The 115,343-nt window shown below is 63.2% G+C and carries 99 protein-coding genes, 1 tRNA gene and 1 rRNA gene (1 of these 101 running past the window's edge); 72 read left to right on the forward strand and 29 right to left on the reverse strand.

Features of this window, described 5'->3' with window-relative positions; genetic code table 11:
• The 12 genes from rrf to ASH00_RS07660 form a co-directional block, all read left to right on the forward strand.
• Positions 1 to 90 (forward strand): 5S ribosomal RNA (rrf, locus tag ASH00_RS07600); the annotation flags it as partial.
• A 188-nt stretch (positions 91 to 278) separates the two neighbouring features.
• On the forward strand, positions 279 to 1,934 hold the full coding sequence (locus ASH00_RS16985) for a hypothetical protein (RefSeq protein ID WP_235563224.1): 1,656 nt from the start codon (positions 279 to 281) through the stop codon (positions 1,932 to 1,934).
• Positions 1,891 to 2,934 (forward strand): HAD-IIA family hydrolase, encoded by a 1,044-nt coding sequence (locus ASH00_RS07615; RefSeq protein WP_082565981.1) that lies wholly within the window; start codon positions 1,891 to 1,893, stop codon positions 2,932 to 2,934. The genes ASH00_RS16985 and ASH00_RS07615 overlap by 44 nt, the downstream gene beginning before the upstream one ends.
• A gap of 9 nt (positions 2,935 to 2,943) precedes the next feature.
• Positions 2,944 to 3,159, forward strand: coding sequence for a hypothetical protein (locus ASH00_RS07620; protein WP_056546992.1), 216 nt, complete (start codon positions 2,944 to 2,946; stop codon positions 3,157 to 3,159).
• 2 nt (positions 3,160 to 3,161) lie between these two features.
• Positions 3,162 to 3,992 carry a TlyA family RNA methyltransferase gene (locus tag ASH00_RS07625; RefSeq protein ID WP_082565982.1) on the forward strand — a complete coding sequence of 277 codons (831 nt, stop codon included), beginning with the start codon at positions 3,162 to 3,164 and terminating at the stop codon, positions 3,990 to 3,992.
• A gap of 30 nt (positions 3,993 to 4,022) precedes the next feature.
• A complete protein-coding gene (locus ASH00_RS07630) occupies positions 4,023 to 4,949 on the forward strand; it encodes an NAD kinase (protein WP_056546994.1) in 927 nt (308 codons plus the stop codon).
• Positions 4,946 to 6,667, forward strand: coding sequence for a DNA repair protein RecN (gene recN / locus ASH00_RS07635; protein ID WP_056546997.1), 1,722 nt, complete (start codon positions 4,946 to 4,948; stop codon positions 6,665 to 6,667). The genes ASH00_RS07630 and recN overlap by 4 nt, the downstream gene beginning before the upstream one ends.
• A complete protein-coding gene (locus tag ASH00_RS07640; RefSeq protein ID WP_056547000.1) occupies positions 6,664 to 8,367 on the forward strand; it encodes a CTP synthase in 1,704 nt (567 codons plus the stop codon). Before recN ends, ASH00_RS07640 begins: the two co-directional genes overlap by 4 nt.
• Positions 8,368 to 8,369: 2 nt before the next feature.
• Positions 8,370 to 9,053: an NUDIX domain-containing protein gene (locus ASH00_RS07645; RefSeq protein WP_056547003.1), complete on the forward strand. Its 684-nt coding sequence runs from the start codon at positions 8,370 to 8,372 to the stop codon at positions 9,051 to 9,053.
• Positions 9,054 to 9,057: 4 nt separating this feature from the next.
• On the forward strand, positions 9,058 to 10,041 hold the full coding sequence (xerD, locus tag ASH00_RS07650; RefSeq protein ID WP_056547006.1) for a site-specific tyrosine recombinase XerD: 984 nt from the start codon (positions 9,058 to 9,060) through the stop codon (positions 10,039 to 10,041).
• 69 nt (positions 10,042 to 10,110) lie between these two features.
• Positions 10,111 to 10,647 carry an RNA polymerase sigma factor gene (locus ASH00_RS07655; RefSeq protein ID WP_056547009.1) on the forward strand — a complete coding sequence of 179 codons (537 nt, stop codon included), beginning with the start codon at positions 10,111 to 10,113 and terminating at the stop codon, positions 10,645 to 10,647.
• 1 nt (position 10,648) lies between these two features.
• The gene (locus tag ASH00_RS07660; protein ID WP_056547011.1) at positions 10,649 to 12,028 is read left to right on the forward strand and encodes a hypothetical protein; all 1,380 of its coding nucleotides are present in this window, start codon (positions 10,649 to 10,651) and stop codon (positions 12,026 to 12,028) included.
• 68 nt (positions 12,029 to 12,096) lie between these two features.
• Here the strand turns inward: ASH00_RS07660 and ASH00_RS07665 are convergent, their stop codons facing one another.
• Positions 12,097 to 12,582 (reverse strand): ion channel, encoded by a 486-nt coding sequence (locus ASH00_RS07665; RefSeq protein ID WP_056547015.1) that lies wholly within the window; start codon positions 12,580 to 12,582, stop codon positions 12,097 to 12,099.
• A gap of 79 nt (positions 12,583 to 12,661) precedes the next feature.
• On the opposite strand from ASH00_RS07665, the gene ASH00_RS07670 reads away from it, so the two are divergent.
• Together ASH00_RS07670 and ASH00_RS07675 are read left to right on the forward strand one after the other, a co-directional pair.
• Positions 12,662 to 13,393: an ion transporter gene (locus tag ASH00_RS07670; protein ID WP_235563227.1), complete on the forward strand. Its 732-nt coding sequence runs from the start codon at positions 12,662 to 12,664 to the stop codon at positions 13,391 to 13,393.
• Between the two features lie 11 nt (positions 13,394 to 13,404).
• The gene (locus ASH00_RS07675; protein ID WP_056547017.1) at positions 13,405 to 13,881 is read left to right on the forward strand and encodes an 8-oxo-dGTP diphosphatase; all 477 of its coding nucleotides are present in this window, start codon (positions 13,405 to 13,407) and stop codon (positions 13,879 to 13,881) included.
• A gap of 27 nt (positions 13,882 to 13,908) precedes the next feature.
• Here the strand turns inward: ASH00_RS07675 and ASH00_RS07680 are convergent, their stop codons facing one another.
• The 6 genes from ASH00_RS07680 to ASH00_RS07705 all read right to left on the reverse strand — a co-directional run bounded on the left by ASH00_RS07680 (position 13,909) and on the right by ASH00_RS07705 (position 20,656).
• Positions 13,909 to 15,048: a bifunctional 2-methylcitrate synthase/citrate synthase gene (locus ASH00_RS07680; RefSeq protein ID WP_056547019.1), complete on the reverse strand. Its 1,140-nt coding sequence runs from the start codon at positions 15,046 to 15,048 to the stop codon at positions 13,909 to 13,911.
• 45 nt (positions 15,049 to 15,093) lie between these two features.
• A complete protein-coding gene (gene prpB, locus ASH00_RS07685) occupies positions 15,094 to 15,999 on the reverse strand; it encodes a methylisocitrate lyase (RefSeq protein WP_056547022.1) in 906 nt (301 codons plus the stop codon).
• Entirely contained in the window at positions 16,000 to 17,517 is a 1,518-nt protein-coding gene (locus ASH00_RS07690; RefSeq protein WP_056547025.1) for an MmgE/PrpD family protein, read from the reverse strand.
• The gene (locus tag ASH00_RS07695) at positions 17,510 to 18,187 is read right to left on the reverse strand and encodes a GntR family transcriptional regulator (RefSeq protein WP_056547028.1); all 678 of its coding nucleotides are present in this window, start codon (positions 18,185 to 18,187) and stop codon (positions 17,510 to 17,512) included. Before ASH00_RS07695 ends, ASH00_RS07690 begins: the two co-directional genes overlap by 8 nt.
• Before the next feature lie 116 nt (positions 18,188 to 18,303).
• On the reverse strand, positions 18,304 to 19,020 hold the full coding sequence (locus ASH00_RS07700) for a response regulator (protein WP_200954776.1): 717 nt from the start codon (positions 19,018 to 19,020) through the stop codon (positions 18,304 to 18,306).
• Positions 19,013 to 20,656, reverse strand: coding sequence for a sensor histidine kinase (locus ASH00_RS07705; RefSeq protein ID WP_082565984.1), 1,644 nt, complete (start codon positions 20,654 to 20,656; stop codon positions 19,013 to 19,015). Before ASH00_RS07705 ends, ASH00_RS07700 begins: the two co-directional genes overlap by 8 nt.
• A 170-nt stretch (positions 20,657 to 20,826) precedes the next feature.
• Between ASH00_RS07705 and ASH00_RS07710 the strand changes: the two genes are divergently transcribed.
• The 9 genes from ASH00_RS07710 to ASH00_RS07750 all read left to right on the forward strand — a co-directional run bounded on the left by ASH00_RS07710 (position 20,827) and on the right by ASH00_RS07750 (position 29,639).
• Entirely contained in the window at positions 20,827 to 22,254 is a 1,428-nt protein-coding gene (locus ASH00_RS07710; RefSeq protein WP_056547034.1) for a cation:dicarboxylate symporter family transporter, read from the forward strand.
• Between the two features lie 243 nt (positions 22,255 to 22,497).
• Positions 22,498 to 23,385 carry a ParA family protein gene (locus ASH00_RS07715; RefSeq protein WP_056547036.1) on the forward strand — a complete coding sequence of 296 codons (888 nt, stop codon included), beginning with the start codon at positions 22,498 to 22,500 and terminating at the stop codon, positions 23,383 to 23,385.
• A 15-nt stretch (positions 23,386 to 23,400) separates the two neighbouring features.
• A complete protein-coding gene (locus tag ASH00_RS07720) occupies positions 23,401 to 24,312 on the forward strand; it encodes a segregation and condensation protein A (protein ID WP_056547038.1) in 912 nt (303 codons plus the stop codon).
• Positions 24,296 to 24,955: an SMC-Scp complex subunit ScpB gene (gene scpB / locus ASH00_RS07725; RefSeq protein ID WP_442854346.1), complete on the forward strand. Its 660-nt coding sequence runs from the start codon at positions 24,296 to 24,298 to the stop codon at positions 24,953 to 24,955. The genes ASH00_RS07720 and scpB overlap by 17 nt, the downstream gene beginning before the upstream one ends.
• Positions 24,956 to 24,978: 23 nt before the next feature.
• A complete protein-coding gene (locus tag ASH00_RS07730) occupies positions 24,979 to 26,115 on the forward strand; it encodes a pseudouridine synthase (RefSeq protein ID WP_056547041.1) in 1,137 nt (378 codons plus the stop codon).
• A 3-nt stretch (positions 26,116 to 26,118) separates the two neighbouring features.
• The gene (locus ASH00_RS07735; protein WP_056547044.1) at positions 26,119 to 27,231 is read left to right on the forward strand and encodes a prephenate dehydrogenase; all 1,113 of its coding nucleotides are present in this window, start codon (positions 26,119 to 26,121) and stop codon (positions 27,229 to 27,231) included.
• Positions 27,228 to 27,926 (forward strand): (d)CMP kinase, encoded by a 699-nt coding sequence (gene cmk / locus ASH00_RS07740; protein ID WP_056547047.1) that lies wholly within the window; start codon positions 27,228 to 27,230, stop codon positions 27,924 to 27,926. Before ASH00_RS07735 ends, cmk begins: the two co-directional genes overlap by 4 nt.
• Positions 27,927 to 27,944: 18 nt before the next feature.
• Positions 27,945 to 29,477 (forward strand): ribosome biogenesis GTPase Der, encoded by a 1,533-nt coding sequence (gene der, locus ASH00_RS07745; protein WP_056547053.1) that lies wholly within the window; start codon positions 27,945 to 27,947, stop codon positions 29,475 to 29,477.
• Between the two features lie 88 nt (positions 29,478 to 29,565).
• Positions 29,566 to 29,639, forward strand: a tRNA-Pro gene (locus ASH00_RS07750).
• A gap of 81 nt (positions 29,640 to 29,720) precedes the next feature.
• Here ASH00_RS07750 and ASH00_RS07755 read toward each other — a convergent pair.
• Positions 29,721 to 30,749 carry an ion channel gene (locus ASH00_RS07755; RefSeq protein WP_056547056.1) on the reverse strand — a complete coding sequence of 343 codons (1,029 nt, stop codon included), beginning with the start codon at positions 30,747 to 30,749 and terminating at the stop codon, positions 29,721 to 29,723.
• A gap of 174 nt (positions 30,750 to 30,923) precedes the next feature.
• On the opposite strand from ASH00_RS07755, the gene ASH00_RS07760 reads away from it, so the two are divergent.
• Positions 30,924 to 31,706 carry a siderophore-interacting protein gene (locus tag ASH00_RS07760; protein ID WP_235563228.1) on the forward strand — a complete coding sequence of 261 codons (783 nt, stop codon included), beginning with the start codon at positions 30,924 to 30,926 and terminating at the stop codon, positions 31,704 to 31,706.
• A 72-nt stretch (positions 31,707 to 31,778) separates the two neighbouring features.
• A complete protein-coding gene (gene ligD, locus ASH00_RS07765; RefSeq protein ID WP_056547061.1) occupies positions 31,779 to 32,801 on the forward strand; it encodes a non-homologous end-joining DNA ligase in 1,023 nt (340 codons plus the stop codon).
• A gap of 6 nt (positions 32,802 to 32,807) precedes the next feature.
• Here ligD and ASH00_RS07770 read toward each other — a convergent pair whose 3' ends face one another.
• The 3 genes from ASH00_RS07770 to ASH00_RS07780 all read right to left on the reverse strand — a co-directional run bounded on the left by ASH00_RS07770 (position 32,808) and on the right by ASH00_RS07780 (position 35,569).
• Entirely contained in the window at positions 32,808 to 33,482 is a 675-nt protein-coding gene (locus tag ASH00_RS07770; RefSeq protein ID WP_157359051.1) for a hypothetical protein, read from the reverse strand.
• 292 nt (positions 33,483 to 33,774) lie between these two features.
• The gene (locus ASH00_RS07775; protein WP_235563247.1) at positions 33,775 to 34,218 is read right to left on the reverse strand and encodes a DUF6318 family protein; all 444 of its coding nucleotides are present in this window, start codon (positions 34,216 to 34,218) and stop codon (positions 33,775 to 33,777) included.
• A 301-nt stretch (positions 34,219 to 34,519) separates the two neighbouring features.
• Positions 34,520 to 35,569 carry an ATP-dependent DNA ligase gene (locus ASH00_RS07780; RefSeq protein WP_056547070.1) on the reverse strand — a complete coding sequence of 350 codons (1,050 nt, stop codon included), beginning with the start codon at positions 35,567 to 35,569 and terminating at the stop codon, positions 34,520 to 34,522.
• A 213-nt stretch (positions 35,570 to 35,782) separates the two neighbouring features.
• Between ASH00_RS07780 and gcvH the strand changes: the two genes are divergently transcribed.
• From gcvH to ASH00_RS07805, 5 genes are all read left to right on the forward strand, one after another.
• Positions 35,783 to 36,169: a glycine cleavage system protein GcvH gene (gcvH, locus tag ASH00_RS07785; protein WP_056547073.1), complete on the forward strand. Its 387-nt coding sequence runs from the start codon at positions 35,783 to 35,785 to the stop codon at positions 36,167 to 36,169.
• Between the two features lie 77 nt (positions 36,170 to 36,246).
• Positions 36,247 to 36,723: an FHA domain-containing protein gene (locus ASH00_RS07790; protein WP_056547075.1), complete on the forward strand. Its 477-nt coding sequence runs from the start codon at positions 36,247 to 36,249 to the stop codon at positions 36,721 to 36,723.
• A gap of 8 nt (positions 36,724 to 36,731) precedes the next feature.
• Complete coding sequence (ftsR, locus tag ASH00_RS07795; RefSeq protein ID WP_056547078.1) at positions 36,732 to 37,481, forward strand: transcriptional regulator FtsR; 750 nt, start codon at positions 36,732 to 36,734, stop codon at positions 37,479 to 37,481.
• A gap of 9 nt (positions 37,482 to 37,490) precedes the next feature.
• Positions 37,491 to 38,000: a bifunctional nuclease family protein gene (locus ASH00_RS07800; protein ID WP_056547081.1), complete on the forward strand. Its 510-nt coding sequence runs from the start codon at positions 37,491 to 37,493 to the stop codon at positions 37,998 to 38,000.
• Between the two features lie 181 nt (positions 38,001 to 38,181).
• Positions 38,182 to 38,775: a MerR family transcriptional regulator gene (locus ASH00_RS07805; RefSeq protein ID WP_056547084.1), complete on the forward strand. Its 594-nt coding sequence runs from the start codon at positions 38,182 to 38,184 to the stop codon at positions 38,773 to 38,775.
• 81 nt (positions 38,776 to 38,856) lie between these two features.
• Here the strand turns inward: ASH00_RS07805 and ASH00_RS07810 are convergent, their stop codons facing one another.
• Entirely contained in the window at positions 38,857 to 39,684 is an 828-nt protein-coding gene (locus ASH00_RS07810; protein WP_056547087.1) for a ParA family protein, read from the reverse strand.
• A 228-nt stretch (positions 39,685 to 39,912) separates the two neighbouring features.
• Here ASH00_RS07810 and ASH00_RS07815 point away from each other — a divergent pair, with 228 nt between their 5' ends.
• From ASH00_RS07815 to ASH00_RS16655, 3 genes are all read left to right on the forward strand, one after another.
• Positions 39,913 to 43,326: a pyruvate carboxylase gene (locus ASH00_RS07815; protein WP_056547091.1), complete on the forward strand. Its 3,414-nt coding sequence runs from the start codon at positions 39,913 to 39,915 to the stop codon at positions 43,324 to 43,326.
• A gap of 75 nt (positions 43,327 to 43,401) precedes the next feature.
• A complete protein-coding gene (locus tag ASH00_RS16650) occupies positions 43,402 to 44,832 on the forward strand; it encodes a MinD/ParA family ATP-binding protein (protein ID WP_235563229.1) in 1,431 nt (476 codons plus the stop codon).
• Between the two features lie 3 nt (positions 44,833 to 44,835).
• On the forward strand, positions 44,836 to 46,248 hold the full coding sequence (locus ASH00_RS16655) for a mycothione reductase (protein WP_056547094.1): 1,413 nt from the start codon (positions 44,836 to 44,838) through the stop codon (positions 46,246 to 46,248).
• 4 nt (positions 46,249 to 46,252) lie between these two features.
• On the opposite strand, the gene ASH00_RS07830 is transcribed toward ASH00_RS16655, so the two are convergent.
• Positions 46,253 to 48,070 (reverse strand): AMP-dependent synthetase/ligase, encoded by a 1,818-nt coding sequence (locus ASH00_RS07830; RefSeq protein ID WP_056547096.1) that lies wholly within the window; start codon positions 48,068 to 48,070, stop codon positions 46,253 to 46,255.
• A gap of 156 nt (positions 48,071 to 48,226) precedes the next feature.
• Between ASH00_RS07830 and ASH00_RS07835 the strand changes: the two genes are divergently transcribed.
• Positions 48,227 to 49,357 carry an ROK family glucokinase gene (locus tag ASH00_RS07835; RefSeq protein ID WP_082565986.1) on the forward strand — a complete coding sequence of 377 codons (1,131 nt, stop codon included), beginning with the start codon at positions 48,227 to 48,229 and terminating at the stop codon, positions 49,355 to 49,357.
• Positions 49,358 to 49,372: 15 nt separating this feature from the next.
• Here ASH00_RS07835 and ASH00_RS07840 read toward each other — a convergent pair whose 3' ends face one another.
• Both ASH00_RS07840 and ASH00_RS07845 read right to left on the reverse strand, forming a co-directional pair.
• Positions 49,373 to 49,831: a hypothetical protein gene (locus ASH00_RS07840; protein WP_056547099.1), complete on the reverse strand. Its 459-nt coding sequence runs from the start codon at positions 49,829 to 49,831 to the stop codon at positions 49,373 to 49,375.
• Positions 49,828 to 50,589: an alpha/beta hydrolase gene (locus ASH00_RS07845; protein ID WP_235563230.1), complete on the reverse strand. Its 762-nt coding sequence runs from the start codon at positions 50,587 to 50,589 to the stop codon at positions 49,828 to 49,830. Before ASH00_RS07845 ends, ASH00_RS07840 begins: the two co-directional genes overlap by 4 nt.
• A 154-nt stretch (positions 50,590 to 50,743) precedes the next feature.
• Between ASH00_RS07845 and ASH00_RS07850 the strand changes: the two genes are divergently transcribed.
• Together ASH00_RS07850 and ASH00_RS07855 are read left to right on the forward strand one after the other, a co-directional pair.
• Positions 50,744 to 51,700, forward strand: a complete 957-nt coding sequence (locus ASH00_RS07850; RefSeq protein WP_082565987.1) for a lysophospholipid acyltransferase family protein — start codon at positions 50,744 to 50,746, stop codon at positions 51,698 to 51,700.
• 66 nt (positions 51,701 to 51,766) lie between these two features.
• Positions 51,767 to 53,137: a class II 3-deoxy-7-phosphoheptulonate synthase gene (locus ASH00_RS07855; RefSeq protein WP_056547105.1), complete on the forward strand. Its 1,371-nt coding sequence runs from the start codon at positions 51,767 to 51,769 to the stop codon at positions 53,135 to 53,137.
• A 32-nt stretch (positions 53,138 to 53,169) separates the two neighbouring features.
• Here ASH00_RS07855 and pknB read toward each other — a convergent pair whose 3' ends face one another.
• Positions 53,170 to 55,275, reverse strand: coding sequence for a Stk1 family PASTA domain-containing Ser/Thr kinase (gene pknB, locus ASH00_RS07860; protein ID WP_056547108.1), 2,106 nt, complete (start codon positions 55,273 to 55,275; stop codon positions 53,170 to 53,172).
• 91 nt (positions 55,276 to 55,366) lie between these two features.
• A complete protein-coding gene (locus ASH00_RS07865) occupies positions 55,367 to 56,953 on the reverse strand; it encodes a lytic transglycosylase domain-containing protein (protein WP_082565988.1) in 1,587 nt (528 codons plus the stop codon).
• Between the two features lie 270 nt (positions 56,954 to 57,223).
• On the opposite strand from ASH00_RS07865, the gene ASH00_RS07870 reads away from it, so the two are divergent.
• Positions 57,224 to 57,577, forward strand: coding sequence for an Rv2175c family DNA-binding protein (locus ASH00_RS07870; RefSeq protein ID WP_056547110.1), 354 nt, complete (start codon positions 57,224 to 57,226; stop codon positions 57,575 to 57,577).
• Between the two features lie 9 nt (positions 57,578 to 57,586).
• Here the strand turns inward: ASH00_RS07870 and ASH00_RS07875 are convergent, their stop codons facing one another.
• The gene (locus ASH00_RS07875; protein ID WP_056547113.1) at positions 57,587 to 58,696 is read right to left on the reverse strand and encodes a polyprenyl synthetase family protein; all 1,110 of its coding nucleotides are present in this window, start codon (positions 58,694 to 58,696) and stop codon (positions 57,587 to 57,589) included.
• Between the two features lie 93 nt (positions 58,697 to 58,789).
• Here ASH00_RS07875 and dinB point away from each other — a divergent pair, with 93 nt between their 5' ends.
• The 26 genes from dinB to nrdR all read left to right on the forward strand — a co-directional run bounded on the left by dinB (position 58,790) and on the right by nrdR (position 88,210).
• Entirely contained in the window at positions 58,790 to 60,067 is a 1,278-nt protein-coding gene (gene dinB / locus ASH00_RS07880) for a DNA polymerase IV (protein WP_200954777.1), read from the forward strand.
• Positions 60,068 to 60,244: 177 nt separating this feature from the next.
• Positions 60,245 to 60,622 carry a DUF3040 domain-containing protein gene (locus ASH00_RS07885; RefSeq protein ID WP_056547765.1) on the forward strand — a complete coding sequence of 126 codons (378 nt, stop codon included), beginning with the start codon at positions 60,245 to 60,247 and terminating at the stop codon, positions 60,620 to 60,622.
• Between the two features lie 283 nt (positions 60,623 to 60,905).
• Positions 60,906 to 61,337 (forward strand): division/cell wall cluster transcriptional repressor MraZ, encoded by a 432-nt coding sequence (mraZ, locus tag ASH00_RS07890; RefSeq protein WP_056547768.1) that lies wholly within the window; start codon positions 60,906 to 60,908, stop codon positions 61,335 to 61,337.
• Between the two features lie 217 nt (positions 61,338 to 61,554).
• Positions 61,555 to 62,547 (forward strand): 16S rRNA (cytosine(1402)-N(4))-methyltransferase RsmH, encoded by a 993-nt coding sequence (gene rsmH / locus ASH00_RS07895; RefSeq protein WP_056547115.1) that lies wholly within the window; start codon positions 61,555 to 61,557, stop codon positions 62,545 to 62,547.
• Positions 62,544 to 63,215, forward strand: coding sequence for a hypothetical protein (locus tag ASH00_RS07900; protein WP_056547117.1), 672 nt, complete (start codon positions 62,544 to 62,546; stop codon positions 63,213 to 63,215). The genes rsmH and ASH00_RS07900 overlap by 4 nt, the downstream gene beginning before the upstream one ends.
• A 35-nt stretch (positions 63,216 to 63,250) precedes the next feature.
• Complete coding sequence (locus ASH00_RS07905; protein WP_056547120.1) at positions 63,251 to 65,041, forward strand: peptidoglycan D,D-transpeptidase FtsI family protein; 1,791 nt, start codon at positions 63,251 to 63,253, stop codon at positions 65,039 to 65,041.
• A 51-nt stretch (positions 65,042 to 65,092) separates the two neighbouring features.
• Positions 65,093 to 66,694 (forward strand): UDP-N-acetylmuramoyl-L-alanyl-D-glutamate--2,6-diaminopimelate ligase, encoded by a 1,602-nt coding sequence (locus ASH00_RS07910; RefSeq protein WP_056547124.1) that lies wholly within the window; start codon positions 65,093 to 65,095, stop codon positions 66,692 to 66,694.
• Positions 66,695 to 66,700: 6 nt separating this feature from the next.
• Positions 66,701 to 68,224, forward strand: coding sequence for a UDP-N-acetylmuramoyl-tripeptide--D-alanyl-D-alanine ligase (locus ASH00_RS07915; RefSeq protein WP_056547127.1), 1,524 nt, complete (start codon positions 66,701 to 66,703; stop codon positions 68,222 to 68,224).
• Positions 68,221 to 69,324 (forward strand): phospho-N-acetylmuramoyl-pentapeptide-transferase, encoded by a 1,104-nt coding sequence (gene mraY, locus ASH00_RS07920; RefSeq protein ID WP_056547130.1) that lies wholly within the window; start codon positions 68,221 to 68,223, stop codon positions 69,322 to 69,324. The genes ASH00_RS07915 and mraY overlap by 4 nt, the downstream gene beginning before the upstream one ends.
• On the forward strand, positions 69,306 to 70,886 hold the full coding sequence (murD, locus tag ASH00_RS07925) for a UDP-N-acetylmuramoyl-L-alanine--D-glutamate ligase (protein WP_056547132.1): 1,581 nt from the start codon (positions 69,306 to 69,308) through the stop codon (positions 70,884 to 70,886). The genes mraY and murD overlap by 19 nt, the downstream gene beginning before the upstream one ends.
• Positions 70,886 to 72,256, forward strand: a complete 1,371-nt coding sequence (gene ftsW, locus ASH00_RS07930; protein WP_056547135.1) for a putative lipid II flippase FtsW — start codon at positions 70,886 to 70,888, stop codon at positions 72,254 to 72,256. Before murD ends, ftsW begins: the two co-directional genes overlap by 1 nt.
• 17 nt (positions 72,257 to 72,273) lie before the next feature.
• Positions 72,274 to 73,389, forward strand: coding sequence for an undecaprenyldiphospho-muramoylpentapeptide beta-N-acetylglucosaminyltransferase (gene murG, locus ASH00_RS07935; RefSeq protein WP_056547138.1), 1,116 nt, complete (start codon positions 72,274 to 72,276; stop codon positions 73,387 to 73,389).
• Positions 73,386 to 74,789, forward strand: coding sequence for a UDP-N-acetylmuramate--L-alanine ligase (murC, locus tag ASH00_RS07940; RefSeq protein ID WP_056547141.1), 1,404 nt, complete (start codon positions 73,386 to 73,388; stop codon positions 74,787 to 74,789). Before murG ends, murC begins: the two co-directional genes overlap by 4 nt.
• Positions 74,786 to 75,688, forward strand: a complete 903-nt coding sequence (locus tag ASH00_RS07945) for a cell division protein FtsQ/DivIB (protein ID WP_056547144.1) — start codon at positions 74,786 to 74,788, stop codon at positions 75,686 to 75,688. Before murC ends, ASH00_RS07945 begins: the two co-directional genes overlap by 4 nt.
• A gap of 178 nt (positions 75,689 to 75,866) precedes the next feature.
• Positions 75,867 to 77,066 (forward strand): cell division protein FtsZ, encoded by a 1,200-nt coding sequence (ftsZ, locus tag ASH00_RS07950; protein WP_056547145.1) that lies wholly within the window; start codon positions 75,867 to 75,869, stop codon positions 77,064 to 77,066.
• A 3-nt stretch (positions 77,067 to 77,069) separates the two neighbouring features.
• A complete protein-coding gene (locus ASH00_RS07955; RefSeq protein WP_056547148.1) occupies positions 77,070 to 77,786 on the forward strand; it encodes a polyphenol oxidase family protein in 717 nt (238 codons plus the stop codon).
• The gene (locus ASH00_RS07960; protein ID WP_056547152.1) at positions 77,779 to 78,528 is read left to right on the forward strand and encodes a YggS family pyridoxal phosphate-dependent enzyme; all 750 of its coding nucleotides are present in this window, start codon (positions 77,779 to 77,781) and stop codon (positions 78,526 to 78,528) included. The genes ASH00_RS07955 and ASH00_RS07960 overlap by 8 nt, the downstream gene beginning before the upstream one ends.
• 112 nt (positions 78,529 to 78,640) lie before the next feature.
• A complete protein-coding gene (locus ASH00_RS07965) occupies positions 78,641 to 79,156 on the forward strand; it encodes a cell division protein SepF (protein ID WP_056547770.1) in 516 nt (171 codons plus the stop codon).
• A gap of 57 nt (positions 79,157 to 79,213) precedes the next feature.
• A complete protein-coding gene (locus ASH00_RS07970; protein WP_056547155.1) occupies positions 79,214 to 79,507 on the forward strand; it encodes a YggT family protein in 294 nt (97 codons plus the stop codon).
• 152 nt (positions 79,508 to 79,659) lie between these two features.
• Positions 79,660 to 80,316 carry a DivIVA domain-containing protein gene (locus tag ASH00_RS07975; protein ID WP_056547157.1) on the forward strand — a complete coding sequence of 219 codons (657 nt, stop codon included), beginning with the start codon at positions 79,660 to 79,662 and terminating at the stop codon, positions 80,314 to 80,316.
• 120 nt (positions 80,317 to 80,436) lie between these two features.
• Positions 80,437 to 81,039, forward strand: a complete 603-nt coding sequence (lspA, locus tag ASH00_RS07980; RefSeq protein WP_082565990.1) for a signal peptidase II — start codon at positions 80,437 to 80,439, stop codon at positions 81,037 to 81,039.
• Entirely contained in the window at positions 81,026 to 81,961 is a 936-nt protein-coding gene (locus ASH00_RS07985; protein ID WP_056547776.1) for an RluA family pseudouridine synthase, read from the forward strand. Before lspA ends, ASH00_RS07985 begins: the two co-directional genes overlap by 14 nt.
• 56 nt (positions 81,962 to 82,017) lie before the next feature.
• Positions 82,018 to 85,587, forward strand: coding sequence for a DNA polymerase III subunit alpha (dnaE, locus tag ASH00_RS07990; RefSeq protein ID WP_082565991.1), 3,570 nt, complete (start codon positions 82,018 to 82,020; stop codon positions 85,585 to 85,587).
• Positions 85,588 to 85,612: 25 nt separating this feature from the next.
• On the forward strand, positions 85,613 to 86,134 hold the full coding sequence (locus ASH00_RS07995; RefSeq protein WP_157359052.1) for a hypothetical protein: 522 nt from the start codon (positions 85,613 to 85,615) through the stop codon (positions 86,132 to 86,134).
• Between the two features lie 55 nt (positions 86,135 to 86,189).
• Complete coding sequence (gene hisD / locus ASH00_RS08000) at positions 86,190 to 87,557, forward strand: histidinol dehydrogenase (RefSeq protein ID WP_056547164.1); 1,368 nt, start codon at positions 86,190 to 86,192, stop codon at positions 87,555 to 87,557.
• A 152-nt stretch (positions 87,558 to 87,709) separates the two neighbouring features.
• Positions 87,710 to 88,210 (forward strand): transcriptional regulator NrdR, encoded by a 501-nt coding sequence (gene nrdR, locus ASH00_RS08005; RefSeq protein ID WP_056547167.1) that lies wholly within the window; start codon positions 87,710 to 87,712, stop codon positions 88,208 to 88,210.
• Between the two features lie 52 nt (positions 88,211 to 88,262).
• Here the strand turns inward: nrdR and ppgK are convergent, their stop codons facing one another.
• Positions 88,263 to 89,090, reverse strand: coding sequence for a polyphosphate--glucose phosphotransferase (gene ppgK / locus ASH00_RS08010; protein ID WP_056547170.1), 828 nt, complete (start codon positions 89,088 to 89,090; stop codon positions 88,263 to 88,265).
• Between the two features lie 76 nt (positions 89,091 to 89,166).
• Positions 89,167 to 90,045, reverse strand: coding sequence for a type I methionyl aminopeptidase (map, locus tag ASH00_RS08015; RefSeq protein ID WP_056547173.1), 879 nt, complete (start codon positions 90,043 to 90,045; stop codon positions 89,167 to 89,169).
• Positions 90,046 to 90,110: 65 nt separating this feature from the next.
• Between map and ASH00_RS16660 the strand changes: the two genes are divergently transcribed.
• A complete protein-coding gene (locus ASH00_RS16660) occupies positions 90,111 to 90,275 on the forward strand; it encodes an SPOR domain-containing protein (protein WP_157359053.1) in 165 nt (54 codons plus the stop codon).
• 15 nt (positions 90,276 to 90,290) lie between these two features.
• Here the strand turns inward: ASH00_RS16660 and panB are convergent, their stop codons facing one another.
• Positions 90,291 to 91,154, reverse strand: coding sequence for a 3-methyl-2-oxobutanoate hydroxymethyltransferase (gene panB / locus ASH00_RS08020; protein WP_056547781.1), 864 nt, complete (start codon positions 91,152 to 91,154; stop codon positions 90,291 to 90,293).
• A gap of 190 nt (positions 91,155 to 91,344) precedes the next feature.
• Here panB and glnA (ASH00_RS08025) point away from each other — a divergent pair, with 190 nt between their 5' ends.
• Both glnA (ASH00_RS08025) and ASH00_RS08030 read left to right on the forward strand, forming a co-directional pair.
• On the forward strand, positions 91,345 to 92,685 hold the full coding sequence (gene glnA, locus ASH00_RS08025) for a type I glutamate--ammonia ligase (protein WP_056547176.1): 1,341 nt from the start codon (positions 91,345 to 91,347) through the stop codon (positions 92,683 to 92,685).
• 18 nt (positions 92,686 to 92,703) lie between these two features.
• A complete protein-coding gene (locus ASH00_RS08030) occupies positions 92,704 to 95,721 on the forward strand; it encodes a bifunctional [glutamine synthetase] adenylyltransferase/[glutamine synthetase]-adenylyl-L-tyrosine phosphorylase (protein ID WP_056547179.1) in 3,018 nt (1,005 codons plus the stop codon).
• Positions 95,722 to 95,808: 87 nt separating this feature from the next.
• Here the strand turns inward: ASH00_RS08030 and glnA (ASH00_RS08035) are convergent, their stop codons facing one another.
• Positions 95,809 to 97,233 (reverse strand): type I glutamate--ammonia ligase, encoded by a 1,425-nt coding sequence (gene glnA, locus ASH00_RS08035; protein WP_056547182.1) that lies wholly within the window; start codon positions 97,231 to 97,233, stop codon positions 95,809 to 95,811.
• A 306-nt stretch (positions 97,234 to 97,539) separates the two neighbouring features.
• Here glnA (ASH00_RS08035) and ASH00_RS08040 point away from each other — a divergent pair, with 306 nt between their 5' ends.
• Positions 97,540 to 97,977, forward strand: coding sequence for an RDD family protein (locus ASH00_RS08040; RefSeq protein ID WP_056547185.1), 438 nt, complete (start codon positions 97,540 to 97,542; stop codon positions 97,975 to 97,977).
• Here ASH00_RS08040 and ASH00_RS08045 read toward each other — a convergent pair.
• The 3 genes from ASH00_RS08045 to lipB form a co-directional block, all read right to left on the reverse strand.
• Positions 97,974 to 98,747, reverse strand: a complete 774-nt coding sequence (locus ASH00_RS08045) for a DUF4191 domain-containing protein (protein ID WP_056547187.1) — start codon at positions 98,745 to 98,747, stop codon at positions 97,974 to 97,976. The two genes, ASH00_RS08040 and ASH00_RS08045, sit on opposite strands and share 4 nt — an antisense overlap.
• Positions 98,748 to 98,837: 90 nt before the next feature.
• Positions 98,838 to 99,839 carry a lipoyl synthase gene (lipA, locus tag ASH00_RS08050; RefSeq protein ID WP_056547190.1) on the reverse strand — a complete coding sequence of 334 codons (1,002 nt, stop codon included), beginning with the start codon at positions 99,837 to 99,839 and terminating at the stop codon, positions 98,838 to 98,840.
• Positions 99,836 to 100,558, reverse strand: a complete 723-nt coding sequence (gene lipB / locus ASH00_RS08055; protein ID WP_056547193.1) for a lipoyl(octanoyl) transferase LipB — start codon at positions 100,556 to 100,558, stop codon at positions 99,836 to 99,838. Before lipB ends, lipA begins: the two co-directional genes overlap by 4 nt.
• Positions 100,559 to 100,662: 104 nt before the next feature.
• Between lipB and ASH00_RS08060 the strand changes: the two genes are divergently transcribed.
• Complete coding sequence (locus ASH00_RS08060; protein WP_082565992.1) at positions 100,663 to 102,453, forward strand: serine/threonine protein kinase; 1,791 nt, start codon at positions 100,663 to 100,665, stop codon at positions 102,451 to 102,453.
• A gap of 32 nt (positions 102,454 to 102,485) precedes the next feature.
• Positions 102,486 to 105,896: a S41 family peptidase gene (locus tag ASH00_RS08065; RefSeq protein WP_056547785.1), complete on the forward strand. Its 3,411-nt coding sequence runs from the start codon at positions 102,486 to 102,488 to the stop codon at positions 105,894 to 105,896.
• A 76-nt stretch (positions 105,897 to 105,972) separates the two neighbouring features.
• Here the strand turns inward: ASH00_RS08065 and ASH00_RS08070 are convergent, their stop codons facing one another.
• The 4 genes from ASH00_RS08070 to ASH00_RS08085 form a co-directional block, all read right to left on the reverse strand.
• Positions 105,973 to 106,404: an OsmC family protein gene (locus ASH00_RS08070; RefSeq protein ID WP_056547199.1), complete on the reverse strand. Its 432-nt coding sequence runs from the start codon at positions 106,402 to 106,404 to the stop codon at positions 105,973 to 105,975.
• Positions 106,405 to 106,558: 154 nt separating this feature from the next.
• Positions 106,559 to 108,352 carry a 2-oxoglutarate dehydrogenase, E2 component, dihydrolipoamide succinyltransferase gene (gene sucB, locus ASH00_RS08075; protein WP_056547202.1) on the reverse strand — a complete coding sequence of 598 codons (1,794 nt, stop codon included), beginning with the start codon at positions 108,350 to 108,352 and terminating at the stop codon, positions 106,559 to 106,561.
• 128 nt (positions 108,353 to 108,480) lie between these two features.
• A complete protein-coding gene (gene lpdA / locus ASH00_RS08080; protein ID WP_056547205.1) occupies positions 108,481 to 109,863 on the reverse strand; it encodes a dihydrolipoyl dehydrogenase in 1,383 nt (460 codons plus the stop codon).
• Between the two features lie 172 nt (positions 109,864 to 110,035).
• The gene (locus ASH00_RS08085) at positions 110,036 to 111,586 is read right to left on the reverse strand and encodes a leucyl aminopeptidase (RefSeq protein WP_056547209.1); all 1,551 of its coding nucleotides are present in this window, start codon (positions 111,584 to 111,586) and stop codon (positions 110,036 to 110,038) included.
• Between the two features lie 289 nt (positions 111,587 to 111,875).
• Between ASH00_RS08085 and ASH00_RS08090 the strand changes: the two genes are divergently transcribed.
• The 3 genes from ASH00_RS08090 to ASH00_RS08100 all read left to right on the forward strand — a co-directional run.
• A complete protein-coding gene (locus tag ASH00_RS08090) occupies positions 111,876 to 112,934 on the forward strand; it encodes a proteasome assembly chaperone family protein (RefSeq protein ID WP_082565993.1) in 1,059 nt (352 codons plus the stop codon).
• On the forward strand, positions 112,825 to 114,267 hold the full coding sequence (locus tag ASH00_RS08095) for an MFS transporter (RefSeq protein WP_235563231.1): 1,443 nt from the start codon (positions 112,825 to 112,827) through the stop codon (positions 114,265 to 114,267). The genes ASH00_RS08090 and ASH00_RS08095 overlap by 110 nt, the downstream gene beginning before the upstream one ends.
• Positions 114,268 to 114,375: 108 nt before the next feature.
• A protein-coding gene (locus ASH00_RS08100; RefSeq protein ID WP_056547212.1) for a DUF4192 domain-containing protein crosses the window boundary here: on the forward strand, positions 114,376 to 115,343 show its 5' portion. It continues 286 nt past the right edge of the window; only the first 968 of its 1,254 coding nucleotides appear in the window; its start codon is at positions 114,376 to 114,378; the stop codon falls past the right edge of the window.

The following is a 115,343-nucleotide window of genomic DNA, read 5'->3' on the forward strand; positions in this document are numbered from 1 at the left end:
CCCGGTCCCATTCCGAACCCGGAAGCTAAGACCCACAGCGCCGATGGTACTGCACCCGAGAGAGTGTGGGAGAGTAGGACACCGCCGGACAACACTTAGCACTGAGGCTCCGACATACTGTCGGAGCCTCAGTCATTTAACGACCCGGACACGCCTGCCGGCTCTTGCCTACAATGGGAAGATCGCAGGCTCAGAATCCTCCGACACTTCACACATAGATCAACAGCGAGAGCGTCCGACACAGGGTCAGGTCAGCTCATGACGAGAGGAATTGTGCCATGGCTGATCGGGAACCCTTCCGTGACCGCGGAGCGAATCACCGCGAGGATGATAAGCGCGGCGAAGAGCGCCGCGGTGCGGAACGTCGCGGGAGTGACCCGAGTGAACGGCCTCGGCGGGGCTTTTCCGCGCCGCGGGGGGCCGGTAGCGGCGCAGACCGCCGCAAGCCTGAATCCGGTGACCGGCCGCGTTATCAGGATCGCTCCGAAAGCGGCTCCGGCCGGCCGACCCGTGAGGGTGGTGGCCAGCGTCGCGAGGGTGGCTCCGGCCGGCCGACCCGTGAAGGTGGCGGCCAGCGTCGTGAGGGTGGCTCTCGTGAGAGTGGCAACGACCGCGGTCCCCGCAGGGATTTCGGCGGTCGGGGCAGACCAGCCGAGTCCGGCAACCGTCCGAACTGGCAGGACCGGGATGGGCAGCGCGGCGAGCGCCGCCCCAAGCGTGATCAGGACTCCCGGAATGCCGGTGACCCTGCACGGCGCTGGGACCGGCCAACCGGCGGGGACAATAGGTCACGTGAAGCCGGCGCCGAAGGCCGTTCGTACCGAGAGCGCGGAAGCGGCGGAGCCTCGGATGGAACCAGGTCGCGCCCCGGGGGCTCTTCCGGACGCGACGGATTCTCCCGTGGCGGCGATCGTGGACAAAGCCGCAACTTCGGCGAGGACCGTCGTCCGGTGCGCTCTTACGGTGATGCACCTCGGGGAGGCGACCGCAGGGAAGCAGAGTACGGGCGGCGTCCTGAGCGTTCGCCCAGAGAAACAGGACCGAACGACGCTCCATTCGAGCGCCCGCATAACGCGCGTGATCTTCGCAGTGCCAACCGACCGGATCGGGAACGTTCGCCCGAGATCGATGAAGATGTCACGGGAAGCGAACTGGACAAGGTCACGCGCGCGGAAATCCGGAACCTCGAGGAGCGAAGCGCCCTGTGGGTGGCGAAGCATCTCGTCATGGCCGGACGCCTGATCGACGACGAGCCGGAGCTTGCGTTCCAGCATGCTCTCGCGGCGAGCCGTCGCGGGGGCCGTCTCGCTGTTGTCCGCGAAGCGGTCGGTCTCACCGCATACGCGGCGGGACACTATGGCGAGGCCCTGCGAGAGTTCCGGACCTACCGGCGAATCAACGGATCGAACGTCCACCTTCCGGTAATGGCAGATTGCGAGCGCGGACTTGGCCGCCCTGACCGCGCCCTGGACCTCGCCCGGTCTGAGGACGCGTCCTCCCTCGACGCAGCGGGGAAAGTCGAGTTGGCCATCGTGGTATCCGGGGCGCGAACCGACCTCGACCAACTCGACGCCGCGGTCGCCGCGCTCGAGATCCCGCAGCTGACAAAGAACCGCGCCTTCAGCTACAGCCCCCGGCTGTTCCGTGCCTACGCAGACGCTCTTGCTGCAGTGGGCCGCGGGGAGGAAGCGGCGTCCTGGCAGCGCCAGGCTGAACGTGCGGAGAATGCTCTCGGTGTCGGTGCCTTTGCGGATCCCGATATCATCGACCTCGTTGGCGAGGACGAAGACTTGGAGCTGGACCGCACCGCTGCAAGGGGCGCTGTCCAGAGTGTCAGTTCAACTCCGGACCAGGATGTCGAATCCACGGCTGATGAGGCTCCCGCTAACGATGAGGAGCAGGGTGACGGTGAGGAGCAGCGTGACAGTGAGTGAGACCGGTACGCCGCTGGCATGCCGTTACGGTGCTGTACTCGCTGATCTTGACGGCGTCGTCTATGCAGGCCCGTCAGCGATTCCCGGTGCCACTGAGGCACTGGAGAAGCTCCGGGACCTTGGCGTCGCCCTCGCTTACATCACCAATAACGCATCCCGATCCTCAGCGGAGGTGGCAGCACATCTTCGCGAGCTGGGCGCTCCAGCCACAGCTGAGCAGGTCTTCGGGTCGGCGTTGGCGGGCGCCGAACTCCTGGCTACGCAGGTGGCGCAGGGGGCAACAGTTCTCGTCACCGGCAGCGCGGTCCTTGCACAGCATGTAGCTGATCAGGGCCTCGTTCCGGTGACCACGGCGGATCCGGTTCCCGACGCCGTCATTCAGGGCTTCGAGCCATCGCTTGGATGGAAGGATCTCGCCGAGGCTGCGTTTGCGGTTGCCGGCGGCGCGGTGTGGGTCGCCACGAACACAGACATGTCCATCCCGCAGGCACGTGGAATCGCTCCAGGCAATGGCACGCTCGTCGCGGCGGTGAGCGCAGCCACCGGTAGAAGCCCGATCGTCGCCGGCAAGCCTGAAGCCCAATTGTTCACAACGGCGGCGGCTCACCTCGGCGTCGAGGAAGCGCTGGTGGTCGGCGACCGCCTCGACACGGATATTCTCGGCGGAAACCGTGCCGGAATGGCCACGGCGCTGGTGCTCACCGGAGTGGACACGGCAGCGAACGCGCTGGCAGCCGTCACCGAGCAGCGCCCAACGTACCTTTTCGCGGACCTTGACCAGCTGCACCGTCCTTATCCGGAGGTCACCGAGCAGGACGGCGTCTTCTCCTGCGGTGAGTCGTCAGCCAGCGTTGAGAACGGCGTCGTTCTTATGACCGGTGGCCGCGATGATCTCGACGCCTGGCGTGCAGCGTGCGCTGCCTGGTGGGCAGCGTGCCCGCTGCAGGACACCGCCGATCTTCCCGGACTGAAATTCCTTGACGAGGATGCGGAACGATGAGGAGCCATCGTGGGAGCCACTGAACCGCCTCCTGTTGAGCAAGGATCGCTGCCGGACGGCGGGCTAGCGGATTATCCAACAGTGTCGTCCACCGGTGACGCGGCCGTGGACGACGTTCTGCACACGCTCACCGCGATGCCTGAGCTGGCCGAGGCGGACCAGCACACGGCCTACGAACAGCTTCACGACGAGCTGCTCGCTGAGCTCAACACGGAGCACAGCTGAGCGTGGCCCGACTGGACCAGGAGCTGGTGGCCCGTGGGCTGGCCCGCTCACGATCCCATGCGGCGCAACTCATCGCAGAAGGCAAGGTTCGCCGCTCCGGCTCTGTCCTGACCAAGGCGTCGTCGTCGGTCTCGGAGGGTGACGAGATACTCGTGGCCGGCAGCGGCGCCCCCGACTACCCCAGCCGCGCCGCATACAAGCTCGAAGGTGCGCTGGAAGTCTTCACCGGCGTCGGGGTTCAGGGCAAGCGGTGCCTCGACGCGGGCGCGTCCACCGGCGGCTTCACCGACGTCCTGCTTCGCCGTGGCGCGGCCGAAGTGGTGGCGGTGGATGTTGGGCACGGGCAGCTGGTCGATCAGTTGCGTAACGATCCGCGCGTTTTCGTGCACGAAGGGCTCAATGTCCGGTTCCTCGACTCGGGGCAGATCGGCGGGCAGGTGGACCTGACGGTTGCGGACCTTTCCTTCATCTCGCTGACCCTCGTGATGGCACCGCTTGCGAATGCGACGCGGAAAGGCGGGGATCTGGTGCTCATGGTCAAGCCGCAGTTTGAGGTCGGCAGGAGCGCACTCAGCCGCACCGGAGTGGTGACGGATGAGGAGCAGCGGCGCGGCGCCGTCGTCGGCGTGGTGCATTCCGCACTGGAAGCAGGTCTCGACGTCGAGGGGGTCGCGCGTAGCCCACTGGCGGGTCAGAACGGAAATGTGGAGTTCTTTCTGTGGATGAAGGTGCCCTCGGGCTCGATGGTGCCTAGGATCGGTAGGGACGCAGGTCAACTTGCGCACCGAATCGTGGACGGCAGCTCCGCGTTCGGCACCAGCGGCGATGCGTGAAGCCGTCCCCACCTGATACAACGGAGCGTGATGACTAGACGCATACTGGTACTCGCCCACACCGGCCGGCATGACGCAATGGCCGCTGCCCAGGAGGCCTGCACACGGCTGCACGCTTCCGGGCTGACTCCGGTCATGCGCGCCGAGGAGCTGCGCGACATCCAGGCGGAGTACGGCACGCTGGCAGCGCCTACCGAGACGCTCGGGGCGGACGCGGGACTTGAGGACATCGAGCTTGGCATGGTGCTCGGCGGAGATGGAACCATCCTCCGTGCAGCTGAACTGGTCCGCGGGACAGACGTTCCGCTACTGGGCGTCAACCTCGGCCATGTCGGTTTCCTCGCCGAGAGTGAGCGGGCGGATCTCGCCGAGGCGGTCCGCTGGGTCGTGGACAAGGATTACACCGTCGAGGAACGCATGGCCATCGACGTGCAGGTCTGGCGTGGCGACCAGCTGACCGCACAGACCTGGGCGCTCAACGAGGCCGCGATCGAGAAGGCCAACCGTGAGCGCATGATCGAGGTGGTCCTGGAAGTTGATGGCCGCCCGGTCAGCTCCTTCGGCTGCGACGGCGTCGTCCTGGCTACCCCCACCGGTTCCACCGCGTACGCTTTCTCTTCCGGCGGTCCGGTTGTCTGGCCGGAGGTGGAGGCCCTCCTGGTGGCTCCGATCAGTGCGCACGCGCTCTTCGCGAAGCCGCTCGTGGTCGCCCCGACGTCGCTGCTCGCCGTGGAACTCCTCACCCGCACCGACGCATCCGGCGTGCTCTGGTGTGATGGGCGGCGCACCGTCGATCTGCGGCCCGGCGCCCGGGTTGAGGCCACGCGGTCAGATATCCCGGTCCGGCTGGCGCGCACGCATCAGACACCCTTCTCGGAGCGGCTCGTCCGCAAGTTCGAGCTGCCCACTCAGGGCTGGCGTGGCCCGGCCACTCATGACGGCGAGCCCGCCCGATGATCGAGGAGATCCGGATCCGCGACCTCGGAGTGATCGCAGACGCGACGCTCTCCCTGGGGGCCGGCTTCAGCGTTGTCACCGGTGAAACCGGCGCGGGCAAGACGATGGTCCTCTCTGCGCTGAACCTGCTGATGGGCGCGCGTTCCGACGCCGGCGCTGTGCGCCTTGGCGCGAAGAACGCGTCCGCTGAGGCAGTGCTTCGCGTGGACCTTCAGGGCGCTGCAGCGCAGCGAGCCCTGGAAGCGGGCGGCGAGCTGGAAACAGACGACGACGGCGGTGCCGGCCTGATTCTCGCCCGCACAGTCAATAGCGACGGCCGTAGCCGCGCCTACGTCGGTGGAAGATCAGCTCCCGCCGGCGTCCTTGCCGAGGTGGGGGAGAAGCTGGTGGTGGTCCATGGCCAGTCGGACCAGCTCCGGCTTCGCAGTGCTGCGGCACAACGCGAGGCGCTGGACAAGTTCGGGGGCCCAGAGCTCGCCGCCGCCCTTGCCGCCTACCAGGGCACGTACCGGCGCTGGCGGGAGGTGAGCGCGAGCCTCGAGGCGCTGCGGAGCGCGGAGCGGGACAGGCTGCGGGAGGCCGAGTCGCTTCAGTCGGCACTCGGGGAGATCGATGCCGTTGACCCACAGCCGAATGAGGACGAGGCGTTGAAAGCGGAAGCGATGAAGCTCGGCAACGTCGAGGAGCTTCGCACTGCGGCCGCGGCCGCGCATCAGGCGCTGGTGTCGGGTGAGTTCCCCGAATCGGGCGATGCCACAACTCTGGTAGATGCGGCGAAGCGCCAGTTGGAAGCGGTCGGAGCGCATGACGCTGAGCTGGGATCACTGGCCGAGCGGCTCGCTGAAGTCGGTTACATCCTGGCTGACATCTCCACCGAGCTGGCCGGCTACGCGGCATCTCTTGACTCGGAGGGGCCCGAGCGGCTGGCCGAGGTCGAGGCGCGGCGGGCAGAGCTCAACATTCTGATCCGCAAGTACGCTCCGTCCATCAGCGAGGTGCTCGACTGGGCAGCCACCAGCCGGGACCGGCTCGACGAGATCAGCGGTGACTCCGACAGAATCGAGGGCCTGCAGCAGGAAGCTTCTGCTTTGGAAAGCAAACTGGTCGCTGACGCGGAGGTCCTTGGCCGGCTGCGACGGGCTGCCGCAGAAGACCTGTCCGCACGGGTCAGCAGCGAACTTTCCGCCTTGGCCATGCCTGATGCGCTGCTCATCATCGACGTCACTTCGGGCGGCACCCCTGGACCGCTGGGCGCCGACGAGGTTTCCTTCTCCCTGCAGCCGCATGCCGGGGCGGCCCCGCGTCCACTGGGCAAGGGTGCCTCGGGCGGTGAGCTCTCACGGGTCATGCTGGCGATCGAGGTGGTGCTCGCCGCCGTGGATCCCGTACCGACTTTCGTTTTCGACGAGGTTGACGCGGGAGTCGGCGGCAAGGCCGCCGTCGAAATCGGGCGTCGTCTTGCCATGTTGGCCCAGCATGTACAGGTTGTCGTCGTCACCCACCTGCCGCAGGTGGCGGCATTCGCCTCGCACCATATCCGCGTGACGAAGAGCAGGGCGGCAGACGGCGGTTTCACCGCCAGCGACGTCGAGGTCCTCCCGGAGTCGGAGCGGGTGCGGGAACTCGCGCGTATGCTCGCGGGTCAGGAGGAGTCTGCCAGCGCCCAGGCACACGCGGAGGAGCTTCTGCTTGATGCAGCGCGGACAGCCGTCAGGTGATAGGGTCGAACTCCGTGGTGCAGCAAACAATCTCCCGGTTCCAGAAGTCCGCAAAGACTACCAAGCACATCTTCGTCACCGGTGGTGTGGCGTCTTCTCTCGGTAAGGGACTGACGGCTTCCAGCCTCGGGCACCTGTTGAGGGCGCGCGGTCTGTCCGTCACCATGCAGAAGCTGGATCCGTATCTGAACGTTGATCCCGGCACCATGAATCCGTTCCAGCACGGCGAGGTCTTTGTGACCGACGACGGCGCGGAGACGGACCTCGACATCGGTCATTATGAGCGCTTCCTCGATGAGAGCCTTGACGGCTCAGCCAACGTCACCACCGGCCAGGTGTACTCCGAGGTCATCGCCAAGGAACGGCGCGGCGAGTACCTGGGTGACACTGTGCAGGTCATTCCGCACATCACCGATGAAATAAAGCGCCGCATGCGCCTGCCCGCGGAGCCCACAGGGTCCCGCAAGGCACCGGATGTCATCATCACCGAGATCGGCGGCACGGTCGGTGACATCGAGTCCCAGCCGTTCCTTGAGTCGGCGCGTCAGGTGCGCCAGGATATCGGCCGAAACAACGTGTTCTTCGTCCATGTGTCGCTCGTGCCCTACATCGGACCCTCACAGGAGCTGAAGACCAAGCCCACGCAGCATTCGGTGGCCATGCTGCGATCAATCGGTATCCAGCCGGACGCCATCGTCATCAGGTCAGACCGCGAGGTGCCGGATGCCATGCGCGAGAAGATCGGCCGCATGTGTGATGTGGATGTCGATGCAGTGATCAACGCCGCTGACGCCCCCAGCATCTATGACATCCCCAAGACCCTCCACGCGCAGGGACTCGACGCCTACATCGTCCAGGCACTCGACTTGAAGTTCAAGGACGTCAACTGGACCAAGTGGAACAAGCTCCTCGAAGCCGTTCACCACCCGAAGCACCATGTCGAGATTGCGCTGGTCGGCAAGTACATTGACCTCCCGGACGCCTATCTCTCCGTGACCGAGGCGCTGCGTGCCGGCGGCTTCGCGAACAAGGCCAAGGTCCAGATCCGCTGGGTGCCCTCGGACGATTGCGCAACCCCGGACGGTGCGGCACAGGCGCTCGATGGCGCTGACGCCATCTGCGTCCCAGGTGGCTTCGGCATCCGCGGGCTTGAGGGCAAGCTCGGTGCCCTGCGCTACGCCCGTGAGAACAAGGTGCCCACGCTGGGTCTCTGCCTCGGTCTGCAGTGCATGGTGATCGAGTACGCCCGCAACGTTGTGGGCCTGAAGGGCGCTTCATCCACCGAGTTTGAGCCTGACACTGATTTCCCGGTCATCGCCACCATGGCTGAGCAGCTCGAGATCGTTGCCGGCGAGGGTGACATGGGCGGCACTATGCGGCTCGGCCTGTGGGACGCATCGCTCAAGGAGGGGTCCGTGATCGCAAAGACGTACGGCCGCACCGAGGTGAGCGAGCGCCACCGCCACCGCTACGAAGTGAACAACGAGTACCGCGAGAAGCTCGAGGCCGCCGGTTTGGTTGTCTCCGGTACCACCACGGACGGCAAGCTGGTCGAGTTCGTGGAACTGCCCGCGTCGGCACACCCGTACTATGTTTCCACCCAGGCCCACCCCGAGCTGAGCTCGCGTCCCACCCGCCCGCATCCGCTGTTTGCCGGGCTGGTCAAGGCGGCCCTCTCTCGCCGGGGCGTCAAGGCTTAGCCATGGGAGTCGAGCCGCAGGCCGCCGCAGTAGCTGACCGGCAGAGTCCACGCCGGTTGCTCAACTCCACCACGGCTTTCTCCGGCAAGATTTGGGATGTGGTCAGCGAGACCTTCCGGCTGGATGAGGACGGCGAGCCGATCACCCGCGAGTACATCCAGCACCCGGGCGCGGTCGCGATTCTCGCCATGGATGATTCCGAGCGCGTCCTGCTGCTTCGCCAGTACCGCCACCCGGTACGGATGGATTTGTGGGAGATTCCTGCCGGGCTCCTCGACGTTGACGGGGAGGACTTCGCCGTCGCCGCAGCTCGGGAACTGGCTGAGGAAGCGGACGTCACGGCGAGCACCTGGCACGTCCTGTCGGACCTGTTCCTGTCGCCTGGCTCCTCGAGTGAAGCCCTGCGTATCTACCTCGCACAGGGCATTGAGGAAGTTCCTCAGGACAAGCGGCACACCCGCACCCATGAGGAAGCCGAAATCGAGCTCGCCTGGGTACCTTTGCCGGATGCAGTCCAGGCAGTGCTCGAGGGGCGGATCCACAGCCCCTCCGCCGCGGCAGCCGTGCTGGCAGCGGCGGCGGCCAAGACGTCGGGTTACCGGTCCCTCCGCCCCGCAGATGCTCCCTGGCCCGAGCACCATAGCCAGCACGGAACGTGGCCCCAGGGCCCTGTCCTGCAGGACTGACCCAATGGCCGAGGGTAGGCAAGCGACCGCACCGGACGAGCTCCAGACCACTGGACCCGGCCGGCTCATCAGCGAGTACCTCCAGCACATGCTGGTGGAGCGCGGCCTCTCCGTGAACACCCTTGCGGCCTATCGCCGCGACCTGCTGAGATACCACCGCTTCCTCACAGCAGCGGGCATCGAGTCGATGGACACCGTTACGCGCCAGCAGGTGTCCGCGTTCGCGCAGGGACTGGCCGCCGGCGAGGACGGGCAGGCGCCGCTGAGCCCCCGCTCCGCCGCCCGTACCGTTGTCGCTGTACGCGGCCTGCACCGCTTCCTCGCACTTGAAGGAACGACGACGGCGGATCCCGCCGAGGATGTGCACCCGCCCACCGCCGGGCAGCGGCTTCCGAAGGCGATCTCCGTGGACGACGTCACCCGGATCCTCGAAGCCGTCGACACTTCCACTCCCGGCGGTCTGCGTGACCGGGCACTGCTGGAGTTTCTGTACTCGACCGGGGCACGCATCAGCGAGGCCGTAGGACTGGACGTGGATGATGTGTCGGTCGATGCAGCCCTGGATGGTCCCGCCGTCGTCCGTCTGTTCGGCAAGGGGTCCAAAGAGCGGCTGGTGCCGCTCGGCTCCTACGCGGCGCGGGCCATAGAGTCCTACCTGGTGCGGGCTCGCCCGGCGCTGGCCGCCAACGCATCCGAGAGGAACAGTGCTCCTGCACTGTTCCTCAATCTCCGCGGCGGCCGGCTGAGCAGGCAAAGTGCATGGACCATCCTAAAAGCCGCTGCGGAGCGCGCCAAAGTAGCCGGGGAAGTGTCACCCCATACCCTTCGCCACTCCTTCGCCACCCACCTGCTGCAGGGAGGCGCCGACGTCCGGGTTGTCCAGGAGCTCCTGGGACATGCGTCCGTCACGACAACCCAGGTGTACACGCTGGTCACCGCGGACACGCTGCGCGAAATTTATGCGGCAGCCCACCCGCGCGCGCTTTAATTGGTATCTGCCTGACAGATAATTGACAGTGCCTGTAACCCCGGAAGGCGTGTCGGAAACTATAGGTGTATGGACAGGACACATACACCAGGGGGGACAGTGTTGCAGCGATACGATGACGTTTTCGCGGCGTTACACAGAGAACACCGCGACCGCGTGTTTTCCTTCATACACCGGCGGGTGAGCAGCAGGGAAGCAGCCGAGGAACTCACCAACGACGTGTTCCGTATCGCCTGGCAGCGGAACCCGCAAGCCTCAGACGTCACGCCGGCGTGGCTTCTCACCGTCGCCCGCAACGTCATCGGCAATGAATACCGCCGCCGTGAGCGGGCCGAGCATCTCATGCAACGGGTACGGGACTCGGTTGTTCTTGCCGCCCGGGCCGGAAACGGAGCGGGGCAGCAGGCGGTAGCCGATTCACTGCTGCGGCTCCGGGAGAAGGAACGGGAAGTTCTACTCCTCGCCTATTGGGATGACCTGTCCACCACAGAGATCAGTGAGGTGCTGGGGTGTAGTCCCTCCGCAGCCAAGGTGCGCCTGCACCGTGCCCGCGCCGCATTCGCACAGATGATGCCTGCCGCTCTCATGGCAGAAGAAGGAGCCTGAAATGGACCGCATAGAGAACCTGATCCGGGGCCTCGACCCCGTGCGCGCCGAACGGGAATCCTCCGATTCACCCACCGAGATTATCGCTCTTCCGGCCGGGAACGGCCAGCAGGAACCTGGAGTTGCCATGAACACCGAACCTATCGACAGCTTGCATATCGTCGGCCGCGAAACCGGTAATGACGGGAACGACGCCTTCAGCGATGACCGTCCCGTCGTCGTCCCCCTGCGGCGCCGCCGCAGGACAGCAATGATTCTCGCCGGTGCTGCCGCGGCAGCAGTGGTGGCAGGCGCCGTCGTCGTCGGCGGTTCCCTGGGTGCTGAGTCGCCCCTGCCTGCGGGAACAACGGACCCCGCGCCATCGGTTGAACCGACCCAGCAAGGAACGGCCGATCCGTCGCCGTCAGCTGAACCGACCGCGGAACCGACTCCGGAACCAAGTGTCGAGCCGAGCGGGGTGCCGACAGGTCCTCCGGCGGACGAGGGTTGCCGCGTGCAGGACGTCGACCGCGTCATGGAACAGGGGAGTGACTTCATGAGCCTGACCCCCTTCGCGGCTGATCCCAGCCATTATGCGGTAGTTGGTTGCACCGATGAGTGGATGGCGATGGAACTGACGGACGCGGGCTTTGAGGCCAACCCGCAGGACGGCGGCAACGCCTGGTACTACGTCGCTCGACGGGTGGATGGCCAATGGCTGGTTGAAACTGCCGGCTACAGCGCGCTCACGAAGTGGGAGTTCCTCCCCGTCGTGGACGGCCGTACGCCGCAGGAAATGATGGACCAGCAGTTCATCGACGTCGGCATTCCCGTGGAACTGCGCCCGGAGCTCGTGGGGGACGCGCCGGGTGCACCAGAAACGCGTGAGACCCACGAATTGACGGAACTTGGGGTCGTGTTCGACACCCGGAGTGACTGGGATGTCGTACCCGCCTCACAGGGAGTGGACCTGGTGAATGCCGAAGTCACAAAGGTTGCCAATCTGCAGCACTCGAACGCGAGCGGCCTCGGCGGCGTGTGTTCCCAGGCCCCGGTGCCGTGGCAGGAACTTGGAGCGGTCCCCGTTTCCGTCACTGTTCCCGGGGGTTCAGAGGTGCCGGCCCGCTTCACGCTTCGGATTTTCGAGGGAAATCCGCTGATAGCGGCCCCGTCGCTGATCGGCGCAGACCAGCCTGCATCCGGAGAATCCTGCATGCTCTACAACGTGATCAGTGGACCGGGAACCGGTCTGCTGGCGCTGACAACCACCTTCGCGATGTCACCGTACGAACAGGGAGGTGCGCTTGAGTTCAGCTCGATGGCTGAAGCGGAAGCCTACGCCCAGTCGGAAGAGTTCGCCCAGCTCGCCGAAATCGCTGACTCAATCACCGTCACCGACTAAGTCGCATTCCAGACCGCTGACGCCCTGCTTCCTCGTCCGTCCGGACCCGGAAGCAGGGCGTTTGTTCGTCACGTTCCTTCGCGGTAGGGATACCGGTGGTCACTGGCGTAGGACCGGAAGATTTCCTGTGTTGATTCGCCGTCCTGCGTAAACTCTTCCTTGAGGAACGCCGCAAGGGGGTCGGTAGCAATGACGTCTCCGTATCCCAGGGTCGTCAGGGTCACCATGGAAATGTAGAAGGCCTCAGCGGCGTCACCGTAACGGGAAGGATCGAGGCCAGGAGAGTAGGTGAAGCCCTGGGGTACGTGAGGATAGAGCATCAGCGCCCAGCCGAGCGCCTGCAGGGCAGCCCAGAAAACGATCACGCAGACGAGCGCGAGCGGCCCGGCAATTCCGGCGCCCTTGTCTCCCAGGCGCCGCATGATCCTCCAGACGGCCGCCACGCACAATCTGCTGAGGCGCCCGCGGCCGCTGGGGTGAAGAAGCGTGTGAAACACCTCGATCAGCCCCAGCAGGATCACCAAAGCACCGAGGACGGACAGCAGCAACGGCACAACGCTCTCCTGACTGGTCGGGGGTCGTCGGTCGGAGCAGTCTAACCGGTTCAGCATCCCGTCGTGGAAAGATGGGCGAGTGAACGACTCGCACCAATTCTCTTCCGAACCGCCCACTCCGGGAGACAGCCTGACCGCCGCCGAAATGCTCGCCCGCCGCCTGGATCGGCCGATGGGTGTGCTCGGGTTGGTCTTCCTCTTCGTGGTCTTGGGCCAGCTCCTCGCTACCAACCCGACCCTGGTGTTGGCACTGAGCATCGCGGGCTGGGTCTTCTGGGCAGTGTTTGTCGCCGAATTCTTTCTGCGTGCCTACATCGCAGGGTTCAGCAAGGCGTTCTGGAAGAAGAACTGGTGGCAGGTGATCTTCCTGCTGGTGCCGTTCCTCCGGTTCTTCCGTGCGCTGCAGGCGGTGCGCCTGTTGCGGCTGACACGAGTGGCACGGGTGGGAGGAATTCTCTCCGCAGGGATCCGGGGTTCGCGCTCGGCTGGAAGGCTGCTCTCCAGCCGGATTGGCTGGATGGTCGCCGTGACCGCCGTCGTCATCCTGGCGACGAGCCAGCTTTTCTATGCGACCGGAACCCACTCGAATTACGGCGAGGCGCTGTTCGAAAGCGCGATGGCCACGATCACCGGCAGTGGAATCACACCGGAGACGGGCTTCGCCCGCGTGATGCAGGTTGTGCTCGCCGTTTATTCGATTGGTGTCTTCGCTACGCTGGCGGGTTCGCTGGGCGCATTCTTTCTTCGCGAGGATGACCGGCGGCGGACCACACCGGACGGCGGTATCAACCCTGGAATCGGCCGCGACTAAACTTGGCTCGCATGACCCCCCGACGCGTTGCGCTCTGTTTTCTGTTCCGGCACACGAAGGCCGGCCGCGAAGTGCTGCTCGGAATGAAGCGCTCCGGATTCGGAACGGGCCGGATCGTTGCGCTTGGCGGCGGGATCGAACCCGGTGAAACTGCGGGAGAAGCAGCGGCCCGGGAGGTTCAGGAGGAATCCGGGATAGTCGTTGACGTGGCGGATCTCCTGGAGCTCGGTCCGGTGCGGTGGCGCTTTCCGGTCAAGCCCGTACTGGACATGGACGCAGTGGTCTTTTCGGCCGACCGCTTCAGCGGTGAGCCGGCCCTCACAGATGAGATCGATCCCTGCTGGTACCCCGTTGGGCAGGTGCCCTGGGACGGCATGTGGGAGGACGCCAGGCACTGGCTCGGTCACGTATTGCGCAGCCAGCGCCTGGACGTCACCGTCACCCTCAATAGCGACAATGAGACGGTGCGGACAGCGGACTTCGCCTAGTCCCCGGCGGACAGGTCCGGTCCGCGGTCAGGAAAGGTGACGTTCCTCCGGACCGTTGTACGCAGCCAGCGGCCGGATCAGTGAGTTCGCTGCGCGCTGCTCCATCACGTGGGCAGTCCACCCGGTGATCCGGGCGGCAATGAAGAGCGGGGTGAACATCTCGGTATCGAAACCCATGAGGTGGTAGACGGGACCGCCGGGGTAGTCGAGGTTCGGCTTGATTCCCTTGGCCTCCTGCATGGCTGTTTCCAGGCCCTCATACAGACCGAGGATTTCCGGCCGCCCGTAGTGCTTGATCATGCCGTCGAGGGCCGCTTTCATGGTGGGTACCCGGGAATCACCGTTCTTGTAGACGCGGTGGCCGAAGCCCATGATCTTCTTCTTCTGGGCCAGGGCCTCGTCCATCCATGCCTTGGCCCGGGCGGTCGCTTCCTCTACGGACTCCTCTTCGCGGATGCCGATTTCCTCGAAGGTATGCATGACGGCCTCGTTGGCACCGCCGTGCAGCGGACCCTTGAGCGCTCCGATAGCCCCGGTCACCGCGGAGTGAAGATCGGCCAACGTGGAGGTGATGACGCGGGCGGTGAACGTTGAGGCGTTGAAGGAGTGCTCTGCATACAGGATCATCGAGATATTGAAGGCCTCGACCACCTCCGGTGCCGCCTCCTCGCCGAAGGTCATCCACAGGAAGTTCGCGGAGTAATCCAGATCGTCACGGGGTTCCACCGGCTCCAGCCCGCGGCGGCGCCGCTGGTCGTAGGCAACGACTGCGGGGAAGGCAGCAAACAGCTCCACCGCTTTCTCCAGTTCGGCCTCCGGAGATGAATCCTCTGCCTTCGGGTGGTTCGCTCCGATCACCGATACAGCGGTACGGCTGACGTCCATCGGGTGGCAGCTGAGCGGCAGCAGGTCGATGGCGGCCCTTATGTTGTCCGCGAGCGTACGGGCTGAGCGTTCCGCGGAGTGGAATTCACGGGCTTCCGCTTCGGTCGGGAGCTCGCCGTGCCAGAGCAGCCAGGCGACGTCCTCGAAGTTCACCGCGGCCGCAAGCTCCTGAACCGGGTACCCCCGGTAGAGCAGCGAATTGGACTCGGGGTTCACCTTCGAAATTGCGGTGGTGTCCGCGGTGACGCCGGCGAGGCCCTTGTAGATCTGCGGTTCGGTCATGCCTTGACTCCTTCGTCTGTAAGTGGTGGGTGCGCTGGGCCCGGCTTAGCGTCCGCCGGGGACCTGGAAGTTGAACACTGAGGTATCGAACTGGTTGTACGCTTCGTAGTCGACGAGCTCGTAGAGTCTGGCGCGGGTCTGCATGGAAGTAACAGCGCCCTGCTGGGTGCCGTCGGCCTTGATCGTTTCCAGCGTACGCTCCGCCGCGCCCATGGCACTACGCAGCAGCGTCACTGGATAGATGACCATGTTGACACCCACGGATTCGAGGTCCGTGATCGAGAAGAGTTCACTCTTTCCGAACTCGGTCATATTCGCGAGGATCGGTACATCGACCGCATTGCGGATCGCCTCAAACTCGATCAGATCCCGCATCGCCTCCGGAAAAATGGCGTCCGCACCGGCGTCAACAAGAGCCTTCGCCCGCTCCTGGGCTGCCTGCAACGTATCGGTGCCGCGAATATCAGTCCTGGCCATCACAAGGAAGTTGGGATCGCGGCGACCATCGGCAGCGGCGCGGATTCGCTTCACGGCAGTGTCAGTGTCCACAACGTTCTTGCCGTCCAGATGGCCGCACCGCTTCGGATTGAACTGATCCTCGATGTGGCAGCCGGCCAGGCCCGCGTTCTCCAGCTCCTGCACCGTCCTGGCGACGTTCATCGGTTCGCCGAAACCGGTGTCCGCGTCCACCAGCGAAGGGAGGTCCGTCATACGCGCTATCTGGCCGGCGCGCGTGGCAACTTCGGTCAGGGTCGTGAGCCCGATATCGGGCAAGCCAAGGTCATTGGCGAGAACAGCTCCGGAGATATAGACGCCATCGAACCCCTTGTCCTCGATCAGGCGGGCGGACAGGGGGTTGAAGGCTCCGGGGAACTGCTGGATGCGGCCGGAGGTCAGGCTTGCGCACAGCACTTCGCGCTTTTTCTCCGGTGTAATGGAGGAGTACAGCACTTAGAACAGCCCCTTCGGTGCTTGTGCGGAAAGGACGCCGACGGCGGCAGTCAGGTTCAGCTGATCCAGCTCACCGGACGCAAGCAGCGGCAGCCGCTGGACAGCGTCGAGGAAGCGGTCGACCTCCGCGTCGTCCACGATTCCGTTTGCGAGGGTGCGGAGTTTGCCGATGTACTGCTCGCGGGCGAAGGGGCGGGCACCCAGCGGGTGGGCATCAGCGACGGCAATCTCATCAGTAATGACGGTTCCGTCGGTGAGAGTGATCTCCACCCTTCCGCCGAACGCCTTCTCGCTGATGTCCAGTGAGTGGTAGCGCCGGGTCCATTCAGCGTCCTCCACCGTGGTGACTTTTCGCCAGAGTTCGACCGTGTCGGCGCGGGAAGCGCGTTCGGGAGTGTAGGAGTCGACGTGGTGCCAGCGCCCGTCCTGCAGTGCAACGGTGAAGATGTAGGGGATCGAGTGGTCGAGCGTCTCACGGGACGCCGTTGGGTCGTACTTTTGCGGGTCATTCGCGCCCGAGCCGATCACGTAGTGGGTGTGGTGCGAGGTGTGGATCCGGACGGCCTCAACCTTCTGCGGGTCGGTGACGTCTGGATGTGCGCTATGGAGCCTGCGTGCCAGGTCAATCCACGCCTGCGCCTGGTACTCGGCGGAGTGCTCCTTCGTGTACGTGTCCAGGATTGCCCGCTTCGATTCGCCCTGGGTGGGCAGCGGAACCTCATAGCGGGCGTCGGGGCCGTCGAGCATCCACGCGATCACGCCGTCCTCACCCTCGTAAATCGGTGTGGGGGAGGTCTGCCCGCGCATGGCCCGGTCCACGGCTTCCACGGCCATCTTGCCCGCGAAGGCCGGCGCGTGGGCCTTCCACGTCGAAATTTCGCCCTTGCGTGACTGGCGCGTTGCCGTCGTCGTATGCAGCGCCTGCCCGACCGACTGGAAGATCGTCTCGACGTCGAGGCCGAGGAGGGTCCCGATCCCTGCAGCCGCGGACGGACCGAGATGCGCAACGTGGTCGATCTTGTGCTTGTGCAGGCAGATCGCCTTCACCAGGTCCACCTGGATCTCGTAGCCGGTGGCGATGCCGCGCAGGAGGTCCGCCCCGCTTGCCCCCGTGTGCTGGGCGACGGCGAGGATCGGCGGGACGTTGTCTCCCGGATGGGAGTAGTCCGCGGCGAGGAAGGTGTCGTGATAGTCGAGTTCGCGTACGGCGACCCCGTTGGCCCAGGCGGCCCACTCAGGCGAAGATTTCCCGTCAATCCCGAAAACCGTTGCGCCGCGTCCGTTGGCCGAGAGGGGGTGGCTCAGCGCCTGGGCGCGGGCAGCCACGATCGGTGCGCGGGAGAGGGACGCAACGGCGACGGACGCGTTGTCGATGATGCGGTTGATCACCATGTCGGTCACGTCGTCGTCGACTCCGACGGGATCGGCAGCCACCTCGGCGATTTTCCAGGCCAGCTGGCCGCTTCGGGGCAGGTTTTCCTCGCTGCGGTGCACTCGGACGGGGTGTAGCTCAACCATGTGGTGTTTCCTCTCGGACGGTTTTCGCGGTGCTGTCTGTTCGGGCGGCCAGCAGGTACTGCAGGCTGTTGTGGAGATGGACCTTGGTGGATGCGACGGCCAGGTCGGTGTTGGCCTGGGCAATGGACCGGGCTATCTGCGCATGTTCGGACGCGGAGGCAGTCAGGCGTGCAACATCGTCCTGGGCGAGCCGGCGCACGCGGCTCAGGTGAGTGCGCAAGTGCCGCTGGGCCTGAAGGAGGTAGGGGTTAGCGGCCGCTGCATCAATTGCGGCGTCGAGCTCGGCGACCAGCTTGTAGTACTCGCGCTGCTCACCGTCAGACTCCTCAATCAGTGAGGACGCCGATTCGAACCGGCGGGTCAGTTCCTGGAACGTGCTTTGTTCCCCGCGCGTCGCAGCGAGGGCAGCCGCCGTGCAGTCCAGGGAGATACGGACATCAAACAGCCCGGTGATCTTCTCAAGGGACACCTCACTGACGATGACGCCGCGTCCCGGCTGAGGAGCCGTCAATCCTTCGGCCGTCAACCGTGACAGGGCCTCCCGCAGCGGTGTTCGGGAGACACCGAGCCGGGCTGACTGCTCGACTTCCGCCAGTACGGTGCCCGGCCCCAGCCGCCACTCGATGATGTCAGCGCGCAGAGCCTGATAGGCGCGGTCACTGGCCCGCATCTGCCTGCTCCATCGCCCGTACCACTGCTCCAATGTATACAGAAAAGGCGCAAGAGACAAGATATCACCGCTCTAGTGCGCATTTTGTATACATCCGGACCTTTCGACGCCTTCGGCTACCGGTTCCAGGTGTACTCAAGTTCGGGGCGACCACGCGTTCCGTAGCGGGGCATCCGACGGGCAGACCCGCCGTCGGCAAGGTGTTCCAGATAGCGCCGCGCGGTCACCCGGGACAGTTCCAGCGAGGACGCAACTTCCACCGCTGACACGGGCGCCGGCGCAGCAGACAGGAAGGAAACGACGGCGCGCAGTGTCTCCTCGGACAGCCCCTTCGGCAGGGTTCCCTGCGACGGCGGACGCAGCGCTGCGAACGCGTTGTCGACTTCCGATTGCGTGGTGGAGGAGGCTTGCGCGTGCAGGTTCTCGCGGAACAGCCGGTAGTTGCCCAGCTTCTCGCTGAATGCCGAATAGGTGAACGGCTTGATCAGGTACTGCACAATTCCGGATGAGATCGCGGAGCGCACCACACCCAGCTCCCGTACCGCTGTGATGGCGATAACGTCCACGCTGCTGCCCGAACCTCGGATCCTGCGGATGATGTCCAGTCCGTGCAGATCGGGCAGATTCATATCGAGCAACACCAGATCGACGACGGCGCCTCCCGCCTCGGTCTGCCGGCGCAGCATCGCAAGCGCCTCGGATCCGGTGCCGGCAATACCAGCGAGGTCAAACCCTTCGAGACGCTTCACGTACAGAGCGTGGGCCTCCGCCGCGATGGGATCGTCCTCCACCACGAGTACCCGGATGGGGTGAGCGGCGGGCCGGTCAGCCACGGGTAGCCTCCCCGTGCGCTCGCGGTCCGGCGGGGTCTGCGCTTTCCGGCGCGCGCGGTCCGGCCGGGAGGCGGACCGTGAAGAGTGCGCCGCCGTCGTTGGTGACGGCAATGGTGCCGCCGAGCCGGTGCACGGCCTGCCGAACCAGTGCCAGCCCGAGACCGCGAGTTCCTGCCGTGCCTTTGGAGCTGGAGCCCAGCGTGAAGATCGTGCCGAGCTGGGCCTCGCTCAAGCCGGGCCCACTGTCGCCGACCTCGATGTCAACAAAGCCGGCGTCATCGCCCGCTGTGAAGATCGAAAGCGAGACGGACCGTTCCGCCGAGGAGGCGGCGGCATCGAACGCGTTGTCCAGCAGGTTGCCGATGATCGTGACGAGGTCCCTCGGATCCATGCCGTGGGTTTCGAGGGTGCCTGCAACATCGATGTCCAGGTGCAGCCCCCGTTCGTTCGCCTGCGCCGCCTTGCCCACCAGGAGCGCGGTGATGAACGGTTCGTCGATGGCGGCCACCACCTCATCGGTGAGCTGCTGCGACTGCTGAAGGTCCCTCGTCGCAAACTCGAGGGCCTCCGTCCCGCGGTCAAGTTCGATGAGGGACACGATGGTGTGCAGACGATTGGCGTGCTCATGGGTTTGCGCCCGAAGCGCTTCGGTCAGGGTACGCATGGTCTGAACTTCGTCCGAGAGGGCCTCCAGCTCGGTGTGGTCGCGGATGGTGGTCACTGTGCCCAGGTGCTTTGTTCCCGACGCCGGGACGGCCGGTTCCTGGTTGACCACCAGCACACGGTCATCGGTGACATGGATTTCGTCCACCGCGCGGCGGCCGCTCGCCAGCAGCTCGCGAATAGAGGGCGAGAGGCCGACGTCGGACGCCGGCTTTGGCTCGCCCGGAACCGACGGCGGCAAGTTCAGCAGCGCTGCGGCCTGGTCGTTGTAGAGCACCAGATCCCCCCGAAGGTTGGTCAGCGCCAGGCCGTCACGCACGGAGTGCAGCACTGAATCGTAAAAAACGAACATGCGCGAGAGCTGTTCGGTGCCAAGGCCAAGCGTTGCCCGGCGAAGGTGGCGGCTCAGCACCAGGGAAACGATTGTTCCGGCGGTGAGCGCACCGGCTGCAATGAGCCAGACGAGCGGCAACTGCGCATTGCGCGCAATGGACACTGTGTCAACGGTGACACCGGCCGAGACCAGGGCGGTGACGGCGTTATCCGGTGTGGTGACGGGGACAATCGCACGGACTGACGGTCCCAGTGTCCCCGTGAACAACTCGACGTGAGGGACTCCGCCAAGCGCCTGCTCAACGGATCCGATGTACTGGCCGCCGATCTCACTGGGGTTTCGGTGGGTGTAGCGGGTGCGGTCGGTGTCCATAATGGTCACGAAATCAACGCCGAGCTCATCCATCACTTCCGCCGCGTAGGGCTGCAGGAGGTCCGAGGGATTCGGGGACTGCACCGCTTCAAGGACAAAGGGATCGTTGGCGAACGTGGTGGCGACTGCGAGCATGCGCGCCGATGCGGAATCGAAGGTGTTGTCCTCCGCATCGAGGTAGAGGACCCAGGAGATGGTCGTGGTCAGCGCGAGGACGAAGACGAGTTGGCCAATGAAGAACTGACGTGCCAGGCTCCAGTTCCTCACTCGGATCACGCTCCTTCCGCCTGCGACGGCGCCCGTTCTTCTGGCAGTTGCCCAGCATTGTCCACGGTCCGGCGAACAGTATGAACGCAATCGTGACCGGCATCACTCTAGCGCTCACGATGGTTAGGAACCGGCCATCGGGCCGCCTACCAGCATAAGGAGTAAATAGCATGGCGAAGATGCCTGCACAGTCTGCCGCTTCGGTCGACAAACCCCGCAAGAAGGTGGATAAGACCCACTTTCTCTACATTGCCGTCATCGTCGCCGTCATCGCCGGCGCAATTCTTGGCCTCGCTGCGCCTGAGGTTGCCAAATCACTCAAGCCCATCGGCACGGCCTTCATCGGTCTGATCAAGATGATGATCGCCCCGATCATCTTCTGCACCATCGTGCTGGGCATCGGGTCCATTGCGAAAGCGGCAACTGTCGGCAAAGTCGGCGGTCTGGCCCTCGGATACTTCATGCTGATGTCCACGTTCGCCCTGGGAATCGGCCTCGTGGTCGGAAATATCGTCAAGCCCGGTGCAGGCCTGGACATTTCCGGCGCCACCTATGAGACAGAGAGCAAGGAAGCTGAGGGAACGGTTGACTTCCTGCTCGGCATCATTCCGGACACCCTGCTGTCCTCGCTGACCGGCACCAGCATCCTCCAGACACTCTTTGTCGCCCTGCTGGTCGGTTTTGCGCTGCAGAAGATGGGAACGGCCGGTAAGCCGATCCTGCGCGGCATCGGCCACATCCAGGCGCTGGTCTTCCGCATCCTCATCATGGTCATGTGGCTCGCACCGATCGGCGCCTTCGGGGCCATTGCCGCCGTCGTCGGCGAAACCGGAGTCCAGGCCATTGTGAGCATGTTCACCCTGATGGCCGCGTTCTACGTCACCTGCATCATATTCATCGTCGTCATCCTCGGCGGTCTCCTCAAGATCGTCACCGGCCTCAACATCTTCAAGCTGATGAAGTACCTGGGCCGCGAGTACCTGCTCATCTTCTCGACCTCGTCCTCGGAAGCAGCACTGCCCCGCCTGATCGCGAAGATGGAGCACCTGGGTGTCTCCAAGCCGGTAGTCGGTGTCACGGTTCCTACCGGTTACTCCTTCAACCTTGACGGCACCGCCATCTACCTGACCATGGCATCGCTGTTCGTTGCCTCCGCCCTCGGTACCCCACTGGCGCTCGGTGAGCAGATCTCGCTGCTGATCTTCATGATCATCGCGTCGAAGGGTGCAGCAGGTGTCACTGGCGCAGGCCTGGCCACCCTGGCAGGCGGCCTGCAGTCGCACCGCCCCGACCTTGTGGACGGCGTCGGCCTTATTGTGGGCATTGACCGCTTCATGTCCGAGGCACGCGCACTGACCAACTTCACCGGCAACGCCGTTGCCACCGTTCTGATCGGTACCTGGACCAAGGAGATCGAGCGCGGTCAGGTGGACGAAGTGCTGGCCGGCCGCTTGCCCTTCGACGAAGCGACCATGACTGCCGGTCACTTCGAAGATGCCAAAGCGGACACCGCCGAGGACGGCGCAGAAACCAAGACCGACATCGCCGAAGCACACATCACCGGCCGCGAAGCGGAAAGGGTCGGCGCCACGCACTGATTCCCCCGCGTTGAATTGTCTGGACACGCCCCTTTTGCAGGCTCATAAGGGGCGTGTCCTGCTGTTTCACTGACCTCCACCGCCAGCAAGCTCTCAAGCTTGAACCTCAAGTTGAGACTCAAGGCTCGCGCACCGCGAACACTACATTTCCACGGCTCCGGAGGGGAGCGGTTGTAACGTGGGGAAGCAAGCGAACAGTAACTTGTTACTGGACAAGCACTAGACGGAAGCGTGGATAGATACGTGAGTAGCGAACAGGGTTCCACAACTCTGAAGGACGCAACCGACTCAGAGATTGGCCCCACCGGACGTCCGGTCACCGAATTTCCCGAACCGCCGGTGCTGGCCTCCCATGGTCCCGCCCGCGTCATCGCCATGGTGAACCAGAAGGGTGGTGTCGGCAAGACCACGTCCACCATCAACCTGGGCGCCGCGCTCGCAGAAGCGGGCCGCCGTGTCCTCCTCGTAGACTTCGATCCGCAGGGTGCGCTCTCCGCGGGCCTCGGCACCAATCCACACGAGCTCGACGTCACCGTCTACAACGTCCTCATGGACCGCAAGGTCAACATCGAGGACGCCATCCAGCGCACCGGCGTAGAGAACATCGACCTCCTCCCCGCGAATATCGACCTCTCCGCCGCCGAGGTGCAGCTGGTCAATGAGGTCGCCCGCGAGCAGGTCCTGGACCGCGCATTGCGCAAGGTCGAGGACAACTACGATGTCATCCTCATCGACTGCCAGCCATCACTCGGTCTCCTGACAGTCAACGCGTTGACCGCGGCGCATGGTGTCATCATTCCGCTCATCTGCGAGTTCTTCGCGTTGCGCGCCGTTGCGCTACTGGTCGAAACCATCGAGAAGGTTCAGGACCGCCTCAATCCGCGACTGCAGGTGGATGGCGTCCTCGCAACCATGTATGACGCGCGGACGCTCCACAGCCGAGAGGTCATCGCCCGTCTCGTGGAAGCCTTCGGAGACAAGGTCTTCGAAACGGTCATCAAGCGCACCATCAAGTTCGCTGATGCCACCGTCGCCGCAGAGCCGATCACCACCTACGCCGGTAACCACTCCGGCGCGGATGCCTACCGCAACCTCGCCCGGGAGCTCATCTCCCGCGGCGGCGCGCCTTAGCAGGCTCCCCGCCTGATGGGGCAGGACGCTCACGACGACGGCGGCGCCCCCCTCGCGCTGCCGGAGCCTGAGAAGGCCGGGCGGTTCGAAGTCCGGCTCGACAACTTCAACGGGCCGTTTGACCTTTTGTTGAGCCTCATCTCCAAGCATGAGCTGAACATCACCGAGATTGCCCTCGCGAAGGTCACCGACGAGTTCATCGGCTACATCCGCGCTTTCAGCGCAGCCGGGGACAGTTTTTCACTGGACGAAGCAAGCGAGTTCCTTGTCATCGCCGCGACCCTCCTGGATCTCAAAGCGGCGCGGTTGCTGCCATCGGGGGAGGTTGAGGACGAGGAGGACATCGCACTGCTCGAGGCCCGTGACCTTCTCTTCGCGCGCCTGCTGCAATACAAGGCATTCAAGGAGATCGCCCGGCAGTTGGGCACGCGCCTCGCCGAAGAGGCCGGACGCTTCCCGCGTGAGGTAGCGCTTGAACCGCGGCTCGCCGCAATGATGCCCGAACTCACCTGGCGAATGTCGCCGTCGGACTTTGCCGCGATCGCCGCGAAAGCGCTGGAGCCCCGCGAACCGGCGCCTACCGAAGTGGGCATTGGTCACCTCCACGCTCCGGCAGTAAGCGTCCGCGAGCAAGCCGACATCATCGGGCACCGCCTGCGGGAGCAGGGAGTACTGTCCTTCCGTCAGCTCACCGCAGACGCGGGCTCACTTGTTGTCGTCGTCGCCCGTTTTCTTGCGCTGCTGGAAATGTTCCGGGATATGGTCATCACCATGGACCAGGCCGCGCCGCTGGGGGAGCTGACTGTCCGGTGGTCGGCGGGGGAGCGGGACTGGTCAGCGGAGCGCATCAGCGAGGAATACGATCAGGACGTGTCGCCGGTTATGGATGAGAACGCAGAAGGAGGAGTCCGTGACCGAGCGAACTGAAACACCTGATGGCACTCGCGGTGAGCCGGGCGAGGGGTCGGTGACTGACGTCGCCTCTTTGCCCGGCGGAGTGCCGGCCGCAGTCGAGGCCGTGCTCCTTGTCGTTGAGGAACCGGTGACGGAGATGCAGTTGGCCACAGCGCTGGAAGTTCCTGTCCAGCAGGTGCAGGAAGCGCTCGCGGAATTGATGGCCGAGTATGACGGCTATACTGGTCAGGGCCCGGAACCCGGACCAACGCGGCGTCGGGGTATTGAGCTCCGAAATGTCGCCGGCGGGTGGCGGTTCTACACGCGCAGCGAGTTCGCTGCCGTCGTCGGACGGTTTGTTCTCGACGGACAGAGTGCGCGGCTTTCGCAGGCAGCTCTGGAAACCCTCGCCGTCATCGCCTACCGGCAACCGGTCTCACGCTCGCGGGTGTCGGCAATCCGCGGGGTGAATGTGGACTCCGTGGTCCGCACCCTTGTTCAACGTGGACTTGTCGCCGATGTTGCTACCGATCCGGAGACCGGCGCGGTGCTCTACGGAACAACACCGCTTTTTCTGGAAAGATTGGGTATTGGCACCGTTGCCGATCTGCCCAAGCTTTCTCCGCACCTGCCCGGTCTCGAAAACCTGCAGGACTTCGATCACACCACGTACTGACGTACAACAGCTAAGGACTTTCAATGACACAGGCGCCCCGCTCCGGATCCGGAAGGAACCGCGACGGCCGTAATCCTGCCTCCGATTCCGGGGGCAAGCCCGCCAGGGACGCCGGTGACGCGAAGCCCGCACGCGCAGGCAGGGGATACGACGGCCCCAAACGCACCGGTGCTCCCAAGAGTGCGGGCGCAGGCGGTTACAAGGGTGCCGGTGCTCCCAAGAGTGGCGGCGCAGGTGGGTACAAGGGTGCGGGTGCTCCGAAGGGCGCGGGCGCAGCCAAGGGTGCTCCGAAAACAGCGCGCAGCGGTCAGCGCGGTGCTTCCGCCGGATCAGCGCCCTTCGGCAAAGAGCGGTTCGGCCGCAACCTCGGCGCAGTGCACCGCCCCCGCCGCCCCAAGGCCCCGCCCGTCGACCGGCTCGATGTGCACAATCCCGACGGCGTCCGCCTGCAGAAGATCATGGCGTCCGCCGGTGTCGCCTCCCGCCGGGTGTGCGAGGACATGATCCGTGACGGCCGCGTCGAGGTTGACGGCACCATCGTGACGGACCTCGGCGTGCGCGTCGATGCATCGACGGCAGCGATCCACGTCGATGGCCTCCGTCTTCAGCTCAACGAGACCATGATGTACTACGCCTTCAACAAGCCCAAGGGTGTCGTCTCCACTATGGAAGACCCTGAAGGCCGCCCCTGCATCAGCGACTTCCTGAAGAACCGCAAGGGCGAGCGTCTCTTTCACATCGGCCGCCTCGACGTCGCAACCGAAGGCCTGCTGCTGCTGACCAACGACGGCGAACTTACCAACCGCCTGACGCATCCGTCCTTCGAGGTGCCCAAGACCTACCTGGTGCAGGTCCGTGGCCCCATGGCCCACGGCATCGGCGCCCAGATGAAGGAAGGCATTGAGCTGGAGGACGGCATCGCCCGGGTTGATTCCTTCAGGCTTGTCGATTCCACTCCCGGGCACGTGCTCGTGGAGGTCGTTCTCCACTCTGGCCGCAACCGCGTGGTGCGCCGCTTGTTCGATGCCATCGGGCACCCGGTCGAGCGTCTGGTCCGCACCCAGTTCGGTCCAATTCGCGTCGGCGACCAGCGTCAGGGCAGCATCCGCGTTCTCGGCCGTCAGGAAGTTGGGCACCTCCTGGCCGCTGTGGAGATGTAGCCGATGACCGTAACAAACGGCGGCACACACCTGTCCGGGCCCGTGCTGATCGTCGGCACCGGGTTGCTCGGCACCAGTATCGGGCTCGGTCTGCGCGCGCGGGGAGTCGATGTTGTCCTGTCGGACATCTCCCCGTCCACCCAGGCCGTGGCGCAGGACATCGGAGCCGGCCGGCCACTTGAGCCGGCTGATGCCGCATTCGCGCCGGAACTCGTGGTTGTTGCGGCGCCGCCGGACGTCACCGGTGCGCTCGTGATTGATGCGCTGGCAGCGTACCCAGCCGCAGTCGTCGTCGATATTGCAAGTGTCAAGGATGCGGTGCTGAAGTCGGTTCTGGAAGCAGCCGACGACGACGCCCTCCTACGCTATGTAGGCACCCACCCGATGGCCGGGCGCGAAAAATCCGGGCCGGTAGCGGCCCGCGCTGAGCTTTTCACGTCCATGCCGTGGGTGATCTGCGCATCCCAGCGCAGTGCGCCGGAAGCGGTACGCACGGCAGAGGCCCTGGCTATCGACCTGGGCGCAGTCGTATCGCGGATGTCTGCCGAGGAACATGACCAGTCAGTTGCGGTTATTTCACACCTGCCGCAGGTCTTGTCGTCCCTCCTGGCGAGCCGGCTGCAGGACACGCCTGCACACGCGCTGTCCCTCGCCGGTAACGGGCTCCGGGACGTGACGCGTATCGCCGCGAGCGACCCCCGGCTGTGGGTCCAGATCCTCTCGGCGAATGCCGGCCGGCTCGTCGAGATTCTCTACGGGGTGCGCGAGGACCTGAACCGGCTGATCGGGACACTCGAAAACCCGGTGGCGGAGGGCGCCCGCCTGGACATGGCACAGCTGATGGCCGAGGGAAACATCGGCCAGGCACGTATTCCAGGCAAGCACGGCACACCGCCGGAAGCCTTTGCCCGGCTTACCGTGCTGGTCGATGACGTTCCAGGGCAGATCGCGCGGTTGCTCACCGACATCGGGGAAACCGGAATCAACCTTGAGGACCTCCGCCTGGAACATTCACCTGAGCGGCAGGTGGGCATGGCCGAGGTCTCCGTGCTGCCCGGCAAGCGGCACGAGCTCACCAATTTCCTGACAAACCGTGGCTGGAAGGTGGTCCAGTGACTGCATCTCTCGCCCACTTCCGATTGGGCAAATCACTTGTCGTGGCCATCGACGGGCCGTCCGGTTCGGGCAAGTCCAGCGTCAGCCGGGAAACTGCCCGACGGCTTCACGCGGCCTACCTCGACACCGGCGCAATGTACCGTGCGGTGACACTTCACTGCCTCGAGAAGGGCGTCGATTTCTCCGACGCCGGCGCGGTGGAACGAGCCTCCCGTGAACTCGATCTGTCCATCAGTACCCGGCCGGATACCGAGTCAGTATTGATCAGCGGAATCGACGTCACGGACGCCATCCGCGAACCGCAGGTTTCGCAGGCCGTCAGCGCCGTCGCGACCACCCTCGGTGCGCGCAGTGAACTGATTCGCCGGCAGCGCCAGATCATTGCCGACTCCCACCACCGCATCGTGGCAGAAGGCAGGGACATCACCACCGTCGTTGCTCCTGACGCGGAGGTACGTATCCTCCTGACCGCCAGCGAGGAGGCGCGGTTGCGGCGGCGCGGGGACCAGCTCGGCGGTACCCAGACAGCGGAGCAACTGAAGCGGCAGGTCCTGGCGCGTGATGCGAAGGACTCCGCAGTGGTGAATTTTCAGCAGGCCGCAAACGGTGTAGTTACCGTTGACTCGTCGGACCTGGATTTTGAGCAGACAGTGGCGGCGGTGCTCGACGTCGTTCGCACTGTCGCCCACCAATAAAACGAAGGATCGCGAAATATGAGCGAGAACCAGACCGGACTTGAGGAAGAGTACGAGCCCACGGGCGAGGACTCCGTAGCCGAACACATCCATGCCCTTGATGATGCGGAGGCTGACCGCCGCGCTGAATCGCTGCGCGCCGGTCTGGAGGACTATGAGCTGGACGAGGAGGACGCAGCCCTCCTCGCGCAGGAGTTGGGCGATTACGACGACGACGCCCCGGTCCGGCTGGATCCGGTCCTTGCGATCGTCGGGCGTCCCAACGTCGGCAAGTCGACCCTCGTGAACCGCATCCTCGGACGCCGAGAAGCAGTCGTGGAAGACACTCCGGGTGTCACGCGTGACCGCGTGATGTACTCGGCCACCTGGAACGGCAACGACTTCACGCTGGTGGACACCGGCGGTTGGGAACATGATGCGCGCGGTATTCACGCTCGCGTCGCCGACCAGGCTGAGGCCGCCGTCGACCTCGCCGATGCCGTGCTGCTTGTTGTGGATGCAACGGTCGGGGCTACCGCCACAGACGAGGCGATCGTGCGGATGCTGCGGCGCAAGAAGAGGCCGGTCATCCTGGTCGCCAATAAGGTCGACGACATCCAGAATGAGGCCGATGCCGCAGCGCTCTGGTCGCTTGGCTTCGGCGAGCCGATGCCGGTTTCCGCGTTGCACGGCCGCGGTACGGCGGACATGCTGGACAGGGCTGTTGAGCTCATGCCGGAGTTTTCCGAGCACGGCGGACTGGAGCGTACCGGGGGCCCGCGCCGCGTTGCGCTGATCGGGCGCCCGAACGTTGGCAAGTCCTCCCTGCTGAACAAATTGGCAGGTACCGAGCGGGTTGTCGTTGACCCGTTGGCCGGCACCACGCGCGATCCCGTGGACGAGATGATCGAGCTCGGTGGCCGCGTGTGGCGGTTCGTCGATACTGCGGGCATCCGCCGGCGCCAGCATATGGCGCAGGGCGCCGATTTCTATGCGTCGCTGCGCACTCAGTCCGCGCTGGAGAAGGCGGAGGTCGCCGTCGTCCTCCTCGCGGTTGATGAGGTGCTCAGTGAGCAGGATGTGCGGATCCTCAATCTGACGATTGAATCCGGCCGTGCGCTGGTGCTCGCGTTCAACAAGTGGGACCTGCTCGACGACGAACGCCGCCGCTACCTGGAACGCGAGATCGAGCAGGACCTGGCGCACGTCGAGTGGGCTCCGCGCGTTAATATCTCGGCGAAGACCGGTTGGCACAAGGACCGTTTGGTGCCTGCGCTTGATCGTGCGCTCGAGTCTTGGGACAAGCGAATTCCGACGGGCAAACTGAATGCGTTCCTTGGTGAGCTCGTGGCAGCCCATCCGCACCCGCTGCGTGGTGGAAAGCAGCCGCGCATTCTGTTTGGGACGCAGGCCTCCTCACGTCCGCCGCGTTTTGTCCTCTTCACTACCGGATTCCTCGATCCCGGGTACCGCCGGTTCATCACACGCCGCCTGCGTGAGACGTTCGGATTCGAGGGGACCCCGATCGAGGTTTCGATGAGGGTCCGGGAGAAGCGCGGCCGCAAGAAGTAGGTGCATCGTCGCCCTGCACCGGTTCGCCGGTCAGGGCAGCGATAGGATAGGATTCTTGAGGTGGTTCGGACGGTATGTCCGCGCCAATCGGGATGTGGCGCAGCTTGGTAGCGCACTTGACTGGGGGTCAAGGGGTCGCAGGTTCAAATCCTGTCATCCCGACGGCAAGGTCCCGGAAACTTACGGTTTCCGGGACCTTTTTCGTTCCCCGGGCGTCCTTCGGGACGGAGTTTCCGCTCCCCGCTACCCGGACATGGCGCCGGTGATTTCCTGCGCTGAGAGTCTGCGTTCGCCCACATAATAGAGAACTGAGCCGGCAGGCAGCGGCGAGTCCCATCCGGGATTGATGACGGCTCCTTCGTGTTGAACTGCAAGCACCGTCGTAGTGAACTTTCGCCCCAATGCTTCCTGCACCAGGCCGAAGTTCATGGTCGACAGCGTGTCAGGCAGCGTTGTGCTGTAGGTATTCCTGCCTCCATGGGACATCAGGTCCGCGTAGACAATTGCAATACCCGGGTCTTGGAGTTCTTCGATAGCAAGGCGCGGTGAGTGCCACTGGACGCAGCGGACGTCGTCGTCCACGTAGGAGAAGTTGCGGGCGCGGCTCATATCCCGCAACGTGACAACGATGTGCGCGTCGGGGTTTACGTGCGTGACAGCCACAGTGACGGTCAGCGCTTCATTATCATCCCGGGCATCGATGAGGATCCGCGTTGCGCGGTGGACCCCGGCACGCTTCAGCACGCCTTCTTCGGCGAGGTCACCGCGGACAAAGCCCAGGTTGGCGTGGTCCGACATGGGGTTTTCGGCGACGTCTTCCCAGGTGCATAGCGCCACTGGGTCAGCGCTGTCTGCCAGGATCTCCTGCACCAGCCGTTCGGTGCGGCCGGGCGTGTAGCCGATAATCACCAGGTGGTCCGACATATCGAGGTCTGACTGACCCTTCATGCGCCGTCCTTTCGCGTTTTCGATCGCGGTTGCGATGCGGGTAAATAGCGTAGTCAGGGTAACGATGCCGCCGATGATGACGTAGACGCCAACAAGGTGCCCGCCGACTGTAGTGGGAAAGAAATCGCCGTAACCGACAGTGGAAGCCGTAACCATGAACCACCACCAGTAGTTCTCTGGTGAGGTGATGGTGTTGCTGGATGGCTCTGCCCATGCCATGAGCGGCCAACTGGTCAGGAACACTGTAAGGATAATGAGAGCGGGCGCCACCCAGACGCGGGAGCGGCCAAGTCGGCGAATCAAGCGGGAGAGTACAAACGGCAACCCGGCGTTCCTTCCTGGGGATGGGCGATCACTCTCTGACCCTATGCCCTTGTGCCCGGCACGCTTCGAGCCCGTGAAGATTCAGTGGAACGTGTCCGGGCGTGAGAAGTTGGATGGGTGAATAATGTCCCCAAGAAGGCAAAGCCGGCGCGGCCGCAGCTTATTTTTGATGTCGTGAGTGCTTCCTGGCTGACCCCTCACATGGTGCGGGTGACACTTGGTGGACCTGCATTCGACCAGTTTCAGCGCAAGGACGTCACTGACAGCTATGTGAAGCTCTTGTTCGCGAAGCCGGAACTCGGCCTTGAGCCGCCCTACGATCTCGCTGCGCTTCGAGAACAGTTGCCTCCCGAGGACGTTCCGGTCACCCGTACCTACACGGTTCGGCAGGTCAATTCGATCGACCGGACCATCGACATAGATTTTGTCGTTCACGGTGATGAGGGCCTGGCTGGTCCCTGGGCGGCCCAAGCAGAGCAAGGAGACCGGATCGCATTGATGGGCCCGGGTGGAGCCTACACTCCTGACGCGAATGCCGACTGGCACTTATTTGCCGGTGATGAGTCAGCGCTGCCTGCCATTGCCGCGGCCCTTGAGTACCTGCCGGAGGAGGCTGTAGGCGTTGCTTTTCTTGAGTGCGGCGGAAACGACGACGTCCTCAAGCTCTCGAAACCGTCCGGTGTAGAGATCGTTTGGGTTCACCGTGACGCGCGTGACGACAGGACGAAGTCGCTACTCGCCGCTGCGGTCACCGGATATCAGTGGCCGACTGGACGCGTACAAGTCTTCGCGCACGGCGAGCGGGAATCCATGAAGGCGCTGCGGGACGTCTTCCTCAAGGATCGCGGATTGTCCAAAGACCAGCTTTCGTTGTCCGGATATTGGGCTGCTGGGCGTACCGAAGACAAGTTCCAGGCCGAGAAGCGCGAGCCGATTGGTGTGGTCCTCCCTACGTGACCCTTTCGGCATGCTCGATCTGCCGCGTGCCGCGTCGGGTGCGTTCGTGGTCCTGCAGAGTATGTTGGACGCATGGCATCCGAGGCGACAGTCTTATCCGTTGATGGGCCGCACGGCACCCGCGAAGTACGCATCTCGAGTCCCAGCCGTGTCATGTGGCCGGCACTCGGACTGACGAAGCTTGATCTGGCGAAGTACCTCATCGATGTAGGCGACGCCTTCATTGCGGCCAATGGAGACCGTCCGCTCGCGCTGCAGCGTTTTGGGGACAACATCGATGGTGACCAGTTCTTCTCGAAGAACCCGCCAAAGGGTGCACCGGACTATATCCGCTCCGTGAAGGTCGAGTATCCGAGTGCGCGGTCCCACCCGCAGCTGGTGATTGATGAGCCGGCGGCAGCGGTGTGGGCGGCCCAGATGAACACCGTGGTGTTTCACCCGTGGCCGTCCCGTGCCGACAACTCGGACAACCCAGACCAGCTGCGCATCGACCTGGATCCTCAACCCGGCACCGATTTCGACGACGCCGTGCCGGCTGCGATGGAGCTGCGGAAAGTGCTGCAGGAGGCCGGGCTCAACGCATTTTTGAAGACGTCGGGTAACAGGGGGATTCACGTGTACGCACCGATCGAGCCCGTGCGGGAGTTCCTGGATGTCCGGCATGCGGTGATCGCGGCTGCACGTGAACTTGAGCGGCGGATGCCTGAGCAGGTGACAACGTCCTGGTGGAAGGAGGAGCGAGGAGAGCGCATCTTCGTCGACTTCAATCAAGCGAACCGGGACCGTACCATCGCAGGTGCATACAGCCCCCGGGCACTCTCACATGCGCCGGTTTCCTGTCCCATAACGTGGGAAGAGCTTGAGAGGATTCACCCCAAAGACTTCACGATCCTGACGGTGCCGGATCGGCTGCGTACAGTCGGTGATCCGTGGGCCGACTTCCACGAGAAGCCAGGGACTATCGACACGCTGCTCGAATGGTGGCAACGGGATCTGGATTCCGGTCTCGGGGAGCTGCCGTTTCCGCCCGATTACCCCAAGATGCCGGGGGAGCCGCCAAGGGTTCAGCCAAGCCGGGCGAAGAAGGACAAGTAGGTCCTTCTAGCATCCCCACGCTGACGGGCTTTCTGCGCAGGTGCCGTCCACAAGCCGGTTATCCGAGCGCCAGATACTGATGAGGTGCGGCTCTGATTGAACCGCGGCTTGTCCCGCGATAGGAATCCATGGCCCGCCGTTGACCGAATAGTCCCCATTGAAGCGGGTAGTGAGGACCAGGTTGTAGTCCCCGGTCTCGCCGTAGGCATGACTGGTGGGTGTTTCCACCAAGAGCCAGTCCGACTCGGGGACGGCGTTGCCCGCAGTTTGAGTGGTCCGGGTAGTGCCGTCGCCATAGTTCCAGTCGTAGGCCACCGGCCAGGCACGGATCCGCACCTGGTCGCCGAGGGTTTCAAAGGCAAACTCTTGTTCTTCAACGTCCGCCCAGAAGTTGTTGTGTCCGCCCAGCAGCCCGAAGTTGTTCGGCTCGGAAATCACGGCAGCGGCAATGATCGGCTGACTCTGGAAGTCCTCCAGGGTGATCACAACTGCGGGTTCCGCCACCTCTCCGCCGTTCGGCGGCTCTGGCGCGGGAGAGCCCGGGTAAAGGCAGGATCTGTCGCCAGTGCGGGTTTCCGTAGGCGGGGTAGTGGAGCTGTCGATGGCAATCCACTCGACCATGGAACCGTCCGGTTCAGAATCGCATGCGGCGTCAATGGCAACGCAATCTGCGGGGCTCAAGAAACTTCCCAGACCTTGGAGGCATACGCGCTCGTATGTATAGGAGACCGTGGGCTGTGAATCGACGACGGCAACAGGTATGCCGGGTTCCGCGGGCGCATTCTCAGAAGTATCTGATGATGGCTCCGCTGATTCTTTCCTGTTTTCTGATCCCGCCATACCTCCGGTGAATCCCCCTTCGGCCCCTTTGGCTGTTGAGGGAGTGCTTAGAAAGAGAAGAAAGTGTGAGGCAAGCATCATTGCGATTAGAACAAGAAATGACGAGCGAAGGGCAACCTTCAGCGACACTGTTCTAGTCATTAGTTACCGCAATATCGCCATAGTCATACATACGCCAGGTGCCCGATTCATACGCCGAAATTGCTAATCCCACTGTCGGTTCGACGTACGCATCAACTTCTTCCACAGCGTTCTTTTGCCTGTAGACAGTTAAGGCGTCTTGGGTTGTAGTCACATACGAATCCGTAGTCCCATCTACCGTGGGTTCAAAAGAGGAATCAAATGACTGGATCGTTAAGTCACCGCCGACGATCCATCCCCCACCGTCGTACGACTGGGAGACAAAGCTTTCGAAGTTTGTGCATGTCTTGCAACCAGAATCCGTCACTGCCCAAAGCGGCTCAAAGTCGTTCGTGGCCTGTGCGTAGTTGAGCAGTTCAAACCACCACTCCGTGAACGCCTCCAGCCCCTCCACCGAATTCTCGTCGGCGAGAGCAGGCTTTTCCGGAACCGGAATGTTTACGGCAGGCCCCGCTGCGGAAGCGGGAGACGGCGTCGGCGTGGGCGTGGCTGATGGTGCCTCAGACGTGGAAGGGACTGCAGACGTAGACGGAGCCTCCGACGGCGTCTGAGCTACGCCCGGCTCACCACCGGCGCACCCTGTGAGAAGAAGAACTGAAAGGGCGGCGGCGGCAAGGGCGCACGCCACGCGAGACTGAGTCATGAATTCCCCGAACATGTGATGAAGTGAGCTGCCAACCATCCTAACCAGAGTCGGTTGACACGCCAGCAGTTATCCACACGCAGGGGTAACGAAGCTAGGCGAGTACCTCACTGAGGTCGTATGCCGCCGGGATTTCCAGCTGCTCGAACGTGCAGGACCGCGCTTCCCGGTCCGGGCGCCACCGCTCAAATTGCACCGTGTGCCGGAACCGGTCGCCTTCCATTTGGTCGTACCGCACCTCCATGACCCGTCGCGGATGCAAGCGGACATACGAAACATCCTTCGCGGAAGCGAACCGGCTTCGGTCCGTCTCGCCGCGAACTATCTCGCCGTCCTCATCCCGGATGACATCGGGCTCAAGCTCGTCAATCAGTTCCAACCGTCGCTTGTCGGAGAATGCGGAGGCGCCGCCGACATTACGCAACTCACCGCCGTCGTCGTGCAGTCCCAAAAGAAGCGAACCAACACCCTGACCGCTCTTGTGGACGCGGTAGCCAAGTACAACGACGTCCGCGGTGCGCTTGTGCTTGACCTTAAGCATGCGGCGCTTATTCGGCTCGTAGGCAGCAGTGAGCGGCTTCGCGACCACACCGTCCAGGCCGGCACCCTCAAACTCGACCAGCCAGCGCCGAGCGAGCTCAACGTCGTCGGTCACCTGTGAGAGGTGCACCGGCTCGGAAAACATTTCAGCAATTCCCTCCAACGCCTTTCGGCGCTCTGAGAAAGGGACATCCAACAGATCGTGTTCGTCAAGACCGAGCAAATCAAAGGCAATGAACGACGCCGGTGTCTCCTTGGCGAGCAGGCGGACCCTGCTGTCGGCTGGGTGGATCCGCTGCGACAGAGCTTCCCAGTCGAGGCGCTCAGCTCCAGGTTCACCGCGGCGGACAACAATCTCTCCGTCGACCACGCACCGCTCAGGTAAGTTCTCGAGCAGTGCCTCTACGAGCTCGGGAAAGTACCGGGTGAGCGTCTTGGACCCGCGGCTGCCGATTTCACACTTCCCGTCCTCCACATGGATAACCGCGCGGAAGCCGTCCCACTTCGGTTCGTAGCTGAGTCCGCCGGGAACGCTGTCTGGCTCCGGGACAGCGTCCACGGCTTTGGCGAGCATCGGCTGAATCGGGAAGGGCAGGTCAGTCATGGATCGATCCTGTCTCATCGAGATCTGAATTTCCACGGACACGGCATATGTGCGGGGCGGTGACGCTGGAATTGAACGTTCCGAAAGAGGTGACGCACGGCATGGGCACTGTGCCTATACTCGTTCCTAAGGCCCCCGATCGGAAGAGAAGGGGCCGCCGCTTATTTACCGCATGCCAGGAATCATCCGTCCGGTGCCCACGAAAGGCCGACAATGAGCAACATTCCCGAAGACCTTTACTACACCGCTGAACACGAATGGGTTACAGCCCCCGACAACGATGGAGTTGTTCGTGTCGGCATCACCGACTTCGCCCAGGATGCGCTCGGCGACGTCGTTTATGTCCAGATGCCGGAGGCCGGCTCCAAAGTAGGTTCATCCGATGTCATCGGTGAAGTTGAATCCACCAAGAGTGTCAGCGACATTTACGCCCCGCTCACCGGCGAGGTCGTCAACCGTAACGAAGCGCTCGACGGCGAGCCTGCCCTGATCAACACCGACCCATACGGCGACGGTTGGCTGCTTGAAATCAAGGTGGAGGACAGCTCGGTGGTCAAGGAGCTTCTCAGTTCGTCGGAATACTCACAGCAGGTAGGCTAGGGTTACCGGCTCAGGCAAACAGATGGTGGCCAGCCGGGCAACCGGTTGGCCACGTGTTTTGGGGAAGGAAATTTTCAATGGTAGGCGAGAACAACGCAGCCGCACAGGACGCTTCGGGATCGCATGTGCCTTCACCTGAAACCACCACAATAGGACTGCCGCCGCAGACCTCCACGTCGGTGGAACCGCGGCTCACTCGCGAGGAACTCGCGGCCGTTGCCGCCCTCCCGGCCGGATCGGCACTGTTGATAGCACACACCGGACCGAATGCCGGTGCCCGTTTCCTTTTGGACGAAGATGTCACGACGGCCGGACGCCACCCGAACGCTGATATTTTCCTCGATGACGTAACGGTTTCACGCAAGCATGCTGAATTCCGCCGTGAAGCAGAGGGCTTCCGGGTTGTTGACTCCCGCAGCCTCAACGGTACCTATGTCAACAATGACCGCGTGGATAGCGTGGTGCTGCGCAACGGTCACGAAGTGCAGATCGGCAAGTTCCGCCTCACTTTCTATGCTGCCGGGAGCGTGTCGCAGCCGCAGGGTCAGGTCTAGGCACTTTCATGCCCTCCTCCCAGCCGTCCCGGCGACCCGTGGGTGTAGCCCCGGAGCGTGTCAGCGGGAACGTACTGAATATCGGGGAGGTCCTCACTGAGCTCGCCGGGGACTTCCCCCACATCAGTGCCTCCAAGATTCGGTTCCTGGAGGAAAAAGGTCTAATCACTCCTCAGCGCACCCGTGCGGGCTATCGGAAATACACGCCTGTCGACGTCGAGCGGTTGCGTTTTGTCCTGGCCCTCCAACGCGATCAGTACCTGCCGCTTAAAGTCATCAAGGACTACCTCGACGCGGTGGACCGGGGAGAGCGCCCCGAAAACCTGCCCGGCGGTCTCACTCTCGCGCCGCGGATGGTCTCGGAGCAGCTAGCCCGCGAGCTCGGATCGCACGCTCGCCGGCTCACGCGGGAAACCCTGGCCGCGGAGGCGGGTGCGCGCCCGGAACTGGTTCGGGACCTCATGGCGTTCGGTCTCATCGCCGAGGTGGAGGGCCGTTTCGATGAACACGCGCTGAAGATTACTCGTGCGTGCGTACAGTTGGAGTCCCACGGAATCGAGCCGCGGCACCTTCGTCCTTTCCGTGCTGCAGCGGACCGTGAACTCGGTCTTGTTGAGAGCGTCGTCGCCCCGGTCGCCTCCCGCCGAGACGTTGCATCCAAGGCCCGGGCTGCAGAAACCGCTCGCGAAATCAGTGAGCTGTGTCTGAACCTCCACAGCGCCCTCGTCCAGGGCCAGATTGCGCGGATGGAAAATTAGGAGGCAGACATGATCGAGATGGATGTTGTGGGCGTTCGCATCGAGCTGCCGTCCAATCAGCCCCTCGTGCTGCTCAAGGAATCCGCAGGCACGCGCCACATCCCCATCTGGATCGGTGCGCCTGAGGCCAGTGCAATCGCCTTCGTCCAGCAGGGCATTGTTCCGCCGCGGCCCATGACTCATGATCTCCTGGTCAGCATGGTCGCAGCACTGAACCACACCGTAACTGAGGTCCGGATCGTTCGGGTTGAGGATACGGTGTTCCACGCTGAGGTGGTGTTTGAGGACGGAACCACTGTCAGTTCCCGTGCGTCAGATGCCATAGCAATCGCACTCCGTGTGCCATGCCCGATCTACTGTGCTCCACAGGTCATGGAGGACACCGGGGTGGAGATCGCAGAAGCGGACGACGACGACGGCGAGGCAACTTCCCCCGAAGGCCAGGCTAACGCTGAGCGTGAATTGAAACAGTTCCGCGAGTTCCTGGCCGACGTCGAACCCGAAGACTTTGAGAAGTAAGCAAAAACGACACGGTTGGATTGTTATGTACGGCATCTTTGACCTCGGGCACCCGGAGATCTAACGTCGAAGCATACAGTTCCCATTGCACTAGCTGTAAACTCAGGGCAACACTCAATAAACCCCTGTGGACCTCGGCTTGCGCCACTTCCCCCCGGGAACCAGAACGAGGAGGCAACACGTGAGTCCGAAAGGCGACGCCGGTACGGGTGCCAACGCGGCCGCTACGGGTACTGCGATACCTGCCAGCGCACAGGGCCTGCTCTTCACCGAAGACCTCCCTGTGTTGGATGAAGACGCGGGTTACCGCGGCCCCACAGCATGCAAAGCCGCAGGCATCACTTATCGCCAGCTCGATTACTGGGCGCGCACCGGCCTGGTTGAACCGGCGGTCCGGGGCGCCAAGGGATCTGGATCCCAGCGGCTCTACGGTTTCCGGGACATCCTGGTACTCAAGGTTGTTAAACGTCTGTTGGACACCGGAGTTTCACTTCAGCAGATTCGCAGCGCCGTTGAGCACCTGCGGGAGCGCGGAGTCGAGGATCTTGCGCAGATCACATTGATGAGTGACGGCGCGAGCGTATATGAGTGCACGTCTGCAGACGAAGTGATCGATCTTGTCCAGGGCGGGCAGGGAGTCTTCGGCATCGCCGTCGGGCGTGTATGGCGGGAAGTTGAAGGCAGTCTGGCAGCGCTACCCAGCGAGCACGCAGCCGACCAGAATTTCCCGGATGACGAGTTGAGTAAGCGACGGGAAGCCCGAAAAATCAGCTGACCGGAAGTGTGCATAGTGCCCCGCCCCGAGCGGGGCATTTTTGTGTCCTGCGTCAGGATTGAATAGATCGCAGGCCGTGCTTCAGCGGCGCGCCACGCGATTGCGCATACGGCCGGAATCGAGCAGCGCACGGAGCAAATCATCGAAGTACCCGGCGGCCTGCTTCGCCGATTCACCCGGCCAGTGGTGCACCGCGTGCGCCGCGCCCTGGATCTGCTGCCAGTTGGCCTGTTCTGCGATGGTTGGGCTGAGCAGGAGGTCGCCGAACATCTGCTTCATCTCGTTCAACCGGAAGGTGTGCTCATTGGAACCGGTGCGCACCCGGTTGGCGACTATCCCTGCGGGTGTGAGGTTCGGTGCAAACTCGTTTTTGAAAAGTTCAATGGCCCGCATGGTCCGTTCAGTGCCGGCAACGGAGAACAGTCCGGGCTCGGCAACAAGCAGAACCCTGTTGCTCGCAGTCCAGGCCATGCGCGTGAGGCCGTTCAGCGAAGGTGGGCAGTCAATCAGGACAAGGCGGTAATCCTCAACCCGTTCCAGCAGCATCGACAGGCGGCGCAAGTCGCGCTTTCCCAAGTCGGGGCGGTCGTAAATGCCAGAGTACGCAGAGCCGATCGCGACATCGAGGACGGGAGCCGTGCCGTTCGAGCCGCGCTTCACGGCGTTACCCACCCAGCCGCTTGGCACCACATTGGCTGCAAGATCTCCCCGACGTGCATTCTTCAGCAGGCGGCCGATGTCAGTCTGGTCGCCGGCTTGAACACCCAGTCCGGTGGTGGCGTCCGCGTGGGGATCGAGATCAACAACAAGTGTGGGGATTCCAGCGGACATCGCCGCCGATGCGAGTCCAAGGGTTACCGAGGTCTTGCCAACCCCACCTTTGAGGCTGCTGATGCTCACTACTTGCACTTGTTGAACCAATACCTAACGTTGAGATGCCCGGATCGCAGGATCTATGGTGCCCGCACACCTATTCATCATAGGTGGACCGATAGTTCCGACGAACTCGGCTCTACGGTGGGGCGCGACAAGAAGTTACCGGCTCGTGAACGCAGATTACTGTGACCAGAAAGACCAAATGTAGGCTGGGGACGCTAAGTTGTCGTTCCATCGAACCCGCAAGAGCACAGGAGAGCAATGTTCTCGAAGATTCTGGTAGCCAACCGAGGCGAAATCGCCATTCGTGCGTTCCGGGCGGGTTTTGAAACCGGCGCCAAGACGGTAGCGGTTTTCCCGCAGGAGGACCGCAACTCAATCCACCGGCAGAAGGCCGATGAGGCGTACCTGATCGGTGAGGAAGGCCATCCGGTCCGGGCGTATCTGGACGTCGATGAAATTGTTCGGGTAGCCAAGGAGGCGGGCTGCGACGCAATCTATCCTGGCTATGGTTTCCTTTCGGAGAACCCGAACCTTGCACGCGCAGCGGCCGACGCCGGTATCACCTTCGTGGGCCCGCCGGCTGATGTGCTGGAGCTGGCCGGCAACAAGGTCCGTGCGCTGGAAGCAGCCCGTCAGGCTGGTATCCCGGTTTTGAAGTCTTCACAGCCGAGTGCCGATCTTGAGGAGCTGGTATCGGCGGCGGATGAGATTGGTTTCCCGATTTTCGCAAAGGCGGTCGCCGGTGGCGGCGGCCGCGGTATGCGCCGGGTGGACAAGCGGGAGGACCTGCGCGAAGCCCTTGAGGCGGCGATGCGCGAGGCAGACTCCGCGTTCGGTGACCCGACCATGTTCCTTGAGCAGGCGGTCCTGCGCCCGCGGCATATTGAGGTTCAGATCCTCGCCGACGCCCAGGGCAACGTGATGCACCTGTTTGAGCGGGATTGTTCCCTGCAGCGCCGTCACCAGAAGGTGATTGAGATCGCTCCGGCGCCGAACCTTGATGAGAACATCCGTCAGGCGCTGTACCGTGACGCGGTCGCGTTCGCGAAGGCCTTGAATTACGTGAACGCGGGAACGGTGGAGTTCCTCGTGGACACGGTCGGTGAGCGCGCCGGGCAGCACGTCTTCATTGAGATGAACCCGCGTATTCAGGTGGAGCACACGGTGACGGAGGAAGTCACCGACGTCGACCTCGTCCAGTCACAGCTGCGCATAGCAGCGGGGGAGACGCTGGCGGATCTTGGGCTGTCGCAGGATTCAGTGCGGCTTCGGGGTGCTGCCCTGCAGTCCCGGATCACCACGGAAGACCCGGCGAACGGGTTCCGCCCGGATGTCGGGAAGATCACCGCGTACCGGTCGGCCGGCGGCGCGGGTGTGCGCCTGGACGGTGGCACGGTCTATGCGGGCGCTGAGATCAGCCCGCACTTCGACTCGATGTTGGTGAAGCTCACCTGCCGCGGCCGGGACTATGAATCCGCGGTCCGCAGGGCACGCCGCGCGCTGGCGGAGTTCAGGGTGCGTGGGGTGTCGACGAACATCTCATTCCTGCAGGCGGTACTGGAGGATCCGGACTTCATCGCCGGTAACGTCGCCACCTCGTTCATTGATGAGCGCCCCGAACTGCTCACGGCCCGGGTCTCCGCTGACCGTGGCACGAAACTGCTGAACTGGCTCGCTGATGTCACCGTGAATAAGCCCAACGGGGAACTCACGGTTGAGCTTGACCCGGCCGAGAAGCTACCGGAAATCACCGAGCCGGAGCAGGACACGGCGAAGCGTCCGGGAAGCCGGCAGCGGCTGCAGGAATTGGGTCCGGAGGGTTTCGCTGCGGAGTTGCGCGCGCAGACGGCGTTGGCGGTCACTGACACCACGTTCCGGGATGCTCACCAATCCCTGTTGGCGACCCGGGTCCGTACCCGTGACCTTGCCGCGGCAGGTGCGGCGGTCTCGGCGAAGATGCCGGAACTGCTCTCTGTTGAGGCGTGGGGCGGGGCTACCTATGATGTCGCGCTGCGCTTCCTGGGCGAGGACCCGTGGGAGCGGCTCGCTGCGCTGCGCGCCGAGATGCCCAACGTGTGTCTACAGATGCTGTTGCGTGGCCGCAACACGGTCGGCTACACCCCGTACCCGGAAGCGGTCACCGAAGCGTTCGTGCAGGAAGCCGCCGCGACGGGTATCGATATCTTCCGGATCTTCGATGCCCTGAACGATGTTTCGCAGATGGAACCGGCGATCCGCGCTGTCCGGGATACCGGAACCGCCGTCGCTGAGGTGGCCCTGTGCTACACCTCGGACATGCTCGATCCGGAGGAAAAGCTCTATACCCTGGATTACTACCTCGACCTTGCGCAGCGCATCGTCGACGCCGGTGCGCACATTCTGGCGATCAAGGACATGGCGGGGCTGCTGCGCCCGGCGGCGGCGGCGAAGCTTGTCACCGCGCTGCGTGAGCGGTTCGACCTGCCGGTCCACCTGCACACCCATGACACCGCGGGTGGTCAGTTGGCCACCCTGCTGGCGGCTTCCAACGCCGGGGTCGACGCCGTCGATGTCGCCAGCGCTTCATTGGCCGGAACCACCAGCCAGCCCTCTGCCTCCGCCCTGGTCGCAGCCCTCGCGCACACCGAACGTGACACCGGCATGTCGCTGGAGGCTGTGAGCTCCCTGGAGCCGTACTGGGAAGCAGTGCGGCGGGTGTACGCCCCGTTCGAGTCCGGGCTGCCCGGGCCGACGGGCCGTGTCTACCGGCACGAGATTCCTGGCGGTCAGCTCTCCAACCTCCGCCAGCAGGCCATTGCCCTGGGTCTGGGTGAGCGGTTCGAAGCCGTCGAGGACATGTACACGGCGGCGGACCGGATGCTCGGCCGGCTGGTGAAAGTCACCCCGTCCTCCAAGGTCGTAGGCGATCTTGCCCTCCAGCTCGTCGGCTCCAACGTGGACCCTGCCGCGTTCGAAGAGAACCCGCAAAGCTACGACATCCCGGATTCCGTGATCGGGTTCCTCAGCGGTGAACTCGGCGACCCGCCCGGGGGCTGGCCGGAACCCTTCCGCACCAAGGCCCTGCAGGGGCGCACCGTAAAGGTGCGCGACGCGGACCTTGCACCCGAGGACCAGCAGGCACTGGAGGGGGACTCGGCGACCCGCCGCGCCACGTTGAACCGGTTGTTGTTCGCAGGGCCCACGAAGGACTTCCAGACCACTCGGGATACCTTTGGCGACGTGTCCGTCCTGGACACCCGCGATTACCTCTATGGGTTGCAGCAGGGCAGCGAGCACGTCATCGAACTCGAGAAGGGTGTCCGCCTCATCGCGACCCTCGAGGCAGTCTCTGAACCCGACGAGAAGGGCATGCGGACCGTAATGTGCACCCTCAACGGGCAGATGCGCCCCGTCGTCGTACGCGACCGCAGTGTCCACAGTGACGTCAAGGCCGCCGAGAAGGCCGACCCTGCCCAGCCCGGTCACGTCGCCGCACCCTTCGCGGGCGCCGTCACAGTCAGCGTGGCTGAAGGTGACACCGTCCAGGCAGGTGACACTGTCGCAACCATTGAAGCAATGAAGATGGAAGCAGGCATCACCACCACCGTCGGCGGAACCGTCAAACGGCTCGCTATCGGCGCCATCGAACAGGTACAAGGCGGCGACCTCCTCCTGGTCATCGATCCCTCCTGAAAGGTGCCTGCGCTAAGGTGATGCAGAATCCACCTGCGGTGTCCAGCTGCGGGTGTTATGCGAGCGTGAGGAATTATGGCGAACGAGAAGAAGCCGGCAGAGCGGTCCAAGGACGGGGTCGGCGTGCCGCAGGAGTCGGATGAGGCCGTAATGACTGGGGACCAGTCCGCTGGCGAGACGGCCCCTGGCGGCGCCGGCACGGCACAGTCAGACGAGCAGGCGGGCTCGGATGAGGCGCAACACCCAGCACCGGAAGCTGCCGGGGAGTACACGCTGAGCTCTGAGGACGACGCCGCTTCACCGGATGGCGCTGATCTGGGCGGCCCTGCGGTGGTCCAGGCGCCGCTACCGGACCGGCTGCCGCACATCGGGATCACCCCCGCCACGGATGGGCAGCGCCCGGGACAACATCCGACCGATTCTTCCGAGCTCACCCTGGCCGACAGCGACATCCGGCTCTCCGAGGATGAGGAGTTGACCGGTTGGCAGCCGTCAGGCGGACGTGGCAGCGAACTACCTGCTGTCCCTCGGGCTGTTACCCCCGCAGCCCCTGACCGCAGCGCGCGGCGGAACAGGGAAGAGGGTCCGGAGCCGGCGTCGTCGCTCACGGCAGACAGACTGTTGACGTCACAGCAGCGTGCTCCCATCAGCGGATGGCGGTACTGGCTGTACAAGGGGACCTTCGGCTACCTGAACCTCGGCGATTCGGACGCCGTGCGCATCCGCCGTGCGCTTGAGCACCGGGTGAGCGTCCGGTTGGGGGAGCGGACCCGGTACGTCCCGGTGCTTTCCCGCAAGGGCGGTGTCGGGAAGACAACAGTGACTACCCTGCTCGGAATGGCTCTGGCAGACATCCGCGAGGACCGGATCATTGCCATGGACGCCAACCCGGACCGCGGCACGCTCTCCGATCGGTCGCCGGGCAAAGCCGACTTCACCGCGCGCCAACTGGTGCAGAACCGGTTCATGGTCGATTCCTTCGCGCAGCTGTCCAGTTATGTTGCACGGGACGGCTCGCGCCTTCACGTGCTCGCCTCCGACACCGATCCCGCTGTTGCCCAGGCGTTCGATGACGCTGATTACCGCGCGGTGACGGACATCCTCGGACGGTACTACTCGATCGTCCTCACTGACTCCGGCACCGGTATGGTGCACTCGGTTATGAAGGGGACCCTCGAGAAAGCCGACGCCGTCGTCCTCGTTTCAGGCGGCAGCGTCGACGAGGCGCGCCTTGCGTCCGAAACGCTGTCCTGGCTTGAAGCGCACGGCCGGCATGATTTGGTGGCCAAGGCAATCGTGGTGGTCAACATGTCCTCCGGGAACCGCACGGAGGTCAACGTCAACGAGATCGAGGAACACTTCCGTTCCCGTGTCGGCACTGTTGTGCGCATCCCGTATGATCGCCATCTCGCCGAGGGCTCCCGCGTGGAGCTTTCCAAACTGCAGACCCGCACCAGGGATGCAGTGGTTGAGCTCGCCGCGCTTGTTGTAGATCAGCTGCACTGACCCGTGACCCACTACGACCTCGCGATTATCGGGTCCGGCTCCGGCAACACCATCATCACGCCTGAGTGGGATGACAAAAGAATCGCGATCATCGAAGGCGGGACTTTCGGCGGAACCTGCCTGAACGTGGGCTGCATCCCCACCAAGATGTTCGTCTACCCGGCGGAGCTAGCCCGTGCAGCTGACGAGGCCGGCCGCCTCGGAGTGGACCTGCAGCACACCGGAACACGCTGGACAGACCTGCGGGACCGGATTTTCACCCGCATCGACAGCATCTCCGACGCAGGGCGTGTCTACCGGGGCGATGAACTGCAGCATGTTGACCTGTACGAGGAAGACGTACGTTTCACCGGCGACCACTCTCTGAGAACGAACGCCGGCACCGAGATCACTGCTGATCAGGTGGTCGTCGCGGCAGGCTCGCGGGCAGTGATTCCGGACATTCCAGGACTGGACCTGCCGCAGGTCCACACCTCGGACACGGTCATGCGGCTGGAGGAGCAGCCACGAAGGATGCTGATTATCGGTGGCGGGTACATTGCAGCCGAGTTCGCACACATCTTCTCTGCTCTCGGCACCGACGTCACCCTCGCGGTGCGGTCGGGACACATGCTGCGCTCCCTCGACGACACCATTTCCGAACGTTTCACGGAGAAGGCACTGGCGCAGTGGAAGGTTCTTACCGGACACCAGGTCAACAGAGTGGACGCCAACGCCGACGGATCAGTCACCGCTAACGTCGTTGGACCTGACGGAACCGCTCTGTCTGTGGAAGCCGACGTCGTGCTCGTCGCGACCGGACGCACGCCGAACAGCGACCGGGTGGGTGCAGCGGCGGTCGGTTTCGACGAAACCGAAGACGGCCGGATTGCGGTTGACCCGTTCCAGCGAGTGCTGAGGGACGGCAAGCCCGTACCCGGAGTCTGGGCACTCGGGGACATCTCAAGCCGCTTCCAGCTCAAGCACGTCGCCAACCACGAGGCGCGGGTGGTATCCCACAACCTGCTTCATCCGGAGGCCCTGCATACCAGCGATCACCGTTATGTGCCCGCAGCCGTCTTCACCAGGCCACAGATCGCGACCGTGGGTCTTACCGAAGAGCAGGCACTGGAACGCGCGGAGGGAACGGGTTCACGCGTTGCGGTGGCCGTCCAGCAGTACGGGTCAACCGCCTACGGGTGGGCGATGGAAGACACCACGGGCATCGTGAAGGTGCTCGCGGAGGAAGACAGCGGCATCATCCTCGGCGCACACATCATGGGACACGAGGCCTCGAACCTGATCCAGCCGATCATTCAGGCAATGCACTTCGGTCTGGACGCGTTCACCATGGCCCGCGGCCAGTACTGGATTCACCCTGCGCTGACCGAGGTGGTGGAGAACGCCCTGCTTTCGCTGAAGGCGCCCTCCACCTGAGAACCTACGCCTGCTGCATGCGCTGCTGCGCGTAGATTTCCTCAACCACCGTGGAGTAGTCCTTGAGCACCTGCGCGCGCTTGATCTTCATCGACGGCGTAAGATGACCGCTTGCCTCTGTGAAGTCCTGCTCAACGATGCGGAATACCTTGATCGCCTCTGCCTGGCTGACCGACTCATTGGCGGAATCCACGAGCGCCTGGATTTCTGCGCGGACCGCGGGATGATTCGCCGCTTCAGCCATCGTGGTTCCGGCACGAAGGTCGTGACGCTCAAGCCATCCGGGCAAAGCTTCCTCATCGAGGGTTATCAAAGCGGAGATGAACGGCCTCTGATCTCCCACAACAACACACTGGGACACGAGCGCGTTGGCGCGGATGGTGTCCTCAAGCTGTGCCGGGACGACGTTCTTGCCGCTGGCCGTCACAATAATTTCCTTCTTGCGCCCCGTGATGCTCAGGAACCCGTCCTCGTCGAGTTGCCCAATGTCGCCGGTGTGGAACCAGCCGTCGGTGAAGGCTTCCTCCGTGAGATCGGGACGCTTGAAATAGCCTTTCAGGACGCAGACGCCCTTCGTGAGGATTTCGCCGTCGTCCGCGATCCTGACTGCGTTGCCCGGCAGCGGCGCACCCACTGTACCGATCTTGATCTTCTGCGGCGTGCTGACCGAGATGGGCGCCGTGGTTTCAGTCAACCCGTACCCCTCAAGCACCATCAGCCCGATGCCATGGAAGAAGTGGCCGAGCCGGTCACCCAGCGGCGCGCCGCCTGACACAGCATGCTGGACCCTGCCACCCATCGCGGTCCGGATTTTGCCATAGAGCAGCTTGTCGAAGATAGCGTGCTTGACCTTCAGGCCCAGGCCCACCTTGCCTGCCTGGTCGGCTTTCGACCAGGCGATCGCGACATCGACGCCGGCATGGAAAATCTTGCCCTTGCCGTTGTCCTCGGCCTTCAGCATGGAGTTGTTGTAGACCTTCTCGAACACGCGAGGTACAGCCAGAATGAAGGTCGGCTTGTAGCTTTGCAGGTCCGGAAGCAGGTTCTTGATGTCCGGTGTGTGCGCAACGGTGGCGCCGGCGGCAACGCAGAGCACCGAGATGAACCGGGCGAAGACGTGCGCGAGGGGCAGAAACATGATGGTCTGCGCGCCCTCGTGTGCAACTTCGGGCAGTGCCGCCGCCGCGTTCTCCGACAACTCAACGAAGTTGCCGTGCGTCAGTTCGCACCCCTTGGGCTTTCCGGTTGTCCCGGACGTGTAGATGATGGTCGCTACATCGTCGAGACCCGCGATCAGGCGCCGCTCCTCAAGCGCTGCATCATCAATGGCCGCCCCGGCTTTCCGCAGGGTATCGAGCCCTCCGCCGTCAAACTGCCACACATCGCGGAACCCCTCCAGATTCTCCGAGGCAACTGCCTGACGCACCACGTTCTCGTGGCGGCCGGACTCCACGAAAGCAGCGACTGCACCGGAATCACCAAGGATCCAAGCGACCTGCGACGGCGACGACGTTTCATATACAGGTACGGAGACAGCCCCCGCGAACCAGACGGCAAAATCAACCAGAGCCCACTCATACCGGGTACGCGCCATGATCGCGACGCGGTCTCCCGCTTCCACACCTGACGCCATCAGGCCCTTTGCGATCCTGCGAACATCGGAAAGGAAGTCCGTTGCGCGGATATCGGACCATTGCCCTGAGGCGTCCTTCGTGGCAAAAAGGGCGGGATTGCTGGCTTTTTCCGCCTGCTTCACCACGAGGTGCGTAGTGTTGTTGTCCCGAGGGACCTTCACCTTGACCGGAACGCTGAATTCGCGCACGGGAATCTCCTTTGATCTTCATCACATCCTGTGAGTGGCCCTAGCCTATAGCTTTTCCCGGGAGCTCTTACTCTCCAGTAATGTACAAAACGGTAACGGTGAACCGCAGTCAGCAACGCGGCGCAGTCCCAGAACGACGGCGGGAGGCCGGTACCCATGCAGACGGAACGAGAAGAGCGTCCCACGGCAGGCGGAAACCGTTTCGGCGGCGGAAGCCGCCAACCCCTTGGATCGCCGCTGGCCGCCGGCTCCCGTTACGCGGCGCGCCCGTTGCGTGCACGGGGTCTTGCCATCGGCATCGACATCGGCGGGACCAAGGTTGCAGCCGGGGTCGTGGATCCGGACGGCACCATCGTGGCCTCTGCCCGCAGGGAAACTCCCGGCCAGGATCCGCGTGCAGTGGAAAGAGTCATCGTGGACCTGGTGCGGGAGCTGGGAAGCGGTCGCCGCATCCGGTCAGTCGGGATCGGCGCCGCCGGGTGGATGGACCTCGACAACGGGACGGTCCTGTTCAGCCCGCACCTTGCCTGGCGCAACGAACCATTGAGAGCGAACCTGGAGAAGGCGCTGCGGCGGCGCGTCACCGTGCTCAATGATGCCGACGCCGCAGCCTGGGCCGAATGGCGTTTCGGTGCAGGGCGTGGGGAACCGCGGCTCGTCCTTATCACGCTGGGCACCGGAATAGGCGGCGCAATGATCATGGGCGGTGTGCTTGAGCGCGGACGCCACGGCGTGGCGGGGGAGTTCGGCCACCAAATCATCGTGCCGAACGGGCATCGCTGCGAGTGCGGAAACCGTGGCTGCTGGGAGCAGTACGCCTCGGGTAACGCCCTGGGCAGGGAAGCCCGCGAGCTGGCGTCCGCCAATTCACCGGTGGCGCAAACGCTGCTGCAGGAGGTGAACGGCAACATCGACGCCATCACCGGGGCAGTGGTCACACGCCTGGCGCTTCGTGGCGACCCGGTGTGCCGGGAGTTGATTGACGACGTCGGTCAGTGGCTTGGCCTCGGCCTGGCGAATCTCGGTGCCGCCCTGGACCCGGGGACCTTTGTCATCGGTGGCGGACTCGGGGCCGCCGGGGAACTCCTCATCGACCCGGCGCGGCGAACCTTCGAACGCAATCTTACCGGACGCGGCTTCCGGCCCGCCGCCATGATCACCTCAGCAGCGCTGGGTCCGGACGCCGGCCTTGTCGGCGCTGCGGACCTGTCACGGATCAGATACCGCCCATTGCTGGGCAGGGCCTACGGAACTGCGCCGTCGGGACGATTCAGTGAGCGGCGCTGAGCTGTCGGCGGTGAACTAGACCTCCGCGCCGTCGTCGTCGTAATCGCGCGTCTTCGGAAGGCGGAAAATCAGGAACGTCACGCTCGCGATGAAGATTGCGATGATTCCCAGCATCACGGTGGTGGAGGCTGACCGCCAGAACATTGCGATCAGCATGAGCGCTACTGGGCCGCCGACCGCGCACAGCCAGGCCAGCACCACGAGGGGATCTCCCACGCCGAGGGCCGGAGGTTCGGGCGGCTGGTACGTGCCGTCATCCTCGTGTTCGGCTGCCGAGTAATCCCGGGGGCCGGGCGGCGCCGGTGCAGGCTGGTTGTCGAAGATCGCCCGAACGCGCTCCTCGGCGGTGGGTGCAGGTCCTGATGCCTGACGTTCGGGCAGTTCACTGCTGGGGTTCTCTTCCAACCGTGCGACGAGGTCCTGCCAGACGGCGTCGTCAGTGGACTCGTTGGGGTCCTGTGCTCGGGAACTCATGCGGTGGTACCTGCTGTCACGTGCTCGATGAATGCTGCGGAGCGCTCGAAGATGAGCTCCTGGTCATGGTCCATGGTGGCCACGTGGTAGCTGTTCTCCAACCGTATTACCTCCAAGTGTGCGCTCCCAATGCGCCGTTGCAGAACTTCCAGACTGCTTTCCGGAACAATCCTGTCCACGTTGGACCGGAAGACCAGCGTGGGTGCGGTGACCTGGGGGAGCCGGTCTGTGGTGTCACGAAAGAGCTGCGCAAGCTGGTGGACTGCAGCGACCGGTGTCCGGGGATACGCCCGCTCGTCCATGCCCTCCTTTCGGATGTCATTGCCGATCGAGGGGACCGAGCGGAGCAGGTACTTCAGTACGCCGGCGTACCGGGCGCGCGGATCGCCCATGGTGAGGCCGGGATTTACGACGACGACGCCGGCCACCGGTTCCAGCGCCGCCAACCGCAGGGCGAGGGCACCACCCATCGACAGTCCTGCTACGACCACCGCGTCAGTATTTCGAGCCAGATCCTGATACGCCGTGTCGATCCCCTCGTACCAGCGCTCCCAGGGCGTCCTTGCGAGCTCCTGCCAGGTGGTGCCGTGGCCAGCCAGCAACGGGAGCCGCACGGCAAAGCCCTCATCAGCCAGGTACCGTGCCCAGCCAACGACGCTCGCCGGCGAGCCGGTGAAGCCATGGCTCAGAAGAACCCCGATGCGTGCGTTATTGCCTGAACCGTCCGAGGAGAACGCTGCGAGAGTGGGGTCGGCCATCATAATTCCAATGGTGTCATCGCGTTCCGCGGACTGCCAGTGACGTCCCGCACACTGTCCGCCCGTAGAGTAGTGTTCCAAGAACCCGTTTGCGGAAGGCATGGTTTTGCCTGTTCCCAGGTAATCGGAACATCCACGCAGGAAGGCTGGCAGAGTGTTCTACTGGATCATGAAGAGGATCTTTATTGGTCCACTTGTGAATCTCTTGTTCAGGCCATGGGTCAAGGGACTGGATAACATTCCGGCAACCGGTGCAGCTGTCATCGTGAGCAACCACCTATCTTTCTCGGATTCGATCTTCCTTCCACTTGCAGTGCCGCGTCCTGTGGTGTTTCTGGCTAAATCCGAGTACTTCACAGGCAAGGGACTGAAAGGAAAGCTGACCGCTGCGTTTTTTCGGTTGACAAACCAGCTGCCGATGGATCGTTCCGGGGGCGCCGCGTCCGCCACGTCGCTGTCGGCAGGAGAAGAAATTCTGAAGTCCGGTGCGTTGCTGGGTATCTATCCCGAGGGAACGCGTAGCCCGGACGGCAGGCTCTACCGCGGAAAGACCGGCGTCGCCAAGTTGATCCTCGCAACCGGGGTACCGGTCATTCCGGTTGCCATGATCGGTACGGACAAGGTGCAGCCCATCGGAAGACGGATCCCGAATATTCGCCGTGTGGGCATCATCGTCGGGGAGCCGATGGACTTCCGGCGCTATGCAGGGATGGGCGAGGACCGCTTCATTCAACGTTCCGTGACCGATGAAATCATGTATGCGCTCATGCGGCTCTCCGGTCAGGAGTATGTCGACGTCTACGCCAGCAGCGTCAAGGAGCGTCTCGCCAGCGCGAAGACGGCAGGCAGGAAGACCAGCAAGAAGGCGGAGCGGATCGCGGATCCGTCCCGTCAGGCCGCCGTCCGGCTGGAAGGCTCTGCTCCGGCAGACGTATTTCAGCCGTCGTCGGACACCTCTTTGCCGCCAAGTACCGAAGGTCCGTTGCCCGGTGAAGTGAGAACGATCGGACCTGACCCCGGCGAGGCCTCTGATGAGACGCCGGACCCTCCTGCCGCACCCCGGCGAACACGGAAAAGGCACGAGGGCGATTCCGGCAGCCGGGCTATGTGACGGGACGGGTGCTGCCGCATGACAGGGGAGTCCGCCGGCATCGGGTATAGCCATTAGGCTTAAGTAGTGACCGAAACAACCGTTACCTCCGCTTCCCGTTCAGCAGCACCCGATCATGGGCTGGATATCTGGCGGGAGCTGGCAATTTCCCAGCAGCCCAGTTGGCAGGACTCCACGGTTCACCGATCTTCTCTCGACGAGCTCTCCACGCTGCCGCCGCTTGTTTTCGCTGGTGAGGTGGATGTGTTGCGTGAGCGGCTCGCCGCCGCTGCCCAGGGTAAGGCGTTCCTCCTGCAGGGGGGCGATTGCGCGGAGACTTTCGAGGGCGCCACCGCAGACAGAATCAGCGCTCGTGTGAAGACCATCCTCCAGATGGCCGTAGTCCTCACATACGGTGCCTCGCTTCCTGTCATCAAGATGGGACGCATGGCCGGCCAGTTCGCGAAGCCGCGTTCATCCAACGATGAAACCCGCGAAGGCGTGACCCTACCGGCATACCGCGGGGACATGGTGAACGGGTATGACTTCACGCCGGAGAGCCGTGGTCATGACGCCTCCCGGATGGTGCGGGCGTACCACACCTCCGCATCGACGCTCAATCTGATTCGCGCCTTCACCCAGGGCGGATTTGCAGACCTCCGTCTCGTCCACCACTGGAATAAGGGCTTCACTGCCAATCCGGCCCACTCGCGGTACGAATCGCTGGCGCGCGAAATTGACCGCGCCGTCCGCTTCATGGAAGCCTGCGGCGCCGATTTTGATGCCTTGACTCGCGTCGAGTTCTTCGCCAGCCATGAGGCCCTGCTGCTTGAGTATGAGCGCGCGTTGACCCGCACCGACTCACGCACAGGCCTGCCTTATGACACGTCGGCACACTTCCTGTGGATCGGCGAGCGAACGAGGGATATCGACGGCGCTCACATTGATTTCCTGTCACGCGTACGCAACCCGATTGGGGTGAAGCTTGGCCCCGGTACGTCGCCGGATGATGCGTTGGCACTCATTGACAAGCTGGACCCCAACAGGGAGCCGGGCCGCCTCACGTTCATCACCCGCATGGGCGCCAAGAATATCCGCGAGAAGCTGCCCAACCTCGTGTCAAAGGTGACTGATTCCGGCGCCAAGGTCCTCTGGGTCACTGATCCAATGCACGGCAACACGGTCACTTCCCCCAACGGGTACAAGACCCGCAATTTCGACGATGTCATGGATGAGGTGCGCGGTTTCTTTGAGGTACACAACGAACTCGGCACCTTCCCGGGTGGCCTTCACGTTGAGATGACCGGTGATGACGTCGCGGAGTGCCTCGGCGGAGCGGACCCGATCGATCAGGAAGCGTTCCTCGACCGCTATGAGTCCGTGTGTGATCCACGCCTGAATCACATGCAGTCCCTCGAGATGGCTTTCCTTGTGGCCGGGGCGCTGTCCCGACGCTAACCGGCGCAGCTACCTTCGCCGGTGCTTCGATCTCACGTCACGGTAATGGTGACCGTTGATCCTTCGGGATGCTCGCCCGTGAGGTCCTGGCCGGCAACGAGGCCCAGCACCGGGCGGCCGAAGGCGTAGTTCACCTTGACCGTGAACCCGGCCTCCTCCAGTGCGGCGATGGCTTCCGCCTCACGTTCGGAGAATACGTCGGGAACAGCAATGATGCGCGGGCCGTCGGAGAGAGTCAGCGTCACTGACCCGCCCGGAGGCAGCTGCCCCTCTGCCGGTGTCTGTGCCAGGACGGATCCGGCCGGTACGTTGATGTCATTGACCGGCGCGGGCTCGATTACCGGGGTCAGCCCGGCGCTCGCCAGGATGCTGACCGCTTCTTCCTCCGGCAGGCCCACAACGGAAGGAACCGAGACCGGCTCCGGTCCCCGTGAAACCGTCAGGCTCACGGGGGTGCCCGCGGGAACCTGTTCACCTGCTGCTGGAGTAGTCGCGATCACCGCGCCGTCGGCAACGGTGTCACTGAACTGCGGCGTCACTTCTCCTACTTCGAAACCGGCGGCGACCAGTGTGGCCGCCGCTGTTGCCTCAGCGAGACCGACGACCTCCGGAATCGCGAAAAGTTCCGGTCCCAGCGACACCAGGAGCTGAATCTCCTCCCAGGGCCTCACTGTAGCGGTTGCCTCCGGCTCGCTGGCGATCACAAGGCCCTCCGCGACCGAATCAGAATAGGACTGCTCTGCGCTCGAGGATAGGCCGGCCTGGGCCAGCAATGCCTGCGCTGCGCTTACTGAGCGGCTGGAAACATCGGGAACGGCCACCAGCGCGCCCGGACCCACACCGAAGAACCAGCCGGCTATTGCCGCCAGCGCTGCGAGCAGTGCGAGCAAGAGAATGAGAAAGGCATTCCTGCGCCGTGCATTGCCTGGCCGCAGGGTCTTTTCCGGGCGCTGTACGGCCCGTGCCTGCTCTTTGCGGTAGGTCTTGAAGTCCCTCGCAGCGAGCTTCTCTCGCGCGGCTGAATCCAGCTGCCGCTGCGGCATCGATCCTGCAACCGGCGTGGAGCCCAGGACTGTGGTGTGGTGGGAACTGTTTCCCAGCACGGTTGTCGGAGAGCCCGAGGCACCGATGACCTCCGTTGGATATGGATGCGATCCCGCTACGTCTGTGGACGAGTGCGCTGTGCCGATGATCTCCGTACGTTCGGCGCCGTCGGAGGCCGCTGCTTCTCCGCCGCCTGGCGCCGAACCGGCGCGGTGGTCGCTGCCGTGGTCGAGCTCGTCATCGCGCAGGTTGGTTCGAATGTGCCGCAACTCGCCGAGGAGGGCATTGCCGTCGATAGGGCGTTCTTCGGGATCAACCGCGGTGCACCAAAGCACCAGTTCGTCGAGGTCCTCTGCCAGTCCCGGAACGATCGTGGAGGGCGCGGGAACCCGCGAGTTCACGTGCTGGAACGCAACCTGGATGGGCGCTTCACCGGAGTATGGCTGCCTGCCCGTGAGGAGCTCGAACAGGACGATGCCAGCCGAATAGATGTCGCTGCGCGCGTCCGCGGCTCCGCCTGTCACCAGCTCCGGTGGGAAGTAGGCCGCCGTGCCCACCAGCGTTCCGGTATGGGTTGCGGCCGAGACCGCACGGGCAAGACCAAAATCGGCAATCTTGATTCCACCGCGTTCGGACAGCAGGACGTTCTCCGGCTTGACATCCCTGTGAATGAGCCCGGCATCATGTGCAGCTCCCAGTCCCTCAACCACTGGATCAAGAATCGCGAGGGCCTGGCGGGGCGTCAGCCGTCCCCGTTCGGTGAGGAGGTCCCGGAGGGTCTTGCCCGGTACATACTCCATTACGAGGTAGGCGACGCTTTGCCCTGGTCCGTCTTCCACGCCCTGGTCCAGTACCCCGACCACGTGCGGGTGCGAAAGCCTGGCCGCTGACTTCGCTTCGCGCTCGAAACGCTCAAGGAAGCGCTCGTCTTCTGCGAGGTGCGGATAGAGAACCTTCAGCGCGACGTCGCGTTCCAGCCGTTCGTCGGTGGCAAGGTAGACGGTCGACATGCCGCCGCTCGCCAGCCGTGAACGAACGTGATAGCGCCCGTCTACAACGGTGTCTACCAGTGAGTCCTTCGGCCGCTCCCGCACTCTTCGATACTAAGTGAAGCAGCGGCCGCCGCCCGCACCAACACAGGTCGGTCGGGCGCCGGCCGCTGAACCCGCAGGGGGCGGTGGTCGCCTACCGGAAGTTTTTCTGGTGCGCCTTGATCGCTGCCACATAATTCTTGGTGTCTGCGAACATGCCGTGGGTCTTCACCGAATACTGGCCCTGGTAGTAGGACGCGATCGCTGTATCCAGGTTGGGGCTGGTCCGGATCAACGCCTTGATGATCGCCACACCGGCGGTTGCATTGTCATAGGGATCCAGCAGATTCAGCTTCCGGCCAACGAGATCGGAAGCCCATTCGCCGGACATCGGGATGACCTGCATGGCACCGATGGCGTTCGCCGGTGAGACAGCCCGCTGATTGAACCCCGACTCCTGGTAGGAGAAGGCGAGCGCAAGGCTTGGATCTACGCCCATTTTGCGGGCAGTGTCAGCGACAATCGCTTTCATCTGGGCCTGCGAGGGAACCGGAAGGCCGTTCAGCGTGTGCTTGTTCTTATTGGCTTCCGCAACCACTGCATCCGGGTAGGTGTAGTGGAGGAAGGTCGATGGAACGAGGTCCGCCGGCTTCTGTTCCGGGGCAGCCTTGGACCCACCGGGGATCGTAAGCTTCTTTCCGGGGTAGATGATGGTGGTGGCGCTCAACTTGTTGGCGGAGAGCAGCGCGCTGAGGCTGACTCCATGCCTGCCGGCGATGCCGCCGAGCGTATCACCGGCCTTGATCGTGTACGAGCCGCCGGCCGTTGGGGCGGACGGCTTCGGTGCTGCGGGCTTCGGACTTGTCTGAACAGCAACGCTCGACCCGCCGGTCAGCTTGATTTTCTGGCCAGGATGAATGATCGAGCTCATGGAGAGCCCGTTCGCCGAAAGGATGGATCCCAGACTCACATTGTGGCGGCCAGCGATCGCACCCAGCGTGTCACCTGGTTTCACCACATAAGTTGCTCCGGATGCCGATGCGGCGGGCTTTGGAGCTGACGGCTTGGGGGCTGTCGCCTTGGGCGCCGGCGCCGGCGTTGCGGATGAACCCGAGAGCTTGATTTTCTGGCCCGGGTGGATGATGGACGTCATCGACAGCCCGTTTGCCGTCAGAACCGACGAGAGGCTGACACCGTGGCGGGCAGCGATTGCTCCCAGAGTATCGCCGGACTTCACTGTGTACGTTGCGGAGGACTGCCGCTTGGGCGGAGCAGTCTGCTTTGCCGGAGCCTCAGATGCCGACGAACCCGCCAGCTTGATCTTCTGGCCGGGGTGGATGATGGAGTTGACCTTCAACCCGTTCGCTTTCAGGACCGCGTGCATGCTCAGCCCGTGACGGACTGCGATGCCGCTGATGGTGTCTCCTGCACGGACCACGTACGTTGTGGCGCTGTTCTGCATGGGAACAATCCGCGGTACCTGCGTTGCCACCAGGGCAGCGGGAATCATGGCGCCGGCCGCGCCAGCCGCACTGGCAGCGGCCGGCATGGTCTTCAACGGCTGGTACGCGCTATGGCCTGCGGCCGGCGCGGCGGCTGCCGGTGCTGCAAGTGCCAGCGACGAAAGAACGACGGCGGGTATCGCTGCGGAAGACACTGCGATACCGATTCCACGGTTTCGGAAAGGCGTGGTGCAGGCGGCTGGCACGTTCAGCGGCGATGACGGGCGCTGGGCGGTCATGGTCTGTCCTCATCTGTAATGGCGGGCTGGGCCGCATGGCAGGGCAGGGAGCAACAGTCGATGCCGCCGTAATCCCCGAACCCCATGGTGCAGTTGATACACAAGTTGTTACTGTTACCTGTGTGACTTATGTGAATCTACACCATGGGTCGTTTACCACAACAGTTCAAAAAGTCTCAGTATTTGCGCAGTTTCGGCGCGTCGGTGATTCCATCCTGACTGCAGCTGCTGAGTGGAGTTAGGGCAGCAAGGCATGGCACGCTTAAGGGCGTGAATACACTGGAGAACCTCGTGGGCAGCTGGCTCACCCTTCCCGATGTCGCGGAAGCGCTTGATCTGTCCATCACCAAGGTTCATGGACTCATCAATGAGCGGGCGTTGGTGTCGGTTCGCGTTACTGATCGTGGAATCCGCTCAGTGCCTGCGGAATTTATCGATGACGGGCACGTACTGGAGAGCCTCAAGGGGACGGTCGTTGTACTCGGCGACTCAGGGTTCTCGGATGAGGAGATCATTCGCTGGCTCTTCACGGAAGACGAGTCTCTGCCGGGCCGACCGGTCGATGCGCTGAAAGCGGGGCGCAAAACCGAGATCCGCCGCCGTGCGCAATCCTCGGCGTGGTAGCCGCCCTGTTCAGGCCACTCGCGTAACGGCAGCTTCCGCAAGAACGGAGAGCGCGTCCCTGCAGGGCGGATCGAGGGGGAGTGCCTCCAGCGCTTTGTAGCTGGCGCGGGCACGTGCGGCTATCAACGCCTCCACCTCATCGCGGGCACCTGTTGCGTCAATGATGCGCTGCAGTTCCAGCACTTCGTCCTGGCTCAGGCCCTCTCGGCCAAGGCCGGCATTTAGGGTCCTGGCCTGGTCTGCGCTGCAAGCCTGCAGCGCCCTGGCAATCAGCACGGTTCGCTTTCCCTCCCGCAGGTCATCACCGGCGGGCTTGCCCGTGAGCGCCGGGTTGCCATACACGCCCAGGAGATCGTCCCGCAGTTGGAAAGCTTCCCCGAGGGGGAGCGCAAAGCCGGAGTAGCCGGCAAGCAACGACGGCGATGCTCCCGCGAGAGCGCCCCCAATGCACAGCGGATGCTCCGTGGAGTATTTGGCGGATTTGAAGCGCACGATGCTCAGAGCCTGCTGAACCGCAACATCAGGGTGCCGATCCGGCCCGACTGCCTCCTCCAGGAGATCCAGATACTGGCCGGCCATGACTTCAGCGCGCATCCTGTTGAAGATTGCGCGGGCTTCAGCGGTTCGCTCAGGTGCGGCGGTGATCGAAGCGAATGCTTCTTCGCTGAGAGACAGGCACAGGTCACCCGCGAGGATCGCAGCGCCGGTTCCGAAATGTCCGGCATCCAGATGCCAGCCGCCGTCGTCATGAAGGGTCTCGAACTGTTTGTGCACACTGGGGGCTCCGCGCCTGAGATCCGAGCGGTCAATGATGTCGTCATGAATGAGCGCGGCTGCCTGAAACAGTTCCAGGGACATGCCCGCCAGAACGACGCCGTCGTCATCCGCTGCGCCTCCGGCGCCTCGCCAGCCCCAGTAGCACAGCAGCGGACGCATCTTCTTGCCACCGGAGGCCAACCGTTCTATCGCATCGACAAGCACTGCACTGTCGGACGACACCGTTTCGAGGATGGACCGCTGCGCTGAGAGGAAGCGGGAGGTAGCTTCGGTAAGCGACTTCCTGAAGCGATCCTGCTCATCCTGCACAGGAGTGGAAAGAGCAGCGATACCGTCAGTCATAGGCTCAGTCTAGGTGCTGCCCTCCCAGGCGAAGCTGCAACAGGAGTGTCCCGCCCACCGATTCCGTGGGCGCGCAGCAGTAGGATGGTTCGCATGCCCGTCCGTTCCGACCTCGCGGGAATCGAGGACGCGGATTGCACAATCCTCCACGTGGACATGGACGCCTTCTACGTCTCAGTGGAGTTGCTTTCCCGCCCAGACCTGCAGGGCAAGGCTGTTATCGCCGGCTCGCCGTCAGGTCGGTCGGTGGTGCTGTCGGCCTCCTACGAAGCACGGCGGTTCGGGGTGCGCTCCGCGATGCCCATGGCCAACGCCCTGCGGCTCTGCCCCCATGCCGTTGTCCTCGAACCGCACCACCACCTTTATGCCGAGGTGTCGGCATCCGTCATGGAAATCTTCGGCTCAGTCACACCTATGGTGGAGCAGCTGAGCGTCGATGAGGCTTTCCTCGACGTCGCCGGGTCGATCCGGCGACTGGGTTCACCCAGGACAATCGGCGAGCTGATCCGAACAATGATCCACCGGGAACTTGGTATAACGGCGAGCGTGGGTATTGCCTCCACAAAGTTTGTTGCGAAAATTGCTTCAACCCGCGCGAAGCCGGACGGGCTGCTGCTGATTCCAGCGGCGCGAACCGTGGAATATCTCCACACCCTTCCGGTGTCGGCGCTCTGGGGTGTAGGCGCCAAAACCCAGGAGGTTCTTGCACGGTTGGGGATCAGGACCGTGGAGGACGTCGCGCGCACTCCCGTGTCGGTCCTCCAGCGGACTCTCGGCGCCACCGGTGCCCATGTCCACCGGCTTGCCTGGGGGCAGGACCCCCGTCCGGTAACCGTCAGCAGGCAGGAGAAAAGTATCGGTGCCGAGGAAACGTTTGCATCCGATGTCGATGACGATGATCTCCTTCGGGCTGAACTGCTTCGCCTCTCGCACCGCACGGCCACGCGCCTTCGTTCCGCAGGGCTGCAGACAGGAGGGGTGTCACTGAAGCTTCGCTACGCTGACTTCTCCACCCTGACCCGGTCACGGCGCCTCCCCGAACCTGCAGACAGCGCGCATGCCTTATATGCGGCTGCGTGTCAGCTCCTGGAATCGCTGGGTGAGCGCCCGCTGAGCGTTCGGCTCATCGGAATCCGGACGGAGCGGCTCGAAGGCGCTGCGGGCACTTCACATCAGCTGACGATCGACCGCCAGGATGACAATTGGCGCCTCGCCGAGCAGGTACTCGACAAGGTGAACGGCAAATTTGGTGCGTCGATGGTCCTGCCTGCGCGGCTGCTCAAACCGCCGTTCGGTACGAGGGGCGAGCACCCTCCCGACGGGCAACCAAAACGCCGGGATGCCGGCGGGCAGGGGCCTGCCGGCGCGTGACTGTGGCTTTCCCTTCAGGTGATTGCAAACTATCCTTAGCGGTAGGGATCAATTAGGCGTTGACCCACTCAGATCAGCATGCTGAAGCGCATCGCGGCGGCAGCAGCCGGGAACCAGTTCACGGCTGAACTCGTTGTTGGGTTTGAGGGATTCGGTATTAGTAGCAAGGAGGCAGTGATGGCACTCTCGGAACACGAGCAGCGGCTGCTTGACCAGTTGGAACAACAGCTTCATGCCGACGATCCCAAGTTCGCCCACTCCATGGCATCAAACACCGGTCGCTCGATGTCCACGCGCCGCATCGTGCTCGGATCGCTTGTGACCGTCGCCGGCTTGGCGGTCCTGCTTTTGGGCATCTGGAATCAGTTCATCCCGGTAGGAGTGGCGGGTTTCCTCATCATGGGTGCCGGCGTGTACTACGCCACCACAAGGTCGAAGCTGGACGGCGCGGCCCCTGGTGCCGGTAAAGCTGCAAAGGCCTCCAGTTCTCCGCGTGGCAGTTTCCTCAGCAGTCTCGAAGAAAAGTGGGACGAGCGCAAACGGGACCAACCCTAAACCACCCACTTCCTCCACTTTCCCCCACAGGGCCAGCCGAAAGGCTGGTCCTGCGGCATTTAATGCGGTTCGACCCGGAACTGATCAATCCCTGACCCTGTTGACCCCAATTACCCTCCACTCTCCACCACACGCCGGATACCGCACAGCTACGCGAATTTTCCGGGCGAGCGAATCGAGAAACGCTCGGAGGGACATTGACTGTGGAGGATTGTGGAGTAAAGTGGAGGCTATAAGAGCGTAGTGGCAGCGCTTGGCTCTCATGACGGACGGGCGGTGGCGAATGTTCCTCGGAACACACTCGCCGCGGTTGGACGAGAAGGGACGGTTGATCCTTCCGGCCAAGTTCCGTGACGAGCTGAGCGAGGGTTTGGTTCTGACCCGGGGGCAGGAGCGCTGCATCTACGTTTTTAGCCAGCGGGAGTTCGTCAAGGTCCATGAGCAGATGCGTGAGGCGCCAATCTCATCGCGTCAGTCCAGGGACTATATCCGGGTATTTCTGTCGGGTGCCTCGGATGAGGTTCCGGACAAGCAGGGCAGGGTAACCATCCCCCCAATGCTGCGGACCTACGCAGGGTTGGACCGGGAGCTCGCAGTGATCGGAGCGGGAAGCCGCGCGGAGATCTGGGATGCAACCGCCTGGAATGACTACCTCGAAGAGAAGGAAACCGCCTTCTCTGAAACAGACGAAGATGCACTGCCGGGAATTATCTGACAGCTGCAACAAGCGGGACACAGAGCAGTACAGCAAGACCGAGTTGACCGAGGATCTTCGATGAGACCTCCAGCCGCCCAGCCGGCCGACTACCTGGATCACCTTCCCCGGAGCCAGGCAGACGGAAGCCCGGAGCGGATGGGGATCTGATTGAAGTACCACGGCAACGGATTCACGCAGGCTCAGCCTGAACAGGACAGCAGGAAGGAGCGGGTGAATGGGGGAGGAGCGTCCCACTCAGGAGCGGCATACTCCCGTTCTGCTGGATCGGTGCATCAATCTCCTCGCTCCCGCGATCGAGGCCGCCGGTGAGGGGGCCGTCGTCGTCGATGCGACCCTCGGCATGGGTGGTCACTCCGAGGCACTGCTTCAGCGGTTCAGTGAACTTCACCTCGTGGGTATCGACCGCGACCGGCAGGCCTTGCGGCTTGCCGGAGAGCGGTTGGCACCGTATCGGAACCGCACCGACCTCGTCCATGCGGTGTACGACGAAATCTCTTCTGTCCTCGAGGACCTCGGCATCGCACAGGTCCACGGTGTGCTCTTCGACCTCGGGGTCTCATCCCTTCAACTGGACGAGCGAGACCGCGGATTCGCCTACTCCTATGACGCCCCTCTCGACATGAGGATGGATACGAGCACCGGGCAGAGCGCCGCGGATGTTGTCAATACCTACTCCGAGGATGAGCTGCGGCGCATCATCCGTACTTGGGGCGAGGAAAAGTTCGCAGGACGGATTGCGTCCGGAATCGTCTCGGCACGGAACGCAAAGCCGTTCACCACGACGGGCGAGCTGGTCGAGGCAATCCGCTCAGTTGTTCCCGCGGGCGCGGCCAAGACCGGAGGTCATCCGGCGAAGCGAACCTTTCAGGCTCTGCGTATTGAGGTCAACGAAGAGCTCACCGTGCTGACGCGTGCTATTCCTGCCGCACTCGAATCGACGGACGTGTTGGGAAGAGTGGTTGTGATGTCCTACCACTCCCTAGAGGACAAGATCGTGAAAGCCGCCTTCTCCGCGGGAACGCGATCGTCCGCACCCGTCGGATTCCCGGTGGAGCTCGAGGAACACACGCCTTACCTCAAGACACTGACCAAGGGCACTGAGGCTCCTACCGACCAGGAGATCGCTGACAACCCGCGCGCAGCATCGGCAAAGCTCAGGGCAGTGGAACGCACCAGATCCAACACAACAGACAGGAACGCGAGATGAGCCAATCAGTGCAGCAAAGGCCGTCTGTGCGTCACAGCGCTCATGCAGCGGCCGGCGCAGTAGCCGGAAACACCGCCCGCGCGCTGCAGCACCCGGCAGTGTCCAGTCCCGCGGTGCAACCGGGACGGGAACGACGCCGGACCCCACTCTCGGTGGTCCCGGCCGCACCCACGCGTGGCCGGGTCCCATTCGCTGTGTTCTCCATGGCCGCACTGATAGCAGCCCTGGTGGTGGTGCTCATGCTCAACATCTCCGTCTCGAGCAGCCAGTACAAACTGGTCTCACTGCGCGGTGAAGAGGTTGCACTTGCCGAGCGGAACCAGGCGCTGACGCAGCAGCTGGAGAACCTCCGCGCACCGCAGAACCTCGCATCAGCGGCGCACGAACTCGACATGGTGGCCTCCCCGACTTTCGGGACCATTGATGTAAATTCGTTGGCAGTCACCGGAAGCCCTGAGCCAGCCAAGGAGTCGGATGTACCGCCAGTTCTCGTGCCGGCACCTGCCGTGAACGTGCCGAGCCAGGCCGCCGCGCCGACGCCTTCGAATGAGCCGGCGGAACCGTCCGCACCGGCGGAACCGTCCGTACCGGACGCGGCCGCCGCACCGGAAGCGACCGTCGACGACGGGACAATCCCCGCACCGGCGCAGACTACGCCCGGACAGTAAGAGACCGCAGTACACCAACGCAGCGAGGAATCACGGTGGCACCAGCCGACAACCCCCAACATGAAACATTACGGGTCGCGCTCGGAGCCGCTAGGCTCAGGGTCGGACTGGCCTTTGTCCTGATTCTGCTGCTGGTCCTTGGGGTTCGCCTATTCCAGGTTCAGGGCCTCGACCCCGACGGAATGGCGCAGGTCGGCCTGAACAAGCGACTGGTTACCCAGCAGGTGCCGGCACTGCGTGGCAGCATCCTGGATGATGAGGGCAACGAGCTGGCGCACACGGTGCAGCGCTTCGATATTGTGGTTGACCAGACGCTCAGCGGCGGTGAAACCTTCGACCGGTACAACCGGGAGACCGGTAAGCGGGTTGAGGACATCCCCATGGAGCAGGGGTTCGAGGAGCTCTCAGCAATCCTTGGAGAGGACGTCGCCACGCTCAAGTCCTCCATCCTCGGAGACGCCAAGTTTGCCTTCGTTGCGCGTTCGGTGACGCCCGACATCAGGAACCAGGTGCTCGCCGTCGGGATGCCGGGAGTCTACGCCGACCCCACGACACTGCGCACGTACCCATCGGGAGCAGTAGCGGGCTCGATTCTCGGGTTCATGAGCGGTGACGGGCGCGCCCTGAGTGGAATCGAACTCACCCAGGAGGAACAGCTGACGGGGACACCGGGCAGCCGCACCTTCGAGATCGGCGGCGACGGTATCCGCATTCCGTACGCGACCAACGAGGACGTGCCCGCACAGGATGGCCAATCGGTGCGCCTGACCATCGATCAGGACCTCCAGTACTTCGCACAGCAGACCATCGCCGCGCAGGTCGAGGACTACAACGCCGAATGGGGCAATATCGTTGTCGTGGAGGCCAAAACCGGTGCCATCAAAGCGATGGCAGAGTCAACCACGCCCGACCCCAACGACTATGCGGCGACTGCTCCGGAGTTCTGGAAGCCGCTGTCAGTCACCGCCTCCTTTGAACCGGGTTCCACCACCAAGCTGATCACCATGGCTGCCGCGCTGGAGGAGGGGATCATCGAACCGACCAGCAGGTTCGAAACACCGCCCACCTATACCGTGGACGGGCAGACGTTCAAGGACGCGTTCGAGCACGGGACGGAAAAGCGCACAGCGGCCGGTATTTTCGCCAAGTCCATGAACACCGGAACGGTCATGATCGGTGAGCAGCTGAGCAAGCAGCAGCGCTATGACTGGCTGCGAAAGTTCGGCATCGGCGAACCTCTCAATGTGGGGCTCAACGGCGAGACGGCAGGGATTCTCCCGACGCCGGACTCGTGGGATGAACGCCAGCAGTACACCGTCCTCTTCGGTCAGGGACTCGCGCAGACCGCATTGCACACCGCCATGGTGTACCAGGCCGTCGCCAACGACGGCGTCCGACTGCAGCCCCGCCTCATCGACGCCTACATCGATGCAGACGGCACCGAGCACGTCGTTCCGCAGGCAGAGGGTACAAGGGTGGTGTCCCAAGAGACGGCGGATCAGCTTCACACCATGCTGGAAACCGTCACGGTGGAAGGGTCCGGAGCTTCTGGAGCACTCGAGCAGTACCGGGTGGGCTCCAAGACGGGTACCGCTGAAGCGCCCAGTCCACAGGGCGGCTATGACGGCTACACTCTCTCCTACGCCGGAATGGCTCCGATGGAGGACCCGGAGTACATTGTCGTCGTCACCCTTCAGCGGCCTCAGGGTGACCTGTACTATCTGGTTCCGGGGGAGTCCTTCCAAAAGGTCATGAAGTATGTTCTGAACTCGAACAACATCCCACCCTCGACCGGTAAGCCCGAGACTTACCCGGTCAAGTACTGAACCGCGTAAGCAGGCCCCAACGTGTCCACAAATGAAGAGTCCGCTGCGCTCATGCGTCCGGACGCCGTCGTCCCGCGCACCATGGATGAGGTGCTTGCCGAGCTCCCGTCGGAGCTCGCCCGCGTGCAGCTAGTAACCGGACCTCACGACGGCGGTGCGCCCGCTTCGATCACGGGCGTCACCATTGATTCCCGGGAAGTTCGTGCCGGCGACCTCTACATTGCCCTGCCGGGCACGGGTCGCCATGGGGCTGACTTCACCGGTCAAGCCGTTGCGGCTGGAGCCACGGCAGTGCTAACGGATGACCAGGGAGTGGCTGTCGCCGAGCCGGCGCTGAGCGGCTCGAGGATTCCGCTGTACCGGGCAGCGCCGGTGCGGGATTACGTCGGACCACTTGCCGCCGTCGTTTTCAATAGCCAGCCGGCCGGTAGCCGTCCCGTGCTCTATGGTGTGACCGGCACCAATGGGAAGACCACCACGACCTACTTCCTGACTGCACTGGAGTCGGCGCTCGGCAGGAGTACCGGGCTGATCGGAACCATCGAGATCCGGGTAGGGCAAACGGTCATCCCGTCCGTCCTCACTACGCCCGAATCTCCGCAGGTGCACGGCATCCTGGCGCTGATGAGGGAGCGGGGTATCGAAGCTGCTGCCATGGAGGTTTCCTCGCATGCCATTGAGTACCGTCGTGTCGACGGAGTGCACTTTGACGTTGCGGGCTTCACCAACCTGACCCAGGACCATCTGGATCTCCACGGAAGCATGGAAGAGTACTTCGCCGCGAAGGCTGCCCTGTTCCGGCCGAACCGGACCCGCCGCGCCGTCGTCCTGATCGACGATTCCTGGGGGCACCGCATCGCGGACCAAGCCGGCGTCGAGACGCTTACGGTGTCAGTGACCGGTGCGTCGGAGGCGGATTGGAACGTCTCGGAGATACAGCGCACCGGCCTCGGACATACCTTCACACTCATTGGTCCGCAGAGACAGAAGTTGCGGCTTCGCTGCGGCCTCCCCGGCACCTTCAACGTAGCCAACGCCGCTCTGGCTGCGGTGATGGTTCTGGCTTCGGGCGTTGAGGCGGAAACGCTCCAGCGGGCTGCGGACGCGCACGATCCGTTCACCACCCAGGTACCCGGCCGCATGCAGCTGATTGCTGAGCGTCCTGCTGCCATTGTTGACTTCGCACACAATCCCGACGCGTTGGAGCTTACGCTCGACTCGGTGCGCGTGCCGGACGCCGGCTCCCGTGTGATCGTGGTTTTCGGCGCTACCGGGCAGAGGGACGTCTCGAAGCGCCCGATCATGGGCGCCACGGCAGCCAGGCGGGCCGACGTCGTTATCATCACGGATGACGATCCCCATGATGAGGACGCGGCCAGCATCCGTGCGGACGTGCTTGAGGGTGCTCGCGTTGCACGGGACGGCGAGAACCTGTCGTGCGAAATCATCGAGGTGTTCCCGCGTGCTGCGGCTATTGATCGAGCGGTGGCTCTTGCCCGGCAAGGCGATGTGGTCCTTGTCGCCGGGCGTGGCCATGAGGTGTGGCAGGAGGTCAAGGGCGTGAATCTTCCACTCGATGACCGGGTTGAGCTGGCGGCCGCATTGACACGGCACGGATTCTCTGCGCTTTCCGGCAACAGGATAGAGTCCTAGATCGTCATGATTGAATTCAGCGCAGCCGACATCGCGGCAGTCACAGGCGGAACGCTCTCCCTGTCGGCTCAAGGGGCTCCTTCTTTGGTTGTCCATTCAGCCACCACCGACTCTCGGGAAAGCCGCCCGGGTGGTCTCTTCATCGCAAAGCCGGGTGAGTCCACAGACGGCCATCACTTCGTCTCCAGTGCCTTCGCGAACGGTGCGGTTCTGGCCCTTGTCGAGCGGCCGGTAATGGACGACGCCGGCACTGACTTCCCCGCTGTGGTGGTGCCCGATGCCGTGGAGGCAATGGGCCGACTGGCCGGAGAGGTGGTGCGCCGCCTCCGTGCGCACTCACCACTGACGGTCATCGGCATCACGGGTTCAGCGGGCAAAACCACCACGAAGGACGTACTTGCGCAGCTGCTCCGCCAGGAGGGGCCCACCGTTTCCCCCATCGGCTCGTACAACGGTGAGATTGGGGTTCCGCTGACGGTTTTCTCCGCCGAGTACGGCACCCGCTACCTGGTCATTGAGATGGGCGCCACCGGCGTCGGGCACATCGAGTACCTTGCCTCCATGGTGCAGCCGGACATCGGAATAGTCCTGTGCGTCGGATCCGCGCACGCGGGTGAGTTCGGCGGTGTCGACATGATTGCCAAGGCCAAGGGGGAGCTGCCGCGGTCCCTTGGTTCAAACGGTGTGGCCATCCTTAATGGTGATGACCGGCGGGTACTGGCGATGGCTGATCAGACCCAGGCACAGACCGTCCTCTTTACGGAGGACCCCACCTTTGACGGGCCGGGCAGCAGTGTCGTCCGTGCTGCGGACGTAACGCTGTCCGTCGAAGGTAATCCGTGTTTCACCCTGCACCTCCCGGACGGTGGTCGTCACGAGGTTCGGCCGCTGCTGATCGGACGGCATCATGTCGCCAACCTCCTCGCGGCCGCTTCCGCTGCCCACCTCCTCGGAATTCCGGGGGATCGAATCGCTGCCGGACTGTCTACCGCCCGGGCGGTCAGCCGCTGGCGGATGGAGCGTACCGACAGGCCGGACGGCGTGACGGTGATCAATGACGCCTACAATGCCAACCCGGAGTCGATGCGTGCGGCGCTTGCGACGCTCGCCGAGCTGGGGCGCGGCCGTCGCACCTGGGCAGTACTCGGTGAGATGCTAGAGCTGGGCGAGGACTCCATCACTGCCCACGATGCACTTGGCAGGGTGGTTGTCCGGCTCAATATCTCCAAGCTGCTGGTTGTCGGGTCCGGGGCCAAAGCACTCCACACCGGAGCAGTGCTGGAAGGATCATGGGGAGACGAAGCGGTCTTCGTTCAAGATGTCTCCCAGGCCGAGGAAATCCTCGATCGGGAACTGCAGCCGGGTGACCTTGTCCTCGTGAAATCCTCGAATGGTGCCGGTCTCCGCCATCTGGGTGATCGGCTAGCATTGGCGTCAGACAACTCGTCGGCGGTGCCCGAAGCAGCCCCGGGATCACAGGCTGAATTGAATGGACCCGGTCCAATGAACCAAGGGGGGCACTCGCTGTGATTGCGCTGTTGATTGCCTCCGCCTCCGCATTGCTTCTTGCACTTGTGGGCACACCACTTTTCATCAGGCTCCTCGTCCGAAAGAGCTACGGCCAGTTCATTCGCGACGACGGCCCAACGGCCCACCATACAAAGCGCGGGACGCCCACCATGGGCGGCGCAGTCATCGTCGGATCGGTTGTTCTCGCTTACTTCGCCACACACCTGATCATGATGGCGGCGGGTGGCTCCGACGGCCCGACCGTGTCCGGTCTCCTGCTGCTGATGGTCACCGTAGGCATGGGAGTCGTCGGCTTCTTCGACGACTACATCAAGATTTCAAAGCAGCGAAGCCTGGGACTCAGCGCACCGGCGAAGATCATCGGGCAAACCCTGGTGGGTGTTTTGTTTGCCGTGCTGGCCCTGAACTTCCCGGATGAGAATGGACGCACGCCGGCGTCGACTGCTATCTCCTTCGTCAGGGATACAGCAGTCGACCTGGCATTCGCCGGTTCGATTATCGGCGCCATCCTCTTCGTTCTGTGGTCCATTCTCATCATTACCGCCGCAACGAACGGCGTGAACCTGGCGGACGGCCTGGACGGACTGGCCACCGGTGCATCAGTCTTTGTCTTCGGCGCTTACATGCTGATGGGCATCTGGCAGTTCAACCAGAGGTGCGCATCGCCGGAGGTTCCAACCAACATCTGTTACGAGGTCCGCGACCCCCTGGACCTGGCGCTGATCGCCGGTGCGATGTGCGGAGCTCTGGTGGGATTCCTCTGGTGGAACACCTCACCGGCCAAAATTTTCATGGGAGACACCGGATCGCTCGCGATCGGCGGAGCAATTGCCGGATTCGCTATTCTCTCCCGCACCCAGCTTCTCTTGGTCATCATGGCGGGGCTGTTCGTCATGATCACGCTGTCCGTGATCATCCAGGTGGGCTTCTTCAAACTGTCCGGAGGCAAGCGGGTCTTCAAAATGGCGCCGCTCCAGCATCACTTCGAGCTCAAGGGGTGGCAGGAAGTCACGGTGGTTGTGCGGTTCTGGATCCTTGCCGGACTGTTCGTCGCTGTCGCGCTCGGTATCTTCTACGCTGAATGGGTTGTACTTCTGTGAGTGGTACAGGTGCCCAGGAGAACTCTGACCGCCTTGAAAGCCTGACGTCGTGGGACGCTGACTGGGCAGGGCTACGCGTCGTGGTAACGGGGATCGGCCTGTCCGGTTTCTCTGCCGCTGACACGCTGATCGAACTCGGTGCACGGGTTGTGGTGTGCGACTCCTCGGATTCCGAAGAGAACAGGGCGAAGGCGGACACCCTTCGCATCGTCGGGGCAGTGGACGTCCTGCTCGGGGCCGAGGCCGCTGCTACGCTCCCACAGGTGGACGGAGAAGCGCCCGAACTGGTGGTGACCTCTCCCGGTTGGCGTCCTGATCAGCCGCTGCTCGCTGCGGCCGCCGCTGCCGGAATCCCGGTATGGGGTGATGTCGAACTCGCATGGCGCGTACGAGTGCGCCGGGGCAGGCCCACCGCTGAGTGGTTGACCATCACCGGAACCAATGGCAAGACAACCACTGTCACCTTGGCGGAATCGATGCTCCGCGCCGGAGGCCTCCGCGCCATCGCCGCGGGGAACGTCGGCACGCCGCTGCTCGACGCCATCCGGGACCCGCAGGGCTACGATGTGATCGCCGTCGAACTCTCAAGTTTCCAGCTGCACTGGAGTTCGAGCCTCGCGCCGCTCGCCAGTGTCTGCCTGAATCTGGCCGAAGATCACGTGGACTGGCACGGAGGATTCGAAGCCTACCGGGCGGCCAAGGCAATGATCTACGACAACACCCGCGTGGCCTGTGTGTACAACGCCGAAGACGAGGCCACCGAGCGGATGGTGGAGGATGCTGATGTCCAGGAAGGCTGCCGGGCGATCGGCTTCACCACCAATACCCCTGCCATCAGCATGCTCGGGGTTGTAGACGGTCTGCTGGTGGATCGTGCGTATATCGAACAGCGGAAGGATTCAGCGGCGGAACTGGCCTCGGTGACGGACCTCGGGGAAGTGGTTCCCCGCCACCTCGTCGCCAACGCCCTGGCAGCGGCGGCCCTGGTGCGGGCAGCGGGTGTCCCGGCGGCCGCGGTGCGTGAAGGCATCCGTAACTACCAGCCGTCCGGGCATCGAATCGAGCTTGTTGCGGCACGGGACGGCGTGCTCTGGATCAACGATTCCAAGGCAACCAATCCGCACGCGGCACACGCAGCCCTGTCCTCCTTCTCCAGTGTCGTCTGGATTGCGGGTGGGCTTTCCAAGGGCGTCGACTATAACAGCCTGGTCAGGGATAACGCAGCCCGCTTCAAGGCGGCTGTCCTTATCGGCCGCGACAGTTCTGACCTAGCCGCTGCTCTCAGCCGACACGCGCCCGATGTTCCCGTGATAGTTCCAGCCGCGGGTCACACTGGTAGAGACGAGCTGCCGTCCCAGCACTCGAGTTCAGACGGCGTTCAGGCAATGCGCGCCGCTGTCACCGAAGCGCTGCGTATCGCCGTTGACGGCGACACTGTTCTCATGGCGCCGGCAGCAGCGTCGATGGACCAGTTCCCTTCCTACGCTCACCGTGGCACCGCATTCATCGAGGCGGTTCGCGGGATTGTGGAGGGGCAGGGATTCACCGCTAAGGAGTTGTAATGGTCAGCACGCCCACCCGGCATCCGCGCCGGAGGCCGGCGGCGCGGCAACACTCCGGCAGCAGGGGCTCGTCCCGGGTCAACGCTTCTGGCAATCCTCCGGCGGATGCCATTGCGGCGCGCCCGGAGCGCAAGGGCGTTCTTGGTGCCTTCGGACGCATGTGGCGCTTTCTCGAGGGTTCGGACCGGCAGACCAGCGGCTCCAGCTATTACATGATTCTCGGCGCCACGCTGGCGCTGACGGCCATCGGGCTCATGATGGTGCTCTCGGCGTCGTCTGTTGAATCGATCGCCAATGCAGCATCCACGGTCGAGCCCACTGATGAGGGCGCGATCGTCTTTGACTTCTTCTTCAAACAGAGCATGTATGCGGTGCTCGGCGTGGTGCTGATGCTCGTCCTGTCCAGATTGGGGCCGCGGGTTTTCAAGTTCCTTGCGTGGCCGGGGCTCGGCGTCGCGATTGTCCTGCTGGTACTGGTGCTGCTCATTGGCGAGAACATCAACGGAAACCAGAACTGGATCCGGATCGGCAACCAATCTCTTCAGCCTTCAGAACCCGCAAAGCTCGCACTCGCGTTGTGGTGCGCTACTGTCCTGGAACGCAAGCGCGGCCTGATCCGTGACTGGAAGCACGCGCTCATACCTGTAGCACCGCTCGGAGGAGTCATCCTCCTGCTCGTGATGCTGGGCGGTGACCTCGGTACAGCGATCATCCTCGGAATGATCATGGCAGCAGCGCTGTTTTTTGCCGGCGCACCAATGAAGCTGTTTACGCTGGTCGGCCTCCTCGGAATTGCCGGCGCTTTCGGCGCCATCCTGCTCAACAGCACACGAAGTACCCGCATCCAGGCCTGGCTCAGATTGAACTGCGAAAGCGCGACGGATCCCTGTTTTCAAACGAACCAGGGGCTTTTCGCACTGGCGTCCGGGGGCTGGTGGGGAGTGGGAATCGGCCAGAGCCGGCAGAAGTGGAACTGGATCCCGGAAGCGCACAATGACTTCATCTTCGCCATCATCGGTGAAGAGTTCGGGTTGATCGGTACCCTCGTAGTGATCGCGCTTTTCGGAATCCTCGCGGTGGCAACCCTCCGGGTGGCACGGCGTTACACCGACCCCTTCGTGCGCATCCTCATGGGCTCCATCCTCGTGTGGCTGATCGGCCAGGCCTTTGTGAACATCGGCATGGTCACGGGCGTTCTTCCCGTCATCGGTGTGCCGCTGCCATTCATCTCCTACGGCGGTTCTGCCCTCACCTTCACGCTTGCCGCCGTCGGTGTGCTCCTTGCCTTTGCGCGGCGGATGCCGCCCGCCGTGCCTGGCACCCCCGGACCGGCCGTCAGCTCCAACCAGACTTCTGCAAGCGACAAGTGAAAGATCAAGAGAACCCATTGACTGAATCTGCTGCCCTGTCGGTCGTGCTCGCCGGCGGGGGAACTGCCGGGCACATCAGCCCACTGCTCGCCATTGCACGAGCTCTGGTCGAGGCCCGCCCGGACGCCCGGGTGCTTGCCGTCGGAACGGCCGCAGGAATGGAGACCCGCCTTGTTCCTGCGGCCGGTTTCCGGCTGGAAACGATTGAACGGGTGCCCATGCCCCGCCGTCCGTCCGTCGATCTGTTGAAACTGCCGGTCCGTCTGGTCCGGGCCGTGCGGCAGGCGCTGAGGATTATCGACGCGGCGCAGGCTGACGTCGTCGTCGGGGTTGGCGGGTATGTGTCCACGCCGCTCTATCTTGCGGCCTGGATCCGCCGCGTTCCCGTGGCCATCCATGAAGCTAATGCCCGCCCCGGCCTGGCCAACCGGCTTGGCGCGCGTATTGCCCGGAGCGTTGCGGTGGCATTCCGCGGCACCGGACTGCCGGACGAGCAATGGGTGGGCATGCCCATGCGGCGGGAGATTTCCACCCTGGACCGGGCGGCCGCCCGTCGGAAAGCGCGGGTAAGCCTTGGGCTGGACCCGGATCGTGCAACGCTCATCGTGACCGGCGGTTCCTCCGGCGCTGCGAGCATCAACCGGGCGGTCGCCGCAGCGGCGCCAAAAATGGTCGACGACGCAGCGCAGGTACAGGTGCTTCATATCACCGGACGCGGCAAGCAGGTTCCCGGCCCCGACGGCGCGCTCCTTGCTGTCGAGGGGTACCGGCAGGTCGAATATGTGGACGGTATGGAGAACGTCTACGCGGCGGCAGACCTGCTGTTGGCGCGTGCAGGCGCAGCAACCGTCTGTGAAGTTGCGGCAGTCGGGTTGCCCACTGTGTTCGTGCCCTTGCCGCACGGAAACGGTGAGCAGCGGCGAAACGCTTCGGGGCTGGTGGACGCAGGCGCCGCCCTCATGATCGAGGATGCGCAGCTTACTGGTGACTGGCTGCTTACCGAAGCCCTGCCGCTGGTGCAGGACCCTGTGCGTCTCGAGAACATGTCCCGCGCCGCGGCGCCGCTCGGTGTGCGCGACGCGGACGTCCGCATGGCGGAGCTCATCATCGACGCCGCGGGAGGCCGCTCATGAATGCAGTTATCCAGGATCTCGGCCGGGTCCATTTCATTGGGCTCGGCGGAGCGGGCATGTCCGCTGTGGCGCGGGTCCTCCTCGGCCGCTCAGTAGCGGTGTCAGGGTCCGATGCCGCTGACTCGCGCGGTCTGCAGGCTCTCGCCGCGCTGGGCGCAACGGTGCACGTCGGCCACGAGGGAGCGAACGTCGGTGCCGCAGATACCGTGGTGGTTTCCAGCGCAATCCGGGAGACCAACCCCGAGCTCGTTGAAGCAAAAACGCGCGGCCTGCGCGTCCTGCATCGTTCGGAAGCGCTTGCCGCCGCGATGGACGGGCGGAAAGTGGTTGCTGTTGCCGGCACGCATGGCAAAACCACGACGACGGCGATGATCACCGTCATGCTGCAGGCCGCCGGAACCCGTCCATCGTTTGCGATCGGTGGGGACGTCGCGGCGCTTGGAGTCAACGCTGAATGGGCGGATGGGGAAGTCTTCGTGGCGGAGGCAGATGAGTCGGACGGCTCTTTCCTTAACTACCGTCCTCACGTTGGCGTTGTCACCAACGTGGAGGCGGATCACCTGGACCACTATGGGTCCGCTGCTGCAGTATATGAATCGTTCGATCGGTTCGCTGCGCTGCTGCCGGCCGACGACGGTGTGTTGGTAGCATGCCGTGACGACGACGGCGCTGCCGCCCTGGCGGCGCGAATCGCCGGATCCCGCCGGGTGCGGACCTACGGCTACTGTGCCGGCGCAGACGTTCGAATCAGCAACACCCGCGCGCTCGGCAGCACGTCGAACAGCGTCCTTTCCTTCTCTATCGATGGACTCGACAGCCAGCAGGAACTCCAGCTCGGGGTGCCCGGGCGGCACAATGTCCTGAATGCGGCAGCGGCGTTCAGCGTCGGGTTGGAGTTGGGCGTGGATCCGGCTGCTGCTGCCGCGGGCCTCGCATCCTTCTCCGGTGCTGCCAGACGGTTCGAGGCTAAGGGTGAAGGAGGCGGTGTGCGCGTCTTCGATGACTACGCCCATCACCCCACGGAGGTGGCGGCCGCGCTGGGCGCTGCCCGGACCGTCGCGGGAGACCACCGCGTGCACGTCCTGTTTCAACCGCACCTGTTCTCCCGCACTCAGGAGTTTGCCAAGGAGTTCGCCGGCGCTCTGTCACTGGCTGATACGGTGCGCGTGCTTGACATCTATGCCGCAAGGGAAGACCCGGTGAAGGGAGTGACGAGCCGGCTCATCAGCGACCGGCTCACGGTTCCGGGCGGGTACGCGCCCGATGCAGACGAGGCACTGCGGGAGATGGTCGTTACGGCGCAGAGCGGTGACATCATCCTGACGGTCGGAGCAGGCGACGTTACCCGCTTCGGTCCGCTGCTGGTTGACCTCCTTGCAGGAAAGGGGCATCCACAGTGACAGCACGTCCTCCGCGGAAGCCGGGCAGGGCATCCACGCCGGCCAACACAGCGTCGGGAAATGAAACCATCACCGCTGAGAAGCAGGTGTACCCTCCTCAGTCCAGCAGAATGCGGGGAAGCAGAATATCCGCATCGAAAGAAGCACCTGTTGCCCTGTTGGACCGCGAAGACGACGACGGCACTGTCATCGCCTTTCCGGAACCTCCCGGCCGCCGGCGCAGGAGGTGGTGGCTGACGGGCATCATCTCGACGGTGCTGATCGTCGCGGGCGTAATCGCCTATCTGGTGTTCTCACCGGCGCTTGCAGTACGTTCCCTCGAGGTGCAGGGGAACCAATTGGTACCGGAGGACCAGATCACGGCGGCACTGGAGCCCCTGATGGGAACGTCTCTGACCCAGATCGGGGACGACGACGTGCGCACACTGCTAAAAGGGTTCGCTCCGATCGAGAATATCTCCGTGGCCGCGGCACCACCGTCCACCCTGAGGGTGACTGTCACAGAGCGCACCCCTGTTGCAATCCTTGAGAGCGGCGGTAAGTACATCCTCATAGACGCAGAAGGCCGGCAGCTCACCACGGTCACTGACAGGAAGTCCGTTGCCTTGCCCCTCATTGACGGAGGTACGAATGCCGTCAACAGTGCAGTCTTCTCGTCAATTACCGATGTTCTTGCCGCGCTGCCCGCAGCTATCCGGGAGCGCCTGGTCCACGCATCGGCAAAGTCAATCGACTCCGTTGAGCTGAAGCTGACGGACGGAAAAACAATTTTCTGGGGGAGTGCCGAGGAGAACGAGGCAAAGGCCCGTGTCATCGCCGCGCTGCTTACTCTTCCGCAGCAGGATGCGCCGGTGAGCGTCTACGACGTAAGCACGCCATCGAGGCCGGTAACCCGATGAGTTTTCCGACACGCGGGAGTGGTCATTGCATGCCGGTGGCCGGGCACCTAGCGTCTCAATAAGAAACTACTTGACATAACATTAACTTTCAACCTGAAGGTGAATGTTAGCAAGTTGAAGGTTGGAACCTCCAGCCCATAACCCAACCAGCGCACAGATCGAACAAGGGACACAGGACGTGGCAGCACCGCAGAATTACTTGGCCGTCATCAAGGTCGTCGGCATCGGCGGCGGTGGCGTGAACGCCGTCAACCGAATGATCGAGGTTGGCCTGCGCGGCGTGGAGTTCATCGCCATCAACACTGACGCGCAGGCACTACTCATGAGCGACGCCGATGTGAAGCTCGACGTCGGACGCGAACTCACCCGTGGACTGGGCGCCGGAGCTGATCCGGAAGTGGGCCGGAAGGCGGCCGAAGATCACGCCGAGGAGATTGAGGAAGTCATCCGCGGCGCGGACATGGTGTTCGTGACCGCAGGAGAAGGCGGCGGCACCGGTACCGGCGGCGCACCCGTCGTCGCGCGGATTGCGCGTTCCCTTGGTGCGTTGACCATCGGCGTAGTGACCCGGCCGTTCACGTTCGAAGGTCGCCGGCGCTCCAACCAGGCAGAAACCGGTATCGACACACTTCGAGATGAAGTCGACACGCTGATCGTCATTCCGAATGACCGTCTTCTGTCCATCAGCGACCGCAACGTTTCCATGCTTGACGCGTTCCGCTCAGCGGACCAGGTGCTGCTCTCGGGTGTCCAGGGCATCACGGACCTCATCACTACGCCGGGCCTGATCAACCTCGACTTCGCAGACGTGAAGTCGGTCATGCAGGGCGCAGGTTCGGCTCTCATGGGCATTGGCTCCGCCCGCGGTGAGGATCGTGCAGTCAAGGCAGCGGAACTGGCGATCGCCTCGCCGCTCCTCGAAGCTTCCATCGACGGCGCCCACGGCGTTCTGCTGTCCATTCAGGGCGGATCGGATCTCGGGCTGTTCGAAATCAACGAGGCAGCGCGCCTCGTGCAGGAAGTTGCGCACCCGGAGGCAAACATCATCTTCGGTGCCGTGATCGACGACGCGCTGGGAGACGAGGCGCGGGTCACGGTTATCGCAGCAGGTTTCGATCAGGTAGATGCCACGTCGCAACCAGCAGCGCCCGCGGCAAAGCCGGCCTCAGCTCCCGCCATCGGGCGCGAGTCCGCACCGGCTCCGCAGACCGTCGCGGCAGGAGCAGGCTACGGTTCGTGGTCGCAGCACTCGTCCAACGGACGAGGCAACGATGTTCCGGGTGACGCCGGGTTCGATGTGGACCTGCCGGCCGTCGTCGAGCCTGACTACTCGACCGGACGTTCCGATGACCTGGACGTTCCCGATTTCCTGAAGTAGACGTTGTTCTTCTGGACATCGCTCGTAGCGCCCGGCATCCGGGTTGCCTTCACTGATCGTGGCGCGGGAAACCTCGCTCCGCGAATCGGGGGCAACCCGGATGCCGCCGTTCGTTCCAGGCAGGCGCTGGAGCTTGAACTCGGAACTGGTCCTGGTTCACTCCATTTCATGAACCAGAGCCACTCGACCGTCGTAGCAGAGGCAGAAACCGGCATTGTGCCCGACGCTGATGCTCTGGTGAGCCCGACCGGCACGGACCCACTTGCCGTCCTCGTTGCCGACTGCGTACCGGTGGTGCTCGTCGGGTTCGGGGCTCAAAGTGACCACGTGACGGCGGTCATCCACGCCGGCCGACGAGGCGTTGAAGGAAACATAGCAGCACGAACGGTCGCTGAACTGCAGCGTCACGGGGCAGAATCAATCTCCGCGTGGATCGGCCCATCCGTGTGTGGCCAGTGCTACGAGGTGCCGGAGGACATGCGCGAGGAGGTAGTCAAGGCTGTGCCGCTGACTTTTTGCAGCACACGCCGGGGGACGCCTGCTCTCAACCTCGCTGCCGGTGTGGGCGGTCAACTTGAGGCACTGGGGGTCTCCGTGAAGGATCTTGGCGGGGGCGGCAATCCATGCACGCTTGAGAACGAACGACTGTTCTCTCATCGTGCCGTGAGGGAAGGCAGGCCCGCGGGCCGTCTGGCGGGGTTGGTGTGGCGGGATGCCTGACACCACGGGAAGGCGCGCCGAACTGGAGGCCAACCTCAGGCGGGTCAACAAACGGATTGATGACGCTATCGCGGCATGCGGAGGCAGGAACAGGCCCACGCTCATTGTCGTGACCAAGTTCTTCCCGCCCGAGGACCTTCTCCTGCTCCGTGAGCTCGGGGTTCGGGACGTCGGTGAGAACCGCGACCAGGAGGCTGCTGTCAAAGCCCGGGAGGTTCCGGATCCAGAACTGCGCTGGCACTTCATCGGCCAACTGCAGACCAACAAGGCCCGCTCGGTTGCGGGCTACGCCCACTCCGTGCACTCCGTCGACCGCAGCTCCCTCGTGCGCGCTCTGGAAAAAGCGATGGCAGGTCGCGCCGAACATCCAAATTCGTCTGCGGGAGGAACTAGGCGCGGCCGTCCTGCAGTGCTGGACTGCTTCGTCCAGGTCAACCTGTCAGCCGAGGGCACCGGTCGCGGAGGAGCCCATCCTTCTGATGCGCTTGAAGTTGCCGCGCGGATTCATGACAGCAATCACTTGCGCTTGGCGGGAGTGATGGCCGTTGCGCCGCTTGGCGGGGACCCCCGCGAGGCCTTCAGTCGGCTCGCTGACCTATCCTCGGAGCTCGTCTCCCGTTATCCGGCGGCAAGCGGCATCTCGGCTGGGATGAGCGGTGACCTTGAACATGCTGTCGCGGCCGGTGCGACACACCTTCGCATCGGCTCAGATGTCCTCGGTGCCCGCCCGCCCGTGGGGTAGCGTCAACGCTGTAACCGCGGGGAATCTCAGGAGGTGCCTGGGCGGTGTTGAATCACACCTTGCTTTACATTCTGCATGACGGATGCAGGACGAAGGACTGACAGGAGCAACCATGGCTGGCGCACTGCGCAAGACAATGATTTACCTTGGGCTCGCCGACGGTGACGAGCACTACGAGCCCGAGCCAAAGACATCCCACAGCAGGAATGAGGACTACTCCGTGGACTACGACCGTGACGAGCGCCATGTCGAGGCCGCGCCGGCAGCAAAGGCGGCTCCGGATGAGTATCGTGCTCCGGTCACGCCTATCAAGCGGGCGCAGTCTGCACGCGAGGACGCTTCATCGCTTCGCCAGATCACCACGGTGCACCCGCGCTCCTACAATGACGCGAAGATCATCGGAGAAAGCTTCCGCGACGGCATTCCTGTGATCATGAACGTCACGGACATGGGCGAGGGAGACGCCAAGCGGCTGGTGGACTTCTCGGCCGGACTCGTCTTCGGCCTTCATGGGTCGATCGAGCGTGTCACCAACAAGGTATTCCTGCTGTCGCCGTCCTACATCGAGGTCCTCGGGGAGGATCAGAAGACCAGCGACGGTCAAGCGAGTTTCTTCAATCAAAGCTGACACTGTTTACTGGTACTCGTAACTATTCCGTTCATGCCAGAGGACTGTGACTGACACGTGAGCTTGGTCTTCGCCCTGATCTACTTGGTGCTGATGCTGTTCCAGCTCGCGCTGATCATTCGTATTGTTTATGACGCCGTTCAAATGTTTGCCCGCAACTGGCGCCCCAGACGGCTGGCGCTTGTTCTTGCATCCATGGTGTACGCGGTGACGGATCCGCCTATCCGGCTTTTTCGCCGGCTCATCCCCCCGCTCCGGTTGGGTGGCGTTTCGCTCGACCTCGCATTCATCGTGGTGTTCCTGGGGGCTACTATCCTCAAGGCAATTGCAGGTTCATTGGCAACGGCTTGATCCGGTTAGTTTTCGAGACCTAAAAGATATACGCTGAATCACATATTGGTGTGAAGCAGGAGGTTTTGCCTCCACAAGCATGTCCACAATTCGGTAACGTTGTCAGGTCTGCTCGACAGGCGGCTTCGACTAAATCCATATGAGGTGACCAGATGGCCCTGACGCCAGAAGATGTTGTCAACAAGCGGTTTCAGCCCACCAAGTTCCGTGAAGGCTATGACCAGGACGAGGTGGACGACTTCCTCGACGAGATCGTCGTGGAACTGCGTCGTCTGAACCAGGAAAACGACGATCTTCGCCGCCAGCTCTCGGAAGTTTCCACGGGCACAGCGCAGAACGCCGCTGTCCCTGCTCCGGTGGCCGCCAGCACCGCTACCGAAGAGGTCCGCGAGGAGGAAAAGCCTGAGGAGCCCAAGGTGGAGGCACCGAAGGCTGAGGAGCGCCCGGCTGCCCAGCCGGTTGCCGCCGCTGCACCTGTCCAGCAGGGCGGCACCGCGGAATCTGCGGCGGGTGTCCTCGCGATGGCGCAGAAGCTTCATGACGAGTACGTCAACGCCGGCGTTGAGCAGCGCGACAAAATCATCGCCGAAGCGCAGATCGAAGCCAGTGGCCTCGTCAATGACGCTCAGGAAAAGAGCCGCAAGGTACTCGGCGCGCTGGAGCAGCAGAAGGCAGTCCTCGAGCGCAAGGTCGAGCAGCTGCGTAGCTTCGAGCGTGACTACCGGTCCCGTCTGAAGGCATACATCGAAGGTCAGCTACGGGACCTTGATTCCCGCGGTTCCGTTGCATCTGAAACTGCAGACGCCTAAGCAGGATCCTAAGCTCACGAGGCCAGTCGCCGGTTTATCCGGCGGCTGGCCTCTGCCGTACCCTGAGTAGAGAGCCAAGTGTCCACTGCCGCCTCTTCGGCGCGTACAACTGAAAGCACCATGACCGAGCACCCTTCCGTCTCAGGCCCCGATTCGGGCCGGTCGCACCGCAAGCACGGCAAACGCATCGGAGCCCGCTACGCGCTGCTTCTGGTTGCATTCGCACTGGTCGCCTACATCATCGATCAGCTGACCAAAATCTGGGTCGTTTCCACCATGGTGGAGGGTCAGATCACCGAGGTGCTGCCGCCCGTGCTGAGCTGGCATTTCATTCGCAATTCCGGGGCGGCGTTTTCCATCGGAACAGAGATCACTTGGGTCTTCACCATCATTCAGGCCCTCGTATCCATTGCGATCATCACGCAGATCGGTAAGGTCGCTTCAAAAGGCTGGGCTGTTGCACTGGGATTGGTATTGGGCGGCGCCGTAGGGAACCTCACGGACCGGTTGTTTCGTGAGCCCACATTTGGTCAGGGGCATGTCGTCGACTTCATCGCGCTGCCGAATTTCGCTATTTTCAACATCGCGGACATCGCCGTGGTCAGTGGAGTCATTCTCATTTGTCTGCTGACACTGCGGGGCATCGGCATGGACGGCCTACGCAGCAACGAGGAGCGGGAGGACCCGGACACTGCCGAGGTGGCTGATGATGAGCGCCCGTAGTACTACGTTCGACATTCCGGAGCCTGCTGCGGGTCAACGCATCGATGCGGTGTTGGCAGGGTTGACCGGGGTATCCCGTTCGGTCGCTGCCGGATGGTGCAGCGGCGGGAACGTCACCATGGACGGTGCACCCGTCCAGAAGTCAACCCGTGCCGTCGCGGGCGGATCACTCACCGTCGTCGTACCGGAGGAAATCGATCCCTTGCGGATCGTGGCCGAGCCGGTTGACGGAATGGGCATCCTTTTTGACGACGATGACCTGGTGGTCATCGATAAGCCGGTGGGAGTTGCGGCTCACCCGTCCCCTGGATGGGTGGGACCCACTGTCGTGGGAGCGTTGGCGGCTGCCGGGTACCGGATTTCCACGACAGGTGCACCGGAGCGGGTAGGTATAGTCCACAGACTCGACGTTGGGACATCCGGAGCGATGGTGGTTGCCAAGAGTGAGCATGCCTATACCGTGCTCAAGCAGGCTTTCCGGGAGCGGACCGTGGACAAGCAGTATCACGCGCTGGTCCAGGGGCTGCCGGATCCGCTCCAGGGAACTATCGAGGCGCCCATCGGCCGCCACCCGGCGCACGACTGGAAGTTCGCCGTCATGGAGGACGGCCGTCCATCGGTGACCCACTACGCGGTGGAGGAAGCGTTCGGGAAGGCAAGTCTCGTCAAGGTCCGCCTGGAGACCGGGCGTACGCATCAGATCCGCGTGCACTTCTCCGCTCTGCGCCACCCATGCGCCGGTGATCTGACGTATGGGGCGGACCCCCGGCTGGCGGCGGAACTCGGACTCACCCGGCAATGGCTGCACGCCAGCATGCTTTCGTTTGATCATCCGCGCAGCGGCGAACGGGTAGCCGTTGAAAGCGGGTTCCCCATGGACCTCCAATATGCACTCGATGCGCTGACCGGCGGAACGGTCTGAGACCGACACCCGCTTGCGGGCGCGCGGGAAGCGTCCCCGGTGCTCGCTAGAATGAGTTGGTGGTTTCCTCAGCTCCGTCCTCCTCCCCAGTGGCCCCGGCTTCGTCCCGGGACTCCTTCGTCCACCTTCACAACCACACCGAGTACTCGATGCTCGATGGCGCTGCCCGCCTGAGTGATCTCTTCAGCCATACGGCGGAGCTCGGCATGAACGCGTTGGCCACGACCGACCACGGGTTCGTGTTTGGGGCCTTCGACTTCTGGAACAAGGCCCGTGATGCGGGAGTGAAGCCGATTGTCGGAGTCGAGGCCTACCTGACGCCCGGCACCGCCCGCGCGGACAAGACCCGTGTCAAGTGGGGAGGAGGCGGACGCGATGACGTATCGGGTGCGGGCGCGTACACCCACATGACCCTGTGGTCGGAATCCACCGAGGGCATGCACAATCTCTTCCGGATGTCCTCGCTGGCTTCGCTGGAGGGCTATCTGTACAAGCCGCGAATGGACCGCGACCTGCTGCAGACCTACGGCAAAGGGCTGATTGGAACCACCGGTTGCCCCTCGGGAGAAGTCCAGACGAAGCTGCGCCTCGGCCTGTATCGGGAGGCAGTTCAGGCGGCATCCGACTTCCGCGACATCTTCGGTCGCGAAAACTTCTTCTGTGAACTCATGGACCATGGGCTGGATATTGAGCGGAACGTCCAGGCGGACCTCATCAAGCTCGCCCGTGAACTGGGCCTTCCCCTCGTGGCCACCAATGACCTCCACTACACTCATGCAGAAGATGCCAAGGCGCACGCGGCGCTGCTGTGCGTGCAGTCTGGTTCCACCATGGCGGACCCCAAGCGTTTCAAGTTCGACGCCGATGAGTTCTACCTCAAGTCGCCGGCCGAGATGCGGGCAATTTTCCGTGACTTTCCTGACGCCTGCGACAACACGCTGCTTATCGCCGAGCGGTGTGACGTCGAGTTCAACACCAAGGCGAACTACATGCCGCGCTTTCCGGTTCCCGAGGGTGAGAACGAGCAGTCCTGGTTCGTCAAGGAAGTCGAGACGGGCCTGCAGTACCGCTACCCGGCCGGCGTACCGGATGACGTCCGGAAGCAGGCGGAGTTCGAGGTCGGCGTCATCACGCAGATGGGCTTCCCGGGCTACTTCCTGGTTGTGGCGGACTTCATCAACTGGGCCAAGAACAACGGCATCCGGGTGGGTCCCGGGCGCGGATCCGGTGCCGGTTCCATGGTGGCGTACGCCATGCGCATCACCGACCTGGACCCCCTGAAGCACGGCCTCATCTTCGAGCGGTTCCTCAACCCCGAGCGCGTCTCCATGCCGGACTTCGACGTGGACTTTGACGATCGCCGCCGTTCCGAGGTCATCCGGTACGTAACTGAAAAGTATGGCGACGAGCGCGTCGCCATGATCGTCACTTACGGCACCATCAAGGCCAAGCAGGCACTCAAGGACTCCTCGCGTGTGATGGGCTATCCGTTCTCCACGGGGGAGCGCCTCACCAAGGCCATGCCGCCGGACGTCATGGGCAAGGGCCTCGCACTGGCGGACGTGCACAACAAGGACGCCAAGCGGTTCTCGGAGGCCGAGGAACTGCGGGAACTCCTGAAGACCGATGCCGAGTCTGCGAAGGTATTCGAGACAGCCCTGGGACTGGAGGGGCTGAAACGCCAGTGGGGTGTGCACGCGGCCGGGGTCATCATGTCCTCCGACCCGCTGATCGACATCATTCCGATCATGCGTCGTGATCAGGACGGCCAGATCATCACGCAGTTCGATTACCCCACGTGCGAGGGCCTCGGCCTGATCAAAATGGACTTCCTCGGTCTGAGGAACCTGACGATCATCACCGACGCCGTTGAGAACATCAAGGCCAACCAGGGCGAGGACCTCGTTCTGGAAGACCTCGAACTCGACGACCGGGAGTCTTATGAGCTGCTGGCGCGTGGCGACACCCTTGGCGTCTTCCAGCTCGACGGCGGGCCCATGCGTTCGCTTCTGAAGCTCATGCGCCCCGACAACTTCGAAGACATTTCCGCGGTCCTCGCTCTCTACCGCCCTGGTCCCATGGGCGTGAATTCACATACGAACTACGCCCTGCGCAAAAACGGAATGCAGGAGATCGAGCCGATCCACCCAGAACTCGAGGGACCACTGGAGGAGATTCTCGGCGGCACCTACGGCCTGATCGTGTACCAGGAGCAAGTCATGTCGGCCGCGCAGAAGCTGGCGAACTTCACCTTGGGCCAGGCGGATATGCTGCGCCGCGCCATGGGCAAGAAGAAGAAGTCCGAGCTGGACAAGCAGCAAGCGGACTTCTTCGCCGGAATGAAGGCCAACGGTTATTCACAATCGGCTATGGACAAGCTCTGGATCGTGCTTGAGTCGTTCTCCGACTACGCCTTCAACAAGGCTCATACCGCGGCCTACGGACTGGTGTCCTACTGGACCGCGTTCCTCAAGGCGCACTACCCTGCCGAATACATGGCCGCCCTGCTGACCAGTGTCGGCGATGATAAGGACAAGCTGGCCATCTACCTCAACGAGTGCCGACGGATGGGCATTACAGTGCTGCCCCCGGACGTCAACGAGTCGAGCGTCAACTTCACTCCGGTCGGGACTGATATCCGCTTCGGGATGGGCGCAATTCGCAACGTCGGCGCAAACGTGGTCGGCGGGATGGTGGCTGCTCGGGAGGAGAAGGGCGCGTTTGAATCCTTCTCCGACTTCCTGCAGAAGGTGCCCGCCGTCGTCTGCAATAAGCGGACAATCGAGTCGCTTATCAAGGCCGGTGCCTTCGACTCACTGGGTCATCCCCGCCGCGCACTGGCGATGATCCACGAGGAAGCCGTGGATTCCGTCGTCGTGCTCAAGCGTAATGAAGCCGCCAACCAGTTCGATCTCTTCAGCGCCTTCGATGATCCGGGCGTCGGAACCGGGCTTTCGGTCGAGGTTCCGGACCTGCCGGAATGGGCAAAAAAGGACAAGCTCGCTTTCGAGCGGGACATGCTGGGCCTTTATGTATCCGACCATCCCCTCCAGGGCCTGGAAGGCTTGCTCAGCCAACATGCTGATTCCGCCATCACTTCCGTTATCGGCGAAGACGGCCCCGCCGACGGCGCCCCCGTGACCATTGCCGGAATGATCACCTCGCTCCAGCGCCGCATCGCCAAGAACAGCGGAAACGCCTACGCCAGGGCGGAAATTGAAGATCTTGGCGGATCGATGGAAGTGATGTTCTTCGGACAGGTCTACGGACCGATCGCGTCCGTACTCGAGGAGGATTTGATCGTGGTGGTCCGCGGACGCCTGCAACGGCGCGACGACGGCGCGGTCACCCTCAACGCGCAGGAACTCTCCGTTCCGGATCTGACGGAGGGCCACTCCGGCCCGGTGGTCATTTCCATGCTGCACCACAGGGCTACCGAACCTGTAATCCATGAACTCGGCTCAGTGCTGAGACAGCACCGTGGCAACTCGGAGGTGCGGCTGCATGTCCGCAAGGAACGCCAGATGTCAGTGCTATCGCTGCCTGTTGACCTTCGGGTCAACCCGACGCCGGCGTTGTTCGGGGACCTCAAAGTGCTGCTTGGACCAACGTGCCTCGATGCATGAGTTCGTACAGATGAGGAACGGTTAGATGAAACGTATGCAGGAATCAGCGGCGGAGCCCGGTACGTATCCACCAGCGGTCTATGCCGGTCCCGCCGCGGAGACGGCGGTGCCGCCGTCGTCGTTGCTCTGGTGGGCCGCGGCAACGACTGTGCTCGGACCGGTGCTCGGCGTCCTCTGGTGGTTCGCATCCCCGGGCGGGGGACTCTATGGCGACCGGGCCAACGCTGAGTCCTGGCTGATCCGGGACCTTGTGCTCGGCGGCCTGCAGTTGCTGGCCGGCGTCGTCGTGGGGTGGCTCCTGACAAACCGCATCGACCTGCCGGGTGCGTGGCAGCGTGTGTGCGCCGCCGTGGGGGGAAGCATGCTGGGATCCGTCCTTGCTGTATTGGTTGGGCAAGGGCTGGGAGCCCTGTTCTCCGGCGGCGACGGCGAGTTTCCGTTTGTGCTGCGTTCGCTCGGTGTGGCGCTGGTCTGGCCTGCAGCCGCAGCGTTGGTGGTTTTCCTGGCCTCGCTGCTTGGGCTCCTGCTCATCCGTCGGAATCGTTAGCGTCACCTTTCCGTCGTGGGCAGGAGCCCTGGCAGCCGCCGGTAGAATTGCGGCTGTGACTGCTCAAACCGCCCCCGGATCATTCGACGCCTTCCGCACGATCGACCTGCGCGGGACGGATCTATCCACTGCGGCACTCCGTGCCGCGATGCCGCGGAGCACCACGTCTTCGTTTGATTCGGTCGCCTCGCGCGTCGAAGAGATCATTGCTGCTGTCCGGACGCGCGGATTCGACGCACTCAGCGAACTGGCGCAGCGGTTCGACGGCGTTGAACAGTTCCACCCGCGGGTGCCGGCTGAGGCATTGAGTGAATCACTTCGGACGCTTTCGCCCGACGTGCGCGCGGCATTGGAGGAGTCCATCGACCGCGCCCGCGTCTTTGCCCTTGCGCAGAGACCGCAGGATGTCGTCGTCGACATCCGCCCTGGAGCTGCCCTCACCCAGCGGTGGGTGCCGGTTGGCAGGGTGGGGCTCTATGTCCCCGGGGGGCTCGCGGTCCTCGCCTCGTCGGTCATCATGAATGTGGTGCCGGCACAGGCGGCCGGTGTTCAGTCCATTGCACTGGCATCGCCGCCGCAGAAGGAATTCGGTGGACTGCCGCACCCGGTGATTCTTGCAGCGGCGGAGCTGCTGGGCGTCAAGGAGGTCTATGGCATCGGCGGTGCCCAGGCGATTGCCGCATTCGCACACGGTGTGTCGTGTGAGGAGGATCGTGCCGCGATTGAGCCGGTTGATGTTGTCACCGGCCCGGGGAACATTTACGTCGCCACAGCGAAGCGGCTGGTCAAGGGCATTGTCGGAATCGACGCTGAGGCCGGCACCACGGAGATCGCTGTGCTGGCAGACGGGACGGCGCAGCCGCGACTGGTTGCCGCGGACCTGATCAGCCAGGCCGAACACGACCCGAATGCAGCCTCGGTACTGATCACGCCTTCGGTTGAACTGGCCGCTGCCGTCCGGGCGGAGCTGTCGATTCAGGCCGGGTCCACCCGGCACCGCGAGCGGGTCGAAACTGCGTTGGGCGGGCCTCAATCGGGCACCATTCTCGTGGACGACATCGACCACGGTATTGCGGTATGTGACGCGTATGCCGCGGAGCACCTGGAGATCCACACGGATCAGGCGTCAGCGGTAGCGGCGCGTATCCAGAACGCGGGCGCGATCTTCGTGGGCGACTACAGTCCCGTAAGCCTGGGCGATTACTGTGCGGGCTCGAATCACGTCCTGCCCACAGCCGGCACGGCGGCGTTCGCTTCAGGGTTGAGCGTGTTCACCTTCCTGCGGGCCATGCAGGTAATCGACTACAGCGCGGACGCCCTGCGGGAGGTCAGTGAGCACGTTGTTCAGCTTGCTCAGGCTGAGGATCTGCCGGGACACGGCGATGCGGTGCAGGTGCGCTTTCCTGACGGTTACTCCGGCTGACCGCTCGTGTCCCTGAACGCCAAACCACCACATCTAGTAATGACATGGTTGTAGTTTCACTACATCTAGTTCTAGAATGGTTCCCGGCGCCTTTGAAAAGTTGCGTCGTATCCGATGAAAACGCTGTTCGTCAGAGTTGAAACGAGGGTGGAGTGCACTGTCCGTTCTGCCGCAGTTCCGACTCGCGTGTCGTTGACAGCCGTCTCACCGATGATGGATCAGCGATCCGCCGTCGGCGCCAGTGTCCTGAATGCGGCAAGCGATTCACTACCGTGGAAACCACCAGCCTGTCGGTCATCAAACGGTCCGGCGTTGCCGAGCCCTTCAGCCGCAGCAAGGTCATCAGCGGCGTGCGCAAGGCCTGCCAGGGGCGGCCTGTCACTGAGGATGACCTCGCGCTGTTGGCGCAGGACGTCGAGGAGGCTGTTCGTGCAAGCGGCGTCGCTGAAATCGACGCGCACGAGGTTGGGCTGGCTATTCTTGGGCCGCTCCAGAAGCTGGACCAGGTAGCCTACCTTCGCTTCGCCAGCGTGTACCAGGGCTTCGACTCCCTCGAGGACTTCGAAAAGGCTATCGAGAAGCTCCGCCTCGAAGCGGACAATGCGGCGGCCCGGGTCCCGACGGGTACGCAGCGGCCGCTCACCGCCACATAATCTCCGGTGGTGGCTGCGGAGGGGAAGCCGCCGCCACCACCGGCACCACCTGCTATTCCGCTTCGACCGGCTGGCTCTTGAAGTGAAGCGCCGCTTGAAGCGCTGCTCCCACAATGCCGGCGTGATTCCGGAGCTCGGCAGGAATGATGGGCGTTCGCAGGGAAAGATTGGGAAGGAAGTCCTTGCTTCGCTTCGAAATGCCGCCGCCCACAATGAAGAGTTCAGGCGAGAACAGGAATTCGACGTGGGAGAAGTAGCGCTGCAGCTTGACGGAGTACTCATCCCAACTCAGTCCCAGTCGTTCGCGGGCTACGGCTGAAGCCTGGGTCTCGGCGTCGTGCCCGTCTATTTCAAGGTGGCCAAGCTCTGCGTTCGGAACCAGCTTGCCGTCGAAGATGAAAGCGGAACCAATCCCGGTACCGAGTGTGATGACAAGGACCGTACCGTTGACGCCCTTGCCCGCGCCGTACTGAACCTCTGCGAGGCCGGCGGCGTCAGCATCATTGATAACGTGCACGTCGCGTCCAAGCACTTTGGTAAACAGTGCGTCCACATCGGTGTCGATCCAGCTCTCATCGACATTCGCAGCCGAGCGCGCCACACCGTGCTGGATGATGGCCGGGAACGTCACCCCGATCGGTAGGCCTGCAGGCGGCGCTCCCTCGCGGACGGACAGTTCAGCAACAATGTCGGCGACGACGACGGCGACAGCCTCCGGTGTAGCCGGCTGGGGAGTCTCCACCCGGAACCGCTCACCGACGATGGCCCCGGCGGCGAGGTCAACAATGCCGCCCTTGATGCCGGTGCCACCGATGTCGATTCCGATGACCGTGGCAGGCAGGTTCCTGCCGCCCTTCGTCTTGCCGCTGTTCTTGCCCATATTTCTCCAGAAATTCTCTCGGGTGTGTTTTGGTCCGCGCCTTGCCGGTAATGCGCGGAGGTCGTGCTTGGTCTTGCTAGGGAAGCGTCAGGACTTCGGCGCCGGTCTCAGTCACCACCAGCGTGTGCTCGAACTGAGCGGTGCGCTGACGATCCCGAGTGACCACAGTCCAGTCATCAGGCCACATATCCCACTCAATGGTTCCGAGCGTGAGCATCGGTTCGATCGTAAATACCATCCCGGGCTCGATGATGCGGTTGTAGGCCGGCGCAGCATCATAATGCGGGATGATCAGCCCGGTGTGAAAAGCCTCTCCGACTCCGTGACCCGTGAAGTCCCGCACAACACCGTAGCCGAATCTCTTCGCGTAGGACTCAATGGCACGGCCGATGACGTTTATTTCCCGTCCCGGGGCAACCACCTTGATAGCCCTGTTCAGAGCCTCCCGGGTGCGCTCCACCAGCAGGCGGGACTCTTCGTCGACGTCGCCGACGAGGAAGGTGTAGTTGGTATCCCCGTGCACACCGTCGATGTAGGCGGTGATGTCGATGTTGATGATGTCTCCGTCGCGGAGCTCGGTGGAGTCAGGTATGCCGTGACAGATGACCTCGTTGAGCGACGAGCACAAAGACTTCGGGAATCCGCGGTAACCGAGGGTCGAAGGGTACGCCTTGTGCTCGATCAGGAACCGGTGCCCGACGGCGTCGAGCTCGTCAGTGGTGACGCCGGGGGTAATGTGCCGGCCGACTTCCTGGATGGCTTGCGCGGCTATCTTTCCTGCCCGGCGGATTTTCTCGATGGTGTCAGCCGACTTGACCTCGGATCCCTCGAACCGGGCAGGTCCGGGGCGGCCGACATACTCCGGACGCTCAATTGACCGCGGCACTTTACGGGGAGGACTGATAGTCCCCCCGATGAGCGTGCCGACGGGTGCGGAGGAGGAATGCTGGGACATACTCTTGATCCTATCGGTGTGGAACCACCGAAGCCGAAAGTGAAGGCAAGACCAAGGAGGCCGCGATGGTGCAGTATTGGTACAACGTTCGGACCCACGAGGTTGAAGAAGATGCCCAGTCCGACTGGAGCCAACTCATTGGTCCCTATCCCACGCGAGCAGAAGCGGAACGCGCGCCGGAAAAGGTTCAGGAGCGCAACCGTGCGTGGGACGCACAGGACGAGGAGTAGCTTCTGCGGAAGCTGCTAGAAGCTGTGCTCGGGACCGGGGAAGCTTCCGTCACGGACCTGATCGCCGTAGGCGCGAGCGGCATCGGAAAGCACGGATCGGACATCTGCGAACTGCTTGACGAACTTGGCCTGCTTGCCCGAGCGCAGGCCCGCCATGTCCTGCCATACCAGTACCTGGCCGGTGGTCGCCGAGCCTGCACCGATGCCAATGGTGGGCACGCTGACAGCCCGGTCCACCTCAGCCGCTACATCCGCCGGCACCATCTCCATGAGAATGCAGAAGGCGCCGGCCTCCTCGAGTGCTACGGCGTCGTCAATTACCTGCCGCCCGGCGTCGCCCCTGCCCTGGACCCGATAGCCGCCCAGGGAGTGCTCGCTTTGCGGTGTGAAGCCGACGTGAGCCATGACGGGGATGCCCGCGCGCACAATAGCGCGGACTGTTTCCGCATAGTGCGCTCCGCCCTCCATTTTCACCGCATGAACCAGTCCCTCTTTCATCAGACGGACGGAGGATTCCACGCCCTGGGCGGGCGAGACCTCATAGCTGCCGAAAGGTAGGTCCGCAACCACTAGAGCTCGGCTCGCTCCCCGCGTGACGGCGCGGGAGAACAGGATCATTTCGTCGAGCGTGATCGGCAGTGTGGTGGCGTGTCCGAGCACATTATTCGCAGCGGAATCTCCAATAAGCAGCACTTCGATGCCTGCAGCATCGAAGATTTCTGCTGCGTACTGGTCGTACGCGGTCAGCATGGCGAATCGTCGGCCGCTGTCTTTCGCCGACTGGAGATGGTGTGTCCGGATCCGCGGCACCGGCTGGGACGGTGCGCCACCGGCCTGTGATCCGGTTCCATAGGGGGCTGGAGTTTCCGCGGAATTCATGACCACGAGCCTACTTCACGGGTAACGCCGTCGTAACACAAGCCGGACATACTGTACGGGTGCGGTTCTACGCACGCCGGTGCCCGCGCTGACGGTCCATTGTCAGTAAAGTGGGCAGCGGACCGGGGAGTAGGCTCCCGGTTGTGCGGGAGGTCGTGAAGACAACGGGATGAGTGGGAAAGAGGTTGGAATGGATCGGCAGCAGGAGTTCGTCCTACGCACCATCGAGGAACGCGACGTCCGTTTTGTCCGGCTGTGGTTCACCGACGTCGTCGGCTCGTTGAAGTCGGTTGCTCTTGCTCCCGCGGAAGTCGAGGGTGCTTTCGAGGAAGGCCTCGGCTTCGACGGTTCCTCGATTGAGGGCCTCGCCCGGGTTTTCGAGTCTGACATGCTTGCCCAGCCGGATCCCTCGACGTTTCAGATCCTGCCCTGGCGCGGTGAAAAAGAGCAGACATCCAGGATGTTCTGCGACATACTGACTCCGGATGGCCAGCCGTCATCAGCTGACCCGCGCGGCGTGCTGAAACGGACTCTCGCTAAAGCGGCGGACATGGGATTCACTTGCTACACCCATCCGGAAATCGAGTTCTACCTTCTCAAGTCTGACGAGCTCGGCGCGGACGGTCAGCCTGTTCCGGTGGACCAGGCGGGTTACTTCGACCACGTACCGGGCGGCGTGGCGCAGGATTTCCGGCGGACCGCGGTTGCGATGCTCGAATCTGTCGGAATCTCGGTCGAGTTCAGCCACCACGAGGCCGGTCCGGGACAAAATGAGATAGACCTGCGTTACGCCGATGCGCTGCAGACTGCCGACAACATCATGACATTCCGCACAGTCATCAAAGAGGTAGCGCTGACGCAGGACAGTTACGCCACCTTCATGCCCAAGCCTTTTTCCGATCACCCGGGCTCCGGGATGCATACGCACTTTTCGCTCTTCGAGGGGGACACCAATGCGTTTTTCGAAGCCGGCGCCGAGTTCCAGTTGTCCAAAACGGCACGCCAGTTCATCGCAGGCATCCTTCGCCACGCACCGGAATTCACGGCAGTCACCAATCAGTTCGTCAACTCCTACAAGCGTCTCTGGGGCGGCGGCGAAGCACCAAGCTACCTTTCCTGGGGTCACAACAACCGTTCCGCGCTGGTGCGCGTTCCGCTGTACAAGCCGAACAAGGGGCAATCCGCCCGCATCGAATACCGGGGTATCGACTCCGCCACAAACCCCTACCTTGCTTACTCCGTGCTACTGGGTGCCGGTCTGAAGGGAATCGAGGAGGGCTACGAACTGCCGCCGGGAGCAGAGGATGACGTCTGGAGCCTGACAGCCGCGGAGCGGCGCGCCATGGGTCACGATCCGTTGCCGGCGAGCCTTCACGACGCCGTGCGGGCCATGGAGGATTCGGAACTTGTGGCTGAGATCCTCGGCGAGCAGGTCTACGAGAATTTCCTCCGCAACAAGCGTGCGGAGTGGCATGACTATCGAATCCAGGTAACCCCCTACGAGCTCAGGCGCAACCTCGGCATCCTCTAGGCACAAAGGAAGTTGTCCATGAGCCTGAACAGGGAACTGATCAGCAGGGGTTTCACGGACCTCGACAAGAGCACCCGGTTTCTGGCTGCGGCAGAACTTGCCGATATACCGGAGGACCGGCTCTTCAACGGGTTCACTGTCGCGGCTAATCCGGACCTGGCACTTCAGTCCCTCGTTCGCCTTCTCGCGGTCCAACCCGAACTGGCCGACCTCGTGCGGCTTGGTGGCTCCGGCGCTGAGTCCCTCTTCCGGTTGCTCGGGGCCTCTGAAGCGCTCGCTGAATTCCTCATGCGCCATCCGGAGCACTCCGATGTGGTCCGGGTTAGGACAAGTGCAGAGCCCGGGCGGGTGGACGCGGCGGTGCTGCGGCAATCGCTTTTGCGGTCTGTCGGTGCTGACGCGGGAGATGCCAATCCCGTCGCGGCGGTATCCGGCGAGGACGCATACCGCGCCCTGCGCACGGTCTATCGCCGGCACCTTACCGAGCTGGCCATACGGGACCTCGGTGCGGCATCACCCACCGATTTTCTCCCCACGGTCGGCCAGGAGCTGTCCGACCTTGCCGCAGCGGCACTCGAGGCAGCCCTGGCGGTCTCGCGCGCGGAACTGGCGACAACCTTCCCGACTGCACACGTGGCGGCCGTCAAGTTATCGGTGATCGGAATGGGTAAATGCGGAGCCGGAGAGCTGAACTACATCTCGGATGTCGATGTCATCTACGTCATCGACGCTGAGGGCCTTGAGGAAGAAACCGCCGTGCGCATCGGGACCGCATTGGCCGCCGGCATTTCTCGGGCAGTGACGTCGGCAGGACGGGAACCCGGACTGTGGGAGGTGGATGCAAATCTTCGCCCTGAGGGAAAGGACGGCCCGCTTGTCCGCACCTTGGACTCCCACCTGACCTACTATGCGCGCTGGGCCCGGACCTGGGAGTTCCAGGCGTTGCTCAAGGCACGTCCAATCGCGGGGGATCCGGCATTGGGTGAGCGTTATGCCCAGGCGGTGTCCGACCTCGTCTGGACCTCATCGGAACGCGATGAGTTTGTTGAATCCGTTCAGGCGATGCGCCGGCGGGTCACCGACAACATCCCCTCCCACGAGGTCAACCGGCAGCTGAAGCTCGGGGCAGGAGGACTGCGCGACGTTGAGTTCACGGTGCAGTTGCTCCAGCTGGTCCACGGGAAAGTTGACGAAACGCTCAGGACCCGCGCCACCACGTCGGCCATCGCGGCACTGAGCTCAGCCGGCTATATCGGCCGGCGGGATGCCCAGCAGTTCGACCAGGCCTACCGCTTCCTGCGCGTCCTCGAGCACCGCATCCAACTGGTTCAGATGCGCCGCACCCATCTCATGCCCGACGACGAAGCGAGCCTGAAGGCGCTCGCCAAGTCATCAGCCAGCTCTCTGCTGGAGACCCGGCCCACCGCAGCTGCGCTCACCGAAGAATGGCAGCAGACCAAACGCCTGGTACGACGCCTGCATGAGGCCATCTTCTACCGGCCGCTGCTCAACGCGGCGGCGAATCTCAGCGCTGACGAGGTCCGGTTGACTTCGGAGGCAGCCAGCGCTCGTCTTGCTGCCCTCGGTTACCTGGATCCACGCGGGGCCCTGCGTCATATTGAAGCACTAACAACGGGAATCAGCCGAAGATCGGCATTGCAGCGGCAACTGTTGCCCGTCCTGCTCGATTGGCTCGCTGACGGTGTGGATCCGGATGCAGGGCTGTTGGGTTTCCGACGCCTGAGCGAAGCACTGGGGGAGACGCACTGGTACCTCGGAATGCTTCGGGACTCCAAGGCAGCGGCGGAGCGGTTGTGCCACATCCTGTCCTCCAGCAGATTCATCACCGATCTGCTGGAGGTCTCTCCTGAATCAACGAAATGGCTCGGCTCGGACAAGGAGCTGATGCCCGTTGCGTTCGAAACACAATGGCAGGAGATCCAATCAAAGATGTCCCGCCACCCCGCACCAAAGGAGGCGATGCGCCTCATCCGCTTGATCCGCCGTCGTGAAATTCTGCGGATCGCCATCGCGGACAGTTCAGGGTTGCTCAAGCAGGAGGACGTCGGGCCTGCACTTGCCGATGCGGACCGGGCCGCCGTTCTTGGCGCTCTCAACGTAGCGGAGGCGGAGGTGTATGCCGGGGAGCAGGCGCTGACGGACGTCGTCGTTATTGCTATGGGTCGCCAGGGCGGACGGGAGATCACTTATGGCTCCGACGCCGACGTCATGTATGTCCACCGGCCGCGGGATGGAGCTGATCCAGCTGCTGCGCAGCGGCAGGCCGAGCAGATCGTCGGCAGGCTGCGGCAGTTCCTGCAGCAGCCCTGCTCGCCTCCGATCATGGCGGAGCGTGTTTTGGAGATCGATGCGGACCTGCGCCCGGAGGGTAGGCAGGGCCCGATCGTTCGTTCCCTCGAATCGTTCCGCGAGTACTACCGGCGATGGTCCCTGGTCTGGGAATCTCAGGCGCTGCTGCGGGCCTCGCCGATGGCGGGAAACGACAGGCTGGCATCGGATTTCCTGCAGCTGATAGATCCTCTTCGCTACGAACGGGACGTGACAGAGGGTGACCTGCGGGAGATACGCCGCCTCAAAGCGCGGATGGAATCGGAACGGCTGCCGCGCGGTGCCGATCCATCACGCCAGGTCAAGCTGGGCAGGGGCGGCCTCAGCGATGTTGAGTGGCTCATTCAGCTCTTGCAACTGCAGCACGCGCACGGCTCGCCGTCCCTGAGGACAACCTCGACGCTCGAGGCGATGGACGCGGTCGAGGAGCAGGGGCTTCTGCCTGCCGACGACGTCGCCACTCTCCGATCAAGCTGGCGGCTCGCCTCACGTGTGAGGGCTGCAAACACGGTGTGGGGCGGCAGGCAATCGGACCTGCTGCCCTCCTCCCGCCGAGACCTTGAAGCCGTTGCGCGCTGGTGTGGTTACGGTCCGGGGCAGGGGACGGAGCTTGAGGAGGACTACCTGCGGATTACCCGACGGAGCCGTGCGATCTTCGAGCGCTCTTTCTATGGCTACGGCGATTGACGTCAAATGACGCTTAAACGGGAGCAGTCAAACAGCAGCAGGGCCGCACCGGAGTGCGGCCCTGCTGCTGTTCACGGTGTGTGGTGACTAGACGCCGTAGTACAGCTCGAACTCATAGGGGTTCGGGCGTGCAGCAAGCGGGGCGATCTCGACTTCACGCTTGTAGCTGATCCAGGTGTCGATCAGATCCTGGGTGAAGACACCTCCGGCCTGCAGGAACTCGTTGTCGGCTTCCAGCGCCAGCAGCGCTTCCTCAAGGGAGCCGGGAGCCTTCTGGATATCCTTGGCCTCCTCGGCAGGGAGCTCGTAGAGATCCTTGTCGATGGGATCGGCGGGTTCGATCCGGTTCTTGATTCCGTCCAGGCCGGCCATCAGCTGTGCGGCGAAGGCGAGGTACGGGTTGGACGACGGGTCCGGAGCGCGGAACTCGATGCGCTTGGCCTTCGGGTTGGAACCGGTGATGGGGATGCGGATACCTGCGGAGCGGTTGCCCTGCGAGTACACCATGTTGACGGGAGCTTCGAACCCCTTCACCAGACGGCGGTACGAGTTCACGGTCGGGTTGGTGAACGCGAGCACAGCCGATGCATGCTTCAGGACACCGCCGATGTACCAGCGCGCAAGGTCCGACAGGCCGGCATATCCGCGCTCATCGTAGAACAGCGGCTCGCCGTTGCTCCACAGCGACTGATGGCAGTGCATGCCGGAACCGTTGTCACCGAAAATGGGCTTGGGCATGAAGGTTGCGGACTTCCCCCAGGCATTCGCAACGTTCTTGACGATGTACTTGAACTTCTGCAGGTCATCGGCCGCATGGACCATCGTCGTGAACTTGTAATTGATTTCCGCCTGTCCCGCGCCGCCCACTTCATGGTGCGAACGCTCAACCTCGAGACCCACAGCGTCCAGCTCGACGCACATCGCGTCGCGGAGGTCGGCCTGCTTGTCGACGGGAGCAACAGGGAAATAACCGCCCTTGAAGGGGGTCTTGTTGCCGAGGTTTCCGCCAACTTCCTCACGGCCGCTGTTCCACGGGGCTTCGATCGAGTCAACCTTGTAGAAGCTGCCCTGAGGGCTGGATTCATACTGGATGTTCTCGAAAATGTAGAACTCTGCCTCCGACGCGAAGAACGCGGTGTCTGCGATGCCTGTGGAGGTCAGGTAGGCTTCGGCGCGCTCTGCAACCCCTCGCGGATCGCGATGGTACGGATCGCCCGTGCGTGGGTTGACGATGGAGAAATTCAGCGCAAGCGTCTTCTCAATCCGGAACGGATCGATGAATGCGGTGGTGACGTCGGGAATCAGCTGCATGTCGGATTCGGCGATGCCCTGGAATCCACGGATCGAGGATCCGTCGAACAGCTGGCCGTGGACGAAGAAGTCGGCGTCAACCGACTTCGCCGGGACGTTGAAGTGCTGCTGCACGCCCGGGAGATCGGTGAAACGGACGTCGACGAACTTCACATCTTCGTCGGCGATGTACTTGAGGACTTCGTCCGCATTCTTGAACATCGGATTATGCTCCTTACGCATATTCGGGAAGAGCGACCGGGGCCGGCAGCGCGGGGGAGACGCCACAAGGGTTGACCTGCTGCGGTCGCAACAGCCTCCACACTATGAATGCGCAGTTACCCACTGGTGTCGCAAATGTTTCCGGCATGTAACTTAAGCCGGCAGCTACGCATACGTGCTCTTGTTCCACCCTAGTCGGTAGCGCCCCCGCGCTACGAGTAGAACTGTATCGGGGGACTGCATCCAGTTGGACAGAGCAGGTCCACAGAGCCGGAATGCCCGAGTGATGCAGGATAGAGTGGAGCGGTGGTTGACCGCAGAGACATCAGTTCGTGGCTTGAAGGACCGCCGTCGCGGGGTGATGGCCACTGGCCAGGTCAGCGCCTGGGCCGGCCACGGAACGGCGCAGGTTCAATCGCCCGACCTGGGCGGCGGCTAGGCGCTCTCGCTATTGACTGGGCGCTGTGCAGCCTGATCTCGGCGGCATTTTTCGGATACGACGGTACTGCAACGCTCGGCATCTTCGCACTCGAACAGATGCTGCTCGTCGGGACACTGGGATATAGCGTGGGACACCGCGTCTTCGGCATGCAGGTCCAACGGCTGGAGGGCACGCCCGCAGGGCTGGGAGCAGCGATTGTGCGCACCCTGCTCATTTGCCTGGTGATTCCGGCAGTTGTCTTCGATGAGGATCAGCGCGGCTTGCATGACAGAGCCGTTCGAACCGCCTTGGTACGGATCTAGCGGCCCCGCATCGCCTTGCGATCCGGACGGGCCTTGAACGGGTCTACTCCCTTGGGAATCGGCATCCGGGTACCCAGCGCGCTCAGCCGCTTGTCAACGGCAGAGACTTCCTGACGCGTGAGGTTCTTCTTCATCTTCTGCAGTTTCTTCGAGATGCGCTGAAGCGGAACCTGCCCCTCTCCGTTGCCGGCATGGACAACCTGAACCGGCACACCGGGCACAATCCTGTTCATTTTGACCCGTTCCGCGTTGACCAGCGGTTTGACGCGATTCACTGGCCCCTCCGCCACGAGGACGATGCCGGGCCGCCCGATCGCACGGAAAACGGCATCCTGGGTACGAGCGTTCACTGCGACCGGCTCATCCTTCAGGATCCAGCCCCGGCGCAGGACACTGAGGGCCGCTCCTGATGCGCCGGGTTTCCCTTCGATCTGCGAGAACGCAGCGCGTTCAGCCCGTCTCGACAGGATGAAGAGTGCCGCGAGGAATGCCAGTGGGATGGCAATGATAAGCATGGTCACGACGTTGCGGATCAGGAAACCGATGAGCAGCCCGACGGCAACAACCGCCAGGAACGCCAGCACCATAATCCAGATAACGTTTGGATCGTTGCGCCGCGTCATCGCGAAGACCTCGCCGATACGCTTCAGCGTTCCCGGCTTCTTGGCCGGCTTGGCGGCCTTCGGCTTTCGTGAGAAGAGGCGGCGCCGCGAGCCCGATCCGTCTGGGTCCGGGGTGGCGTTTGAGCTGTTGTCAGTACTGTTGGCCATAGTGCATTAAGTCTACGGGATACCTAACGCCTCGGACGTCCGCGCGCAGCGCGAACGTCCGAGGGAAGGTTTGCGTCTCGTGACGCTACGTCAGCCGGGAATGAGACTCGAAGCTTCCTGCAGAGTGCTTCCCGAATCCTCAATGTGAGCAAGCTCAGGAGGTAATTCAAGGCCCTTCTTTCGCATCGCCCGTGCCCAGAGACGGCCGGCACGGTAGGAAGACCGCACAAGCGGACCGCTCATGACGCCGAGGAAGCCGATCTCGTCAGCCTCCTGCTGAAGTTCCACAAACTCCTGCGGCTTGACCCAGCGATCCACCGGAAGGTGCCGCTCACTGGGACGCAGGTACTGGGTGATTGTAATCAGGTCGCAACCTGCGGAATGAAGGTCGCGCAGTGCTTCCGAGATTTCCGCGCGGGTTTCACCCATCCCGAGGATCAGGTTCGACTTGGTCACCATGCCGTGGTCCCTGCCCTGCGTGATGACGTCCATCGACCGTTCATAGCGGAAGGCTGGACGGATGCGCTTGAAGATGCGCGGGACCGTCTCCACGTTGTGGGCGAAAACCTCCGGACGGGCGTCGCAAATTCCGGCGATGTGTTCCGGTTTGCCGGAGAAGTCAGGAATCAGGATCTCGACGCCGGTTCCCGGGTTGAGCGAGTGGATCTGACGAATAGTTTCCGCATAGAGCCACACCCCCTCATCTTCGAGGTCATCGCGTGCCACCCCCGTAACGGTGGCGTAGCGCAGGTTCATGGTCTGTACCGACTGCGCGACCTTGAAGGGCTCGCTGCGGTCCAGCGGTGCAGGCCGGCCTGTGTCGATCTGACAGAAATCGCACCGCCGGGTGCACTCTGAACCGCCGATCAGGAATGTTGCCTCCCGGTCCTCCCAACACTCGAAAATGTTGGGGCAACCTGCTTCCTCGCAAACGGTGTGCAGGCCTTCCTTCTTCACGAGGTTCTTCATTCCCACGAACTCGGGACCGATGTTGACCTTAGCCTTGATCCAGTCCGGCTTGCGCTCCACCGGGACTGCGGCGTTCCGTGCTTCGACGCGCAGCAGGCGCCTTCCCTCGGGGGCCAGGCTCACAGTAAGACTCCTTCCGGCCGGTCGTTGCCGACGGCCTGTGCTGTCTCGGTTAGCTGGAGATTGCCCTCGGGACCGAGCACCAGCGACGCCTCATTGTTGCGCAGTTCCTCTTCAATGCGCGAAACGATGTCGACCGGTGATACGGAGCGGCCGATCTCCTTGGAGATGCTCGTGACACCGGCGTCAGTAATACCGCAGGGCACGATCTGCGCAAAAGGCGCGAGATCGTTGCTGCAATTGATCGCGAATCCGTGCATGGTTACCCGCCGGTTGATGCGGATGCCGATAGCAGCAATCTTCCGTGCCGGTCGTTGGGAATCACCTGATAACCAGACCCCGGACCTGCCTTCGATTCGAATTCCGATGATCCCGTAGTCGCTGAGGACCGCGATGATGACGTCCTCGAGAATTCCGACATAGTCGGCAACGCGGGTGGGCTCCGGAAGGGCGAGGATGGGGTAGCCCACCAATTGACCCGGGCCATGCCAGGTAAGTTTGCCTCCCCGGTCAACCGGTACCACAGGGGTCCCATCGAACGGCTTTTCGTTTTCCTCGGTCCGTTTTCCTGCGGTGTAGACCGGCGAGTGTTCGAGGAGGAGAACAGTGCTGGGCGACGTACCGGCAATCACTGATTCATGCAGCGTCTTTTGTCGGTCCCATCCGTCCCGGTAGTCGACGAAATGGGGATCGAATCCGATTCGGGAGAACTCCAGCGTCATTCCTCAAGCGTAGACCCGGGTGGGCGGTCATCTCACATTCGTGAATGTGGACAGGGTGTGGATAACTTCTGCGCCGGGAGCGCGAGTAGCCAAGACTTGTCACCATGGACAACTTTCGACGCCAGACGGCCGCAGCATGGGGAGCGACATCTACTGAACGTCCAGAGGCGCAGCAGCCGCCCAGGCTCAGCGGGTACCGCACGGGAAGGCTACTGGGCGTCGGCAGTAGCGCTCATGTCTGGCTGGTCGAGGATCAACGCACGGGTATTCTCAGCGCTCTCAAAGTGTTCCCCACAACTACACCTCTTTCACGAGCAGAGCTTGAAGGCTGGGATGGGTCCCTAACCCCACTTGATCGGGAGCTCGCTGTTCTGGGCACGCTGAAGCACCCTCATCTCCTGGGAATCCGCGAAGTCGTCAGTACAGACAGTGGTCCGGGACTCCTGATGGACTATGCCGGCGGAGGATCACTCCTCAATCTGGTGACGGCCCGCGGTCGGTTGAGCATCGGTGAATGCATCACTGTCCTTGGGCCGATTGCACAGGCACTGGCATACCTGCACTCCTCCGCCATTCAGCATGGCGATGTATCGCCGGGCAACGTGCTGTTCACGGCCGAAGGAAAGCCGCTACTTGCTGATCTCGGCGTTGGACGCATGCGGGGGGAATCGGCAGATCATCCTCGCGGCACGGCGGGCTTCGCCGACGCGGGCCTGCTGCCGAGTCTCTCCGCCGGTTTTGCTTCGGACGTGTTCTCAGCTGCCGCGGTCGGGTGGTACTCCCTGACCGGCAACCCACCCGACCGGGCCAGGGATCGGGCGCCGCTGAGCCTGCTCGTGCCTGACGTGCCGGGCGAATTGCTCCATATCCTTGAAGCCGCACTGCACGACGACCACGGCGAGCGCCCGAGCGCCAATGAGTTGGCGGATGCCGTGCTGCGAGCGGCGCCAGCACAGCCGCTGGACCTCGTCGCAGCCGTGCACCCTTCTGTGTTGCCCCAGCTGCTCACCAGGCGCGCCACTGCCGATTCCACGAAGGGGACCCGGCGCCGGCTGCCCGAAGCCCTCGCGCGGATATACGCGACGAAGATCCCGACGACGCTCCGGAAACCGACAAAGTCCGCACACCCATCAACCCGCGCGGAGCGGTCGCGTCGCGCGGACGGTTCTCGCGGGAAGCTGAACCGACAACCTTCCAGGGCCCGGCGCCGGAGCGCGCGTAACTCGGGAGGAACGAGGATGGGTTCTGTCATCCGGGGCGCCGCCGCACTGCTGGTGCTGTGTGGAGTTCTGCTGCTCGGTCCGCAACTTCTGGACACCTTGGGCAGCAGTGTTTCTCATTCAGAACGTGGGTCTGCTGAATTCAAGGACACGCTGGATGCGCCCGCGGGTGTTCCGGCAAAGCCTGCAGCGGGAGGCGCTCCGGCGGACTCCAGAAGAGGGAATGCTCCAGCGAAGGACACGGCACTCACTGACGAGATGACGCAGCGTCTGGCAGACGAAAACCCGGTAACAGCTCTGTCCGCCCTCGTTGCCGTGAGAGCTATGTTCCTCGCAACAGGGGAAGCGGGCCTCCTGCCGGTTGTGAACGTCAAGGATTCGGACGCTATGGCCGCCGACCGGCGGATCATGGCCGGGTTGCAGGAACGTGGCCACGTCTTCAATGGGTTGAGTATCCGTCTGGAGAAGGTCGCGCCGGCGGAGTCATTCCCCGTTCCGGAGGGCGCCACAGCGGTCACCGCGACGGCCGTCATGTCCGGCTACACCGAAATGGACGCTTCAGGTGCTGCCGTGCGCGAGGTCGCGGAATCGACGCTGCAGGACCTCGTTTTCGTCCTGGTGAGAGAGGAAGGACTATGGAGAATCGCCAGTGTGCACAATAGCGACGCCGTCTGAGCGGGCGGTGCGGGAGTGGTTATGATCGGATGATGGCTTCCTCTCACTACCTACGCTATCCGCATCTGTCCGGAGATCTCCTCACTTTCGGAGCGGAGAACGATGTCTGGGTTGTCCCGGTCTCGGGCGGGCGCGCGTGGAGAATATCGTCGCTCCAACAGCCGGTACGGAACCCGCGATTCTCCCCCGATGGCTCCACCATCGCTTGGACAGTGGTACAGGGCGCCGCACCGGAGGTAGTTGCTGCTGATGCAAACGGGGGGAACTTCCGTCGGCTTACCTACTGGGGGCATCAGAGCACCAGAGTGAAGGGCTTCACTGCAGACGGTCAAGTCATCGCGACGAGCGCTTTCCGGCACGAGGATCCCCGGCATACCTGGGCGTACACGCTTCCCGTGGATGGTTCCCCGGGTAACGTCGTGCCTTACGGACCGCTTGACGCCATTGTTCATGGGGAAGCTGTCGGGGACGAGCGCCCCGTTGTCATCGGCAGCGTCATGACTCGCGAACAGGCCTGGTGGAAGCGGTATCGGGGAGGTACCGCGGGCAAGCTCTGGATTGATCCGGATGGTTCCGGTGATTTTCGGCGCTTCCTGCCTGAACTCAACGGCAACCTGGCCGATCCGATGTGGGTCAGTGGCCGTCTTGCTTTCCTTTCGGACCACGAGGGATACGGGAACCTCTACTCTGTGACGGCAAGTGGTCAGGATCTGAGGCGCCACACAGATAACGAGGCCTTTTATGTCCGTCATGCGAGCACGGACGGAAGCCGCGTAGTCTACGAATCGGCAGGGAAACTTTGGCTGCTCGAAGCCCTTGATGCGGAAGCGCGGCCACTCGATATCCAGCTTGGCTCAGCCTCCACCGGCAGGCGCCCGCAGCCGCTCAACGTAGCGCGGCATCTCGCGGCCGCTGTTCCCGTCAAAGACGGCCGCGCCAGCGTAGTTGAATCTCACGGGACCCTGCATCTTCTGAGCCACAGGGATGGGCCCTCCCGCGTTGTGGATGCAACTGCGGGTGTGCGGGCACGGCTCGGCCGTCCGGTTGGCGAAGACCGGATTGCCTACATTGCCGACCATGAGGGTGAGGAAGCGCTGTACATCCGCAGCGCGTTCGACGTCGATGTCCCTGTCACCACCGGTTCAACCCGCCCGGAAACTTTGGCAGCGGATGATGGTCTGCCCGCGCCGGTGCCGGCAGCGAAGCCGCACAGCACGAGCGAAGATCAGAGGTCGGGCGAAGCTGAGCCTGTTGAGCGTGGGGCGCCAGACGCCGCCGTCTTTGCCCAGGACCAGGCGGGCAGCACAGTTGTTTCCTGCATCCGGTTTGGAGACCGTTTCAGGGCAAGCAACCTCGCAGTGAGTCCCGACGCGAAAATCATCGCGGTTGCAGGTGAAATGGGCGAGATACTGATTCACGAGATTGGTACTGAAGGATTCTTCACCCTGTCCACCACCGCCCACGGCGCAATCGACGACGTGACGTTTTCACCCGACTCAGCCTGGCTTGTCTGGGCGGAGCCCGTCACGGGTGAAGGGGCGCGCACGCGCGTCCGGCTGAGCCGCGTACTTCAGAATACCGAGATCCTGAACGTCACCGATGGCCGCTTTCGGGACCATGCTCCGTCATTCACCCCGGACTGCAAATTCATTGCCTTTCTGTCCGACCGTAGCTTCGACCCGGTGTATGACACTCATCGTTTCGATCTCAGCTTCCCGGCCTCGACGAAACCGTTCCTGGTGGCTCTCGCGGCTGACACAGCGTCACCGTTCGGGCCTGCTGTGTACGATCGGCCGGCGCCGGCCGAGGAAAAAAAATCTCCCTCGCTGGTTGTCGAGGTTGATGCGGACCGCCTTGCCGAACGCATCATTCCCGTGCCGGTGACGCAGGGATCCTATGAGGGTATGCGGGCAGTGGAGAACGCGCTGCTCTGGACGGCAGCTGACACGATTGGGATCACCGGCGACGGCCGCGCCACCACGGATGCCAAAGAGCCGGCGAGGCGGCTCGAACGCTTCGATATGGCCAAGCGTGAGACCTCCACACTCGTTCAGGAGGTGGACTCCTTCGAAGTCAGCGGCGACGGCAAACGTGCGGTAATAGTCCACGCCGGAGCCGTTACAGCAGTGCCCACCTCCGGTCCTGCGGAACCGGACTCTGCTGAGCGGGTAACGGTGGATCTCAACCGGATCCGTGTACTGCTTGATCCTCCCAGCGTTTGGCGGCAGGCGTTTGAGGATGCGTGGCGTCTGCAACGCGACTTTTTCTGGGCCGAAGACATGGGCGGCCTGGACTGGGAGGGCGTGCGCGAGCGTTACCGACCGCTGCTGGACAGTATCGGCTCGCACGATGATCTGGTCGACATCCTGTGGGAGCTGCACGGCGAACTCGGGACGTCCCACGCCTACGTCACTCCGGCCCTACCCAGCGAGGCGGGCGCGGGCGCCCAGGGTTTCCTCGGAGCCGAGCTCAGTCGAGCCGAGCGTGGTTGGAGGGTAGACCGTATCTTCGTCGGCGAGTCCTCCGACCCGCAGGCAGCTGCGCCGTTGGCAGCGCCAGGAGTGGCTGTGGAGCCTGGAGACATCATTCAGGCGGTGGACGGCGTGCCCGTGCCTCCGGAATTTGGTCCGGCCGTACTCCTTACAGGGGCAGGGGGGCGGCCCGTCGAACTCACCGTGGCACGGTACAACGATGACGGCGGCCAACCCGCCGTTCGCCGGGTCGCGGTTGTACCGTTGCGCAGTGAGGAACGGCTCCGCTACCAGAACTGGGTCAGCGCGAACCGTACGATCGTCCACGAAGCTTCGGATAGCCGGTTCGGCTACCTGCACGTTCCGGACATGGTGGCCAGGGGATGGGCGCAACTGCATAGGGACCTCGACCGCGAGACTGCCCGCGACGGTCTCATCATCGACGTGCGCCGCAATCGCGGCGGTCACACTTCACAACTGGTAGCCGAACTCATCGGCCGTAAAGTGACTGCCTGGTCACTCCCGCGAGGTGAGCAGCCGGGTACCTATCCGGCACATGCACCGAGGGGTCCGGTCGTTGTCCTCACTGATGAGTTCGCGGGTTCCGACGGCGACATCATCACCCAGGTGGCGAAGCTTCGGGGGATCGGGCCGGTCATCGGCACCCGGACGTGGGGCGGTGTCGTCGGCATCGACGGTCGGTTCAGCCTCGCCGACGGAACCGGAGTCACACAGCCGCGCTACGCGTTCTGGATGACCGGAGGCATTGAGTGGGGCGTGGAAAACTACGGCGTGGACCCCGACATTGAGGTGCAGTTTCCGCCACACGCGTACGCCGCACAGGAAGATCCTCAGCTAGAGCACGCCGTCGGAATTCTGCGCGAGATGCTTGAAGAACTGCCCACGGACGTACCGCCGGCACGCAGGAACCATCCGCAGCTTGCACCGCTGCCACTGCCGCCGCGCAGCTGATCTGCCGCTGGTAGCACTGTGCCCCGGTCACTGTAGTTGGTGACCGGGGCACAGTGCTACCGGATGAAAGCAGGTATCAGGACTCCAGAGTTGCATCCAGCGAGATGTCCTTGACGCCGGCGAGTGCCTGGGAGACAGGGCACCCCGTCTTCGCTTCGTTGGCAAGGCGCTGGAAATCCTCCTCGTTCAGATCCGGCACCGATGCCTTCAGGGTGAGCCGGATGGCGGTGATGCCAACGCCTGGCTGGAAATCCACCTCGGCCTTGGTCTCGACGCGGTCCGGAGTCTTTCCTTCTCCGCCAAGGGCATGGCTGAAGGCCATGGAGAAGCATGCCGAGTGTGCTGCGGCGATGAGTTCTTCGGGGCTGGTCTTTCCTTCAGCCTCCTCTGCCCGCGCCTTCCAGGTGACGTCGTAGGTCCCAAGTCCGGAGGTGTCCAGAGAAACCTGTCCTGATCCGCTGGGCAGGTCTCCACTCCAGACGGTATGTGCTGAGCGTACTGTAGCCATCAGTTCTCCTCTTAAATGATTGAATCACGTGCACCGGACGGGCGTCCGGGTGTCTTGCGCATCAGGTGATGCGGAAGCATTCTGCTGGTGCATTCTCAAAGGCAGAAGGCAGCGCACCCGGTCGTCGGAGCGCTGCCTTCTGCATCTGTGTGAACTACAGGCCGAGGTCGGCCTCGAAAGCGCCTTCCTCCAGGCGGGACTTCAAAGCCTGAAGGAACCTACCTGCGTCCGCGCCATCCACCAACCGGTGATCGTACGTGAGGGACAGGTACATCATGGAGCGGATCGCGATGGTGTCATCGCCATCTGCATCGGTGACCACTACGGGACGCTTCACGATTGCCCCGGTTCCCAGAATGCCGACCTGGGGCTGGTTGATGATCGGAGTGTCGAACAGGGCGCCGACCGAGCCGATGTTGGTGATCGTGAAGGTGCCGCCCGAAAGTTCGTCCGGTCCGATCTTGCCGCTGCGCGTACGCGCACCGACATCGGCGATCTTCTTGGCAAGGCCCGCCAAATTGAGGTTGCCGGCATCGTTGATTACCGGAACCAGCAGGCCCTTTTCGGTGTCCACCGCGATAGCAAGGTGCTCGGCGTCGTGGTAGGTGACTTCCTTGGCTTCCTCGTCGAAGGACGCGTTCAGCTTGGCGTGCTGCTTCAGGGCCTCTGTCACTGCCTTGGCAATGAACGGCAGGAAGGTCAGCTTCGCGCTGTTCTGCGCCTGGAAAGTTTCCTTCGCCTTCGCACGGAGCCGCGCGACGCGGGTCATATCAACTTCGATGACCTGCGTAAGCTGCGCTGAAACCTCCAGCGACTCCCGCATGCGCCGCGCAATCGTCTGGCGGATGCGCGGGGCCTTCTCCACGGTCCCGCGCAGCTTCGAAGCTGCAGGCGCGGATGCGGGTGCGGGGGCAGGAGCGGAAGGAGCAGCACTCGGAGCGTCCTGCTGTGAAGCCTTCGAGGATTCGGCCCCATCAAGCACGTCCTGCTTGCGGATGCGTCCACCCACGCCGGTACCCTTGATGGAGCTCAGGTCCACGCCATGCTGGTTGGCGAGTTTGCGGACCAGGGGAGTGACGTATACGGAATCTGAGCCTGTTGCTTCGTCGCTCGGTGACTTTGCGGGAGCCGGCGCTTCCTTTGCCTCAGTGGGCTCAGTGCTACCGGACGGTTCCGGCTGTGGTTCGGACTCCGGCCGGCCTGCCTCCGGTTCTGCAGTAGGCTCTTCGCGCTCAGCCGACGGCGCCGCAGCGACTGGTTCGGCGCTCTTCGGCTCCGCCTGTGCAGGAGCCGCGCCGGCAGATCCAATGACAGCCAGTACGGAGCCGACTTCTGCGGTCTCATCTTCGTTGACCCGGATCTCCTGCAGGGTGCCGGCGACGGGGGAAGGGATTTCCGTATCTACCTTGTCGGTGGACACCTCGAGAAGCGGCTCGTCCACCTCCACGTCATCGCCGACTGCTTTGAGCCAACGCGTTACTGTCCCCTCCGTCACACTTTCCCCGAGGGCCGGCAGAGTGACTTCGGTTCCCTGACCGCCGCCCGCGGCTTCCGTGGAGCCCTCGGCTTCCTTGGACTCCTGCGTGGGAGGGGTTTCTGCTTCTTCTTCGCTCTGTTCGACAGGCTGGTCCCCACCAGCATTTTCAGCTGCATCGCCCGAAGATGGCTCCACGCCTGAATCCCCACTGTCGGAACTGTCCGAGCCGCCTGAGCCGTCTCCGATCCTTACCAGCGGAGCGCCAACCTCGGCGGTCTCGTCTTCGGCGACCAGGATCTCCTCGATAACTCCGGCGATGGGGGAGGGGATCTCTGTGTCGACCTTGTCCGTTGATACCTCGAGCAACGGCTCATCGACTTCGACGCGGTCGCCGACCTGCTTGAGCCAACGGGTGACGGTACCCTCGGTAACGCTTTCGCCGAGGGCCGGTAAGTTCACGGATTCAGACATGGTGTCCGGTTCTCCTTGTTCGTTCTACCTTCGACCGCCGGTACCGGGAACAGCCGGTCGGTTTGAGGTTGCCAGTGATGCTTTATGTGGAGTGTGATGCAGCGGTGCAGCAGAGGGGCCGGAGCCGGTCAGCCGTGGAGCGGTTTGCCGGCGAGAGCAAGATGCGCTTCGCCCAGCGACTCGTTTTGCGTTGGGTGCGCGTGGACCAGTTGGGCCACATCTTCGGGGTAGGCTTCCCAATTCACGATGAGTTGGGCCTCGCCGATCTGCTCACCCATGCGGGTACCGATCATGTGGACGCCGACCACCGGGCCGTCCTTCTCACGCACCAGTTTGACGATTCCGCCAGTGCCCAGAATGGAGCTCTTTCCATTACCTGCGAGGTTGTACTCCTGGGTCTCGACCTTGTCATCACCGAGCTTCTCGCGGGCAGCCTTCTCGGTCAGCCCGACAGAGGCGATCTCGGGTTCCGAGTAGGTTACCTTGGGGATGTTGACGTCCTCGACGACGACCGGCTTGAGTCCGGCGATTTCCTCGGCCACAAAGATGCCCTGCTGGTACCCGCGGTGTGCAAGTTGAAGTCCGGGAACGATGTCGCCGACAGCGTAGATATTCCCAACGCCGGTATGCAGTCGTTCGTTGGTGATGACGAATCCACGATCGAGCGTGATCCCGGCTTCGTCATACCCGAGGCCGTCCGTAACGGGCCCACGGCCGACTGCGACCAGCATCAGGTCCGCCTCAAAGGTCTTGCCGTCGACGAGAGTCACCTTGACGCCGTCGTCGTTCTGCTCGACCTTGTCAAAGAAGGTGCCGGTGTTGAACTTGATGCCGCGCTTTTTGAAGGCACGTTCGAAGTTCTTGACGATGGAGGCATCCTCATTGGGAACCAGGGAGGGCAGTCCTTCGATGATCGTGACGTCGACGCCGAACGACTTCCACACGGAGGCGAACTCGCATCCGATCACGCCGCCGCCAAGAACGATTGCGCTGGAGGGAATCGTTTCCATGGTGAGGGCGTGATCAGAGGTGATGACCTTTCCGCCGATGTCGAGTCCGGGGAGGGACCGCGAATATGAGCCGGTCGCGAGAACGATGTTCTTGCCGGTGTACGTGGTGCCGTTGACCTCAACCGTGTTCTCACCGGTCAGCTTGCCTGCACCCTCGATCACGGTGATGCCCTTGGCTTTGATGAGTCCCTGGAGGCCCTTGAACTTGCCGGCGACGATGCCGTCCTTGTAGGCGTTCACGGCGCTCAGGTCGATCGACTCGAATGTTGCCTTGACGCCGTACTTCTCCGCGGAGCGTGCGCTGTCCGCGACCTCGGCTGAGTGCAGCAGCGCCTTGGTGGGAATACACCCGTTGTGGAGGCAGGTTCCTCCGAGCTTCCCCTTTTCGATGAGCCCTACAGTGAAGCCGAGCTGAACGGCGCGAAGAGCGGCGGCGTAGCCCCCGCTGCCTCCGCCCAATACCAGTATGTCGAACTCTTGCGCAGTTGCCGTATCGGCCACGTGGACGCTCCCTCGCGTAATCGGTGACGCACTTAGGTTCGCGCGTCGATTGAGTCTGGCGGAATGCTTGGTGTGATCTGGGTTCACCCTATCGCCAGATCACACCATCAGCCACTTGATGAAGGCTGTTGCACACCCTTGTGTGTCGAGTGTCACCTCGTGACGGACACGTTCAGGCTGAGTGCTTCTCGGCGCGCTCGATGACGTCTTCCACGTAGGCCAGGAGAGTTCGGACACCTACGCCGGTGGCACCTTTGGGGGTGTAGCCGTACGCGCCACCCTCGTTGAAGGCTGGGCCGGCAATATCCAGGTGTGCCCACGGAATCTTCTTCCCATCCATTTCTCCGACGAATTCACGGAGGAATACTGCAGCCGTCATCATGCCGCCGAACTTCTCTCCGATGTTCGCGATGTCGGCAACGGTGGAATCGAGGCTTGGACGCAGTTCCTCGGGCAGCGGCATGGGCCAGAACTGTTCGCCCACGCGATCTGCAGCTGCTTTCACGGCGTCCCTTACCCCGTCGTCGCCCATGACACCGGACACGCGCTTGCCAAGCGCAACCATCTGTGCACCGGTGAGCGTCGCGATGTCGATGATCGCGTCTGGATATTCCTGGCTCGCCGCAACCAGGGCGTCGGCCATGACCAGCCGGCCCTCGGCATCGGTATTAAGAACTTCCACAGTGCGCCCGCCGAATGTGGTCAGTACATCCGAGGGCCGCTGCGCTGTCCCTGAGGGCATATTCTCCGCGAGACAGAGCCAACCGCTGACGCTGACCGGAAGACCCAGCCGCGCAATCGCCGCAACGGCAGCAAGCACGACGGCGGCGCCTGCCATGTCGAGCTTCATCGTCTGCATCCCGGCGCCCGGCTTGAGGGACAAACCGCCGGAGTCGAAGGTAATGCCCTTGCCGACCAGTGCGAGGTTGATTTTTGACTTGGCGGGGGAGTACTCGAGCTTCACGAGCCTTGGCGGACGGGAAGATCCCTTCCCCACCCCAAGAATCCCGCCGTACCCGTCCTTCTCCAGTCTTTTTTCATCCAACACGGTTACTTTCACCGGTAGTCCCTTGACATGTTCCCGGGCGAATTGCGCGAACGATTCCGGGTAGAGGTGGCTCGGCGGCTGGTTGACAAGCGTGCGAGTCACATTGACTCCGCGTCCAAGTGTCTGTGCACGCTCAAGTGCCGCCTTCAGCGTCCGGTCCTGCGCGGCGGGAGTGAGTAACACGACTCGCGAGAGAACGGCGGCGGAGGGCCGCGGCGCCTTGCCGCCAACTGCCGAATAGTGCTCTGTGTAGGTGTAGCTTCCCAAGAGTATGCCCTCGGCCACCGCGGCGGCCTGTGCAACTGTGGCGGCGGGGAGGGCAACAGCCAGGCTCTCAACTCCGCCCAGCTGACGCGCAGCGGCTCCTGCTGCCCGGCGTAGCGTCTCCTCTGACAGCGGGGTCCCGGCGACGGTGCGTCCCGTACCGGAAAGAACGAGTACGTCTGCGCCGGTTTCAGGTAGGCCGGGGAATCGACGCACTTCGTCAGCGGCTCCGGTTACTCCCAGCGAGGGGAGACTGTCGGTGAGGGCGCGGGCAGATTTAGCCGAGAGCGGGTTTTCCAGAAGCACGGGACCATCCGGGCTTTGGCCGGTGCCGATCACCAGCACCTCGCACACGGATTTCTTGATGTCCCGGGAGACTGCGGTCAGGTGAATATCGCTGGTGTTGCTCACGAAGGTTCTTCCTCGCTTCCGATGGCTGGGCAGTGCTGCAGCGGGCGTGCGGGTCTGGTGACGCCCATGCTTTCCTATCGATCGTAGTCGCAGCCTGTGACATGCGTCCTACGGACAGGCCGCGGGGAATGAGGGGAGCGAGCTGGGGTGTTACACACACCGGGCATGCGATGGTGCATCAACTAGGGTTGACGCAACGACGCAGCGCTGGAGTGAACACTGAAAAAGCCGCCGGGATGACGCGCGCTACACTGCACGCAGTGTCTTGATACGAATTGAGGAGGATGAAATGTTGGAGCCGCAAAGCCTGTACAACATCAGCAGCTCGATTCGTCATGATCCTTCCCTTCGGGGGCTACCCCTTATTGCAGGTTTCACCGGATTCGTCGATGCGGGGCAGGTGGTTGCGCAGGTGCGCGATGAGCTGCTCGGAACGCTTGACCACGAAGTCCTGGCGGTGTTCGACGTTGACCAGCTCATCGATTACCGGAGCCGTCGGCCCCGAATCACGTTCGAACAGGATCATCTGCGGGATTACCAGCCGCCTGCCCTTGAGCTCCGGGTTCTCCAGGACGGTCTGGGCGAAAAATTCCTCTTCCTGAGCGGAATGGAACCGGACCTGCAGTGGGAAAGGTTCTGCTCCGCCGTCGCACAACTCGTTTCCCTGTTAGAAGTGCCGTTGGTTTCCTGGGTCCACTCGCTCCCGATGCCCGTCCCACACACGCGTCCGCTCGGTGTAACCGTTCACGGAAACCGGGGAGACCTGATCGAAGGGATGGGTTCCACCTGGAGGCCCACCGCGGAACTGCAGGCCTCCGTCGGGCACCTGCTGGAGTTGCGTCTCTCACAGTCCGGGCACGACGTCGTCGCATACGTGGTGCACGTTCCCCACTACTTGGCGGAAGCGGAGTATCCGCCCGCCGCAGTGACGGCGCTGGAGTACCTCGGCGCATCCATCGGCCGTGTTCTGCCTACTGACCGGCTGCGGGAAGCAGGCCGTGACGTGGAGCGGCAAATAGCGCGTCAAGTGGACAACTCGGCTGAGGTGCAGGGCGTCGTGTCATCGCTGGAGAAGCGCTACGACGAGCACTCCGACGGCTCGCGTCGGTCACTGCTCGTCAAGCAAAACATGGAGCTGGCCGATGCCGAGGAGCTGGGTTCCGCCGTGGAGGCCTTTCTCGCGGGACCGCACGCAGCCGACGAGCTCGCCGCTACCCTGAACGAGGACGCCCCCCAGAGTGACGCAGCGGGCGACGAAAGCGGCACGTCCGGCGGTACGGGCTCTGCACGTAATGGTGACGGGGCGACGGGGGACACCGAAGACGGAGGCAAACAGGCTGGGCGCTGATCCGGTTGCCGGAACGGACCGGCGCGCCTGGCTGGTATGGGGCGCCGGCGTACTGGCGTACCTCATCGCAGTTACGCAGCGCACGTCTTTCGGTGTTGCGGGAGTCGAGGCGACCGAGCGGTTCGATGCGACAGCGTCGGCTTTGGCTGTCTTCACTGTGGCGCAGCTCGTGGTCTACGCCGGACTGCAGATTCCGGTGGGCGTCCTGGTCGACAGATTTGGCCCGCGCGTCATGATTGTCAGCGGTGCGGTTCTGATGGCGCTGGGGCAGACCCAGCTTGCATTCGCCGAGTCCATCACGGCCGGAATAGTCGGCAGGCTGCTGGTAGGCGGCGGTGACGCCATGACTTTCGTCGCAGTTCTCAGGTTGCTTCCGGCATGGTTCGAGACCCGGAAGATCCCGGTGCTGACCCAGCTCACGGGCATTCTTGGGCAGCTCGGCCAGATTCTCAGCGTCATCCCGTTCCTGGCCATCCTGCACCTAGCCGGCTGGAGCACCGCTTTTCTGTCAGCGGCCAGTCTGGGAGTCCTGTCGGCCGTTCTGGCTCTTGCCTTGATCCGTGATCATCCGGAAGGGAACCGCCAGCGAAGCCGTGCCTCGCTGCGCCAGACCGGAGTTTCCCTAGCCGAGGCGTGGAAGCAACCCGGGACCCGCCTCGGCCTCTGGTGCCACTTCACCACGCAGTTCTCAGGCACGGTCTTCGTTCTGATGTGGGGCTACCCCTATCTGGTGAGTGCTGAGAAACTCGCCCCAGGGACGGCTTCAGTGCTGATGACCCTTTTTGTCGTAGTGGGCATGATCTGTGGACCGCTCCTGGGCGTGTATGTCGCTCGGCACCCGCTGCGGCGCTCGACCATGGTTCTTGCAATCACGGCGGCGACTGCGCTCGCGTGGTTGGTGGTGCTGTCCTATCCGGGGAAGGCGCCCGTCTGGCTGCTCGTGCTGCTGGTCGTGACGCTTGCTGTCGGCGGACCGGGGTCGATGATCGGTTTCGACTTCGCCCGCACCTTCAATCCGGCCTCCCGGCTCGGTACCGCGACCGGGATCGTCAACATTGGCGGATTCACGGCAGCGCTTCTCACCATGTTCGCCGTAGGCCTGATTCTGGACCTGCTCCTGGCGACCGGATTCTCCAACGGTGACTTGTATGCGCTCGAATCATTCAGGATTGCTTTTGCTGTGCAGTTTGTGGTTCTCGGAATCGGAACCGTTGCAGTCCTGGTGCTCCGGCGCCGGGTGCGTGCGCAGTTGGCTCGTCAATCGATCATTGTGCCGCCACTGCGGCAGGCAATTGCAAGGGAATTGCGACGGCGGCGCGTAGCACGCAGGTAGTACCATCAGGTAGCAACCGTTCCTCCACATGCAGCTGAATGATGCGCTTTACCCACATAGCGCCTTCGGCGGATCACAGACGGGTGCTTCGACGTCACAGTCGTATTCATGACAGCAAACGCACCCCGTCCCGAAGCCCCCATCAAGGTCAGCACGCCAGCCGATATTCTCAGCTACGTTCCCCACATCCTTGGTTTCCAGCCGAAGGAGAGTCTCGTCTTCCTTACGATGTCGGGCAAACGCGTGGGCGCCACCCTGCGCCTCGACCTTCCGCTGACAACCTCTGATCCGCTGGACTATGCATCTACGGTGCGGGACTACCTGGAATCTGACTCCTCGGCCGACGGAGTGCTGATGGCGGTGTACACCGACGCCGAGTGGGCGGAGCCCGGCTCCCCGCCGTACGCTCCGTTGATCCACTGCCTTGACCTGGTGCTCGATGCCGCAGGTCTGCCCCTCTTGGACGGATGGCTCGTCAGCTCCAGTCATTGGCGGGACTACTTCTGCGAGGATGCGTCCTGCTGTCCCTGGCCGGGCCACCCGCTTGCCCGGATCACCGAAAGTGTCCTCAACGCGGAACTGGTCTATCAGGGGAGCACCTACGCCGCTTCCCTGGCAGCAGCGGTCGGGACACCCGACCCCGGGCACAGCGAAGAAATCAATCAACTGGCAGCCTCCTACGTGGAACAGTGGTGTGGAAGGTGGGACAAGACAAGCCTTGGCCGTGATTCCCTCATCCTCTGGGACGCGTTTCTTTCACGCACGGCAGATCCGCCGGAACCGGCAGTTTCGCCGCAGGTTGTTGCTTTCCTTCTGGCCGGTCTGACTAGCGCGCCCCTGCGGGACAGCCTCATCGTGCTGGCAGCCGCGGGTTCCGACGCTGCACAGGAAGCCGCAGTCGCAGCCGGCGTGCTGCCGGCGGATCCGGAGGAGGAGCAACTTCCGTACGCCTGCGACGCCCTGATGACGGGCCTGCAGGCTCTGCGACCGACGGGAGGTCTTCCGCGACCCGCAGACCGGGAGGACAACGAGGATCCCTCAACACTCTTTCGGGATGTCTTCCTTGCCACGCTCAG

Source organism: Arthrobacter sp. Soil782, from assembly GCF_001428435.1.
Classification (GTDB): domain Bacteria; phylum Actinomycetota; class Actinomycetes; order Actinomycetales; family Micrococcaceae; genus Arthrobacter_D; species Arthrobacter_D parietis.

Bases quoted from the DNA above. Each gene is read 5' to 3' on its own strand.
- ASH00_RS16985 (WP_235563224.1), top strand. From the start codon at position 279: ATGGCTGATCGGGAACCCTTCCGTGACCGCGGAGCGAATCACCGCGAG.
- ASH00_RS07615 (WP_082565981.1), top strand. From the start codon at position 1,891: ATGAGGAGCAGGGTGACGGTGAGGAGCAGCGTGACAGTGAGTGAGACC.
- ASH00_RS07630 (WP_056546994.1), top strand. From the start codon at position 4,023: ATGACTAGACGCATACTGGTACTCGCCCACACCGGCCGGCATGACGCA.
- recN (WP_056546997.1), top strand. From the start codon at position 4,946: ATGATCGAGGAGATCCGGATCCGCGACCTCGGAGTGATCGCAGACGCG.
- ASH00_RS07645 (WP_056547003.1), top strand. From the start codon at position 8,370: ATGGGAGTCGAGCCGCAGGCCGCCGCAGTAGCTGACCGGCAGAGTCCA.
- xerD (WP_056547006.1), top strand. From the start codon at position 9,058: ATGGCCGAGGGTAGGCAAGCGACCGCACCGGACGAGCTCCAGACCACT.
- ASH00_RS07655 (WP_056547009.1), top strand. From the start codon at position 10,111: ATGGACAGGACACATACACCAGGGGGGACAGTGTTGCAGCGATACGAT.
- ASH00_RS07660 (WP_056547011.1), top strand. From the start codon at position 10,649: ATGGACCGCATAGAGAACCTGATCCGGGGCCTCGACCCCGTGCGCGCC.
- ASH00_RS07675 (WP_056547017.1), top strand. From the start codon at position 13,405: ATGACCCCCCGACGCGTTGCGCTCTGTTTTCTGTTCCGGCACACGAAG.
- ASH00_RS07680 (WP_056547019.1), bottom strand. From the start codon at position 15,048: ATGACCGAACCGCAGATCTACAAGGGCCTCGCCGGCGTCACCGCGGAC.
- ASH00_RS07690 (WP_056547025.1), bottom strand. From the start codon at position 17,517: ATGGTTGAGCTACACCCCGTCCGAGTGCACCGCAGCGAGGAAAACCTG.
- ASH00_RS07695 (WP_056547028.1), bottom strand. From the start codon at position 18,187: ATGCGGGCCAGTGACCGCGCCTATCAGGCTCTGCGCGCTGACATCATC.
- ASH00_RS07710 (WP_056547034.1), top strand. From the start codon at position 20,827: ATGGCGAAGATGCCTGCACAGTCTGCCGCTTCGGTCGACAAACCCCGC.
- ASH00_RS07720 (WP_056547038.1), top strand. From the start codon at position 23,401: ATGGGGCAGGACGCTCACGACGACGGCGGCGCCCCCCTCGCGCTGCCG.
- ASH00_RS07730 (WP_056547041.1), top strand. From the start codon at position 24,979: ATGACACAGGCGCCCCGCTCCGGATCCGGAAGGAACCGCGACGGCCGT.
- ASH00_RS07735 (WP_056547044.1), top strand. From the start codon at position 26,119: ATGACCGTAACAAACGGCGGCACACACCTGTCCGGGCCCGTGCTGATC.
- der (WP_056547053.1), top strand. From the start codon at position 27,945: ATGAGCGAGAACCAGACCGGACTTGAGGAAGAGTACGAGCCCACGGGC.
- ligD (WP_056547061.1), top strand. From the start codon at position 31,779: ATGGCATCCGAGGCGACAGTCTTATCCGTTGATGGGCCGCACGGCACC.
- ASH00_RS07780 (WP_056547070.1), bottom strand. From the start codon at position 35,569: ATGACTGACCTGCCCTTCCCGATTCAGCCGATGCTCGCCAAAGCCGTG.
- gcvH (WP_056547073.1), top strand. From the start codon at position 35,783: ATGAGCAACATTCCCGAAGACCTTTACTACACCGCTGAACACGAATGG.
- ASH00_RS07790 (WP_056547075.1), top strand. From the start codon at position 36,247: ATGGTAGGCGAGAACAACGCAGCCGCACAGGACGCTTCGGGATCGCAT.
- ftsR (WP_056547078.1), top strand. From the start codon at position 36,732: ATGCCCTCCTCCCAGCCGTCCCGGCGACCCGTGGGTGTAGCCCCGGAG.
- ASH00_RS07800 (WP_056547081.1), top strand. From the start codon at position 37,491: ATGATCGAGATGGATGTTGTGGGCGTTCGCATCGAGCTGCCGTCCAAT.
- ASH00_RS07815 (WP_056547091.1), top strand. From the start codon at position 39,913: ATGTTCTCGAAGATTCTGGTAGCCAACCGAGGCGAAATCGCCATTCGT.
- ASH00_RS16650 (WP_235563229.1), top strand. From the start codon at position 43,402: ATGGCGAACGAGAAGAAGCCGGCAGAGCGGTCCAAGGACGGGGTCGGC.
- ASH00_RS07835 (WP_082565986.1), top strand. From the start codon at position 48,227: ATGCAGACGGAACGAGAAGAGCGTCCCACGGCAGGCGGAAACCGTTTC.
- ASH00_RS07840 (WP_056547099.1), bottom strand. From the start codon at position 49,831: ATGAGTTCCCGAGCACAGGACCCCAACGAGTCCACTGACGACGCCGTC.
- ASH00_RS07845 (WP_235563230.1), bottom strand. From the start codon at position 50,589: ATGGCCGACCCCACTCTCGCAGCGTTCTCCTCGGACGGTTCAGGCAAT.
- ASH00_RS07865 (WP_082565988.1), bottom strand. From the start codon at position 56,953: ATGACCGCCCAGCGCCCGTCATCGCCGCTGAACGTGCCAGCCGCCTGC.
- ASH00_RS07875 (WP_056547113.1), bottom strand. From the start codon at position 58,696: ATGACTGACGGTATCGCTGCTCTTTCCACTCCTGTGCAGGATGAGCAG.
- dinB (WP_200954777.1), top strand. From the start codon at position 58,790: ATGCCCGTCCGTTCCGACCTCGCGGGAATCGAGGACGCGGATTGCACA.
- ASH00_RS07885 (WP_056547765.1), top strand. From the start codon at position 60,245: ATGGCACTCTCGGAACACGAGCAGCGGCTGCTTGACCAGTTGGAACAA.
- mraZ (WP_056547768.1), top strand. From the start codon at position 60,906: ATGTTCCTCGGAACACACTCGCCGCGGTTGGACGAGAAGGGACGGTTG.
- rsmH (WP_056547115.1), top strand. From the start codon at position 61,555: ATGGGGGAGGAGCGTCCCACTCAGGAGCGGCATACTCCCGTTCTGCTG.
- ASH00_RS07900 (WP_056547117.1), top strand. From the start codon at position 62,544: ATGAGCCAATCAGTGCAGCAAAGGCCGTCTGTGCGTCACAGCGCTCAT.
- ASH00_RS07910 (WP_056547124.1), top strand. From the start codon at position 65,093: ATGCGTCCGGACGCCGTCGTCCCGCGCACCATGGATGAGGTGCTTGCC.
- ASH00_RS07915 (WP_056547127.1), top strand. From the start codon at position 66,701: ATGATTGAATTCAGCGCAGCCGACATCGCGGCAGTCACAGGCGGAACG.
- murD (WP_056547132.1), top strand. From the start codon at position 69,306: ATGGGTTGTACTTCTGTGAGTGGTACAGGTGCCCAGGAGAACTCTGAC.
- ftsW (WP_056547135.1), top strand. From the start codon at position 70,886: ATGGTCAGCACGCCCACCCGGCATCCGCGCCGGAGGCCGGCGGCGCGG.
- murC (WP_056547141.1), top strand. From the start codon at position 73,386: ATGAATGCAGTTATCCAGGATCTCGGCCGGGTCCATTTCATTGGGCTC.
- ASH00_RS07960 (WP_056547152.1), top strand. From the start codon at position 77,779: ATGCCTGACACCACGGGAAGGCGCGCCGAACTGGAGGCCAACCTCAGG.
- ASH00_RS07965 (WP_056547770.1), top strand. From the start codon at position 78,641: ATGGCTGGCGCACTGCGCAAGACAATGATTTACCTTGGGCTCGCCGAC.
- ASH00_RS07975 (WP_056547157.1), top strand. From the start codon at position 79,660: ATGGCCCTGACGCCAGAAGATGTTGTCAACAAGCGGTTTCAGCCCACC.
- lspA (WP_082565990.1), top strand. From the start codon at position 80,437: ATGACCGAGCACCCTTCCGTCTCAGGCCCCGATTCGGGCCGGTCGCAC.
- ASH00_RS07985 (WP_056547776.1), top strand. From the start codon at position 81,026: ATGAGCGCCCGTAGTACTACGTTCGACATTCCGGAGCCTGCTGCGGGT.
- ASH00_RS07995 (WP_157359052.1), top strand. From the start codon at position 85,613: ATGAAACGTATGCAGGAATCAGCGGCGGAGCCCGGTACGTATCCACCA.
- ppgK (WP_056547170.1), bottom strand. From the start codon at position 89,090: ATGGGCAAGAACAGCGGCAAGACGAAGGGCGGCAGGAACCTGCCTGCC.
- map (WP_056547173.1), bottom strand. From the start codon at position 90,045: ATGTCCCAGCATTCCTCCTCCGCACCCGTCGGCACGCTCATCGGGGGG.
- ASH00_RS16660 (WP_157359053.1), top strand. From the start codon at position 90,111: ATGGTGCAGTATTGGTACAACGTTCGGACCCACGAGGTTGAAGAAGAT.
- panB (WP_056547781.1), bottom strand. From the start codon at position 91,154: ATGAATTCCGCGGAAACTCCAGCCCCCTATGGAACCGGATCACAGGCC.
- glnA (WP_056547176.1), top strand. From the start codon at position 91,345: ATGGATCGGCAGCAGGAGTTCGTCCTACGCACCATCGAGGAACGCGAC.
- ASH00_RS08030 (WP_056547179.1), top strand. From the start codon at position 92,704: ATGAGCCTGAACAGGGAACTGATCAGCAGGGGTTTCACGGACCTCGAC.
- glnA (WP_056547182.1), bottom strand. From the start codon at position 97,233: ATGTTCAAGAATGCGGACGAAGTCCTCAAGTACATCGCCGACGAAGAT.
- ASH00_RS08045 (WP_056547187.1), bottom strand. From the start codon at position 98,747: ATGGCCAACAGTACTGACAACAGCTCAAACGCCACCCCGGACCCAGAC.
- lipB (WP_056547193.1), bottom strand. From the start codon at position 100,558: ATGACGCTGGAGTTCTCCCGAATCGGATTCGATCCCCATTTCGTCGAC.
- ASH00_RS08060 (WP_082565992.1), top strand. From the start codon at position 100,663: ATGGACAACTTTCGACGCCAGACGGCCGCAGCATGGGGAGCGACATCT.
- ASH00_RS08065 (WP_056547785.1), top strand. From the start codon at position 102,486: ATGGCTTCCTCTCACTACCTACGCTATCCGCATCTGTCCGGAGATCTC.
- ASH00_RS08070 (WP_056547199.1), bottom strand. From the start codon at position 106,404: ATGGCTACAGTACGCTCAGCACATACCGTCTGGAGTGGAGACCTGCCC.
- sucB (WP_056547202.1), bottom strand. From the start codon at position 108,352: ATGTCTGAATCCGTGAACTTACCGGCCCTCGGCGAAAGCGTTACCGAG.
- ASH00_RS08090 (WP_082565993.1), top strand. From the start codon at position 111,876: ATGTTGGAGCCGCAAAGCCTGTACAACATCAGCAGCTCGATTCGTCAT.